Raw genomic sequence first — 114986 nt, 5'->3', positions numbered from 1 at the left:
TCCGATAAAGCGGATATTAGCGCGTTTATACTGTTCGCTGTCGATGATTTCCATCGTTACTGTGTTTTCTGCCATAGTGTTCCTCTTGGTGTAAAAAATAGGTTAGTAACTTAAACCTTCGTATCCTCTTTTTTTCAGCTTTTCCGTTTTAATTGACTGTTCTTCCCGATTTTTTCGAACTTCCAGATTAAAGTCTTTGGAGATGCAGGATTTTGCGTATTCAAGCCCTGCTGTCATGGCTTTTGTTACGGCTTCTCCCACCATCCATTTCTGTCCTTTGTTTTGATTTGTATCTCTGATGATTTGAGAAAAGAAATCATAGCAGGCATTTTCCATTGCAGGATTTGAGGTGTTCTTCAGTCTTGCGCCGGTATTTACCTGACACATATGCCTAATCTGGGCATTTATAACCGGAGCGAAGTTTACCTCCTGGTTATAGTTGGGATTTCCTTTCTTAAAGACGGTCTCTGAATTTTTAGCTGCGGTCTTGAGAGCGCTTTTCATTGCTTCAAGGCGGGGCTGAACTTCCGTCTTTGATTTTTTGAGGTTATCAATGTAGTTCTTGAGATTTTCTTCTGCGTGAACCTGATTCACTTCAAGAGCGTTCTTAAAGTATTTATCAACTGCCTTTTTGGAACGATCATCCAGAGAGTCATAGTTGTAAAGGTACTGGGCTTTTGTTTTTGCTCCACCTTCGGCTATGTAAAGCTCCGGTTTATTGAGGTGAGTGTAGTTCGCATATTTTGTAAGGCACAATACAGGTTCGGCATCCCGCCTTAAGTTCAGCGAGATGCCTTCTTTCTGCATTTTTTCCAGAACATCGCCGTAAATCCAGATGTTTGAAGAATATCCCTTTTTAGCGGAAATCTGTTCTAGCGCGATGAGGTTTTCATCATTTATGATTTTGCCGGTAGAAAGTTCTACTGGAATTGTTTTTGCGTTCGCATTAAAGAAGGGTAAGTTTCTGTTTGCGACGTTTACTTCCAGAGCCTTGTAAATCTGGTTGTAAAAGAACTCTTCAGAGGTAAGACCCTTGTTTAAGGAGGAACCGTTACGCCAAGCAGTCTGAAAGTATTCCATAGTTCTCCCCGGGCAGGCAAGTGTTCTGGAATTTACGTTTAAAGACTAAAAGCACATCTCCATGTCCTGAGTCTGCTTCTTCTGCTGTTTTGGAGCCTGATTCTGCTCCACAGACTGGGAAAGGCTTTTTGTGATTTCAGTCGCGCGTTTGTCGGCATCAAAAAGCAGATTTGAAAGGGTAGGAAGCTCTTTGTTTCGCTCTTCCTGTTTTTTCAAATCATTTTCCAGAGTTGGCATGAGTTTTTTCTTGAACTCTTCTGCAATCTGAGGTTCAACAGAAAGCTTCATTCCGCTGCGACAGGCAGCCATGTAAGTACCCAGGTACTCTTTAGGTTCACTTGAAGCGATTACCATGGAATAATCCTTGAGATTTGTCTTCTGCTGGATTTTGTCTTTTGAAGCAGCAATAAGTGCATCCGGATTCTGAGTCTGTTCCGCGAAGAAAAGACTTGAAGTGTGGATTTCGCCCTGTTCATCCTTGAAGTTGTAGAAAACGCCTTTTTCATTTTCTTTGATGCCGTTTTCCATACCGCCAAGGGTAGTACGGGTTGCAACTACATTTGAATTGTAGCCGTTCTGCATTTTTGCAAACTGAACCGGAATAAGACGGTTTGCGGGGAGACAGTAGCCGGTGGCCATGTTGTAGATTGGTTCGGCTTTGATGTTTCCTGTTGAATCAGGAAGGAATGGAGCCTTGTTTTCTTCGAGGCCTTGTTTCATCACTTTTGCATTGTGACGTGGAATCCAATATCCGTTAAATTCCTGTTTAGATACTGGATTTTCGAGAGGATTTGTGTTTTCCATAAAAACTCCTGTGTTGTAGATTCAAAAGTTGCTTAGCTGGGAGTCTAAACGCTGTTGAAATTAAGATATATACATTTATAAAATAATAAATGTACTAATATAAATATAATACAAGTGTGAGAAAAAATCAATATTTCTATCTATACATTTTAAGTAAAAATAATATATAATTAGAAAATATGAGACAGAATTTGCTAGTTTTTGTACCTCAGGAGGGCGGAAAATCGTCTTCGGTCTCGTATTCAATGTATGCCTGCGGAGTAAAGAAGGAAAAACCAGAATTTTCAGCCGACGGAAAATCTTTGTGCTTTAAGTTTGACGGAAATTGTGTTGCAGTTCTCTTTTATTACTTCAGCGGATTTAAAAGAGCGTATGTTGTGACCGGTTGGGATGCTTCAGCTTCTGAAATGAAGAGTGCACTCCCCGGGGTAGAAGGCGACTTGTTTATTCTCTTTGCTGCAACAGGAAGAGATTTCAGATCGCTGGAATATGTAATTCATTTTTTAACGAAATATAACGAAGAGATGGCGTTCAAGCTTCCGCTTTCCTTCTGGTTCAGACTTTGTGCTCTGATTCAGGGACGAAATGCAAAACGAAGTTCCGTACTTCATCTTCTTCATACGACAAAAGAGGCTTTGGATTTTTATGGCAGACAAAATGACACACGCGCAGAAGTTTCTGCATGATTTAGTAATTTCAAGAAAACTGAAAAACTGGTGTCTGGAGAGAGACCTTCCTCATATTACGATTTACAAAATTGCTGCGGGAAATACTGTTCCGACTTATGCTGTAATCTGTCAGCTTTTGCCTTATATTCCATGTGTTGACTGGTTCTTCTTTGAGGATGAAGAGATACCTTTCCCAAGAAAGACTTTGCCGGAATGGCAGCCAGATGATGTTCCTTCTTTTGTCCGCCGCCACAAGCATGACTATCTGGAAGTTGGCGAGAAATATGGAACAACCGAAGCCTTTGCAAGAAACCTCTTTGTAAATCACCGTGCCCGCCCTTCAATCAATCTTATCCGAGCCTGCGCCTTGGACGGAATCAATCCGGTTGAGTTTTTTACAGAAGGAGATGCTTCTGATGACGGTAAGTTCTATCCTGACCGTGGAGACATCGTTCAGCTTTCTGGAAAGACAATTCTGGTTTTGACTAAAGAAAAGCATAACAGGGAGACTCATTCTTTGACGGGAGTAACTTTGGTAGAAGGTCAGCCGGATATTACAACTCTTGCTACGATTACTTATGTGAGGGTGATTCCGGAACTGGTGGAGAAGAGTAGTCGGGAACTTCTGGATGAAGTTTTGAAAGCCGTCAAAACTTTATTCCGATAAAGTCTTTTTCTGTGGTATAATATTTTCATGGAAAAAGAAGTACCACCTAGTTCTGAACAGATAAAAAGATTAAAGGCTTTACAGGGGGTAGATTGCGGAGTTTTTACGCTGTCCGTTTTTTCTACACTTGAAGGCCATATGCGCCATCTGCTTAATGGTTCAATATCAAATCAAACAACATTTCCCGACCTTGTTAATTTATACAAGTCGCGCTATTCAGTTGGGAATCCAAAAGAATATCAGCTTATAAGAAATATCATTACAAATGAACGAAATACAAACTCTGTACGACACAGATTCGAAAATCTTTCTGTAGAAGAGGCAAAAGCAGCAATTTATCTTCTTTCTGAATTTGCGAATATATTCAAGCTGCCAAATAAAGACCAACTTGCAAAACTTAGTACAAGTCTTGTTAATTGGGATAACAGAAAATCACCGCAGGAAACAGCCCTGGAGCTTGAAAAGGCAAACCGAGAACTTAAGCGACTGGCTTTAGAAAACTCCGATATGACTGCAAAGGTTGATGAGCTGGAGAGCAAACAGAAAGAACTTTCTTCCTTAAATACAAAATTAAAAGCATTGCAGGAAGATTATGATGAGCAGATTACTAACAACCGCAAGAACAAAGAGAAAATAGATGAACTTCGTCGCTTGAAAAACGAAGCAGAAATGGAAAACAGAAAAGCTCAGGAAACTATTCAGGAACAGATTTCTAAGCTTTCTGATGCCCAGTCTTATATTGATAATCTAGCAAGAATGACCAGTTATACCAGAACCCGCTATGATTACGAACAGAGTCTTCTGCGATTAACAAGGGAACAGGAATCAATTGTAAATCAGGTAAAGTTTGAACATGATTTTTTAGTGAAGGGTTCTGCAGGAACCGGAAAGTCTCTGGTTCTTCTTAAAACTCTTGAAAAACTGATTCAGAAGAAAGACGGAACTTCATTCAAACTGATTACTTTTTCACGCAGTCTGGAGAAATATAACAAATATGTTGCCCAGCTGATGAATATCGAAAATCCGATAGAAGAAGAACTGATTACAACTTCGGAAAATTATACAGGAAAGATTATTGCGGATGCTTTTCCGGGAAAAGAGTTTTCATATGATTTATTCAGATGCCTGGAGAATGAAGAAGTAGTTTCTGGAAATCCGCTTGGAAAAGAAATCTGGACCGAACTGGATAAGTTTATTCTTCCAAAATGTATTTCAAAAAAAGAATATTGTGATGAGAAAATCAACCGTACAGGAATGAAGAAACTTCCAAACGGAACAGACAGAAATAAAATCTGGGCTGCCGTTGAAGCAATATTTGCTGAATGGGATAAGATGGACAAAATATCCGTTCAGTATGCAAATTACAAAGTGGTTTCAGAGATTGATAAAGGCGAATACACAATTCCTGCAAATCTGAAAACAGACTATCTGTTCGTTGATGAAGTTCAGGATTTGACTGTAACAACACTGAGACTTTTAAAATATTCTGTGAACAAAAATCTGATTCTTGCAGGTGACAATGACCAGTCAGTTTATCAGCCGGGCTTTGCCTGGACTAAAGCAGGAATTGATGTAGTCGGAAATTCCAGGGCGCTCAATGTGAATTTCAGAAGTACAATACAGATTCAGGAGGTCGCTGAAAAATACCGGCAGCTAATGAAGGGCTTTGATAAGAAAAACCGCCCGGAGACTTTCAGAATCGGAGCCCCTGTAGAACTTCATGAAGAAGAGAATCAGGCGGAAGCCTTTGAGAGCATGCTCGATTCTGTAAACATGTGTATTCAGTCCCTTGGCTATGAGCCGGAAAATATCTGCTTGATTGCAGGAAAACGAGATTACCTTTCTGCTTTACAAGGACTATTGAAGGAAAAGCTGGATTTGGAATCAGATTTTGTAAATTCAGAAGATTTTTCTTTTGCAAAGAAGGGTGTAGTCCGTCTTGCAACACCGCAGAGCTGTAAGGGCCTGGATTTCCCTGTAGTGCTCTATTATCTGGATCACCGTGCTCACTTCCTGAATGTATATGATGAAGAGACTGCAGACAAGATGAACCGCAACATGATTTACACCGCCATAACCAGAGGAATTGAGCTTCTGCATATTTTTATGTTGAAAGACAGTAACTCAGGCCCGGTTGATGATTTGCGGAAGATAATAAAATAGGTGCACAGAAGGTTTCTACGCAGCCATCCCTTCCATGTGCATTTTAAGCTTTTCGAGGGCACGCTGCTTTATGTAGTGAATATACTGTTTTGACTCTCCCAGGGCTTTGCCAATTTCGGCAAGGGAATAGGGTTGCTTGTAAGGTTTGAGACCGTAAAGCATACAGATGATTTGTTTTTCTAACGGCTCCAACTTGCCTAAGTTTTTATAAAGTGCTTCTTTCTGAATATGGTAAAAGGCAGAGTCTTCCGGGGTGTATGAAGAGGTGTCTTGAATGATAGAAAGTTTTGTTTCTCCCATCTCGCTGCCTGTTGATTCATCAAGGCTCACGCAAGGAAGGGTCTCTTCGAGAAGCTCAGAAATAAGCTTTTGATTAAAACCTGTTTTCACAGAAAGCTTATAGATAAGCTGGTCCTGGCTGCAGTCTGTATTGATTTTTTTCAAGGCCTTGTTGATTTTCAAAATCATTCTAAGGCGTTCATCACTCTGGCGCTGGATATAACCGCTTTTGTTACAGGACGAGACAATCTCGTTCATGATGTACATTTTAGCAAGTGTGATAACCTTATTACCCTTTGTATAATCAAAATGGTCTATAGCTTTTATCAGCCCAATAACAGCCTCTTCATCTACCTCTTCATTTGAAAGGCCGTGACCATAAAAGGTTTTTGCGTAACTAAGCGCATAACGGATATTTGCGCGGATTAAGGTTTCGCGTGCCTGCATGTCACCGTTTGCAGCGAGCTTTGCCAGCTTCATCTCTTCTGTTTTAGAAAGTGGTGCAAGTGAAGCGCCATAAAGTGATACTCCCTCACTCTTAAAAAAATCTCTTACCATATTCCTCCTTCTTTATCTCTTCGAATATCAGTATATAGCGTACTTTCTCACAACTTGAGAAAATGCCCAAAATTATTTATAATTTTTATAAATTTTAAATGAGGAAAAAAATGTCCTGCGGAGTCGATGAATACAAACGAATCAAAGCTATAGATGATCTTTTTAAGCTAGGCTACAAATATACTGTAAAAGAGCTTTCAGTTTATTTGAAGCTTAAAAATCTTCATGACCCTGCTAACGCCTTTTCCTGCGGTGTTAGCGAAAAGGTTTTGTACAAGGTCCTTACTGCAATGAAGAATGAACTCCATGTTCCTCTAACTAAGAACCTACAAAACCAATACTATTACGAGATATAATATTGTGCTTTTCCATTCCCAAGGCAAGGGAATGGGTTGAGAATTAAAGCGTTATTTATCTACAACTTTTGTTACTTTGACACAGAAATTCTCATCGGGAATTACAATTTCGCCATAAGCAATAACTTTGTTGTTTTTGATAATTGTTACAGGCTCTAAGATATTTTCATTTAATTCAAAAATACAACCTTTTCCAAACTCGAAGTTATCACTAGTTTTGCTGCATCCGAAAATAACCCTGGTATTTAAGAAATCATCAAATTTTTTTTCTTCGAGGTCGGACATATTTGATAAAACTCGTGCAGCCTTGTTATCACCGTCAATAACTGTAGCTTCTGCTTCGCCTGCATATTTTCCGTCTTTGTAGATGTCGAGAGGCTCACCACTAAACTTATTTGTTTCGTAAATCAAGTTTTCTTTTAGGCTCTCTCCATCATCAAGATGAAAGCGGCCCATTTCTACAATGGTGTTCGGAGTAGGGGTCGCGAGAGGAATAAAGGAAGCATCATTTGTTATATTAAAGAACGAAGTTCCATTTAGAGAATTTATGCAATCTGGATTTAAGAACAGATTTATATTACCTTCAGTCTGGCCTATCTTAATATAAAAAGTGGCAACTACACCCATATCATACGAGATTGGAATATCACGAATAAAAAAATCACTAATGAATTTCTGATTTGAAAAATCTGGAATACCTTTTCCTGCTTTTTTTGAAAAATAAGTTTGAAGGATTTTCCCAAATGGTTTGAAAAGGTATCCCATAAAAAGTCTCGCTTCAAGTCCATTAAGCTTTTGTGGTTTGTCTGGTGCTTTACCTAGTATACCTTGAAAAACATCTGCTGCTATTTGAAAAGCTCCGGAACCTTCCATCCAGTCAAAGGTACAGAGCGGAGAAGGCGGTGGTAAGGCCCTGAAAAATTCTTCAAAAGGAAATTGGTCACATCCAGCAAGGTGAATCTGTGCAGTAATATCATATTCAGATTTTAAGAACTGTTGGAATTTCCTGATAAAATCATCAAAGACAATTGTGAGCTCTCTTAAACGAGATTTTAAAAATTTATCTGGCCTCTTAAAATCAAAAGGTTTTATTTTTCTGGCGGATGATGATAACGGTGTTTTTGGTTTAAGCGCTTCTGCTTCTTCATCTCCAGCAGCAATTGCGGCAAGAAGCTGTTCTATTTCATCCTGACTAAGTGGTGATTCACTCATAATTTATCCCCCTTATAATATTCAGTCCAATAATATAAGGGGGATGAGACTAAACGTAAAAAGTAGGATGGTTTTTGGCGAAAATACGATTCTTAGCTTTTTTTCCAAGTTTTTTCCCGAATTTTTGAAGATTTGGTCTAAAAAAAGTATATTCTATATATAAGGAATTTGTTCTTATAAGCTTTTTGACATTTTTAGGGAAGGCGCCTTTGATAGGCATAAAAATGACGATTAAATAAATAAAGTGTGTTATAATCTTATGTTATTAGGAGTACAAAAAAATGACAAACATGACAGACAAAATTAGAATTCTTCTTAAGGCTTATGGAGAAGAACTTACTTTAGATCAGATTACTAAATTATTTTCAAACAGAAATACAAATAATAAAGAGGAAATTCACAATGCAATTTCTGAATTAGTTTCAGTAAAATTGATAATAAAGACAACAGACAATACCTATAAAACTGCCTGTACAGAGAGACCAAATTTTTTCTATGTTTTTCAATCGAAATCTTTTAATAAAGAGGTGCAAAATAATTGTCTTTTTTGCCCTCATTCTCCAGATAATCGTACTATTCGTTTTTGGGAAAGTATCGGAGATGTAAAAACGGGCGATATTATTTTTCATGAAACTAATCAACATGTGGCAGCAATAAGCGAAGCTCAGAGTGAAGCTCGTGATGCGGATAAGCCGTACGATTTAGATAAACCTGAGCATGGAAGATTGTTGCACACTTTGTATGCACATTTAGCGAATTCAGTTCAGCCTGTCGAGCTTAAAGAACAATTATTATCTGCACAGCCTGAAAAGGTTGCTCCATTCAATAGAAATGGAACTGGAAATGAAGGATATCTATTCTATTTTAATCAGGAATGTGCAAAGATTATTATTGATGGAATAATTAACAACGTTAGATAATTATAATCTTGGAAATCAGAAACTTAAAACAACGCTTACGAGGCAAATATGAATAAAGATGAATTTAAATCAATGTTTGATAAATTTAATGCAAATAGTGAGGCTGGATATTTTGACGAAGGAGAATGGGATGCTTCCGTTAAAAATTGGAAAACTTATTATGATGAAATAGTTTCACCAGATGGATTGCAATTAGATAGATGGTTGAAAAATGATAATGGATATTTGCCTGATTTTTTGGATACCAAGGAACAAAACTTTGGACATTCCAGAATTGGTAACTATGATCAGGTGATGATTTATCAGTACACCGGCGACGATAAAAAAAGAAAAAACAAATATACCAATATTTATGACGAAGACAAAGAAAGCCATAATAAAGAAATTGAGAACATATCTGAATTAGAAAACTATTATGATACAAAGATAAAATGTTTACTAAAAGATATTGCTTCTGCTAAGCAATTGGATGATATATATAAAATTGAAAAAGAAGAAAATTATATAAAATTTAGGTCTAAGGCCATTCTTAGAAAAATTTCTATTTTATGTTCTGTCATGGATAATTCTCCTTATAAGCATGCATTTATGTGGTTCTTTGGTGATAAAGATACTGATGCAACTTCGGTTCTTTCTTCTATCTTGGAAGTTGATACAAGTGATTGTGAAACATTTCTTGAGAAGAATAAGACAGTATATTCAGCTGCAAAGGAATATGCAGACATTAAAGAATCAGATTCAAAAGAAAAATATATTAAGCTTTATTGTTTCTTACGATTCTTAAGTGATTCTAGCTACAATACGAATGAATTGTCAGATTTTAATAATATAAATGTAATATTTAACGGCGCTCCAGGGACTGGTAAAACGTTCGGAGTTTCAAAAGGAATAGAAAAACTTCAAAAGATTGACTCCAATAAATATAAAGAGAAGAAATATATTCAATTTCATCCATCTTTTTCATACCAGGACTTCATTGAAGGAATCAAGCCTTTAGGAATTGATAATAATGGGAACTTAAAATTAGATGTTGTTAACGGCTCTTTAAAAGATTTCTGTATAAAAGTTAGAAAAGAAAATGAAGCTTTCTTTTTAAATAACAAATGTAAAAATGATGACAATGGAAGACCAACAAATATTAAAGATTGGCCACATTATTATTTTGTTGTTGATGAAATTAACAGAGGGAATCTTTCTAATATCTTCGGAGAGACGTTTACTTTATTAGAAAAAGATTATAGAGATTATGACTTCTCAAACCCTAAAGATGGTTATAAAAACGTAAATAACAATTTAATTTCTACAGCTTTATCATCTGTAGTGAAAGCCAGAGATGATGTTAATTTAATTTATAAAAGGGTAGATGACGAAGTTGTTTTTGGAATACCTTTTAATATTCATTTCATTGGAATTATGAACGATGTTGACAGAAGCATTGATGCATTTGATTTGGCATTAAGAAGAAGATTTAAATGGATTACAAAATACTGTAATTACGATGTAATCAACGATGTATTAATTAATAAAGTTGAAGATCAATGTAATGTCAATGAATATGTTGAGTCATGCAAATCACTTAATGATTTTATTTGTGATAGAGAATTAAAGCTTGGTAGAAATTTCGAAATTGGACATTCATTCTTCTTAAAAGTCAGCGAACAAATTTCCTCGAGAAGTAAAAAAATAACGGCGGATAAGAAAAAATCTGTATTTGAAAACTATATAGCTGGAACAATCAAAGAATATATTAGACAAATTGTAGATGAAACAGAAGTTGAAAACAAATTAACGGAAGCAAGAGAAGCTTTCGGAATTAAATAGAGAAACTTATGGCAAAGGAAACATTAAGCTTAAAAACTACAATTTATACTCAATTCTACGATTTTGATTTTTCTCGAAAAATACTTATAAAAGAAAGCAAAAAAAATGACAGTAAAATTGATGAAGCTTGCAAAAAGCTTTTAGATAAAAAGATGTATTTTGCTTCTTTAGATACTAGTAATCAATTTGAACTTATTAAGTTAGATAATTATGGTGCTTTAAAAAATGATTCTAGTTCTGATCGTGAAAAATTGATATTTAGAATAGAACAAAAAAATGACAAATATACTATTTCAACCGGGTTATATTGTGGAATGGTATATTTTGGGGAAAAGATACCGAGTATTGAAATTACTACAGGTGTGAGTGAACTATTCTTTAAAAGAATACTCAATTACTGTTGTGGTATATACGCAGACACTAGTGTAAAAGGATCTACTTCAGAAAACGAAAGTATATATTCATTGTTAATACAGTACTTGTTTTTAATGTCTTTAAGGAAGGTTGCTAGCAAGTCATTTCCTAAAAGGTATATTACTGAGAAAGATCGTGGATATGATATTAAGGGCGAAATAGATATCGAAGACTATGTTAATAATGATATTTTAATGTTTGATAAAAAAATTACTTATAAATATCAAACAATGAAAGATATTCAAAACATAATTGATGTCCTTTATGAAGCAACTAAAAAGTGTGAAATAAGTAAAAGCTCAGAATTACCAGAGGTTTCACGCTTGAAAATATATTTAAAGGACAATTATTCTCACAAAAAATGTTCTAAAGGAGTAATAAAAAATATTCTCAAAGAGAAAGTATTATTGAATAGTTTATATTCCGATTTTAAGCGTCCACTTCAATATGCTCAAGTATTACTAAATAACGATGATTTAAATTCTGGTAAAAATACTAAAATTAATGGGGTTAGCGGTTATCTCATTGATGCTTCATTCCTTTGGGAAATGTATCTGTATAATTTGCTGAGATTAAATCTTCAGGATTGGAACGTTAATGCTCAAACGGTTATATCATTTTATGATGGGACTTTTTATCACAAGAATAATAGGCCGGATTTGGTTTTAATTAACAAAAAAAATGGAAGGATTTTTGTTTTTGATGCTAAATTTAAGTCCATGAGATTTGATAAAGAATATGAAGATGTAGATAATAACGATATTAGGCAACTTCATGCATATTCTTATTATTATTCATTGAAGAATAAAGATAATTTTTGTGGTGCAGCATTAATTTATCCAACAAAAGTTTCATACGACAAACATACTAATAATGTGGATCAGATGTACTCTATTGATGATGCACCAGCAAAATTTGGTGTTTTTGCGGTTTGTGATCCGGGAAATGATGGCTCAATTAAAGAGCAAGAAAATGAGTTCATTAGGCGTATTAAATCTTTCATTGATGGAAAAGAGGGATTATATGACTAATGAACAAAATCTGGTGGATGATTCAATTAAGATTAATTCTAAAAGGAACTAGAGCATTAAACATTATTTCATTATGTGTAACAACGATTACGAATTACTGGAGACTTTTCAAAAAGACAAAGAAACCTGGTCTTATCTCAGACACAAAAAAACTGGACTCGAAATTGCATATCATCAGTATGAAACTTGGGAATCTGGATTCTCATTTACTTTCAGGACTCCTATAGAGGAGCAGTATCTGGGAACCAGCCATGTGCTAGAACATTGTGTCTTGAAAGGGTCTCAGAAGTATGATGTTGATATATGGGAATTGCAGCGCTTTGCTTTATTTTCTTCAAGTAATGCTTTTACTGATGAATATAGTACTACTTATTTTTTTAATTCAAATGATGAAGCTGAAGTCTTTAAATTAATTCCCATATTAGAAGATTATGTTTTTTTTCCAAGCCTTACAGAAGAAGCCTTTTTGCAGGAATGCTTTCATGTTGAGTTTGATGCAAATGGAGATGGTCGAAAAAAAGACATCGTTGGTGTTGTTTATAATGAGATGAGAAGTAGACCACCAGAAACCTATTGTGTTGGGGGAATCTATTATAAACTTCATGAACTTACAAATGATAAAATTAGAGAATATCATAAAAAGTATTACAGACCCGACAATTGTCTTTTTAATTATGAGGGCACGGCAGCCTTAGATGATGTACTTTTGCAGGTAGATAAGTTTATTCCAGAACTGGAAGAAAAGTTTAAAGTTCCAAAGCCGCAAAAACAAAAGGCTCTTACAATTAAAGAATTTTTGCAAAAAGTTGCTGACCGTAAGGTTTCTGAAAGTTTTGCGGATTACTGGTCGGTAAATAATGAAACCTTTACTCCAGAACCTCTTCCTCCCAAAAAATCTATAACAAAAGTCATTTCGGAATATCTTTCAAAGTTTACACCCCAGGAATATCAGAGTAAGTTAGAAAAACTGCATGAATGGCAGGCACGGGACTTGCGGGAGACTGCGTATAAGATAATGGCTCCTCATAATATTCTAGATTATGATTTAAAAAATGATAATTTAGAAGAAAGTCTGTGGAAGGATTTTGAAGGTCACAAATGGGAAATAGCAGCCAGAGATAGAAAACATCCTGATGTTTATACAGAGATAGATAAAAAATCCTGCAGTATCATCTTGCGAGCTTCTCAATTGTTAAGTCGGGAATATTATTCTGAATATGCCCTGATGTTCTTTTTGCAATATTATATTCCTCGAAAGCTTAGAAAACTTGGCAGAATTTATGGTGGTGGATTTTTTTATAAATATCCTGCGGATTTTGTCATAGCTTCTGATTCAACCGATAAGCCAGAAAAAACAATAGAAGCCATAAAAAAATGCTTCAAGGAAATAGTCGATTATAATTTTAATGAAAAAGATCTTCTTTCAATAAGATACATCATTTTTTCTTTTCTGCTTTCTCAAGAGGATCCGAAGTTTTATTTTACAAATGAAATTTTCAGTATAACTCCCGAAGAGCTTCATCAGGCTGCAGTCCGATTCAGCGATATGATTTATCCGCCTAAAAAGGATGAAGGGGATTATTATACGCTGGGGGATGTTTTAAAACATTAAAAAGCTACACAATTTATTTTCCTCAAAAGTTTTACACTAAGACATTTCGCACTATATTTCTCTAATGCTTTTTTTTGAGAAGAAGTAAAGGTTTTTTGAAAATTTAGGGAAGGTGAGTAAGGTTGCAGGTGGCCTTTTAAAGAACAATTTTAATAGGGGGTAGCTTATGAAGAAAGAAAAAATTAGAACAATTATTAAGAGAACAAAGAACTCAAAAATCAAAACAAAATCAAAACCTGACAACACAACTGAAAATATAAAGTATGATTTTACGCTTTTGGAAGAAATTTTCAAAGGAGCAGAAAATCGAAAATTTATACGTACTGAGCTAAAGCGAATTGCAGAGGACTATAAGATTCCGGAAAGCACTGTCGCGCTTTATGCAGGAAAGCGTTTTATTTGGCAAGACTACTGTTCTAAGGAAAGCGGTTATGCACTCGAAAAGCTTGAAGGTGATGAATTACTTGATGAAATAATGAATATAGCAGATTCAAAAGAGTCTGAAAAAGAGTTTGATTGGAAAGCCTTCTTCCAGGGAGTAGATGGGGATTTGATGGAAGACTTTGCCATAATCCAACTGCCAAAACTCCCAATTTGGGATGAATTGTTAGAATATCTGGAAGCTAAGGAAAACCAGAAAAATAAAAACAATTAAGGAGCGTGTGAATATGAGATTTGTAATGAACAAAAACAAAACAACAAAGAAAACTGATGCTTACATTAAACTTATGCTTTATAGCATTGCCGAAAAATTTGTTACTCTTAATGATGTGCTGCTTCCTGAATACAAGCGCTTTACAAAACTAAACAAGCTTTCTCTGTCAAAGCTTTATCGCTTAATGCGCAGTGTTTCAAGAAAGCTTGCCCGCAAACTACGTAGAACTAGAGTGCTCGTTGTAACAGATACTCCTTTTGCCGGTCTTCGCAATCGTCTTTATACACTTCTGCCTTATAACAAAAAGCGAATGCTTATGAGCCTTGCAGCAGACCTTTATAAAGTTTCAAAGTTTAAGGATGCTCTTGAAGGTCCCTTCTGTGCAGAAGAGTTTAACTTCGATTTTGATTTTTCAATTCTTAAAGACCGTGAGATATCTGTTCGGGTAGGTGAAGTTGATATGTCTCTCATCAATTCTGATAGGGCAGATAAATTTGAGCAGCTTAAAAAACAAGCAGAACAGGCCTTTAAGAAGGTAGAAACAAAAGAAGAATTAAAACTTTACATGAGCCAGTTTTTTAATCTTCAGGAAGATATAAACGACTGCTTCAATTTAGCAAATCAGTGTGCATGTTAACAAAATAAGACTAGAGGGAGAAATAATATGATAAATTCAAATACACTTAATTTCAGATTTTACAAAATCCTTGAAAGCCAGGATTTATTAGAGCATGGTAAATACCAGGCCTTTGACACCCCTTATGATGCAACGGAATTTAACTGGGGCCAGGCTTTCTATATCATAACAGATAAAGCTTACATAACTCATAAAATCGAAGAGGATGATTTGGTTCGTCGTATCGACCACATTGCAGTTGATGGTCCAATCCAGGTAATTTACTGTCCTCCAACAAAAGAAGATATCGAGTCAATTTTTAGAATGACTGAGGATATCTATATTGCTGGAGTTTATTCTTCTTGTGTCCTTGAAGAGGGCCCTTACAAAGGACAAAAATGTACATATCATTTCTTTGCTTCTAACAAAGTTACTCATTGCTTTACACAGGAAGAGCTTGTAGAGAGGGTATGCAGCGGAGCAGAAGAAAAGGCCTTCAAACAGAAGGTGAAAGAAGCTCCTGAAATCAAAATTGATGATAAAGGAAGAGTAATTCATTGAAGAGTAAGCCACAAGGCTGACGGGCTCAGGAACTTTCTGACTTTTTGCTAAAATCTGAAAAAGGGGATGCTCTTCACACTTTACGAGGGGCATCCCCTTTAATCATTTACTCATTGGCCCTTACTCCGTCAGTCAGCATATCACCGAGGCTGGTGTTTTTCTTCTGAGCCTGATTCTTTTGTTCTGCGGCGGTCATCAGGTTGAGGGCTACGGTGTTGCCGATGTTTTTGCCCTGGTCACGTTTTTCGTCGTAGAATTCTTTGCGGGTCATGTTTACGTTGCTCTGGGTTGCGGTGTCGAACTTCGTTGCTCCCTGGAATGTCGGATTTGAAGTGTGGTTCAAGGTTCTTGAATCTTCTGGTCCGAGTTCGCGGGATGTATTCTGGCCGCTGCGCTGGTGTGCCTGAGCTCCGCCACCGGCTCCTCCGCCATGTCCGCCTGGTCCTGCTTTTCCGCCTCCGTGGAGGAAGTTGTTTCCGGCACTTCGGACTTTGTCTTTCAAATCGGTTGAAGCTGCTGCAAACATTCCCTTTGCTCCTGCCATTCTCTGCTGGGCGACGCTTGCTCCAAGGTCTTTTGCGGAACTTGAAGCTGCTTTTCTTGCGCTGTTAAGCTTGGCTGCAGTTCCATGAGCATTTACGGCTCCCTGTGCAACCTTTCGGCTTCCTTCTTGTGTTACATGACCTGCGGCCTTTGCACCCTTGAAGGTTCCCATTGCAAGAGTTCCTGCAGCGGTTACGAGTTCACCCATAGAAAGCTGAGGCTGTCCTGTCATCAATGTCTGTGCAATCTTTGGAGCGTTCTGAGTTAGAACAAAGCCGATTACACAGGTGAAGATAATTGTTACAAAGCTTACCCAGTTCATACCACCATTATCCGTCATAATATCTACAGTTTCCTGAATAAATAGATAGAATACGAAAAACATGCAGATTGTAATCACAACCGTCTTAATCAGAAAGCCCATAAAGACTGGAACCAGTTTTTTAGGCAGTTCCTTTGTTCCATCAAAAAGAATGAAGGGGATAAAGAAGGCTCCAATTCCAACAACGATTGTGTATTCCAAAATAGTCATCAGATATTGGATACATGCAAAGATGGCACAGAAAACCAACACCATACAGCAGAACATTGTCATAATCATAGTTGGAACATGTGCAAAGGAGGCTGTGATTTTGCCGAACCCTTTTTTCATGAAGTTTACATCACTTTCACTGATTTCATCCATGTCGATTGCATATGCAATCTGATTTTTCTCCCAAAGAATCTGACAGCCAAGAACGGCAACTCGCATTATAGCTCCAGGAGAGATGTAATACGAATCATTTCCTTTAGCGTCCTTGAGCCAGATATTCAAATCAACATATTCAGGAAGAAGATTGTCTCCGTCCGAGCCGTCTGGGAGCTTTTCAACAAGAATGTCTTTTATAGCCTTCAGTGTTCGCTTACTAAAAAGACTATGATACTTATTCTTTTCCCGGTACTCGTTAATTTTCTCCAAAGCCGCCTTCTTAGCCGATTTTGAATTGAAGGTAGAATTCTTCACTTCATCATAATATCTATCTATGAATTCATCGTAGGTGTTTGAATCTCCAAAATCAGTATCAAAGGTTATAGTCTCTGTCTTGGCTGTAATATTTCCCAGTTCTTTATTCAATTCGCTTTCTAATTGATATCCAACCTGAATATCAAATTCGATACTGTTTTTCATACTTGTCAGCGAATCAATTATTGCCTGTTTGCCGCTTCCTGCATCAATTCCAACTCTGTTTCCTAGAGCCTGCATACTCATTGTTGCAACAGGGTAGATAGACATAAAGAGAATAAATAAAACCCATTTGTAGAGGGTGTCCCACCAGAAGTCTTTTACGGTAAAGCGGCTGTTGGCCAGTTTGAAGGCTGACCAGCAGAGGCCGATTGTTCCGATGGCTACGGCGTAATGACTTCCCCATTTGTAGAAGGTGGCCATTACGCCAGAGAAATATTCGATTGCCTGAACGACTGGAACGTCAATCCAGCCAGTAAATGCGTGATCCATCTGTAGCTCCTATTTACGGAAGGAATCAGGAACTTTGTTATCAAAGGCTTCCTGCTTTCTCTGTTCAGCGGCCATTTCATCAGCTTCTGCCTGCTTTTCGTTTTCTTCGTTTATCATGCGGGCTGCCGAAAGACTTGCCATCTGATCTATTGCTTCTTCAAGGCTCATAAGACCATCCACCACCTGCTGAGAAAGATAAAGATTTGCCTCGTTTGCAGCTCCCTGGGTCATGTTTCCATCTGAGTCGGTCTGGGCATATGCTGCCTGAATAATCGCATTTGTTTTTGCAATTCTATCCTCGCGCTGAAGCTGAACCGCCTCATCCGTTGCCTTTGCCATAAGCTTTGATGCCTGAGTTTTTACCTGCGCTACAGACTGCTGAACAAAAAGATAATTCTTCGGGCTGATTCCGTATTTACGCCAGATCATCATTTTTTGCTTTTCAGTCAGATTTCCTTCGATAGCATCGATTGAAAACTTCATGCTGTCTGTCATGTATGCTTCTACATCCTTACAGGCACTGAAAAAGTTGTGATCCGGGCTTCCCATCCCGCAGAGGTCTGCAAGAGAGTAGCGGCCGTTTCCACAGTCAATGTTCGAACTGGTCAGGGTGTTCTTAATCTGCCGCGTTTGGTTCAAAAGCTTGTTCACGCGTTTGTTGGCATCCTTAATGTCATTTCGAATATCAAAGTCACCGTCAAAACGGATATTGTCCCAGTCGATAGACTTAGCTCTTTCTACTGCCTGCTGAATCTGCTGATATTGATTTTCGATTTGAGTAATGGTGTTCATAACCATGTCGTACTGCTGATATAACTGGTCGATGGCCGTAAGCCAGCCGGAAATATCGAATACGGGGTAGCCGGTTGCACTTACACTGCTTACGGCTATGCTTGTACTCAAAATAATTGCAATAACTGTTCTTTTTAATTTCATAGGTACTCCTCATGTTGTTTTTCATATTTATTCTTCCAGCATCCTCTTGTACTTTTCGTACTCCAGGCTTCTGGTATCCCGCCCTAAATCTGCCATCTTTTGTCTGGTTGCTTCCAGTATGTCAAAAGCCAATGGCACCATTGTGTTTCGTCCTTTCTGTGCTTCAATCTTATCCAGCATTTCATGGTCTGGAGATATCAAAGCGAGCTGAAAGGCATCCAAGTCCAGAGTGAACATTCTGCAGCCGTTAGGATTCTTAAAGTAGTAATCCCTTTTCATGGTTGCATTGCTCAGGGCAAGGATCTCGGAATCTGTAAGTCCGAAATAGCGGTAGCTCTCCATAAGTCCCGGGCTGGTTGCACTTTCATCTGCAAGGTAGATCTTAGTAAGACACTGCTGGGCGATTGTATCGCTCAAAGATGATTTTGCAGCATCGGCTACTTCCTGGGTTGCGAAAATACAGAAAACCTTTTTCTTACGGAGGGTGCGAAGCCATTCCTGCAAGAAGCCCGCAAAAATCGGATGCTGAAGGTAAAGCCATGCTTCATCAAGGAAAAGGAAGGTGAGCGGCTGCTTCTGTCCTGCCGGTACATTCCAGAGTTTTTCCAGATATCTGAAGATGTACATAAGGGCAGGGGCAACGGCCTTTTCGCTAAGACGCATTAAACTTCCCATTTCGATTGTTACCAGTTTTGAAAGAGGCAGGTTTGTTTCATCTGAATCAAAAATTGAACCGAACTGGCCACCGGTACAGTATGGGTCTAGACCGATACGGATTGTGTTTGTCCCGTTTTCCGGGTCTGCATAGGTTGCATACTGCTGGAAAGTGGTAAGGGTTCTGCGGCTTTTTTCCTTGAGTGAAATAAGTCGCAAGGTTTCCGAAATTACCTTGCTCATCTCTGGCGTAGTCTCTATGTTCTGCTGACTCAAGAGCCCTTCGATAAACTGCTGACACCACATAAGGCTTTCGTTATATTCAGCTTCCGTTCCTTCATCCGGACCTTTGAGTTCAGAAAGCGGCTGAAAGGCTACAGCATCCTTTCCCGGTTCTACATAGATTCCGCCACCGCCAACCATAAAGGCACGGCTCGAAAGCTGCTTATCAATACAGATGATGTTTGCATCCTTGTACTTTGTGGCCGAAGCCATAAGTAAAGCGAGCAGGGTAGACTTACCCGCACCTGTCGGACCGAAGACGAAGGTGTGACCTACATCGCGGACATTCAGATTCAAAAAGAAGGGCGTTCCATAACTTGTCGAGCAGGTACAAAGCGGAACTGCACTTCCGCAGGTTTCTTCTGTAAAATCGTTGTAGAGCATTCCCTGCCATGCAGAACTAAGCGGAATGATGTTTGAAAAGTTCTTTGTAGAAATGAGTGGGCGACGGATATTTGCATAAACGTTACCCGGCATCATTCCAAGCCAAGCCTGACAGTTGTTAAAGGTTTCTTCCTTTACTGAAAATCCGCAGGCACGAACAACCTGCTGCAACTTGCGGGCTTTCTCCTTAGCAAACTCAAGCTTTCTGTCCCAGACCATAAGGTTTGAGGTGTAATAGCCCAGAACGTATTCGCCAAGTGCAATATCACCCTGAATGTCAGAAGCCTGAGCTTCCATTTCAAGAGCGCCTTTATTTTCCTTGTCGATTTCCACGTTCATCGCCATTTCGGTGAAGAGTGTCATTCCTGACTTACGTGCAGAGTAGAAACGGTTCTGGTATTTTTCCGCTTCCTTTGCAGATTTATCCTTTGAAAGCGGAATGAAGCGGGTAGTCCAGCGGAACTCTGTCATCGTGCGGTTCAAGCCGTCAAAAATGGCAGGGTAAGTTTTATTTGGAAAATCCATAATAGCCATAACAGGTACATAGAACTCCCCAATTTTAAGCGGCTGGGAATTACGCACGTCCATATCACAAAGGTAGTTGTCGAGAAAGAAGAAGGTATCTTCCGGGTAGACCAGCTGCTGATTATTCAGCGAGACTGAGCTTTTGATGTATGAAAAAAGTTCTGAGTTATCAAGGCGGTGAATCCAGAGCTTTACAGCCAGAGTTCCCATTACCTTTTCGCATTCATCAAGGAAGTTTTCAACCTCTTTCTGAATCTTGGGAAGATTTTCATGCTTTACAAACTGAGACTTTGCTTTTGTCTGCTTCTTTGTGTTTTTGAAGAAGAGACCGTTTGTCTTTGAATCAATATCACTTGGAAGCTGATACACAAAGGTGATGTAATATTCAGTTGTAAAATGTTCTCCGAACTTGTGATAGTTTTCTGCTCTGCGCTGATCAATCAGCCAGCCTGTAAGATTTGAAAACTCTCCTGCAGGATAGTCCTTTGTTTTATATCGCTTTACATCAAAGAAGAGAGCCCAGCCTTCATTCTGTGCAAGTGTCATAGCTGTTCTGTTAAAGAGAGACGCCATGCTTGCAATTTCTGGAGCAGAGGAAGATTCCAAATCAGGATATTCCACCTGATAAGTCGTCATGATTGCTCCGTTTTTAAGAAGACATACTCCCGGCTGGATAATAAAGCTCCAGGGAAGTACGTACTTGAGCTGGTTCTGAGGTTCTTTGAATTTCTGTAAATCTAAATGTGGTATTTTCAATCTGCCCTCCAAATATCCGGTGCCATAAGCCGGTCAAAAATTACAGTGAGCGCATAAGGGTCGTTTTTGCAGACCATTTTTGCTGCAACATATAAAATCACACCGATTGTTACGCACCAGATACTTACAACGTTCATCAGTACAATTGTCAGAACCAGAATCAGCATTGCAGGCATTATTCCAATGCCCAAAAGCAGATTCGGTTCCAGCAAAACTCTATGAACGGGTGTCGAATAATCATAAACACTGATATCGTTCATGCTGACTCCTGTGCATCCGGCAGCTTTTCCACCGGATGCTTTGTCTTACGCCATTGCGGATACAGTTTCCTGTACCATCGGAGCCAGAGAAACTTCGAACGAAAGGTCTCCAAGGAAGTATGAGCAGATACTTGAAGCCGAAAGAAGAATGATTGTACCGATAATCCATGGTGCGAACTTCTTAATCATCTGACCGCCGCCACCCTGCTGACCAGCAAGGACCATTCCGATAGCTTCCACAATTAAAGCAACCAGAAGAATTGCTTTTACCCATGACGACTGGAAGAGTTCAAGAATCTTGTCTGCCCAGTTATCAAGCTCAACAATTGAGTCACCGCCAGAAGCGGCGAATGTAGGAATGACGCAAAGCGCAAATACTGCTGCGATTGCCCAAAACTTCTTAGATGCACATGTCTTTTTCAAAGACTTAAAAAAATTAGATTTCATTTGTTTCTCCTTTGACAATTTGAAAATCTTGTAAAAATGAAATCCCTTTTTTTCGTTAGTTCCCTTTTATCTCTTCGATAGTTGGCCCTCGCTCGCTAGTCTCGCTCGGAGCCATTTTCTTGTTGAACCTAAAAAAGCCCGCTGTTGCAGCCTTTTTTTTAACGGTTCTTCGATAGTTGGCTGGTTTCAAGAATCTCATCTACCACCGGCCCGTTATTGGTCGGTTTAAGATGAACCAGAAGCTGCACGCTTTGTGCAATGTCCGGTAATTCGCCGGGAATAACTTCCCTCAGCAAATCTTTGATTCTGGAAATCATGGTCAGACAACTGTCGGCGTGGATTGTACTTGCGTTTCCTGTATGTCCGGTGTTCCATGCTTTAAGAACCTCGTTAGTTACATCTCCGTAGCGAAGCTCTCCAAAGATGATTCTTGAAACATTACAGCGCAAGGCAATTCCTACCGCCTTCAGGGTGTCTTTACCCGCGGCCCAGATGTTTACTCTGTCCCGCGCATGGCACTGAATTTCACCGGCGTCTTCTACAATGTAAAAGCGGTCATCCGGCGTAAACTCGCGCATTTTATCGATAATGGCATTGAGCAGTGTTGTTTTACCCGAACCTGTTTCCCCACCGATGATGATGTTACTTCTTTTCTGGATATGCTTTACCAGAAGGTCATACTGTTCCTGAGTCATTCTTCCGCCTTCCACATAGCTTTCCATCTTAAAGACAGTTGCCGGTGGCCGGCGGATAAAGAACATCGGGTTTTCAGTTGCCCTTGGAGGAAGAATCCCTTCAATACGGATTTTCCAGTTAGGAAGAACACCTTCAACAATCGGGTTATCAGGATCGATTGTAACTCCCAGTACTGCGGCAGAAGCATAGATAATGCGGGTCGTTGTAGCATCATCGAAGTAAATACCGGTGAACTGCTTACCCATGCCCATGCCTTCAACAATCAGCTCTCCGCCAATTCCGATAGCAATGTCGGTAACACGTTTGTCTTCAATGTAGGGGATGATCAGCTTCATATCATCTTCCAGGTTACGGATCCACTTGTCCTGCTTAACCTGCTGTTGGAACCCTTCAATGCCAGCCAATTAGTTACCTCCCATTGCACTGCGCTGGTAAATATCCAGCACCATTGATTCAATGCTTCCTCTGTCGCTTTTTTTGATTTCCTGCTCCACAGCCTCAAGGAATCTGTCGAATTCGATTTCGGCTACGTCGTCTGGAACCGCCTTACGATTAGGAAGCATCTGTATCTGCCGTTTTGTCTGTTCAAGTAAAACTACCATTATCAGATTCAAACGGCGCTCAAGCTCCTGAACCCTCTGCTTTGTGTCGTTTAAGGACGCAAAAATGAGTTCCGGGTCCTGAACCTCTTTATCAAAATAGCAGTCCACAATGTATCTGATTGTGTCTGATCTGCTTTTTCCAAGTTCATCTTTCTTCAAGTCCAAAAGGTATTCAGTATGCGGCTTGAATCTTACGGACGCAGTTGAACCAAGACGTCCAGGTTTTTCATCTTCATTTTTTCCCATGCTCTAGTCCTCCGCGAAAACGTCATAATCAGCCGGAATAACTCTGATTACATCAATGGCTTCAATTCTTTCAATTGCCTGCTGAGTGCTTTCCTTTTCTACAGGCTTAGTGTTCAGAATCAGGTCTTTAGAGGAGGGGGAAGTCTCCCCCTGCGCGCCCACTTCGTTGGTCGCTACCCCTTCTAGCGGGGGACACCCCCGCAACGCCCCCGCCTGCTTCTTAGTCCTTCTATTACTTGGTAATCCCTTTATCTGATTCATAATCACCTTAAAATCAGGAACCGGCATAAAGGCCTTTGTCTTAAAACGCGGGTCTTCGTAGTACACAACCTTCTTGCCCTTATAAGGCGGCATTCCCTGATTCATGATAATTGCCCGGCTGAACTCCAGCTTCATCAGCTCATCAGGATTGATAAGTGAAGTGCTTGTTTCCTGACTTGAACGGGAAATATTGTTAAAACCCACCTGAAACTTATTTCCGCTTGCGCTGATGTTATCCAGAAGCACCGAACGGTTTCCGATTGATTCACTAAAGGTTCTTGCATCTTTAAGTGAACCGGGTGCATAAAGGATGATTGTTTTACAGTGATCCAGAAAAGGATGGTTTTCGCCGTAAACATCGATAATCTGATTCAAGGCCTGGCAGACTATAAAGAAGGTGACCCCATAACCTGCCAAAATTCCAGCATTTAACGCGATGTCAGGAAAAAATCCAAGCACAGGGAATTCGTCGAGAAGGAAAAGACAAGGAATCTTAAGCTTTACTTCATTCGCGTTTGTTTCACCAGCCGAGAACTTCTTAATCATAAAGGTGATTATCATTCTGAAGACCGGACTGATTCGTTTGATATGGTTGTAGGGAACAATCAGGTACAAACTGATTCCGTTCTTGGAATTGATAAAATCATCAACGCTAAAATCTGAATATGCTGTTGCCTGTGCCAGAAGTGGGTCCTGGAAAAGCGAAATCTTACTAAAGACAGTAGAGTAGGTGGATGCCCTCTCTTTAGGTGTCTGAATTTTGCTTCGGTTTGCAGCTTCCACAATCAGCTGATGGATTTGTTCATTTCCGTGGTCAGCATTAATCATGGCTTCAAGCATTTCCCAGCCTGGCCCCTTTGAGTTTTCTTCTTCGCCTTCCTTTTCATCATCCTTTGTTGAAGATGAGAAAATATGAAGAACGGTGGCAAGATTCTTATCTTTCCAGGGAATGTCTTTTGAAAAGCGAACATGCATTACAACTCCAGAGAAAATGTCGCGGGCAGTATTGTTGAAGTACTGTGTTGCACCATCGGTGGCTGCTTTTGCTGTGTCTCCACCAAAGAAGATTTCGCCGATAGTATCAGCCCAGCTGAAGGCTTCACTAGGGGAATCTGGAATTTCCCAGATTGGATTGTAATGAGCAGTTTTATTATCCGGGTCCAGAGGACGGAAAGGGATTACACGGCTGAACTTAGAACGATAGCCTGCAGTTGCTGCCCAGTTTTCACCCTTTGGGTCAAAGACAACTACACTGCCTCTTCCGCTCACTTCTTTCTTTGTCCTGATTTTGAAGAAGAGAATCTTTTTCTTTATCCACTTGTAAACCGGAATCCCGTAATTCAATAGAGTTGGAATTATGCAGGAAACACCTTTTCCCGAACGGGTAGGAGCAATCAAAAGAGTATTTGTTCTTCCCGAATGACAGACAAGAGGTGCCGGTTTCTTACAGTGAAGAGTGAGAGCTGCTTTTTCTGCATCAATTTTGTAATTCACTCTTGCTTCTGAAAGTTCACCGCATACAACCCCATGCTGCTGAAGCATTCCGTATTTCTTAAGGTCTTTACGGGTAGCAAAACGGGCAGTTCCGTGAATGTGCTGATTTTTCTGATGTGCATTTACAAAAATACTTGTGAGCACAAAAAGAACAATCGCAGAAATCAGACAGAAGAAGGCTGGGGGAATAGCCTGAAAGAAGTATTCTGAATAAGTTTCATTAAAGGCATACTTCATCATGCCAATTATGAATACAAGAGGATTGTAAACTCTGTATCCATCTTTGGTAGTGAAAACTGGATGACCTACAACGTTCGGGTCGTAGTTCATCAGGGGTGCAAATTTTTGTGTAGTGATTATTAACCCTGTAAAAACAAGGCAAATTGGCACAAACCAGTTTAAAACTGCTAGCCAGTAAAATTTTTGAGACTTGTCCGGGTCATGACGGGCAAATTCTTCTTTTTCTTTCAAAACAAAACCTAACCTTGGGCAGGCGATTTCGTTTGTTACATTTATAATATACAGAATGTATACAAAAACATCAAGTAGTACATATAAGAAAATAAAAATGTAGAGATATAAAATAAAATAGGATTTTTGAAAAAATTAGTAATTATTTCATTGACAAATAGCCCAGGTGTGCTTATATTATATTTAGGTTTGAAAAAGTTAGTAATTATATCAAAGTGACCGCACATACAGGCGGCCTCGCACAGGAGGAGATGGATGCCAGAAGAAAAAAGAGGTGGAGCACGTCCGGGATCAGGCAGAAAAGCCACCGGATCAAAAACCAAGCACTACACAGTGAATCTTCCGATTGAAGAAGCTGAACTTTTGGAAAAACATGCTGCTCAATGCAACATGTCAGTAAATAAATACCTGCGGGAACTGATTCGCAGGGGCGGTCAGTATCATATCGAATCCTTTGATAACTTGTACGTGGATTCTTCTGACCTGATGGTAGCAAAGGAGGCTAAGGCTTATGGTACTGATAAACCTGTTAAAAAATCTCGGTAAGATATTCGGAATAATTTGTCTTTTCTTTGTGATAAGCGGAGCATACTTTTTGCTTAAGCCTACAGAAGAAGAAAAGTATCTGGGGCAGCAGATGAAGATGTACCCGCTCGGTTTTAACTGTATTGATGATGACGGTGGAGAACAGGTACTCAAGTTTGATTCCAAATCTCAGGTAGCAGTTTATAAGGATGTATACAAGTACAGTATGGAAAAGGCTTTATATCACGGAGATGAAAAAAAGCCTTTTGGTTGTGAATTTCTGATTAGCGGCAACGGCGAGAAAAGAAGAGTGCTGGTTTATATAGGTGATGAAGTTGTAAATCTGGATATTGTCCGCTACGAACAATCGGATGATAAAGATCTGATTTACACAGTGGTTTCTAAATCTGTTAAAAAAGATTTGGGAAATATCCGCTACAGAGACATGGGGGAGTTATGAGCAAAGAAATAACAGAAACCTGGTCAGAGTTTTTAGAACGCTACCCGGACTTAGTCTTTGTCAGAACAAAGAAGCAGATTTATACAGCAGACGAGATTGATGACAACATCATACTGGAAGAAGACACCCTTCCTCTCATAAAAGGAAAGACACAGATAATTCCGCTTGATGAAACTGCATATCGAAGATGCTTCAAAATGGGAACTGCAATGGAAAACGGAATGTGGGCAATTTCAGTATGCGAGAAAAATAAACTGGAAGTAAGGCCAGCAGTAATCTGGGAAATCTTGAAAAAGCAGGAAGAAATATTAGCTAAAACAGAAGAGTAACTTTCTTCTATATATAAGCAACTTAAGAGGAGTATTTGAAATGAAAGAAGTAATTAAAACTATAGCAGCAGTCAGTGTGTTTGCATTACTGGCATCCTGTCAGATGAATACAGCAGACGACGGAAATCAGAATGAAACTCAGCCATCTGTAAACACAACAGAATATACAGTTTCTTTTGATTTGAACTTTCCGGAAGATACTGACGAGGTTATTTATTGTGATATAACAGAGAACACAGCGCCTTCATCAATGAAAGCAAACGAAGGACAGAATATAACTCTTCCTTCTTGTGCGACAGAAATGACCCGCTATCAAAGAAACAGTTATGGCGAGAACGGAGCTGGTTACGAGTTTGATAAATGGAATACCAGTGCAGATGGAAGTGGAACTGCCTATGCAGCAGGTGCTTCATTCAAAGTAACTTCAACTGTGACTCTTTATGCAACTTATAAGCAGACAGAAAACAGTGGTTCAGAAGACGTAGGATATGCTTCAGCTCTGGATTTTAGTTCTGTCACTTCATATTCAATGAAGGTAGGAGATACAGTAAATCTTGCTTCATTGATTGGTGAAAGTTCAGTTTACCACGAGATTCAGAGCGGCTCTGATGTGGTTGAACTTGGAAGTGGAAGTCTTACAGCGATTGGACCTGGTTCTGCAATCGTAAAAGCCATTGACTGGGATGACAGTTCTAAAAGCTGGTCATGCAGTATCACAGTTACAGTAGAAGGATTCAGTGGTTCAGCTCTTGATTACAAGTTAATGGGTCGCTGGGAAGACGGGAACTCTTATCTTGTCTTTAATGCAGATAAGACTGGTGAACTTAAAGTTTACAAGAATGGTTCAATACTGCAGAAAAGTACCTTTGAATGGACCAGCTTTGAAAACAGTTACGGTAAGTTCCTGACACTTTCAAATTGTAGTGAAGACTATCTTGAAGGAAAGCAATATACAATCACAAGTATTTCAACAACATCATTAAGATTACATGGCTATCTGGCATTCGGTGCAGCTCAGGATACAAGCTGGACAAAGCAATAAAATAAGGAGCAGGAATTATGACAAAAATGCGCAACTTTCTTCTATATATAACGATTTTATTCGGTACAATATCATCTGTATCTGCAAAAGGTTTCTTTTCAAACAGCTATAAACAAACTTAACGGCCTGAATTCAAAAGACTATCTCAGGAATGTTTTTGAATAAGCACTTTTCTGTGAGACAAAAGAGGACTGGAAAAAACTTCTTCCATGGAATATTGAAATTACGCCTTATAAAATTCGTGGAGAATGGATTTAATGTGTGCAATAATTAGCTAAACTTAAATTTAATTTGCGGATACGTTAGAAAAGAAGACGGATATGAATGGTATACTCTTTTAGATGAAGTCTGGCGGGTTACATACAGTCACATTTTCCCAAAAGAGGTCTTTGACGGCCGCTTTCAATCTAGCCTCATCGGAAATCAAAAACGTCTTTGACAATATGATTTCAAAAGGCCAGATTAAACCGCTCATAGTTGTTTCTGCCACTTTCTATAACGCAAACAGCGGTTCGGATTTTGGATCTTCTGTGAGAGTTTGAAATTTTTTCTGTAAATATGGGTATTCTATGATAATTTAGATTTATGAGGAAGCAATCAGACTGATTGCTTCCTTTTTCTGACTACACATTTATTAAAGACATAAGTCAATATCAGTTTGTCATTGTACCAAGAATTGTAGTATGATTATTAGCATATTAAATTGATAAATCGGGATTTGAAGGAGTATCACTATGTGGTTTTTATTAGCGCTTGGTTCGGCAATCTTTGCCGCACTGACATCAATATTGGCAAAGATAGGAATTGAAGGTGTCGGATCGAATCTGGCTACTGCGATCCGTACGATGGTTGTTGTTATCATGGCATGGGGAATGGTATTTATTACTCATCAGCAAGCCGGAATAAAAGACATTAGCCAGAAATGCTGGATTTTCCTGATTCTGTCCGGCCTTGCTACTGGTGCCTCATGGCTTTGCTATTACAAGGCCTTGCAGATGGGAGACGCTTCAAAAGTCGTCCCGATTGATAAGTTGTCCGTTGTCATTACGCTGATACTGGCGTTTGTTTTTCTGCATGAAGAATTTACTTTTAAGTCAGTGATAGGGTGTATCCTGATTGGAGCTGGAACATTGCTGATGGTTCTGTGATACAAATTCCTGTTTGTCGTGATGAATGCTGGAACACAAAATTGGAAGTTATGATATATGTGCTTGATATAAATACTCCTATATGGTAGTATAAAACTACGATATAGGAGTATTTAATTATGAAAACAAATGGTGGATTTCTTGTTACAAAAATAAAACAGCTGGGTGATCGTATATTTGAAAGGATACTGGCAGAAAAAAACATTGATGCATTTAACGGAGCTCAGGGAAGAATTCTTTATGTCTTATGGCAGGAAGATGGTGTTCCTATTAAAATTATTTCCGAGAAAAGCGGACTTGCAATTACTTCACTTACGACCATGCTTGAGCGGATGGAAAAAAACGGACTGATAAGCCGCAAAACGGATGAAGCTGATAAGAGAAAAACTCTTCTGTTCCTCACAGATAAAACCAAAGAACTTAAAGAAGCTTATGACTCCGTATCCAATGAGATGGGGAATATTTATTATCGTGATTTTACGGATAAAGAGATTCTTCAGTTTGAAGAGTATCTTAACCGCATCAGGGTAAACCTTGAGGAATGGAGTGACAAATGAGTATCTGTATTAAAGATCAGATTCAGAACATGAATCTTGTTATAGGGTGCACTGTTGGATGTCCGTACTGCTATGCCAGAAACAATACGAGGCGTTATCACATCATAGATGATTTTGAAAAGCCACAGTTTTTTCAAGGCAAGCTTCGTATGATGGAAAAGAAAAAGCCGCAGAATTTTCTGCTGACCGGTATGAGCGATCTCTCGGGCTGGCATGAGGAATGGCGAGAGGAAGTCTTTAAAAAGATAGCAGAGAATCCTCAGCACCAGTTTCTTTTTCTTACCAAACGACCGGATCTTCTGTCTTTTGAAACAAATCTTGATAATGCATGGTTTGGCGTTACAGTTACGAGAAAGTCTGAGTTATGGCGTATTGATGCACTACGGAGCAATGTGAAGGCAAAAAAATATCATGTTACCTTTGAGCCTTTGTTCGATAATCCGGGTAAGGTTGATCTTACAGGCATTGACTGGATTGTGGTGGGAACCATGACAGGTGCAAAGAGCAGGACTGTTAAAACAGATCCCGGGTGGGTTTATTCATTGACAGAACAGGCTCATGAACTGAACATTCCTGTATTCTGGAAAGAAGATCTTGTTCCGATTATGGGAGAAGAAATGATACAGGAAATGCCGGATGCTTTTAACAAAGTGCTGGAGGAACAGAGGATATGGAACAACCAGAAATCAAAGTAAATCATATAGAAACAAAAAGTGTAATGACAAAATCGAATACTCCTATTGGAGGATATTCGGTGAATCCCTATGTGGGGTGTCCCCATGCCTGTAAATACTGCTACGCATCTTTTATGAAACGCTTTACAGGGCATACGGAGGAATGGGGAACTTTCATGGATGTGAAAGACTGGCCTGAAATAAAGAATCCAAAGAAATATGCCGGCCAGAAGGTGATTATTGGAACAGTTACGGATGGTTATAATCCGCTAGAGAAAACATATAAAAATACAAGAAGACTTCTGGAAGAACTAAAGGACAGTGGTGCGGACATACTTATCTGCACAAAGTCAGACCTTGTACTAAGAGATCTGGATCTGCTAAAAGAGATCAATGAAAATAGCAGACTTACAGTATCATGGTCAATCAATACTCTTGATGAAGAGTTTAAAGATGATATGGATGCGGCAGTAAGCATAGAAAGAAGGCTTGCTGCAATGAAAGAGGTATATGCGGCAGGCATTCGTACAATTTGCTTCATTTCACCCGTGTTCCCGGGGATTACGGATATAGAAGCAATCATAGACAGGACAAAAGATCAGTGTGACCTTGTATGGCTTGAGAATCTGAATCTTCGCGGAGGTTTTAAGGCAGATATCATGAAATACATTTCCGATAAACATCCGGATCTGGTGCCACTGTATGACGAAATTTATAACAAAAAGAACCGCAGCTATTTTGAAGCGCTGGAAAAGAAAGCAGAAGAGCTGGCTAAAAAGTATGATTGCAGGTTTGTTGATAATGAAACTCCGTATGAGAGAGTAGAGAAAGGACATCCAACAATTGTAGATTACTTTTACCACGAAGAAGTAAGAGGAACTGCCAATAGTGGAAAGAGAAATGTAATACATAATCCTTGATGGAAGAATAAACCGGAAGATAATCGCACAAAGGAGCTTCAGCCCAAGTAGGACTGAAGCTCATATTTTTATTCTGGAAGTCTTCCTGTGTAACGAAGATTTACTGTAATTGCCATTTTATTTCTCCTGATATTTTATTCTTTGCAGATAATTTGCGTTTTTGATTTATCGCAGATTTCTTCTTCCATAATTATCTGACCGATTGAATCTGCTGTGATTTTTCCTGCAAGAGGATTTTTTACGCTGTCGATTTTTCCGCATACTTTAGTGTGGCGGTTACACTGCATTTTTTTTAAGATCAAAAAGACTTGCCAGATGTGACAAGTCTTTTTGATTGATTTTAACTGATAATTTTTATTTATTGGCAATACGCACAACACAGAAACCTCAGTTTTCTCTTGTGAGGTAAGGGCCAAAATTATCTTCTAATGGTTTGACTCTTGTATATTTTATCCTCATATTTTCATTTTTATTTGTTTATACTATAAGCAGATAGTGGAAATTATGAGGATAATAAATTTGCTAGGATAATGCCAGTTATCCGAATATTAGGATAAGCACAGAAAGGCTACTCATCAATGTACGAAGCAAATCAAATCAATGGAGTTTACTTCGCAGGACCTTCTAAAACCGAAGGCTACATCGACGACTTCGGCTGCTGGCAAACCTACACCTGGACAGACTACTATGAACACATCTTCAACACCCGCAACAAAGATGTTAAGATGAGAATGTACATGGCCATGCAGGTTGCAAAGTAGGATTATATGTTGAATTGTTTAGTAGTAGCTTTAGGCGGCGGAATCGGTGCTTGCCTCAGATATCTGATAGGGCTGATTCCTCTCAAAGAACCATTTTCTTTTCCGGTAAAAACTCTGGTGATAAATCTTCTGGGCTGTTTTGTTATTGGACTGATTGCAGCTCTTGCAGTAAAGAATAGTTCCCTATCGCCAAAAACTGTACTCTTTATAAAGACCGGCTTGTGCGGCGGCTTTACAACTTTCTCAACCTTTGCTTTAGAAACAGAGACTCTTATCAAGACAGGACATATCGGCCTTGCTGTTTTATATGTTGCACTGAGCGTGGTTGTAGGAGTAGGGCTGGCATTTGCAGGGCAAGTAATTGTAGGGAAGTAGGATGAAAATAAGAAGATATCTGATTGCTGCTTTGTCTTTTTTAATCATCTCATGTAATAACGGAACTGACGATAAAACATCTTTTACAGAAATCGATGCGCCTGATGAAATATCAGAACGAGCTTATAGCTTTGCGGAATTATATGAACAGTCAGATACAGAATATCATTTGGGAGGACAGGACCCGGTTCGTGCAATTAAGATAGACTGTTCCGGTCTTATAATCATGTGCTATAAATATGCTCTGGTAGATACAAAGTACCAGCTTTTGGTTTCTGACATGACCGCAAATTACATGTATACGAATGCATCAACTCACATTGCAAAGAGTGAATTGAAGAAGGGCAATCTGATTTTTATGGGAGAGGCTGGTAGTAATTCTGTAACTCACATAGCACTTTTTGAAAAGTTTGAAAACGGAAGAATCTATTTTATAGACAGTACTCAGAAAGATACAAATGGCGATGGCATAAATGATATTGACGGTGTTACTTATCGTGATTATCCAGAAGAAGATTTAAGATTCAAAGCGTTCGGAAGAATGAGAGTGAAGTATTAGGGGCAGAGATGAACAAAAGCATTTTACAAAACGGCGATCTCCTTTTTATGAGCGATGAATCTGACTTATCAAAAGCGATTATTGAAACAACAGAAAAATACAGTCATGTGGAAATTAAATGTATTCCCGTGACTTGGGACTCTAATATCAATATTTTGTAAAAGGTAATTGAAATTAATCTTCCAGGAGGATCATTATATACGGAGCAATTATAGGTGGCATAATCGGTCAGCCTTATGAATGACACAATATCAAAACTAATTCATTTCCAATTTTCTCTGAAGACTCCCTCATTACAGATGATTCAGTTATAACCATTGCTGTTTGTGATGGAGTTCTAAATGCTGGAATTAATGCTGCGAAAAGAAATGAATATGCAAAAAAAAACAATATTGTTGGGAGAAGCAATATATGAAAACTTTGAAAATAACTAGAGTATTTTTCGTGTATATAAAATCCTATCTTTATAACATATTTTATGCTATAATTTTAAATATTAATTCTAGTAAAAGTCTTATACTTTTAGGCCAAACTTTTATCTAGAATGCATATAATCTATGTTATGTGAACTGCCCACTAGATGGCGTAAGAAAAGTCTGTTGTGTTAATTACTTTAAAATCTAAATAATTGTTTTGCTTATAAAAGGAGTTGGACCCGATGAAAGACGAATTTTTATTGCTTTGTTCCAATAGATTATATTTAAAGAAAGATTTTTCTCTTGAAAATTTTATCGATGTTTTTTCAATATGGCTTTCTGGAAACTTTACAAAGTCCGAATCAATGATTTGTGAACATAATGAGATAATTTATGATGAAGATGATTGCGAAGAAGAATTAATAATTAAGCTTTCAGAAGATCGTAATTTTGCTTTTGTAAGATTTGAAAACCACAAAAAAGATATAGAAGATAGAATTTATAGAGTTGATATTGTTTTTGTCGTTTCACAGCATTTACTTCAGATTGAACTCTATTGTGATAAACCTTCTTCTGTTAAACCTCCTAAGATTATCAGAGATTTTATTGAGAATGATTATGTAGACAAAGAATCATATGACTTTCCTATTAATGAAAAATACATGCCTTTCTCTAAATTTAAAGAAGAAACTAGTGATGGTAATTATGATTTTGATCTGCCGATTGTAATATGTAATAAAAGCATATACGAAGAGAAAAAAAATCATATGTATGAGGCATTTGCTGGATTTGCTTATATTATTGTGAATAATGAAAACTCAAATGAAATTGTTGATCCTCCAAAAGTTAGGTATCACATACCTGGTAATAAAGGACTTATTGATGATGAATTTAAATATGCAAAAAAGAAAATTTACAATTTCCATATAAATACAAGAGACCATACAATGGTATGGGAAAAAGATGTAGAAATAAATCAGGATTTTTCAGAAAAAGTTACACATGACATATTTCAATCGTTATTACCGACTGAAAAAAAAGCAGAGACGTCTTCCAATTCTGCTGATGATAAAGCAGAGATAAGTAAACATAATAAAAAGCCAATTCCCCCTGCTAAAGAATCTACAACAGAGGAAACTCAGGAAGAACCTGACTATAAAGAAGAAAATTTCTTTGTATCAACTGATGAGAAAAAATCAAAAAGAAAAATAAAACGAAATATTTATGTCAATGACAAAAACTTTCAGAAACTTGTTGCAAATAAAGGTGCTGATAATTTATTACGTGATGCCGTTATAGAACGATTAACACAGTTGGCTACATTACCTGATGAAGACTTGCTTAATGATTTAGTTTTACATCATTATGAAAAACTAGCTGGTGATATAAGCTTGGCATCTTTATGTGCTAAATCGCATAAAGATTCATATAGAATTCTTCTCGATTATAATGCTTTTAATAACAATGAATTTAAAATCATTGATTTTGGACATCACGATATATATGATGCAATTTCTTCTGGAAAGTATATAAATTCAGCAAAAGATTCTTATTTCATCTTTGATGTTAACAATCCCAGAAAATTAAGTTCTATACCTTTATTAAATGAAAACCAAAAACAGGCCGCATATTATGAGGGAAGTCCAACTTTGACAAAAGGTTGTGCTGGTAGCGGGAAAACGTCTGTTAGTGTAGAAAAATATAGTTATCTATATGAAAGCGGTAAGACCGATTTAGTTTATTTAACCTATAATGAAAAACTATCTATAAGAATTCAAAATGATTTGAATACAATCTTTGGAGAAGAAATAAAAGATGTTCATGTAAGAACTGTAGCAAATTTTTTCCAAGAATTTATTGAAGATGAGTGTAAAGAATCTTTATTAGGGAAGAAATTCATTAATTTTAGTGGCTACAATGGAGAAAAAACTTTTTCAGAGCTTGTTTCTGAATATAATGGAAATTTAAGGCAAAGTGGTAAAAAAGTACCAAAAGAAATAATTTCTATGTGTCCTAATAATGTAGAAAGTGCCGAAGCGATTTCAAATATTGTATCTCCATTTTACAGAGGTATTTATAAAGGTGGTTTGTTTGGATTTATAAATGAGGACTATCTTGAAAAAAATAAGTTGTCAAACAAGGCTTTCGAAAATGCTCTCAGAAATGAAAATCTTGAGCCAGTTTTTATAAACTACGTTTTTAATGTATGTGAATATATTGATAATTATTTGCAGAAAAATAACTACTTAGATGATAATGATTTGGCACAAATGGCTTATCTATGTGCAAAAAAGCACCCTGATATTCAACACAGTATAATAATTGATGAAACTCAAGATTTGACAGAAAGACAAATTTATTCTATTTCGAAGATTGCTTGCAAACATCATGGAATGGAAATACATTTTTATGGTGACCCGAATCAAACTATTAATCCTACAATTCTTGATTTGAATAAGATAGATGCATGTTTTAAGTTATTGACAAAGCAGCGTGATTTTAAGATTCGAGATGAGGCAAAGTATAATTCTAATCAAACATACAGAATCAATGAGTTCATAGCTAATTTTATTAATCATCTTATCGAGTTACGCAAGGAATATATAGGCAAGACGGATGCTCTTGATGACAATTATATTACTGGACAGCCAGCAGATGGAGATTCAACTCATGTTGCAGTGGTTTATAAAGAGTCTCAAATTGAAGAGGTATTAAAATTTGTCAATGATGGAACATTGACATTACTTGTAACAGATGAGTTTGAGCGTAACCATCTTTTTGATAAATATAGCAATAAAATTACTAATAAGGATTCTGTAATTACAATATCAGATTTTAAAGGTAATGAAGATGATTATGTTGCCGTTTATAATTTTATCGGTTACAACAAATACCAATTAAATGATATATTCGACAAAAATAAGAAGCATAGTACATTAAGTAGATACATATTCAACAGATTCTTTGTCGCCTTAACTCGTGCTAGAAAGAAAATGATTCTCATTGAACCAGAATTTCTTACCGAGCAAAATGAGTTGTCTTACAACGTAATTTTACATGGAAAGAATAATGAAAACATATTGACTATTGATCCCAAAAAGAGTCAGTTTGGAACTTGGTTACCAGGTACAATTGATGATGAAACAAGAAGAGAAAAAGCATACAGTCAGATTTGTGAAGATTTCTCAGATCGAAGAGGTGTAAAAGGTCTGACTTTTATAAAACAAAAATCTTCAAAAGATATTGATTTTATAAATATCGATAAACTTGAAAATCTTGATACAGATAATATGGAGCTCTTAAAATTATTTTACCGAAACGGAAATGACATGGAAAAAGAATACTTCTGGGAATCCAAGTCTCTTTTCAGAAGATTTAAAAATCAAGATTATGAATTATTAATGAATATTTTCTTGAAATACAATATTGATAAAATTGATTATTCAAGGAATCCTGATAATTGGAAGAAAACACTTACTACTATCGCAGATAATTGTGAAATTACAGATTTTGAATGGAATAGAATTATGGTATCAGGTATTATGGATGATTATTTAAATGAATTAGTGACTAAGATTGATAATATAAATATTTAGAGGAGTTGGATAATGAATGATATTAATACAAACGAAAATGAATCATTAAAAAAATTAATAGGATTGATGGACAAAGTAGATTCTATAGCAAAATCTACCGATGCATTTGATGAAAGAATTAAGAAACTAGAAGGTCTTCAGGATAAAGTTTCGTCAAATGAAGAGTCTATAAAAGAACTTAATAATAAAATTGATAATTTTAATGAATCAAGATTTACCTCTTTAGAACAGGCAATTGAATCCTTGAAGAAAGAAATTGAAATCTTAAAAAGTACTCCAAGAATTGCACAAGAATCAGCAGGGGATTTTAATACCAATAATATAAAACTCAAATGCAATCAAATTCGCAACTTGCTTGATGATATAGAACTTCTTTCCGATTCTCAGTCTGATGTACAACATCAAAAAGTTCCACCTAAGTCTAATGTAAAAGACTCTGAGAATGTATCAACCAAAGAAAAAAATAACAATCAAAAACAGAAATGATAGAAACCAGTGTTATATATAAATCTTTTTGCACTGTGAATATGTTCATATCAAAAACGACACGCAGTCAAGCTACGTGCGGTATAACCAATTGATTGCTTGTGTTTGCGTATCTAAGGTCAAATAATAAATTATGAAAAAGAATATCTTTAACATGCCTAAAGCCGTTACTATAATGGGAAGATCATCCAGTATTACTAATTCCTTTTATAATGGAATAGTACCAATTATAGAGCCATCTGATGAGGAAATTAGAAATGCCCTTAAAACTCTTGAACAAACAGAAGAAAATGTAACATGTGTTTATTGTGGAGATCCAAAAACGGAATGGGATCATTTATATCCATTAATAGTTAATAAACGACATACAGGATATATAACAGAAATTGCAAACTTAGTGCCAGCTTGCGGAAAGTGTAACCAATCTAAAGGGAATTCTTATTGGAAAGAATGGATTATAAGTGATGCTGAAAAATCACCAAAAACAAGAATGGTAAAAGATTTAGACAAAAGAATTAAAATAATTGAAAAATATGATTTATCATTTCCCAAACATCGAATAGATATAGAAGCCTTAGTAGGTGAAGATATTTGGCAAAAATATCAGGAATCATATGAAAAAATAATTTTAGAAATGCAAAAAGCTCAAGCAATAATGGACAATATAAAAAGTATAATAAAAGAACAAAATAAAACTTGTTCTACTGAAAAAAAATCAAGAGTATCCTCATTTGATTCTGAAGATTTTCAAGACAGTTCAGCGGATAATAATTTAGATGATTTGCTGAACAGGGTTGGAAAATCAATTTTTGTTATATATTTTGATTTATTTTACAAACAGCTATCAAATTCAGAAATAATTGAAGAAATTAAAAAAGAAAATAATTTTACGGAGAAAAGTTACGCATCTAGAGTCACAAAAGGATTAAAAATAATTCGAAGTAATTTAGGAAATGCAGCTTTAGAAAGAATTATAAAATCTAATAAAATTGATGAGAATATAAGAATGAAAGCTATAGAGTTAAAAGAAAAATATTATAAAAATAAATAATACATATAAAAAAGCTCTAGGTTGGCTCCAAGGGCATGTAACTCACATTTTTCAAAAAAACATTTCATAAAGTTTTATAATTCTATCGCATTCACTCTCTCCAATTTTTCCTTCCAATCGTCCACCAGCTCCTTTGGTGCTAGCGGAAATGCTTCATCTGCCCACTTCCAAACCCAGCGTTGAACGCACATTAGCTGGTTTGTTCTGAAACTCAATATAATGCCATCGCCGTCTGGACCGGGATTTTTTTTGTCTGGGGTAATAGTTTGATTGTCTCCCCAGAGTTTTGTCTGGGCGTATCTTGCAGCATAGCCGTGAAGGTGGATTTTGTAATCTAGGTAAGCATCGTCACACATGCATCCAAAGGAACCGCGGGTCATGTTTCTGAAATCGTAATCTTTTGGAAGAGTGAAAACGTCATTTGTAATTTTCAGGTTTTTGATTTTTTCCAGAGAGTATCTGCGGCGCGCATTTTTTACAACATCAAGGCCGTGCAGGTTCCAGTTACCGTCATCAAAAATCAGCTGCCAGGGTTGAACCTGCCGAAACTTTGATTCTTTATCCGCATTCGAGATATAGTCAAAAGTAATAACCCGGTTTTCCTGTAGAGCCTTATCTATAATTCGCCAGGTCTCTGCAGGGACTTTTGTATTTGGGGCACCAACGAAAATGATTCTGTCATTATCTGGCTTTTTATTGATTTTGATATTTTCCAGAGTAAGGTCATGATTCTCAATTGCAAGTGATTCAAAAACTTCCTGAGCTTCTTTGTAAAGCGGATTTCCCTTTACCATGTCCATTAACGTTTTGATAAGCTTTGCGGCTTTAGCTGCATTTTCATCAGTGTAAAATCGAGGAAGGCGATATTTGGGATCTGTGTAGAAATAACCTGAAGACTCAAAATCTGTATCGATAGGTGCGCCGTATTTCTCTTGTAGTTCTTCAATGTCACGGTAAAAAGCTGATTTACTGGTTTGTAGACCATATTTATCATTCATTTCAGAAATAATCTGATTCCATTTTAGCTTTCGCCCAGATGCAATTATCTCATCAATCGCTTGAAAGCGTTTTGCTTTTTCAGTGAAGTCTACAGCCATCTTCTAACCTCTCTGTTTCAAGATAATATAAAGTCATTCCCGTGCAATGGGAATATAGATCACTTATATTTTACGACATCAGGGCCAATTGTCAAATATTTGATTGGTTTTAAAAGTGAAATTGTTCCCGTGACTTGGGAATAACTTGAACGTATATTCATACTAGATTCAATTCGAGGAGGAATCGCTATGAAAAAGATTAATGGCTTTTTCGCAATGTGTATGGTTGGAGTTTTTGCTTTTGTGAGCTGTGCTAGTGCTCCAAAAATGAAGGATGTATCAGGTCCAACTGAAATTATTGAGCATAAGGGAACTGCTTTTGGTGTCGCTCAGCCGAATTGGGTTCAGGAGGTGCTTTTTACTTCAAATCAGAAGGCTCTCCAAAAGGCACTTGGTATTGATAAACATGTTTGGGTAGTAACAAAGCAGGGGGAAAATCTGGATTTCGTTTCTAATTGGGCTGATCAGGTTGAAGCTCGAGCTCAGATTTCTGCTTCTATCAAACAGGGGATTTCTGATTTTGTCGGAGCGCATCTGGTAGGGGACGATGGTGATGTAGAAGAGACTGTTGAAAGATATTCGGCTCGTGCTTCTGCTATTACAGTTTCTGGCCTGAACAAGGAAGCTGACTGGTGGTTCCGCGGAATTACAAAGGCTGATAAGAAGGCTGGCCGTGAGCCAAAATACACATACCTTGTGGTCTATTCGCTTGATGAGGACTTGTATCAGAAGCAGATAAAGAAAGCTTTTAATGGCGAGGATGACAAGGTTGTTGATGATTTAATCCAGTATCTGATGAATTACACAATGGTTCTAGGCAAGGAATAACTTTGCTGACAGGAGGGCTGAATATGAAAATGAAGAAGCATCTATCTCTGCTGATTTTGTATTCAGCCCTCTGCTATGCGGCTGCTCCAGTCTGGAAGCTGAATCTTGAAAAGCAGTTTCCCGCAGAAAAATATGTGCGAGCCATTGGGGAAGGGGCGACAGAATCGGCTGCAAAAAAGTCTGCACTTGCAGAATTGAGCGCTTATTTTTCTCAGACAATTATTGCAGAGTCCGAAAGCTATCAGAAAATCCGACAGGCAGGAGCTAGCAATGGAACAAGCTCAGATTTACGTGAAAAAGTAATTGTTCATTCTGATACGGAGCTTTTCTGTGTCAAATATACAGCTGCCTGGACTGATCCAAAATCAAAGAAGGTATTCGTTTGTGCTTTCATAGATCGCAAAGAAGCCTGGGACCTTATCACTCAGAAAATGAAGGGACTTGAAGACAAATGTAATCAGCTTTCAAAACTGGCAAATAACGAAAAGGAGCCCTTCAAGAAACTACTGCTTCTTACTAAAATCAGGCCCTTTTATTCTGAGTATTCCGGGCTTTATGAGAAGGCAGTTGCTTTATTTCCAAAATGCGGCCAGCAATTTGAAGCCTTTATCAGAAAAATGGATGGCTATATGAACGAACTGATGCTTCTGAAGGCTTCTACAGCAATTCAGGTAAAGGTCTCTGGAGATAAGGGAAATTCAATCTATAGCAAAATAGCTGAATTATTGATGCAGAAGGGCTTTCTGATTTCTCCTGATGGCCACTATCAGCTTACTGCCACTGTGAACTGGAATGAAGCCAAACTGAATGAGGTTTATTCGGCTTACCCAAATATCAAAATTGTTATTACCGGAAATGGGCGGACCTTTGCTTCATTCAACGGAGAATGCGAGAAGATTGCGGCTTATAATCAGGAAAGTATGCAAAGAAGTGCAATTTTTCGCCTGGAAGAGTTGCTTGAAGAAAGCTTCATCAAAGAGTGTTTTGAATAATCTGGAGGTGCTTATGAATAAACGAATAGTCATAGTTCTTTTTTATGCGCTTTGCTATTTTTCTCTATCAGCAAAAGAGAAAATTGATAATGTAATTGCGAGGGCAGCAGAAGACATTGTTCAGAAATGTGACGCAAAATCAATTCTTGTTATTGATGATTTTGAAAGCCCAACTCAGAAGATGACTCTCTATATTCGTGAGCAGCTTGCAGATTCAATTTATGCAGAAGATGGCTTACTCAAACTTGTTACCCGCGAGCATATGGATATTGCAGAGAAGGAATTGAAGTTTCAGAACTCGGGAGTTGTAAGCGAGAAAACTATTCTTTCCGTTGCAGAAAGGCTTGGAGCCCGATTTGCAATTTTTGGAAAGCTTGAGGAATTCAACAGCGGTTTTATTTTACGGGTTCGGATGCTGGATGTAAAAACAGGAGCATATCTTTTCCGCAAAACTTATGAATTCGGATATTCGCAGAAAACAGCTCAGCTTTTGGGGAATGCATCTTCTTATAAAAAGGTAGCAGTTGGTGGCATTGGAGAGATAAATAAAAACTCTATAGAGTTTATTGCGCCTGCCGCAGGTCTTTCTTTTGATTTTAGTCTGTGGAGGAAACTTTCTGTAGGGGGCAAAGTTCTTCTGAGTTATGACTATCATGAAAAACAGAATCAGATTCTGACAATCGAAACTTTAGGCACTTTACGCTATTACATAGTTTCCTTTAGCGGGGAGCCGGTTTCTGGAATCTATCTGGAAGCTCAGGCTGGGGTTTCCTCTCTTCTTGTAGATTCAAAATTAAAAACGGTATTTAACGCAGGCGGCGCTGCGGGCTATAGATTTACGCTTGGAAGCTTTTATGTGGAACCGGAAATCCGCTTTGGATATCCCTATATGTGTGGTGCTGGCCTTGCAGCGGGAATGAGATTTTAGTTCTGGAGGTATTGGTATGAAATATTTATCACGAGCTCTTATAGCTTTTTATTCAATCATAATGTCTCTTTGTGTTATGTCTTGTGAAAACCTGATGTTCATTGATGCAGCTCAGCTTTACCGAGTCAGCTTTGAAACAAACGGCGGAACAGAAATTGAAGCCTATAGAACTGATATAATTGCGAAGGTTCCTGACTGTAAGAAAGAGGATGCAGAGTTTCTCGGCTGGTATACTTCATCAGATTTCTCTAGCGATAAAATCACATTCCCTTATGAGCTTAAGGAAGATACTACTCTGTACGCAAAGTGGGTGCAGAAATATCAGGTTCTTTTTGAAACCAATGGTGGCTCTGAAATTGCCGGCTATAAAACTTCTGTAGTAAAGGATGCCCCAATCACTCTTAAAAATGAAAATATCTTTATAGGCTGGTATACAACTCCAGACTTTTCCGGAGAAGCAGCTTCATTCCCATATACTCTGACAGAACCGACTGTGTTTTATGCAAAATGGGCCCAGATATTCACAGTGCAGTTTGAGACGAACGGAGGAAGTTCGCTTGCTGATATTCGTGGAAGTTCTATTTTAGAGACCCCAATATCAACCAAAACCGGCTATATCTTAAAAGGCTGGTATTCAGATGAGGATTTATTAAATCCTGTTACTTTCCCACTTATTCTATCTGGAAATTGCACCCTTTATGCAAAATGGGAGGCAAGTTCAGATATTACATATACAGTTGAGCATTACAAGCAGAGTGAAGATTTTACGACCTATAACCTTGCAGCTTCAGAAGCCTTACAGGGTGCTACTGATTCTCTTACTCAGGCGAAGTCTAAGAACTATTCGGGATATCATTATAAGAATTTTGAACAGAAAAAGGTTGCGGCTGATGGTTCAACTGTAATCCGGATTTATTACGATATTGATAGCTTCATGGTAATCTTCAACTCTAATGATGGAACCAACAATACTTATAATCAGGTGTTCTTTTATAACCAGAGCCAGAAACTAATCACTAATAGATTTACTCGTAGCGGCTACACCTTTGAAGGTTGGACTACAGAAATTAATGGTGATGTTAAGTATAACGATTCTGAATCTGTGAAGTTTACTTTGCAGAATAATACCTCAAAGCATCTTTATGCAGTCTGGAGTTATGGGGAGACAATAACAGATGATACTATTCAAAATTTAGACCTCTCTAATCTTGATGATAGTTATACAGTAAAGGTAACTGGGGAAATAAATCAGTATTCATTAATGCGATTAGCTGAAAAAATTGAAAAGGCCAATAATAATATTACTCTGGATTTATCAAGGACAACAGGACTAGATATCATTTGTGGGACAAAAGAAAATACTTCAGTTTTTAAAAATTGTAAGAACCTAACTTCGGTAGTTTTACCTGAAGGGTTAGTAACAATTGGGGCATATACATTCGCATACTGTGGAGCTTTGAAAGCTATTTCATTTCCAAAGAGTTTAAAAACAATAGGTAATAATGCATTTTATTATACTGGGCTTGAAAAATTGCTTTTGTCTAATGTAGAAGTAATAGGAAAGTCCGCTTTTGAAAAGTGTTCATCACTAAGTAAGATAAATATGTCTGGTGTAAAAACTATTTCTTCTAATGCCTTTTCTTCTTGTTCTAGTTTGGTAGATGTTGTAATTGATGCACAGATTATTGATTATAGAGCCTTCGAAGCATGTAACAATCTTACATCTGTAACTTTATCTAAATCTGTAAAAAGAATAGATGGCTATGCTTTTCAAAAATGCAATAACTTAAGTTATGTGATTTTTTTAGATAAAAAGAATTGGTATTCTACTTCGAATTCGTCGTCACCAGTTGATGTAAGTGATTCTGCTGTAAATGCAAGAAATTTGATTCTTTGTCTAGGTGGCAGTAGTTGGTATAAAAAATGAGGGGAGAATTATAATGAGTGAAATTGATGAAATCCGTGGCTTAGAATCCGTGCATAAAATTAAAGCAATCGAATCAACTTATGAAGTAAGAGAAGTAAAACAAGATATTGTTTATCTGAGGCAGAAGGCTCGCCTACTGCAGCGAAATGCAGTCCTGACTGGAGACTGGACTTATTATGCTCAACTGCTTGATATTCAGGACCGTATTCGTTGCCACAAGGAGATTCTGGAAAAATATCCTTATGATGGAAAATCGTCGTTTGCGGAACTGCTTAAGAAAGACTAGGGAAGGGGGCTTATAATTAGTGAATTTCTCTAGTAATTAATAGACTCTCAATCGGTCTATTCAAAATCCTAGCAAGAACAGAAAGTGTATCAATACTTGGAAGAGTCTCACCATAATACCAGCGGTAAATAGCCTGCGGCTTTTCCCATCCCATAATACGTGCAAAGATTTTTGGACTAACACCTTCTTCTTTCATAACTTCTTCAAGATGTTTTCCTGTGGCTACCATATCTATAACAGGATGGCTTGTTTTTTCTTTGTCAGCTCCAACAGGCAAAGAATAATGTTCCTCTTCGTGTGATAAAAAACCATGTACACGAGTAAGCTTTACAACACCTGAGCCAAAGCAAGTATTTTCCATCATTCGAAGTTTATAACCTTCGCCATGAAAAAAGCATTCCCCAATTTCATCAGAATCTTCATCAGTTCCACAATCATAATCAAGACCATATTTCTGACGTAAATCAAGATACTCTTCAGCATCTGGCTTACAGTAATAGTCTTCGAAAGCATCTTCAAAACGACCATGAGTTATTCTATTCGTCGTGAGCATATTTGGATAAACACCATATCGGTCTTTGAATACTTCACAATATTTCTTAATTTCTTCAATCCAGTTTTTATACCTTCTGATAAAAGTGTAATAGCATAAATCCAGCGGATTCTTTTCAAGATATTCATTTACATCTTCTTCATCAGGCATATCGCTCTGGTCTTCGTTCTCATCATAACGGTCAGCATATTCATCTGCATTATCTTCATCTTCCGAATAATCTAAATCATCATCTGTACATTCATCTTCCGGAGGTACTTCCTTAATATCATCTTTAAGCCAGGGAAAATCCAAATCACTTGCAAGATTCATTATTCGTGAGTTTTCTTCGATAATCTTTTCACGTTCTTTCTTAGTCATAGTTTCCCTCTTATATTCCATTATATTCGTTATTTATACTAATAGACCAGTTGATTTCATTAGGATAATATTCATCAATAAGCTGTTTCAATTTACCTGTCATTTCTTTGAAGAATGGATACATCTTTATTTTATCCAGAGAGAATGAAGTATCAAAGATTTCCCCATCGTAATCCAATAAATCACAATAATCTTCCTGATTATTTATTTCTTTTTCATAACTATTGAACAATTCAAGAACTTTCTCTTTAAACTCATCAGATTTAGGCTTTTCAACAGTCGTAATGTTTTTCTCGTAACAATAGCTTTCCATTTGAGAAATATAAAGAGAACCATCCCAAAAAACAGTAAAATGATAAGAATAATCTTCATCCATATAAGTGTACGAGTTATTAATAGTAAAGATTGTTCCTATGGAGTTTTCTTTTGCTTCAATTTCAGAAATTGGATAAGCAAGCATCCATTCAGGATTAATTGTTCCCTTTTTTATTGGTTCAAGAATCATATCCCGTTGTATAAAGTACTCATTTCCCTGTTTATCTACGGCATAGACACAAGCTACATCGCTATCATCTAAACAATATTTCAAGGGACTAGGATCTATTATTTTTCCAAAGTTGATACAATTTCTGATATATTCTTCAGCATATCTTTTATTGACTTTAATATCACAAACAGGTTCTTGTTTCCATATATAATAAAGTTTCTTCTTATCCACCCATTTAAGCAGCTCTCTTGAAAAGAAAAATTCATCATCTTTGTCTTTTTTCCACAATCCACCAATTTTATTAAGGTAATAAATTGTTTTTCTTTTCATAACTGCCTCCAATTAGCAAATTATATATATTAAGAATTATAACTATTTTTATCCCATTCCTTCCTTTTTCTTTCCTGTTCTTCGTGAAAAATATCAGTATGACCGTCATTGCTTTCCACAGCTTTTTCAAGAATCTGTTTATACAGATAATCAAGAGTAATACAAGCATGAACTGTAGTTCTTAACTTAGTTCCAAAAGTTTCATTCACATAAGTTACAAATTGCAGCATTTCATCTTCATCTAAAAAATGGTCTAAATCTTCGAGTGTATTATCAACAGTAAAAATACTATGCCCGAAAGTTTCATCCCAATACCTGCAGCAAAAATCATCTATTTCAGAATACAAAGTTTTTTTATCAATCAACTTCTCATCAGTATTCATACTTATACCTCTGTAATAATTTAAGCCAGGGAAGGAGTCGAACCTTCATCAACTGAGCCTGTATATCTCAGTAGGCTTCCTGTAAGCCATCCCGGCCAAAATGCCGGATTTTATTTTTTGATGGAAACCGGTAAACATCGTTTGTTCTCTTCTCGGCGGAACCTGTAGCAGATACTTAAACCGTTTCTACAACCATTTTAATAATACCATGCTTTTACAGTATTATCATTCAACTCATAGTTGAAAACTAATCCCAAAGAATTATACCACTCTTTATTTCAAGCAAATCATCACATTCTTTACATTTTAACTTTTTCAAATAAGGTATTTTTTTTATTATCATTTCAAACTCATAGTTGATATTATATGCTTCATTTAATTTCTTCCAGGTCAGTTTTTCCATAACTTTATTGCAGTTTTTACATTTTAGTTTTCTATTATTGTCTGCTTTAATAAGTGATAACTTCCAGGTGCCACATTCCGGACAGACAAAAAGAACTCGCTCCTTGCCATATAGTGGCATCATTCCGCAACCAAGAAAGAAATTTTCTTCTGCTCCACATTTATTACAAATGCCTCTAAATCCTTTTCCCATATAAGACCTCCTAATTTAAGAATATCATAGCACATAAGAGTGACATAGAACGGCACTCTTAATTTACTCACAAAAAAGGGGAAGCCCATTTCTGGACTTTCCCCCCTGGTGGGATAAAGACTATCCCGGACTGATTAAATAGTAATATATAAAAGTGTTCCCGTCATTCAACTATTAGTTGAATGACAAGCAGCTTTACACATGCTATTTTATTCATGGTGATGATGAACCGGCATATTGGGGAACAGTAGTTCAGGTTGAGGGCTAATAGTTCTGATTGAGGACGAAAGTCCAAAAGCGGAAAGCCACAAGGCGACACAGGCACTGGTATGTTGAGGCCGCTATCCGGGGAGAACCGCTGAGGCTCCCCCGCCTTGCAGAGGGTGAAAAGTATTCTGCAGCAGGAGATACCGATAACCGAGTAATCGGATAGGATCGAGCAATCGACTTATGTATTGTGGGTGCAACTCCCACCCTTGCTTAGGACTGTATAAAGTTCCGTAGCGCTTTATAGTTCATAATAAAATTATCTTTCCAAAAGTTAGAGACATGCTTAAATTGTCTATTCCGTGTACATTAAGGCTTGTAGGGTTAGATTCCAGGTTGTCTCGGACCTAGTACGAATCAGCAATGATATCAACGGATATATCGTGCCGAAAACCTTATTGTACATTCTTTTTCATAAAAAAAAGCGGGCTGCTAAAAAGCAGCCCGGTGGGTGAAAGGATAACCTTACTCCCGTTTGAGTGGTCCACACCGAAATTTCATCGTTCATAGACCAAGCAGGTTGTAATTCACTTACGAAAATATCCAATTCCTTATCAAATATTTCCTTGCAAAGTAAAACCCACCACTAAGTTGATTAAACCTATAGCTACTGATACTTCTACCGGTACTTGCCAAATCAGCGACGCTATCCTCTAATAGCCTGCGCATATAGGCTTTCAACTCAAGACAAGCAAATATAGCTTAATGCTTTGTATTACATCTGTCATTCAACTTCTAGTTGAATGACAATTCCAATTCTTCGCTTTACACTTAAAACATATTTCGGAGGTTCTATGAAAAAACTAATTTTATCAATTCTTTTTACTCTTGTTGCTTTCTCTGCCTTTGCAGAAATGAAGCAGTATATCTCAGATGATTACTCACAAATTGGTGTAATTGAATTTTCTCCAACAGATGATGGTCGCTATGCAGTATCGCTAAGTAAACTGTATTCAATAATGGGTTACAAAAACCAGGATACAGTATTATACACATTCAAAAATTATTCCGATGCAAGAAAGTTCTATACAGACCATACTTCTCAAGGTGATGATTTTGAAACATTTGATAAATGTTATAAAGAAATCCAGGCAACAGAAAAATATAAACAATCAGATTTACAAAAGTTTAATGATAACGGAACACTTACTCTTTTTAGAATTATTGATTATGATGCACCAGTAAAAAAATATGAGGTAACTCCTGATAAGCTTGATTCCGCATATGAAACATACACAATAAAAGAACTGGAAGATCTTCATGATGAACTTAATAACAAAAAGGTTGCTGTCTTTAATACAAAACTTATCGGAGATGATCCAATAGACAGTAAAGGTAATGTTCCAGCCGTTATCCGCAACATGGAAAATACAGAATCATTTATCGTAATGATTCCGCCAAAACTAAGAGACACTTTTTACCAGAACAAAAGACAATCCTTAAATTACTACGGCACACTGGTAGTAAATTCAAGTTATGATTATTACATCCTGGTTGAAAAGATAACAATGAATTAGTTTTCAACTACAAGTTGAATGACTTTTGTATAGTTTGTAAATTATAATTAAATTGAGCGAACTTTTTAGAGGATTTTATCACCTCTCCGTTTCCGTAAGATTCGGCAAGGGTGGACTTGATACCCCATCGGTTCGCTCTTTTTTTATAAAAAAAGCATACTTCTAATCTCAGAAGTATACTAAATGGCGGATACTCTTCGCATCCAAAATTGTTGAAGTAATACAATCCCAAAAAGTTAATTCTTTTTGTAATTATTATAATATCAAGTATTTTTTCTTTTTTTCATTCAACTACAAGTTGAATGACTTCTTATACTTCCAATGCTATTATTAACTCATCAGAGGTCACTATATGTCTCCTCTGCACCGGACCTAAAAAATCCGTATATGCCAGGAGTTAATTTCTAATTACCGTAAGATGGTTTTTGCCATGTCCTGAAAGGCATATCAGAGTGGTTTTTAGAAATTAATTCCATTATCAAAAGTTTATAATGTACCTTCAAGAGCAGAAATCCCTTAAGAAAGGAAACTTACCGCCCTCTGGCGTTAGCGATCGATCGTGGGGTGGCGGTCCACGGAAGGTACTTTTGTCTGGGGGCTTGATACAATACTTCTATCCACGCCAAAAGGCACTATGCTAACATCCAGACTGTTATGCGGAAGTACTTTTATCAAGCCGTTTTTTTTTAAGGTTAATTATGAGTTACGGTCCATTACCAGAATTCTTAAAGAGTAAATATATTATTCATGAAATGTATAATGTTCATGTTTCAAAAGATGCACCAAAAGATATTGTTGAAAAAATGCGGAAACTCAGAATAGAGTGGTATGGCGATGAAAATGTTTACGGTGAAAAAAATTATAAAGGTCCGTTCTATCCGCGTAATAAGATATAACATGTAAAAAACATCCAGCATCCTCACATTCTTCAACAAGATGTCTTCATTACATCTGCTAATGAAGATGTTTCTATCTGACTTCAAAAAAAAATAAATGTTTGAATAAGATTATTCAAGATTTTACTTTACAAACCGATATTTATGTAGTATATTATAATCAAGGTTGCTTGAATAAGCCAATAAATACAATTTTGATTCAACCCCCCTTGGAGGACTTTTATGTCATATGCTAAGCACTTTTATGTAGAACGCGCAATGCAGGATATCAACTTTTCTATTTCTGAGGCAGGAAATGGAGCTGACCTTGTAATTGCTTTTGCGGCTTTTGTTGCGAAGAAGCATTCTATGAGTCCTTCTGTTTCTGTTGCCGAAGCACTTGCGGGGGACGACCTTCCTGCCGCTGTTAAGGAGTTTATTGCCGGTGAGGGGGCCAAGTGGGGTAGTCTTTCTCTTTCGAGTTTTGAAAAGGTATCTGCAGATGACATCAAAAATTATATTACAGATAAGATTGCGGAACGAAATGAGAGACTAGGATTTGCTCACGGAGCTGTTCAGAATCAGCCTGATACTTTGAACATCTTGAATGCAGGTATTCTTGATATTAAAGCTGATGATTCTGTTCTTGATCTTGGAACTGGTTTTGCGGCTTTTCCGATTTATGTTGCAAATCATTATTCATATAAAAAGCTTGAAGGAATTGAAATCAATGCTAAGACCAGACTTTATGCCAGCCTTCTTACATATCTGGCCGGGTTGGAAATTGTGATTACGCTTGGTGATGTTCTAAAGCTTTCTGCTGCTAAGAAATATAATAAGATTTATGCTTTTCCGGATCTGAATGCTGATACAACTCTTCCTTTTATTGATAAGATTTGTGAGCTTCTTGCTGATAATGGTCGTGCGGTTGTTTTACTTGGTCAAAGTTTCTTGTTTGATGAGAGTCGCTCTCGTAAAGAGGAAAGACAGAAACTTATTGAAGGCGGATTTGTTGAGGCTGTGATTGAACTTCCTGTTGGCGTACTTCAGCCTTTTGCCGGAGTTAATACTTGTCTGCTTGTTTTATCTAAGAATAATAAGTCGCTTCGAATGGTTGATGCCAGTGACTTTCATGAAAAAACTCGACGCGGTGCCAGCTCTCTTACTGCTGAAGCTGCAGAAGCAATTGTGAAATTTATCGGCCAGGACAGTGATAAATCAAGACGCCTTGATTATGCGGAAATCAAGGCAAAAGATTATTACCTAGGATCAAGAGCATATTTCCTTGAAGAAAAAATCTCTTTGTCTGGAGTAGACAATTATGTAAAACTGAGCGATTTGCTTGAAGGAAAAATTATGCGTGGTGCTCAGATTAAAGCGTCGGAACTTGAGGAACTTGGCAGCGATGATGACACAGGACTTTACTATGCATTTGCAAAAGATATAAAGGATAACAGTCTTGCTTCTGACCTCAAGCCTCTAAAAGAGATTGATAAAAAACTTGAAAACATTGCACTAAAAGAGGGGGATCTTCTGCTTGTAATGGCAATGACTGAAACCCTTAAGGTTGCATGTGTTGAAAAGCTTGAAGGACGCAAGATCATTCCTGCCAGCAATATCTATATTATCCGTCTGGATAAGTCAAAGATTTTGCCGACTTACTTTAAGATGCTTCTGGAAACTGAACAGGCTTTCAAGAATTTTGATGCATTTGCATCAGGTACTGCAATCAGAGCTATAAGTGTTGATTATCTGAATAAGCTTCAGATTCCGCTGCCTGCTCTCGAAGTACAAAATGAACTTGTTAAAAAGTATCGTAAAATAGAGGACGAGAGCGAGTCGCTGAAAAAGCGGCTCGCGGCTCTGGCAAAGGAAAAGGGTGAAGTTTTAGCCTCGCTCTTTTAATCTGAAAAAATAAAAAAAAAGTCGATTTTTCTCTCAGTAATTTTTTGCGTTGCCATACGGCAAGGCTAGGAGAGTCGTCGTCTCTTCAGAAAAATCAAGGTGGTAAGCCTAAAAATTGCTTTCGCAATTTTCTTAACGGCTTGCTATTTATCACCGGCCGCCTACCGGGCGGCCTTACTCAGGAGGAAGGTATGAAAATGAAATCTTGTACACGTAACAATTATTCAGAATTCATTGAATTCGAGATTCAGGATGTAGTTTCTAAAAACGTAAAACGCTGCGTTGCTCAATCCGGTTACACAGCCGAAGAACTCAGTTACCGTACAAATCTCTCTGTTGCAACTATCAACCGCCTCAAGGCCGGTCAGAACCTTTCATTCCACAGCCTCAGCGCCCTGGCCGACGCACTGGGCAAGGACTGGAGAGTATTCTTCGCTTGAATTTTTGAAGGAGTATTATCATGGAATTAGATTTTTACGGATGCAATAAAGGAAACAAGGTTGTACCTCAACCTGTTGAGAATCCAGATAACGCAGTTTATCATCAGGACTGGAATTATGAAAATGGAGTCAGAAAGCCTGACCCGGAAAATATTCCTGAACAGGTTGGGCCATGGAAATTGAAAGGTTGCAACGGAACCAAAGGTAATGAGGCTCTTCACTATATCCGTTCAGACCCTTATGTTCATTGTGTTGTTAATAAAGTTAAGAATGGCTATAGGATTTCTATGGGAATAAGCCGGCCTGCTGGTTGTGAAATCCGATATAACAATGTTGATACCCTTGAAGAAGCTTTCAAAGACATGGAAGTTTACAATATGGACAAACTTTTTAAGAGAACTTATGGAAAACTGAGAAGTGATACCCGTTTTAAAAATCAGCTTGCTCTTGAAAAGCCTTTGTATGGTGTTCTTACCTGGGGCATCGTAAAAACAAGTAAAGAGAAATTTGAAGCACTAAAGAAAGAAATCGTTCGTGCACGTTTCGATTATGATGAAAGCACCTGTAACCCAGATGGAATTCTAATTACAAATCCTTCAAGAGCCGATGTTCAGTATTTTGCAGAACATTTTGGAAAGAGGGATTTCATTTATGGAGAACGCACGTTGAGTGAGATCACCGGATATTATCAGCTTGATGTGGAATTCTGGGAATATGAAGAAACAACCAAGTACAATATCACAACACGCAGTGTATCGGAAACAGACTCTCTGGATATTTATGAGGATAAGACAGAAAAGCTTGATGACTTTATGGCACGTCATTATTTTACATTTTCTGATTCATTCTCTAATGTACTTAATAGTGCTTCAAGAAATATCTTCCAGAAGTATTCCTGGAAAGAGCCTCGTCAGTTCCTTCGTGAAGTAGAGACCTATCTTACCGAGCATCACAAATATACAGGCCTTGCCCAGTGGCGCTACCGTGCAAGAATGCTGCATAAGCCGCAGTCCTGGGAACTTGAAGACGGTACAAGAAACGCTTATTACGAAATGTGGATTAAGAACCAGACTTAAAATTAATGAACTGAAAATTTTGCATATCATTACATGATGTTTTAGTATGCTATTCTACAACCAAGGTGGTTACATTCCTTCTACAGACTCATGGAGAGAAGGAATCCCTCCGTTTGATTCTACTGAGGTGACGTTTATGTCCTATAAAACAATTTGTGAAACTGATGCAGATTTTCTTTTATATTTTAAATATTTGGAGAACGATGGTTTTGTTTTCACATATGTAAAAAAAGAAAATAATATTTTTAAGAGTTTTGTGAATTGTAATGGAAAAATATTTGGACCTTTTGATCGTGTGACAGGTCCTTATGGTTATTCCCCATCAAAAGGAGAATGGACTGCATATAAGGATGATCTGATCTTAGAATATTCTGATAATGGAAATGAATGTAAAACAACAAGTACAAATGGAATAAGTGTGGCATCTAAAACAAAAGCAGATATACCATTTTCAGTTACAGCAAATGGAAAAACCACTATACCAGAAGAATTTTATAATCCAGGAACACATGTATTAAGATTATGTCTAAAAAACAAACAGTGTTTTGTTACAGATAAAAAAAGGTACGGACCTTATTATACAATCTTGGATTCGGAATATCTTGATGAAGAGCATTTTCATTTTACATATAGAAAAAGAAAATATTCTAAACGATGGTACTATAACTGTAATGGAAAAGAAATTGGTCCATTTTTCAATCCTGGTGGACATTTACATTGTGATAAACATCATAGACTTATTCTCAATGAGTTAGGAGATGGTAATTTTATCTTTATCAATGGAGAAAAGATTAAATGTTTTGATGTTCCTTACAGATATTGTAAAATTTATAACTATAATGGGCATGAAATAATTATAGGTGAAGACACAGATAGAAATGTCTATTTTAAGCGTGATGAAATAGAATCTGAATTTTCAGCAGGTATTGTTCTTCCATTAGACAATGGAGATGTAGTTTATAGCAAAAAAGAAAATGATACAGAAACCTGGTTTTATAATGATATTCCTATTTCAATTTCTGTAAGAGGGAAGGATTCCAAAATCTACAATTCTATTATTAAATATACAAGAACAGATTCCAAAGAAAGTCCCAATATCTCTTATTTTATGTTGAAAGGAAAAGAGTATAACGGAATAGTTCTTGAGTCTTTTTGTAAAGGTTATATTATCTGGTTAGAAAATGGCAGTATATTAAGCGCTCCATATAATTTTACGCTTGTTCATCCCCGTTTTGAGCATAACTGTTTTTATGCCAATGATAATTATGAGCAGGAACGTACTGGTAACTTTCTCCGTCTTTTTTACACTCACCGTCTTGCAGGCAGGGATTAAACAACAATATTTTTATACTGATAATTCTGCTGATGCTTTGAGCCTGCTGTAAACTCGCTGATTTGCTTGTCCCAGCCCATGCTGTTGAGATTTTCTCCCCAGCCATTTACATCTTTTACAGTGAGGGATGGGCCAAAGCATTTATTAGAACCATCGATTATGCAATTCTGAAGCTGTTCGTAGCAATGAGCATCATTCTTATCATAACACTGAACAGTAGTACTGCCGCGATAAAAGCGGATTCTGATAGCTCCACGCTTCAGGGCTTCGGTTACAAGAACAGCGCGTGCAGGATTATCTTCTGCGCATTGTCTTGCATCAGGTGCGAGTCCGTTTTCTCGGCATAATTGTTCTTTTTCTTCTATATTAAAGCCGAGTATTTCATAATGATTCAAAAAGAAATTAACGTGTGTATCTTCCAGTTCATAAAACACGCCGTCCTTATACCACATGCCTGTTGTTCCAAAGTGTCCGCCCATATTACATTCTCCCTGTAATTCTTCCGTTTTCATCATAGTGATAAATATAAACCTGGATTCCCATTTTCTTTGCCTGATTAACTGTGTAGCCAGTTCCCTTACTTGTTCCGTTCCAGAAAGCTATTACAAATGAGTTTTCAAAACTGGCTATGTATTCAAGCATTTGTTTATTTCTGACGATGCCGGCTCCACGGCCATACTTCTTCCATTCTGCAGGGAACTGTACAACCGGATGATCGTGCTTATGTGCAAATTCTTCTCCGAGTAAATCTACGCCCTTGCAGCATCCACTTACGATTTCAACATCGTTAAGGTTGTTTTCTGAGAGCACTTCTAAAACGCATTTCTCGAAATTATCATAATTCAACTGTGTGCGTCCACCACAGATTAGAATGTGTCTCTGATTTGTATTTGTAATTTTGGCTTCTGGTTCTTTCATTTCCTTTCTCCATCATTATTGATATTTTTACTTTTTTCAATCGTAGCTTCAAATTCTGCTGCGATATTTCCAGCGTTCTTTGCCGGTATAATTTCATTTTACTCTTTCTAAATATCATTAAATGATATAGCCATCATATATTATTAATTTCAGATACGATTTATGGAGGTGTCTATGCTTAAGTTTCTGATTAGTGTATTTGTTATATTCTTTGTTCTTCCATCTGTGATCTTTTCTATCTGGGCATATTTTGATGATAAGAAGGAGGCGAAAAATCGGAAGCCCCCTCGGCCACTTACTCATGCACAAATGATGGCTTTATTGGAACCGGACGGAAAGCCTGCACAAAGACCTTCACAGAAAGTTGAAAGACCTGCTGAAAAAAAACAGGTTGAGCAGCCAAGGCTAATCATCGTAAAACAGTCTCCACATGAGGTACAGACCATAACGCTTAAGCGGGAAATCTACTACTAAAATCTTCTTACAGAAATATCATCATATGATAGTTCTTGTTCTTATATTTTTCTGCAGGAGGTACACCCATGTGTGTTGGTGCGGTTGGTGCTGTCGGTAGTGGTGGAGGGCAGATAGATCCTCTTCTCATGGAACGCTATGCCGTCTTAAATCGTGATTTGCGTTTGAAGCGGCTGAGGGAAGAAAAAGGCATAGAACCTTTAGGTGAGATTTTCTTTCCAGAAGTAAAGGAAGTTGAACCTCCTTTAACCGCCGAAGAAATCCGCGAAATCTATGCTAATCCCATATCAAAAAGAATCCCCATAAAAATTGCATACACAGTTCTTCTAAGACTGTGCGATGAAACCCTTCGTATATCGCAGAACACAGATTATCAAAAACCGATTGCTTTGAGAATGTACGGAGGGTAAGGGAATAAATAAAAAACTATTTTGAATATCATTAAATGATATTCATTCACCATATATTAAATTGATATGGAAAGATACTGGTCATATAACATTAAGAAAAATAATTACATTCCGATCGTCTCAGAACCGCTTTCTGCTTTCCCGACTATTATTGATACAAAGCGGAAAAAGGTTTGGTGCCGCTCTTGCCATCGTTGGGAGAATATTCTTGCTATTTCACAAAATGTTCTTAAAACTGGATGTGGGAAACTCTATGCAGGACCTTTTACAAGAGATGATAGTATCTTTTGCTATGGTTACGATATCTCCCGTAGAGATAGGAATTATACTATTAAAGTGCAGTCACAGATGGTGGCAACAAATTACCGGAGATTGCTGGATAATATTTATGATCTTGATTTGAACAAGAAAGTTCTCTATAGAAATGGCAAAGAAGTTTATTTTCAGGAAGATATCTCAGAATCTCTCTGCCAGGAAATAACAAAACAACTCATAGATGAAATTGGTGATGATTACAAAAAAAAGTTTGGTATAAAGCCCTCAGTAACCTCTTCTCTAAATGGTTTTTCTGTGTTGCTTGGTTATATGCTTTGTCCTTTCAATGTGAACTTTTTTACAATTGCCCGTCACTGGGGCTTGAATCCTAAAGATTCTGATTTTACTTCTATGTCTTCTGGTGATACCCCCGATGCAGAAAATGAAATGTTTGCGAGTCTTGGCATTCGGCCAACTAAAAGTATACGTAAGCTATATCAAAAATATCCGCAGGGAATCATAGGTTATGCTGCGGCGAAGGACCTGGGAATTACAGATGTAAATCTTTTGATGAAGAGTACGACATCCAAATGGTATGCTTTTTTTAAGTTCTATATGATTACAATTTCTGAAGGTTATATTTACTATCCTGTTCGAAGAGCGTTAATGCAATTTACTCAAGATATGCTTGCTCTTTCGAACCAAAAGACAGTTTGGAATTCACTGGATAGAACAATCAATTATCTTGTTGATAAAACTATTCCAGATTTCTATGTAACTGATGGAATTCATCTGTATACAGGATGTTCTCCACATCTTACAGAACGTGAAAAACACCAGATTCTTAGTGAAGGTTTTAATCGTTATACTCATGATTTCCTTATGAGACGAAATAATGCATTTGGTGAGGATATTGCAATCGAGCGTAGAACGGGAGCAGATGCTGCAGAAATACAAAGAGCAGCAGAGCATAATGAGCAATTCAATCTTGAACAGCAGTTTCTCAATCTGGAATACAAGGCAGGGGAAGCTTTTAAAACGAATTCAAAAAAAGAACGAGTTCCTGTTCCAGACGAAGAACGCTATTGCTTTTATGTTGCTAAAAATTCTCTGACACTCAAAATAATTGGAAGCGAAATGAGAAACTGTGTTGGCTGGGGCTATGCAGAAGCGGTTCGGGAGCGGCGAGCGACTATTGTTTATGCAATGCATAATGGAAAATATAAAATTTGTATAGAGGTGACTCCGGATTTCACAATTCGGCAAGCCTTTGGTCCTTGTAACAATGAATTAGATGGTGAAGCTTTTGAAGCCTATTCTGAATGGTGTCAAGAAAAGCATATTGTAAGGCGTAATGCTTTTTCAATCCATTGTGCACCAAGAAGATAAGAAAGGAGGGTATTAGTTATGAAAACAGTTTACGGAAGTGCAATTATGCCAAATGGAATCTGCGGTTTTGGCTATGTTGATGAAGGCCTCCCCAAAGAACAGGCTTTGGCAAAGCTGAAATTAGAAATGCAGAACAATCCAGCTTTTCAGTATTTCCTTTCTACTCTTCCAAAAGAAAAGCGGGCTTCAGTTGTAAAAGAAATAGTGGATTCAATCATTGGTGATAAAGAGGAGTCTCCAAAGCTCCCGGATATGAGAGGCTAACATGAAAGAAGAAAAATATAAAAGATTAATAGAGTTTGCGGTGCCTTCAAAAGAGGTCCGCGATTACTGTGAGACAATTGGACGAAAATTCGCGCCCTATGAATTCGCTGTTTTAATTTGTCAGAATACTCTTTTACGTTATTCTCAGAAGCATACTTTACTTGCGGAATTAGTGCCGGAGCTAAGGGCGGAACCAGATTCTAAATTAAAAACTATCAGCGGGGTATATAAGAATCATTATTCAAATGCAGAAGTAGCTGATGAAATAGAAGCTTATATTGCCATGGAAAATAATATGAAAGATTATCTTCTAAATGATTTTCCTGGATATGTTTATGAACTTGAGTACGAGGAAACAGGGCTGGGAGGAAGGCTTTACAATTGCGGAGTTTTTTCTTCTATTAATAAGATATATGGAGCAATGGAAAAAGAACTTCAGGATTTTAAGGATCTCAAAGAAGATATTCTCTCTTTCAGATTAAGAAAATACAAACTCAATGACAGAGATAATTATGTTTATGGAAAGTTTGTTCCGGAGAAGGATAATCCTGATAAATTTCAGCTTCATTATCTCGATTCCTCTTTTATGGGGCGTGAGTATTGCTCAAGCCATCATGACGGCTTTGATAATCTTCTGGTTTTAATTCCGCATCCATTCCGTAATGGAGATATAATCCGCCGTATTGATGATGGCCAGATGGGTGTTGTATGTAATCTCCAGAATGACGACGTTTTCTTTGAATCTCTTAAGGTTCGCGAAAAGAGGGGTGGGGATATTTCTGATGTTGGTATTCCGGCTGATTATCTTGAGGATGAGACTTTTACTTATGAACATCTTGCCTTCTTCCCGACCTTGTGTGAGAAAGTTGAAGTTGCTGCCTGCAAAGACAACAATCCCAAAATTCCTTTGCTGGAAGCCTGTGCTACGGTTATGAAAGGTCATGGTTCTTTTGAATATCTTTTCCACGAATGGAATAAGTATATAGATGAAAGAAGAATGGAATATCATAAACATCATTACTAATTTTTCTTTTTCTATCACTAAATGATAGGCCTGCACACTATATTAAATAATATCCTCGGAAATAAAATAAGGAGTTACTGTCTATGATTATGAAAGAAACAAATACAATTTTGTCTGCAATTATTACTGCATCAGAAAAGTTGGAAGGTTCTAAACTTGAAGACTCTGTATTAAAAGAAATAGAAGGGGAACTTACCCGAATTGCTGATTACATTGAAGCAGATGAAATGTCTGCAATCTTTTTTACTATTATTTTTGTTTTGCAGAATCAGCGCCAGTCTACTGTAAGTATGCATGATATAGCAGAATTTCTGGATTATTCTTTCCTATATATTCTTGAATATCGTAAAAAGATTGATGAACTTGAAAAGAAGAATCTCATTCATATGAGGGAGCAAAGAAATGTTAGTCCTCATCCGGAAAACAATGGCTACCAAATTTCCGGAACCGTTATGAATAATGTTATTGATAACGAGCCTATTATTTTTGTAGAAGATGAAGAAAAGACAACAGAGTCTATACTCCATGAACTTACATTTATCCAGTCAAATTATCTGGAACATGTAATGAACTATAATGAGTACACGAGACAGCTTGCTACAGCAGAAAGAAAAAATGCGGATTTTGAGGTTGTTAAGACTATTAATAATCTATTCCCGGATGATTTAGATACACGCTCAATCCTTTATTATTTGAGTCTTTGTACAATTCTTGATACCAACTTGTTCGAAGAGGAGGGACGAGAATCCGGAAAATTTCCTGTTTTCTTAAGGCTTATAAGTCCTCAGAAGAAGTATGCCAGAAGAGGTGCTCTTTATGATGATTCAGATATCCTTATTAAGAAGAATCTCCTTGAACGTTTCTACGAGGAAACAGATGAATATCGCAGACGAAGAGCTGTAATGAAAATAAACTTTAAGCTTAGTACAAATGGAATTAAAAAAATCTTTGGAAATGAGGCTAAACTGTATATAAAGAAGGACCTTGAAAAGACAGAAACTGATAAAACAATAGATGCTCTTCGCGATTTCAGCTATGAATACGAGAATGACAGCGAAGGAAAGTATACAAAATTATACAACCTAAGAAGAACTGAGAAGAAATATAAGACATTAACCTTTTTCAAAACCCTTCAAAATATCATTACTAAAGATGAACATCGGTTCATTGTATATGATATAACAAAGGATTATCTCTCAGGTGAAAAATCTGACCTTCCTGCTACGCTGAATGATATTTATGGTCATACACCAGTTTATTTTTCAGAGCTTCGTTCTTTACTGGATGATAAGCATGTACTTGTAGAAAAAGGCCTTATCGAAGTTGAGAAAAGCGAAAACATCGAAAACAGTCGAGTTACAATTACAGATAAGATACTTGAACTTTTATATGGCGAGAATGCAGATATTTATATTCGCTCTGTAACTGGCAGAAATATCATTGAAAATGAAAAGATAAAAGTAAAAGAACTCTTTTATTCGGATACTGTCCAGAAGCAGATAGATATGCTCCGTGAAAGTCTGGAACAGAAGAAACTTGAAGCAATGCAGGAACGCCTTGCAAAGAAAGGTCTTCCAAAAGGTGTTGCTGTTCTTCTTTATGGTGCACCTGGTACTGGTAAAACAGAAACCGTTTATCAGCTTGCAAAGCAGACAAATCATAAGATTTTTCATGTTGATATTGCAGAATCAAAATCAATGTGGTTTGGAGAAAGCGAAAAGAAAATCAAAAAGATTTTTACCGACTATAAATTACTTTGTAAGAAGTGTAAAAGCCACAATGAAAATACTCCAATTCTACTTTTCAATGAGGCTGATGCTCTTATTTCAAAACGTAAGGATATAGATTCTGGGAGTTGTGCCCAGACAGAAAATGCAATTCAAAACATTTTGCTGGAAGAAATGGAAAAACTGGAAGGCATTATGATTGCCACAACAAACCTTTGTGAGAATATGGATAAGGCTTTTGAACGCCGATTCCTCTTTAAGGTGAAGTATGAAAGACCAAGCCTGCAGGCCCGTGAAAACATCTGGCGAACAAAAATGAATAATCTTGGCGCAGAAGATATCACAAAGCTTGCAAAAGAGTTTGATTTCTCTGGTGGTGAAATTGACAATATTGTTCGCAAGTGTGAAATGAACGAAATTATCAAAGGTACCCAGCCAGGCTACGAAGAAATTGTAGAGCTTTGTAAAACAGAACGCCTCGAAAATGCAGAAGAGCGCAGAATGGGGTTTTGTGGGTAAGTAAGGAGGAAGTTTATGACAAGGGAAGAATTAGACAAGAAAATTGAGGAAGCAAGAAAACGTTCAGAAGTACTCTCTCAAACAGAAATTGATGAACTTCTAAAAGCAATTGCAGCTGGGGCCGAGGATTTATCTTCTATTCGAAAGAGTCGTAAAATCAAAATCTGTGATTTTGAACGTCCGGATAAATTTTCAAAGCAAGAACTGAGGGATATTTCGAATGTTTCTGAAATTTATGCAAAAGAAATTAAAAGCTTTCTTGCTTGTGAATATGACATTAATGCAATGGTTCAAATTGCGTCTGTGGACCAGCTTACCTTTGAAGAACAAGTTCGGTCACTTCCAACGCCACTTCCTTTCTGTACATTTAGATGGGGTGAAGGGGCTGGGATGCTTTCTCTTGATCCAGCTCTTTTTTACGAAGGCTTCTTTAATAATTCGATAAAAAAGAATCGTAATCCAAACGGATTCGAGCAGAAAGTTTTTTTCAACTACATATATAAACCTTTTGAAAAGATTCTTTATGAAACCTACTCAACAAAAGCTGGAGCTCCTCTTCCGGAAATTACAGCTGCAAAATATGAAAGTAATCCTGTGTTTGCAATGGGCGTCTGTCAGCCTGGTGAAATGGGTGTATTTATTATGTTTGAAGTAAAAATTAGAAAGACAGAAGCTTTTATGTATCTCTATTTAAATGCAGAATTTTTGGAAGCCCTTAGAAAAACAAATTTCTTCTCAACTTATGGTGTTGCAAATTATGTTCCTCTTTCTCGACCAAAACCAAACACAATAGTGGAAGTCGGATGCTTCCATCTTGAAGAGGGAGAAGTGCTTAAAGAAAAATATGTTTACCAGTTGAATAACCTCGCAGGTAATCCGCTGCAGGTTTACAAAGATGGTAAATATGTTGGTGATGGTGATGCTGTTGTTATTGATGACAACAATGGGGTTCGCATTACAACAAATCCAGACAAGCTTGAAGAAAGAAACGAACCCGATTTTTACAACACGAAAGTAATTTTTGGCGGACTAATAACGCCCGAAGATTATAAGTTCGAAGAAGGATGCATTCTAGAGCTGTGGGAATATAATTGCAAACCAATTAAAATTGAAAAGGCTGGAAAGACTATTGGTCTGGGAGAGATTGTTGTGGTTGGTGAAAACTTCGGAATAAAGGTTACGCAAGTTTTGTAGCCGAGAGAATGTGAATATCACCAAATGATATACCCATCTGCTATGTTATTTGTCACTGGCCGTTAGTGGTCTTCTTCAGGAGGCATAACAGTGGAAAATACAAGAGAGATTTGTAAAACAGATGCTGAGGTTTTCTTAGACTTTGTTCAGTTAAAAGATTCCGGCTTTGCCTTCTCATATGCAAAAACAGAAGATGGTATTTCTCAGAAATATGTTAATTGTAATGGAAGGGTTTTTGGACCTTATGATTCTGTGAATTTGTTTTCTCATAGTATAGAATCTGCAGAATGGGCTGCGTATAAAGGGGAATTTGAGTTATCTTTTAAGAATAATGGAAAAGAATGTAAAACAGAAAAGAAGAAAGAAGACGGCAGCCCTGGAGTCCTCTCTCAAGAGGAAATAGATCTATTGCTTACTGCAATTGCAGATGGGGAAACGTCTGCTCCGGATGAAGAATATAATGAGGAGACTCATGTTTTAAGGCTTAATAAAAAGAATCAGGAATTTTTTATTACAGATAATAAAAAATATGGTCCTTACTATTCGATTCGTTCCGCTCAGCATCAGAAAGAAGATTTTTTCCAGTTTATATATCGAAAAAGAAAGAATTCTAATAACTGGTACTATAACCTGAATGGAAAAGAAACAGGTCCCTTTCATGGAAGTTTTTCCAACTGTTATTTTGATGAACAAAATCGTGCCATAGTAGATCAACTTCCATATAATTTTATTCTGATAAACGGGGAAAAGGTAAAATGCTTTAATGAACGCTTCTATTATTGCAGAATTGATGAAAGAAACGGACATACAATTATAATTGGAGAAGACTGTGTACGTCAGCTACATTTTAAGTACGACGGTATATTACAGGATTACCCGGTAAAGAATATACATGTTCTTGACAGTGGGGATGTAGTCTATAGCAAGATTCAGGGCAAAAGCGAAACCTGGTTTTATAATGATAAACAAATTTCAGTTCCTGTAAATGGCGTTTCTTCCGAAATTTATGATTCATTAATCTCGTATAAAAGAAATGACATTCCTTATTTCACTCTTAAAAATACAGAATACAATGGCATGTCGATTTCTGATATCGATGAGGGATTCGTTTTTCTGGATAATCATAGCATCTGTTTTATTCCTTGGATTGTTCCAAATTATCATCGCATAGTAGATGGAACCATATCAAATGAAGAATACAACAGAGCGCGCGAAGGAAATTATATTTATCTATACAACACAAACCGCCTCGCCGGTAGAGATTAATTCAGGAGGCATCGTTTATGACAAAGGGAACAGAAAAATTAGTATTATCAGTTTTTGAGTATTTTGTAAAAGCCGCGTTGAAGGTACAGAAGGAAGGCATTCTTGTTTTAGAAGAGCTTCGTTTAGATAAAGGCCTTACAGAAACTGGAGAGATTTTGTTTAACCGAAAGGTTGATAAGTTCATAAACTGGATGTTAGGTTTTATTTTGGATGGAGTATATTCCCAGGAAGCGAATCAAGATCTTTTAAAATCACTCAGTAGATTTAGTAGTAAGAGAACAAAAATAGGTTTGAATGTAGCTTCTGTTTGCCTTGACTGTATTGCTAATGGGACAGATCTTAATAAACTTGTTGTGCAAACTTGTGTTTATGTGGGTGTAGAAAATCAGCCTAAACTTTCGGAATTAATTAGAGACTTGAAAGCACAAACTGCAAAAGACTTTGAATATAAACTGACCGAAGAACAGAAGAAAAGAATAGTTGAAACAAATGTCTTTTTTAAGATGAAGGAAGATGAGTGTAATACCATTCTGAAGCAGAAAAACGAAAATCTGTGTGAACTACATTTAAGGGTTCCAGAGTTCAAAAACCAATATGCTTATATCAGACTAGTGTTCAAACCAAAAGGCCGCACCTTTGATGAAGCCATGTATTCTTGCGCTATTCCAGAATCGAACAAATATCAATTTCAACGTTCAAAGGAGATTTATTTTATAGGAGATATCCCGGTTTGTTATTCAATGTATGGTTTCTGGAATAGTCATAACAACTGTGGCCGCGATATAAAAAAGTTTATGGCACTGACAGATGATATCCCGAATAATGTAGAGAAGTATCTGCTTATTCAGAGTTCAATTAGCCTTGAGTCAGAAGAATAATCTTTAGCAGCTTACGTTTTTGTTTGAATGTTAAATCTTCAGACAATTATCAGATTCTGAACTATATATGCATAATTCAGGCGAGAAGGGGAGATTCTCGATTTGTGATTGTATAGCGTCTTCCATTACTTTAACATCATCTTTCTTACCGCCAGATTTTAACTGATTGTACTGATTTCTTAGTCGCAGATTTTCTTGAATTATTTCCAGAGGCTTTTCATAGGGTTTGAAGAGAATTAGAGTTTCGGATGCAGAAAAGTTTTTAAGTTTTTCTGCCAGTCCGGTATCTTTTATCATATCTGCCCAGATTCCGACAAACTTCCATTCCCATTCGTTTTCCTTGTGAATCATAGTAGATTTCTTTGTAGTTTGATTTTCCATAATATTCCTCCAGTATGTTTTACTATTTAATATAGAGCCTACTACTATCATTTAGTGATATTCTTTTTTTAATTGATGAATATGGGCTTTTTACGTGGTATAATAGCTTTATGGCAAAAGAAGAAACTCGTCAGTCTGCAAAGGAAACGCTTAGACTATTCCTTTTGGATTCTCTTTTTCAGCAGGAAAGATATTTTACAAAAGCAGAGCTTACAGAAAAGCTTGAAGTCTCTATTCCAACTCTAGATCGTGATATACGTCGCTTGCGTGATGATTTTAATGCACCACTGGAATATAACTCAGAAAAAGGCGGATATCATTATTCAAGTAAACTTTTTAGGCTTCCATCTGTTTTTGTTCCTGAACAGGAAATGCCTGCTTATTCAATGGTGCTCAAACTTTTTGAACAGTTTCAGAATACGCCACTTTATACTCCACTTTTGAATATTTGCGAAAGCTTTGAGAGTCCTATAAAGACTGATGCTATTGGAAGCGGTCAGGTCGATTTTAGGAGTACTCATCTCGAAGAAAAGCCCTGGTTCGAAACCCGCATCGTTATGGGAAAACGTTCTGTTGCTTCTGTTGATGAAACCAATTGGGATATAATTCTAAAAGCCTTGCAGAATAACCAGGTACTCGAGTTTGATTATGAAAATGTACGAACAAGTAAAAAAGGTTATTCCAGAAAGATTGAACCTTGGCAGCTGATTTATGATTCAGAGCAGTGGTATCTGCGAGGCTACGCTGAGGATCAGAATAATCCAAATGTAAAGAATATCAGAAACTTTGTTGTTCCCCGCATGAAGAATCTCAAGCTTCTTCCTCAGCATTTTAAATTACCCGAAGAAAAAATATGGCGTCTGGATGAATACAACGTCGGCTCCTTCGGCGCTCTTGCTTCAGACAAAATCGAAGAATACAAGTTCATCTTTCAGGGCACTGCGCTGTATTTTGCAGAAGCAGATTTCGCACCGAATAAGAAGGTTGAACCCTACAAAGGCGAACATGCTCATAAGGATGGGGCAGTACTAGTCAGCTTTACAAGCAACCAGCCTCTTGGAATCTTACGCTCTTTCTTTGCCTATGGCGAAGACATAATTCCTCTGGCGCCACAGGCCTTTGTAGCTGAATGGACGGATACTGTAAAAAAGATGGCAAAAAGTTTAGGACTCTAATATTTTATTCACAAACACAGGTATAACGACTAGCAATTTTTGGAGGGTAGTTATACCAAAGCCCCGCTCCCATTCAACATCATGTACGGCACTTGTAAGGGAAGGCTGAGAAATAAAAAGTTTTTCTGAAGCCTTATTAAGAGAACCCGCTTCCTCTACACCAATTATGTAGCGTATTTGCTGAAGTGTCATAGTGATGTCCTGTAAATATATTTTTACCTATCTATTTAGTAGGTTATTACAATTTACTTCTTGTTTCCCTCTTTGTCAATTATCCCAATCCCTAAAATTTGACATAAATAAGAAAAAGATTATATTAATATATACATTCTTTTGACACGGAAGGAAAATATGTTTTTATCTGATAAAAAAGAGCTGGCTAAATTAGAAGAATTAGAAGAAGTAAAAGAAAATCTTAAAAACTATTATTTTATTATTGTAATGGATTTATGCTCTTCTTCTGTAATTCTTGAAAAACTTCAGAATTCAGGAAATATAAAAGTCTGGCGCAGATTCTGGAAATCAATTTTTAACACACTTAGCAGAAATCCATATTTTTCCATAAGATGTAAACCCTATAAATTTGTTGGGGATGGTTTTATTATTTTATACCGCCATCAGTTTGCAGACAGCCTTTATGAATTCATGGAAAAAAGTAATCAAATCTTTTGTGAAACTCTTGAAAAAATCCTTACTGAATACAAAATAGAACCAAAAAGATTCGGCTTTGCCTACGGAATAGACAGAGGCCGCCTTATTCATATGAATCTTTTAGGGAAACATGAATACATGGGCGAAGCAATTAATGCTGCAGTACGTTTACAAGGTCAGCTAAAGGCCAATGAAGATGCCAATTCCATTATGATTTCAGACAATGTATTTAAAATGATAAAGGTTCCCGAGAATATAAAACAAGTTGAAAGAAAATGCATTCTAAGGAACCTTTACGACGATAAAGAATTAAACTGCCGTCAAATCTGGCTGTAAAACCCTATACCTTGAATAAATCTGTACTTAAATATCTTAAACCGGTATCTGGAAAAACAATTACGATGTTTTTACCTTCATACTCAGGGCGACGGGCAAGTTCTGTGGCTCCCCAAAGTGCAGCTCCACTTGAGTTCCCTACCAGAATACCATCAGATTTTGCTACAATTCTGGCTGCTTCAAAAGAAGGTTTTACAGTTGCAACAAGAACTTCGTCGTAAACACCGGTAGTGTTGCGGACTGTTATTGGTACACGCTCTTCTGGTACTTCAGTAAAGTTGTGTATTCCGGTAAGAGCAGTAGCTTCAATTGCAGGCTCAACGGCAATTACTTTTACATCCGGATTTTTACCCTTTACATAATCACTTATTCCACGGATAGTTCCACCGGTTCCAACCGCACTTACAACTGCGGCAAGGTCTCCTTCTGTCTGTTCCCAGATTTCTGCCCCAGTTGTATCGTGATGGGCCTGAGGATTTTTTGGATTTATCATCTGATCTACAAAGTAGATGTTTTCGCCGGCAGCCTGGCGGTCGCGGATATGCTGCTTTAAAATATTTGTTGCTGCAACAAAGTCTCCGTTTGTTGTTTTTAATGCTTCCTGAATTTCTGGAACATCACTTATTCTGCTAACATTTGGTATAACGACTAGCAATTTTTGGAGGGTAGTTATACTATATATGGAGGTTCGGTATGATACAAGAAGCATATAAAAAATTTATGCATTTGTTTAATGATGCTTCTTGGTGTGGAATACTATTTATATCATCAAATGCAACACAAAAAGCTAAACAAGTTCTTAAAGAAGGTTTAAGTAAGAATGCTAATGACCTTGTTGAAATTTTACCTTCAATTCCAATTGAAGATATTAAGTCATTTAAGGACTATGATTTTCTCGTTAAGCGCTCTACTGAGCTTATCGACCGAGTAGCTTCATTAAAAGAGTGCAACGCTTTCATCGAACAAACAACTCCAGAAGAACAATCTTTAATACAAACAGCTTATAGCAATATAGTACAAATACATGATATTATTACTAAATAATATATGCTTGAGAGCTTAAAGATTTTAGAGTCTCTTATTGAGAAACGTATTTCTGTATAACGACTGGAAATTTTTGGAGGGTAGTTATACGTTATGTTACAGAAAGAGAAATACCTTATTTAAAATAAAACGGGCTTGCCTCTACAGGCAAGCCATCGGCTGCGGAGAGGATACAACAAGGTATCCCCTCTACAGATATAAATATAAATGAAAATAACATAATTATCAACAATTTTATTTTTGAATCTTTGTTAGAGTATAACGCCTTGGAAAAACTCGCAATTGAAACTTATAAAAAGTTTAACAATAGTTTTGAGGGGTAGGACGACACTTTTTTTACATCGACGGTTTTGTGATTAGAACACTAATTGAATCAAAGGAAACTTTCCCAATAGTCATCAGGAATAACTCTGTAGCGTTTGGGAAGTTTTTGCTGAATAAGCTCTGTAATTTCACGGCTTATGGTTTTGAAGTATTGTCTGGTTTCTTCATCCATGTATGGATTATCTGTTCCGGAATTCAAGACATTTTCTTGTAGGGTTGTGTATTCAGTTATGAGTTCCTTCATGCCTGGCACTATTAGCTTACCGTAGTTTTTATATTTGATAAAAACATCCTGATTATATGAAAAGTGTTCGTTGTAATTTGAATAAAAAGTTGAATTGAAATCAGGACTAATTCTTAGAATTACTGGTTTTCTTTCTGCATAGTCTAATCCCATGTAGCCGTCCATTTCAGCACTGTATCCATAGAAGGAAAGAATATCTCCTGTGTTAAGAAATAATCCTGCTCTTGAATAATAATCTCCGCCCTCTGGGGCGTATTCCTCTATGCTTGGATGAGTTCGAAAACTTTCAGAGAATGGAATTGCGCGAAAAGTTTCAATATATTTTCCTTTCACTTTTATAGTAAATTCATTTTCACGCTTTGGAAAATGTGCATTATACCAGATATTGTATTTCGACTGGAATTCATAACAACCAAAGCTTGTAAGTTTATTTGCAATAACAAGAGCCCGATTATCTTCAAAAACAATGTAGAGTTCTCCATCGATAAAATCACTCATGCCACTTGTATGATAAAGAGCCTTTATACGAGTCTTTCCCAGTTGACTGATTACTTCCTTAAAATAGCTGACGAGTTCAGTATAAGTATTAATTTCCAAAATTTTATCTAAGATTTCCATACTTGTATGATAAGAGTATCTTTCTCAAAAGTAATTAAAGTTATACTTGAACTACTTTTGGAAATTCCAGTTCTTATTCAAAAATCAAAATCTCATCCATTGGTTTGTTAAAGAGTTCGCTTAGGATTTTTAGATTTTCGAGTGAAGGTAAGGTTTTTCCGCTCTGCCAATTATACACGGCCTGGACAGCTTCAAATTCCATAAACTTTGCAAGTTTTTGAACAGACATACCTTTTTCTTCCCTCATGCTCTTAATATTCTGACCTGTTTTTACCAGATTAATCATAGGGTGAAAAACAATCTTGTTTTCTTCAATGTAGCGATTCATAGTACTTACCTCCGTATAGTTTTGATTACAAGGTAAGTGTAGCCTCAACTACAAGTTTAAAGGTATCTTCAGAGGAGACATTTAGTGCATTTTAAAACTTCCGATTGGGTTTTCCCCCAATTTATAAAGACATTCATTTAATTCGAACATGTTGTATCGTTGGTGTTCTATAAAGTACATTATAACTCTGTCGTATAAATCATCTGAAAATGCATTTCCTGCACGACGCAATAATTCTGTTGTATCTTCCAGGTTTAACTTCAAACCAAATGCTAATTGAATACATGCTTCAAATTTAGGATGCTTTGTATAATTAGATATAATTTTTGAATAGTTTTGCCTTGTCATTAAAACAGGTTTATAAATATCTGCAGGTTTTAAATTTAACTCATTTTTCTTTGTAATTATAAACTCACTAACTGTTTTTTCAGGAGCTTTTAAATAATCTTGCAATGCTTGCTCTAAGTCTTTTAAAACTTCTTCTTTTGATTTTGATTCATTAATTAATTCGAGAGCTATTTTTGCACAACCAGGATAATCTTTTCTATATTCATCATCGAATTCATCTATATCTTCTAAATCATCTTCTGGATCATCAAATGGAGTCGCTTCTTGTAAAACACCTCTGGAATAATAACTTTGGGATTTCGCAACAAATATATTTTCTGAATTGTCTAGAATCTTATTGTTACCAATATAGTAATTTTTGAAAGCATTAATTATGTCAGGAATGGAGTTTTGCTCCAGAATCTCTTCTGGAAAATGAAAGTCTTCTTGATAATTTACTGTATATTCAAGAGCAGATTTTTTATAATCACCTGTGTTGTCTTTTTCTATGTAGAATATAAATTCCTTGCCTTCTTTCTTAAGTTGTTCTAATACTTCTTTATACGCTTTATCTACAAAACTCATATTTTCATTGTAGCACTATTCTAGTCATTGAACTATTGCTTTAATGTAACTTATATATTTCAGTGATTCCTCATTGTTAAGTTGATAAATTCAAGCATCACTTTAATGCTTTCTTACACTTATAAGGCTAAACTAATAATACAGGAGTTAGCTATGAGTAGATGTTATTTTTTGAAGACCGATTATTGTGTTGATTTTATTGGAATGCAAGAAACACTTGAAATGCTCCATCATGAGTATATTACCGCCTACAAAGAGCTTGAACCTTCAGCTGGAGAAAGGTCAGTAGCTTGTTTTATATATTAGAAACTAAATGGGAGTTATTATGGAAAATCAATATAAACTAAATACCTTGCGACACTGGTATCTTGCTGATTATGAATGGAAGGGTGAAAAAGTACTGCTGGTATGGGGACAGTTTTATAATAGGCCAGGCTTCTATGAGGGGATGAATGGTCATACTTCAATAGTTCAATCAATAAAAATCAATCAAGAAGAAAAAGAATATGAAATTCAAACTAAGAATAACTTGTATCACTGCTCTTTTGATTCCTGCTTTTTTGAAAGACAAGATGATTCCCCATATAAACTTCCAGAATATGAAACAATAAAGGCAGAGTATTACAAACCTGTTAATACAGAAGGAGTTTCTACAAATGATATGATCCTTGTTGTAGCAGATTACAATGATTATTATTTTGAAAGTTTAATATATCAAAATCCCGATGGCTCAAAAGGAAAATATTCTGGTTATCCTCATATTGGAATGTTTACAGATACATTTTTGATAAATGGAGATAGAGAGCCTTATGAATATGATGAAGAATCTGAATATATAGATATCCGTTATTACGTTGATGAAGGTAGCTTTGAGTTTTATTCTCTTGATACTGGCGAAAGAAATCTCTGGATTGAAAACCGCGGAGATTCGACCTTATATATTTATGGTTGTGGTTCAGAAATAAAACTGGAACCTGGAAAAAGAGTTCTGGCGTTAAAGAAGAAATACAGTAGTGTATAAAGAGAGGTAAAAGATGAAATTGTTTGTATGTGGAAGCCGAACAATAACTGATAAAGAATGGATTTATTCAAAGATTGAAGAATGCATTGCTGATAATCATTTTACTGATATAACTCTTTTTAATGATAATTTACAAGGTGTTGATTCAATTGCCAGAGAATGGGCAGAATCTCACAATATATGTATAAAAAACTTTCCACTTTCTGTTCCTGATTCTCCACACAGTTTGTTTTATAAAAGAGATGATCGTATGGTTCAAGAATGTGATTTTATGCTGAATGTATGGGATGGAATATCTTCAGAAAGTTTTAACGATATTATAACTGCTGAGAAAAATCAAAAACCATATAAGCTTTGTTTGTATACTGAGAATCAATCTTATGCTGATGCTGTTAATTCTACGCTGCAGAAACATAAGAAGCTTCTATTTTCTCCTTTGAATGCACGCGCCATAAAAAACAAATTCCAGAGTATAGTAAATCAAACTTTAGCAAAGCAAATCATAGAAAAAACATCTTCAGGAACTAATATAGAACCATGGTGGGAAGAAGGTCATAATCCGGGTTCATATTTCTGGGTATTTCCTGTACGACAAACTCAAGATAAGACTCCTGATAATTGGGGTGGTTGCAAATGTTATATTGAAGATCAAATCTCAATAGAGGAAGGAGTTGTAGAAGATTATTTATATAATCAGTTTCTTAAGCCATATTTTGACAATACTATTGAATACTCTTGTCGTGTAAGGACATACGATAAAGAAGAAATCTCATTTGACTGGTATGATTATAATCTTTACACCTATGAAACTATAAGAAAAATGGCAGCCGAAATGAAATTATATTCTAACCAAAATTCATTAACAAAAAAAGAATCTGATTTTTACAGTACACTGGCAGACCGTCTTCTTTTGATGATGGAACGGAATCCTGATTGGGATTATATTACCTTTGAAGGACCATAGACTTATAAGGAACTAAGATTGTAAAAGAATGTAGTGAAGAGGGTGGGACTAAAATATTATCAACCATTCGCTAGAATTGCTCTCGCAGCGTCTTGTACACACTCTTTCAGCTTTGGGGGATTTAAAACCTTTGCGCCGCCTGTAAAGGACATAACCCATGAAGCGACCTGACTAAGCTGGTTTGTTTCAAAAGAAAGATATACAGTACCATCTTTATTCTCTTTTATTTTCTGTCCGTCATGCCAGGTTCTTTCCATCACATAAGTTTTCAATCCCTTCACAAACTCAATTTCAACCTTGTATTTTTCACCGCTGTTTCCCCAGGCACCTATCTGAACATCAATGTGGTCTTCAAGCTTAAAGTCTTTCGGAATTGAAAACTTCTTTTCAGTGACCTTGCAGTTTTTAATTCTAGGCATTGCATAAAGTCTTATAGCCTGAGCATGATGAGAATATCCCAGAAGATACCAGCTGCCTTTCTGGCAAATCATGTGATAAGGATCAAAAAGTCTTTCTTCATAATCAGTATTCTGTGCTGTCTTATATTCCATCTGAAGAGTGCAGTGAAGCTTTGTAGCTTTAAGAATGTTCTCAAAAACTCCTTCTTCAAGTTTTGTGATTGGATCAGAAATGAAATGAACTTCGTTATTAATCAAAGCAGAATCTACTGTAATATTTTGCGGTAACATTTTAATCAGTTTATTCATTAAGTTTCTGTAAGATTCTTCAAGCGGAGTATTCTTATACTGTTCAAGTAATGGGAGTATCGTAGAAAGAGTAAGCAGTTCTCCTTCGTTGAGCATTACTCTCTGGAGATAGAAAGTAGGGTCAGTATAATAATATCCATTCTTCTGAAAGTCATAATCAATTGGAGCATCGTAATCATTCTTCAAAATCTCAATGTAGCGTCCGATAGTACTTCTGCTAAAGCTCCAGCCATATTTTTTATTTAGTTTGTTAACATTAGGATATTCACCATTAATGATGGACTGGTCAATCTTCATGATATAAGAAAGTATGTGAGTAGCATTCCTTTGAGGAACTGTTTCTTTTTTCTTAGCCATAATCACTCCTAGTTGTTATAAAAAATTATATCACATTTTTTTTAGCCTGTCGCACTAATTGCGACACCCCTTGATTTATAATTAAAGCGATGATAAGGAGATGAGTAAGGCCGCTGGCGGCCGGTGATAAATTGCAAAGCGTTAAAAAAATTGCAAAAGCAATTTTTAGCTTTACCATAGGAGGACTTATGAACGCACAGATTTTAATTAAGACAGCCAACGACTGGTTTGAATTCACAAAGAGCAAAACAGGTCAGCTCGATTTCGTTGGTAAGTGGGAAAAGAAAGATCAGCCAAATGTAGACGGCGCACAGAAGCTTGCTTCCAGTACTTATTACACACCAAGCTATTATGTTTATGTAAACTCAGCCCTCAACTGTAATCCAGTAATTTATGTAGCTCCAGATGTAGATGTTTCAGACAAAAATCTGTTTGATTACCTTGTACACATTGGACCACTTCTTGCTGCTGTAGAAGCAAAAGATTCTTTACTTGCAGGTGAACTGTATATCCGACGCTCAGAAGTTTTTGAACTGTTCTCTCAGGTAACAGAATACATACTTGAACCTCTTAGTGTTGAGATTCTTTTCTCTATGTGCTATGGCCGCATGCAGGAAACAGAACCTGAAGAGCTTGAACTTGTTTATGATTCTGCAATCGAAAAGCTTGATTATGATTCATCACGCGAAAGTATCGACCAGGCTTTTATCCGCTACTTCAAGAAGAACTCTGCAAAGTTTACGCTCCCTCTCGTTGGAACTAACTTCTATAACTGGGAACACGATTCAGTTCCTTATGCACTCGGCAAACTTTGCAATAACATCAATCCGGAAGAGCTTTCCACTGATGCTAAAAAAATCCGCAAAGCAAAGCATGACTTCTACGAAAATCTTGAAACAGTTGTTCAGGCAGAACCATACAACCAATATGACAAGAATTCAATTCTGGTAACAATTGAAAATCCTGTTGCAAAAATCTCAGGTAATCCAGGTCTTGAAAAAGCCGGTCACATCAGAGCCCTTGCAGCAAAGATTATCCGCGAAGCAAAACCAAAGAAGATGAACTACGGCGGAAAGCTTGCAAGTCTTTCTGGCAACAAGATTGTAGTTGAACTGGAGTTGTAACTATGGATGGTTTCATAAGAACAACAAAGCCGGCATTATCAGGCCCAGAAAAGGTTGCGATACTGCTGGCTGAAATTGGTCCGTTCTTTAATTCAAACTACGATGAGCTTTTCGAAAAGCTTCGCCTTTCCACAAAAGAGATAAAGAAAATTCGAAAAGCCATGCAGAAGCTCGGCCGCTATGCTCCGGCCTATGCCCCATCGTATGAAAAAGGAATGGAGCAAATTACAAGAGAATCATCTGTATTACAGGAAGCCCTGGATTATGGTGCCTGCCGTGGAATACTTTCAAAGCATACAAAGATCCAGGCATCCCAGAAATCAGTAAAACAGATGATGCCAGACAAAATTAAAGATATGGCTAACCAGAATTCTGATGATGTTGCTAAGGTTATCAGAAGCTGGCTTGGAGAATAAAATTATAAGGAGAATTAATTATGGAAAAGAATCGCGTAATAACAATTAAGGGAATTGGTTCATTAGATGTCCCTGTAGATCTGATTAAAATAGATTTTACACTTGAAGAAACCAATAAAGATTATAAAAAAGGACATGAAAAGTTTGATAATTCTATTATAGAATTACAAAATATAGTAAAAAGTCTTGGTTTTAATGAAACTGACTTAAAAACATCAGACATAGTAGTTAAAACGGAATATGATAAAAAGAGAAAAGGGGGAAATTATATTGATGTATTTGTTGGTTATAAATTTTTAATGAGTATGACTTTAAGTTTTGATCTAGATTCTCAAAAACTTGGTGAAGTCTTCACTGCACTCTCTAATAGTAAGGCTGCTCCAAAAATTGAAGTAAGGTTTACAGTAAAAGATGAAGAAAGTGTAAAGACAAAACTTCTAGGTAATGCAGCAAAGGATGCAAAGGACAAAGCATCTGTTCTTTGTGAAGCCGTGGGAACAAAACTTGGGAAGCTTATCAATGTAAATTATAACTGGCGTGATTTAGATTTATATTCATCAACAAGATATAGAAGAGATGACTTTGATGATGATGATACTGATTTTCTTGGTAGACGTATTTGCTATGACCGAATTGAGTCGGCAGAACTTCATAGATGGAATTTTACTCCTAAAGATATTTCTGTTGAAGATGAAGCTTATTTTATCTGGGAAATTATAGATTAATTATTTTTCTAAACCTAGTGAAAAATAAATATTCAGGAGGTGTTACTTATGTTTGAAATTATAATCGATGTTCAAAATTACTTCGGAAACAAAGAGATTTTTACGTTTTCTGATGAAGGAAAATCAGGTTTAATTATACATGAAAAAGGCAATTTCAAAGATACTGATGAACTTGATAGAAAAACAATTTCAAAAGCAGACTTTGAGAATATCATAAAAGCTTTTTCCGAAGTCAATTTTACAAAAGTTTTTAATGAGCATTCTGACCTCATAGGCTTAGATGGCTGGATTCTTATCTGTACAATCAAAAAAGGTACTGTAAATATAAGTGCCCAATTATGGTGTCCAGTCAAAGATCCTTCAATGCCAGAAACTACTAAATTACTTGAAGCATGCGAGCTTGTTTGTCCTATATTTGAATTAGATGGAATGGAGTCTTAGATGAACTTAGAAGAAGCAAAACAATACATCTCTTCAGTTCGCTGGCAATATGCCAAAACCTACATTACTGCACCTCACGAATATACTGTATTAGACTGGAAGCCAGAAACAAAACAGCAGATGATTGATTTTGCCGATTTCATCTTAGCTAATGGCTACAAAGAACAATTCTACAGTAAGACATATACAGTCCTTCAAATTGGTGAATACAAATACTGGACAATGGCTTTTCCAACAGATGGCACAACCTTAATAAATCGTACTTTTATAGATGAAGAGCGTAAAGCAAAAATTATAAAATTTGTTCAAACTCCTGCCTTCAAGCACGTTTATAAGATGTCTCTTGAAGATGTAGAAAAACAAATGGAGAAAAAATAATGAAACTATATCTCGACATGGACGGTACTCTTGTAGATTTTGTATCTCAAGTAACTAAATATAACTTCTGGCGAACAGATAAAGAAAACAAAGTTGACTGGAAAAAGGTCAAAGCAATGGGCCCTCGCTTCTGGTCAGAAATGGACTGGATGCCAGGAGCAGAAGAAGCTTTTACTAAATTGCAGGAACTTGAGTCACAGAAAAAACTTGCTCTTTACATTTTAAGTTCTATAGATTTTGAAGATGGCCGCATAGGAAAAACTGATTGGATTAAGGAGAAAACAAACTTCCCTCTTGAAAAAGTAATCTTTTGTCTGGAACCGGAAGATAAAGCAAAATGGGCAGATAAAAATTCATGGCTTATAGATGACAGAAAAAAATCCCTTGAACCATTCGCTTCTGCCGGTGGTAATATAATTGAGTTTACTGGAAATTGGAAACTAATAATTAAGCAAATAGAATCTCTTATTAGGGAATAAAATATGACTTGGATAATTGAAAACGAAGCTTTTGCGGGTGGTGATATTTTACTCCCAGCACTTAAAGCTCTTAATAAAGATGTAATTCTCTGGGATGACAATTTCTGGAATACAGAAGAATATAAATCCTTTCCAAAAGATTTTATTTTTCACGGAAGCCTTGGGAACTTGGATAAGCTTTGGAATAAATTTCCTTTCCATCCTGGTCTCACTTATAATAAAGTAACCTTTTCATATTCAACAATAGACGAATATTTTCATGACTATCTTCTAAATAAAGACTGCATCTTTACTTTTATTTCAGAAGTATTAAATAAACCTGATTTATTAAAAGAATTAAAAACCGAAACAATATTTGCACGTCCTGACAGTCCTTTAAAAGAATTCAGTGGAAGAATTCTTCCTTCGCAAAACCTAACGCCAGCACATTTTGATTATGGTTTTTATCATGATGATATTAATCTTCAGATTGTACTTGCTCCATTTAAGCCAATTGAAAAAGAATATCGGTTTATTTGTGTTGGAAATAAAATAGTCACCGGATGTGAATATATTGCTGATGGACGCAAAGCCGGCAGGACTGTTATTCCAGAGGATAATGAGCCCGCATTTATATTTGCACAAAAAATTGCAGATAAAGAAAAGATTCGTGAAATAGCTTATGTCATTGATGTTTGTTTCAGTGATAGTAAATATTACCTGGTTGAAATGAATCCATTCAGTGGTGCAGATTTATATCATTGCGATGCAAAAATAATTATAGAATCGATTGAGGAACATATAAGAAAAGAAAAAGAACGAGATGTTTTTGAAGAATCTCTAAAAGTAGAAGATGTATGGCATGAAGACCATCGGTTTGAGAATCAGATTCTTTCCAGATGTCATGGAACTTGTTTTACATATATTATGTTCGAAGATGGCCTGTATAAAGTGGAGGTATATCTGGACTGCGGAACTGTAGATATGGCAGCCTGTAGAAGTTTTACTTCATTAGATGAAGCAAAAGAATTTTCAGAAAAACGAATGCTTCGTTTAGATTCTTGATAGAAATAATAGATTTTTTTGACATGAATGAATTTGAATTAAGAAAAGAACTTAGAGTTCGTATTCAACAATATAAGGATGTAGTATATAAAGAAGAAACACATAAATATAAAACTATAAATTATTCATCTCTAAAAAAACGTCTTATTGAATTAAATGAAATGCAGGATACCTTAAATCATTATGACGTAAATTCATTACCAGAAGAAATTATTGATTGTTTTGAATCCATATTAAAACTTCAAGACTGTACTCGCATAATATAAGGCATTAAAGTTTATTAAGGTTGTTATAATACATAACTAATCCAGTCTCATATTTCAATAACCTGTCCAATATGATCACTAAATTTCTCTTGAGGATTTTCAATAAAATAATAATTCTTTACAGTTAATTTTGAATAAGTATAATCAAGAAAAAATGGATTATCTTTTTTGAAGTGCATATAAAAAGTATTCCGAGACTCATATCCTATTTTTTCATTTGCGTTTTTATGATAAACACTATGAAATCCATTCTCTGTTAGCATTTTATCAATTTCTAAAATATCAGCAGCTTTATTTGGAGCATTTTCTTTATGATACAAATTAAAATCGCCGGTTATAATGCATTGAGCATATTTCGAAAAGTGAGGGGTATATTTATCAATAATCTCTTTTGCTAGTTTTGTATAAGTTTTATTTTTTTTATAATTCGTAGGCCAGAATCCCAAGATTAAAATATCATCACAAATTAAAGGAATTGCATATGATAATGCTTTATAATCATCTTTGAACCAATCAGGAATGTTTAGGTCACCTTTTTTCCAGATAATTCCCAGTCCTTTTGAAGAAATAGCACCAAGGTATTCCATTGTATATTCATCTGGAAGAGTAATGTTATTTGCAATTTCAGGAACAACATAGACATCAGCATCTAATGACAAAAGAAAGTCAACTTTTTTTTGTGTACACTTGTTTATATTATAAGACACAATTTTCATAAATTTTTACCATCCATAAAATTATACTACATAAAAAAGAGATAAAGAAATATTTCTATCAAACAACAATATTTCTTTTATCATCTGGAATCCTATCCTTGAAAATACGCAATGTATCAAAGAAGTCTTCATCTTCATCAGGATTATCTGCTAAAATCAGAATTGTATCATCAAAGAAACAAACTTCGCAATCTGTATCAACTGCTCCCATAAGAGTCAGGACTTTTATTTCTCCTTTATAATTTCCAGATTCAGGAAGCTTTTTACATTTAATGGATTTGCGATCTAACTCATAAAGGTATTTGACTTCTGGTCTGGCTTTTATGGTACTTGGAATTTCAAAAAGGCATAAGGTATTTTCTTCTTTTTCTTTCTGCTTTTTCTTCCATTCTAGGTACTCTTCCTTCGCTTTTTTTTCGCTTTCTTCCCAATCCTTCTTAAAATCCGGAAATTTTTCTAAATCATAATCAAATGGCTCGTTATGAAAAACGAATAAATCTTTGCCTTTGTAGTTATCGTAAATTGCTTTTATTTTGGGAGTGTTTGGATAATGTTCTTTATCTGCTTTGTATTCAGCAAGGATAGTATGAAATTCATCAATCGTTATAGCATGATTATTAAAGCATTCTGTAATTTTGATTCCCGGCATTCCAGGGAAATAAGTTTTTAGTTCTATGTTTACATATATCCATGGGCAGCTTTCATAATATCCATGAGGACTAGCAGTATGATATCCTTTTTTATGCAGATAATTTAAGAACTTCGGGTACAGATTATAATCATAAACTAACAATACATGATTCCCTTTTCCAATCCTTCCCATAACAGCCTCCTGGTATTTTTAATTATAACACACCCCCTGTCTCAAATAGTGGTGCAGGGGTAAAAATAAACTTAAGAAAAAGAACCCGGCGTCTGCGCCGGGCTCCCCACTAAATTGAACTTTACTAACTATCTAGTCGTACAAGCACTATTTCGTGTTTCCAGATAAATAGGGTAGTACTTCTTTGTTGAACTTCCGTTATGAGTGAAAGTTACCACCAGCACATCTGCCTGCTCCGATTTTACTACCGCTGTATCAGGGGTAACGTCATAGTAGGTAGCAGAAATATGGTCTGTATCAATCTCCCCATAGTTATGGTACAAGTGGGAAGTACAGTCACCGCCCATCTGAACGTGGAACGAAGGAATGTAATACCATGCGCAGTTCTGGAATTCTTCGACAGACATACATTTTCCATCCAGGCTTGTATCTCGTACCCGGCCCCAGTCACTGTTATGGCCTGTTTTATTCGCCTTTGTAACTGTGCGGCTGCTTTCATGGATCAAGCCACTGTTGAATTCATATACATTTGAAGATGTAGGTCCATTTCTAAGAACCCACCAGCCAATTCTGTTGTAGTGGTCTTGCGTCAATCCCGGATACCAGTAACAGTCTTGCCCTGTAGAACTATAGAAATCACTCATCTTAATCGGAGTTCCGTCCGGATATGAACTGCTGCCTTTATAGGTCGGCTTATAGCCTGTCGAAATCTTATACGCCGGAACCTTACTGTCACTGTTGTGACTTAGAATAAACTGACCAGTTGTAGCGCCATTAGAAAGGCTTATGCTTCCGTTCTTCTTTGTTTGAAGGGCTGCCGTTATGGTAAGATCATTCATCTTTTTCTGGGCAACATCAAACTTGAAGGTCATTATTTCGCCGTCACCGAGGGTAATTGCATCATTTGCAAACTTTGACCAGTAGGCGGTCTTTGTATTGTCTGCATATGAAACATCACTCTGCTTTGTGTAGCTAACGGTCAGTGAATCGTAATAGAACTTTCCGGTAATGGTGTAGATTCCGATTTCCTCATTGTTGTTATTCGGGTTCTTTGCCTTAAGTATGATAGAATCCGTACCTTCTGAATAAGGTATAATCTTGATTTTGCCGTTTCCTTTTCCGTCGTTTGAATTAATGAATTCACAAAGGCCGTTTCCGTTTACTTCGATTGTGGCATCGGTAGGGCTTACAGAATATTCAATAGTGTAGGTTGAATCAGGACTTCCTGTAACGCGTGTTGAATCAACTGTAAACTCATAGTCCCAGGCAACCTTTACAGTACACTGTGCTTTTGCCGAACCGTTTGTTACACAGGCAAGAGTTCCAGTACCTTCTTTTATACCGGTGATTTCAACATAACCAACACCTTCCGTATTACAGCCAAGATCATGATATTCAAAGTAATCATCTTCCTGTGACATTGTCCAGGTGAGCACTGCATCTGGTGGACTCACTGTGTACATTACAGTCTTTGAATGGAAGGGCTGCACCTTCTTACTTGATGTCTCAAAAGTAAGGCTCTTTCCTGCTTCAACTACAACCGTACACTTTGCAACCTTCTGAGAATCTGGTAACTGAGCCATTACTGTTGTTTCGCCAGTTCCAAGAGGGAAGAGGGTAACCGTCTGGCCTGTTCCCATGATGCGGATAATTTCATTGCCGTTTACTTTTTCTGAAGTCCAGATAAGATCATAATAATCAGAATTGCTTTCGGCATTTTCGATATTTGCTTTGAGCGTTGTGCCAGAGCTACCCTTTGTCAAAGTAAGGTAAGTCTTGTTAAGAGTAACAAGCTTTTCCGCACTTCCAGGAACTACTACATAGAACTGAAGGTCACTTGCTGCCTTTTCATGTGAGCAGGTAATCAACGCTTCTCCAGGTTTGTTTGCAGTAATGTAGATAGACTGTCCGGTTACACTTCCATCAGAAGAGATTCCTGTAATTGAGATTACATCAGTGTCGCTGGTTGTCCATTTAAGATTGTACTGGTCCGAGGTTGTAACGCCGTTTCCACTCAAGGTTGCACTTAATGTCTGACTCTTGCCTTTGTTCACAGTGAAGATAGTAGAGCTTGAGGTAATGTAAATAGTACTGGTTTCAGCCTCTTTTACATAAACGAGCATTTCACTTTCTGCCTGAGTAACACCTGTACTGGAAGCCACAAGCTTTGCACGAACCGTAGTAGTACCAGCCTTTACACCTGTAATCTGAGCAACGTTCTTGGTTCCGCTGATTGTACAGATATCTTTGTTGTCTACAGAATATTCAACGTGAGTTGTTACGCTCGTTGTTGGAACCTGCATGTTCTGGAAACTCACTGTTCCCTGAGTTAAACTTAAAGATGTCTGTGGGAAAGCAAAGCTTGAATACTCCTGAACATTTACAATTATCTGCTGGTCGTAAGCTGCCTTTGGATGGCTGATTGTAATGGTTGCAGTTCCCGTTTGCTTTGGTGTGATTGTACAAACATTGGCTGCATACTGGAAATCAATTACATCATAGACATCGAGGCTCCAGTTAAAGTTGTATCTGTCTGTGGTGGTTCCGTTTACCAAAGTTGCGGTAACTGTCTGCGCACTTGCATTTGGCTTTATTGTCATGATTGATGAAGGCACAGTGATGTAGCATTCGCTTTCTGTCACTTTATCACAGACAACAAGAATCTGAGCTGTGTAAGCAGATTTAGGATGGCTTACAGTAACATAAGTCTGGCCTGCTTCCAAAGCACGAATCTTTCCAACTTCATTCTGGCCGTAGACTGCACAAATTGAAGAATCCTTTACCGACCATACAAAATCAGAATAATCATCCTCTGTACCGCCAACTAAATCTGCTGTAATTGAGGTAAAAGCAGAGCTTACATTCAAGGTCAAAACTGAAGATGAAAGCTGAATGTATGGATTTGAACTTGCGGCAATCGGATCTACACACTGTGCAATGATTGTAAGCGAATACTGGCAGACCTTGTTTGTTACTGTGATTAATGCAGTACCAATTCCATTGCCTGTGAGGACAGCTGTTGCTCCGGCTCCATTTACATCCACAATTGCCGGATTGCTTGAAAGCCAGGTATAACCATCAACGATGGTAGACGATGCATTCTTTACAGAAACCGAGATGGACTTTGTATTTCCTTCACCAACAGCCACTACATTTGAGCTTGTGGTAAGGTAAACATAGCCTGCAAGTTCTTCTGCGCTGTTTCCAACTACAATCAAAACCTTCTTTGAGATTTCTGTAGCGGTATGAGTAATAGTTACCTGTGCCTGGCCTGAGCTAACCGGTTTAATGTAAGCAATGCCAGTTGGAGTCTGCGCAGTGATTTCTGCAACCGAAGTGTCATCAATATTAAAACTGAATCCTCCTGTCTCTGTTCCTTCATAATTTACGAGAACAGCTTGCAGACTCTGAGTTGCTCCTCCCTTTAAGAAGGTCATTACATCGTTGGCAGAAATATAAACTACCGGGTCTGTTTCAGGAATTATATATTCTGAACCAACACGTACATAGATTTTAAGCGTATTCTGACTGTCTTTATGATAAACATTGATTACGCTTTCGCCTTCTGCAACTGCAGTAAGAGTTGCACTAGTTCCGTTTCCGATTACTGTTGCAACAGAAGTATCTGAGCTTGTCCAGGTGATATTCTGGTATTCTGAACTCTTAAGGTTTACAGCGGTTATGTTAATCAGTTTGTTTTGACCCGAAGTTCCCAGAGTTACAACATTCTGGTTTGTAGTAAAATAGATTTCAGGTTCAAGGTTTACTGTTCCCTTAGGATAAACCGTAATATTGAATGTGCAGCTTGAGTCTTCAATAGAAGCGGTAAGGGTAGTGGAACCACTCTTAAGTCCTGTAAGCTTACAAGCCAGCGGATTAAAGCTTGACTTTTCAATTGAGATGATAGACGGATCTTTTACAGTCCAGTTCATTTTGGAAAAATCATAATCCTCTTCAAATCCTGCAGTGTTTACATAACAGGTTACTGTGCTTCCATTCTCGATATTGTAGTAAGTCTTATCAGAATAAAGAGCTTTCATTGCGTTCAAGGTTTCTGCATCATCTGCAGTCATTACCAGAACAGTTTTATCAGCATCTGCTTTTGGATGGCTAATTGTGATATATGACATTGTGCAGCCAGTTTCCAACGCTGGGGCTGTAATGTTTGCAACGTTTCCATTAGCGGCAATAGTCAGATATTCTGTATCGCATTCCCACTTAATATTGGCGTCATCACCTGCATCCTTTGAGTCTCCTTTCAGTTCGACTCTATATTCCTGACTATCTCCATTAAGAAGCTTTAAAAGTCCGCTTCCATTGAAATAAAGAGGTTCTTCAAGAACTGCATCTTTGCTCAATACTTTTACAAGAATCTCTGTAGGGTAAACAATCTTTGGATGAGTAATTGTGATTACGGCAGTACCTTCACAAAGTGGTTCCATAAAGGCAGAGCCATAAGAGTAGGTTGCGGCAGCTGCACGAGAAGTGTGGAAAACACTTCCTGTTGCAGTTTCAAGGTCGATTACCTTTGCAGTACTTCCATCAGCTGCTGTGCTTTTTACACTCCACTGGAAATTCGCCTCATCTCCCTCAAGACCACCTTTCAAACTGATATTGATAGTCTGACCATCTGCTCCAACCTTTGTACGGATATAGTTCTGACTAGTTGTTACATAGCAGGAAGCATCTACTGCGTCCTTAAGCTGGCCGTTTACAATCAAAAGAACCTCGCGACTATAGGCTGCTTTTTCATGAGAGATGATCAGTTTGCAGGAACCATTTGCCAGACCTTTTACAGTTACCTGATTTCCAACTGAGTTTACAATTTCAGCAACATTGAAATCATCAAGAAGATATGTGAAGCCATCTATGTTATAGCTGCCTTCAAGATTTATCAGCTTGTTTGTGATGGTCTGCTCGGTACTACCTGTAAGAGTTACTACTGTAGAATCAGGTTCAATGTAAACATTCTTTACAACTGTAATAACCCGGCAAAGAATATCCAGAGGATATGCAGCATCCGGATGAGTTACGCGGATTGTACAGCTTCCTCCTTGCTTTGGAGTTATTACTGCGCGGTTTGCATTTGTGCTGAGTGCTACTGGAGTTCCGCCACCTTCTTCTTCAAGGATTTCCCATTTAAATTGAGTATCCTGACTAGAATCTTTACCATTAACCAGTGAGACTGCTATTGTCTGCTCAGCATCTTCCAGATTCATAGTAACGATATTGTTAGAAGTAGTGATGTAGCTTACATTCGTAGAATCTGCAAAAACATAAACTCCCATGTAATAAGGGTAGGTTGCTTTGCTATGAGTAATCTTAATTCTTGCATAACCAGAATCCTTAGCAGTGATAATACAATACTGACCGGTAGGTTGAATTGTTGCAACCGAAGAATTGTCTATTGTCCAGCTATAGCCGTCAATGTCTGCAGCATCACCACCATAAAGCGAAACAAAAACCTTTTCACTTACGCCAGGGCTTGTCTGCAAAATTGAATAGTTCGAGTAGATATAAGGCTCTGTTATTACTTCATAGTCTTCGGTGTAACCCGACACTTTTATAAGACAGCTTGCATCGTATCCACCATAGGAACACTTCAAGGTTGTCTGTCCTTCTGCAAGTCCTTTAATTGTGACACCCCAGTTAGAACTGGTATCGCATTCAATGATGGATTTGTCATAACTCCAGTTCAGGGTTATATCCTTCTGAACTGTATTTGGTTTTACAGAAAGCGAAATATATTCCATAGCACCTACCTGCGTAGACAAGCTTGTCTTTGCGAGGGTAAGAGCATCTATGGAAATCGAATTATCAGTATGCTCCTCGAAGCTTGAAAAAAAGCTACACGAAAGAAACATACTTGTTAGAAGAAAAAGTAGGGTAGTAAACCCAATAATTTTGTTTTTCAAATTCTTAGTACTCCTCTTTAGGTCATCTGAGCCTGATGACCAGCTGGTTATTTGTGACTAACGGCTCATTGTCACCTTATCTGGAACGTACATACTTTTCTGTTGCTTTGTTCACTTCTACTGGGGGCAGTTCCATAGGAGTGTTTGTAATCAACTTAATTTCTGTACCTTCTTTAATTCTGATAGTTGGCTTTATATCTAAAGCCCTGTCTACAATTTTGTTTCCAAGCTTTGTGGTTTCCGAATATACATCTGTCATTGCATTCTGAAGATATTGATTTTTCTGACTGTTAATGTCATTTGTAACTTCAGTTTGAATGATGCTGTAAACGGCAACCATTCCAAGTGCTTTAAGCGTTTCAAAAGGATGGTTTGAAACCGACCCTTTATAGCCGCTTGCTCCTTGTGCATTAACTCCGTTCATGTTTCCAAGCTGAACCCGATAATTATCAGGTCTTATTAAAAGATTCCATGCAACCTGTACCTGCTTCTGTCCATAAGTGATAGAAGAATTGTAAGTTGCCATAAGGAGCGAACCTTCTGGAATTAGTAGATAAGAATGATCCTGACTCGAATAAACATTCTCGGTTACACGGGCAATTACAACGCCTGGATTATCTGTGTTAATGGCAGTAACAAGTGCGCCGGAAATAATTGTTCCATCCCACAAGCTGGCCTTACTTAAGTAAGTGCCGTTACCTCCGCTTCCGCTCATAGAATTGAAGAAGCTTTCTTTAGTTCCGGCATCAGAAGAAATTCCTGCACCGAATCCCGACGTGGTGGTTGAGCCTGTCGAAACCACACCTCCATATAACTGATTCTGTAGCTTCTGTGTCTGCTCCATCTGCTGAGCGATGAACTCTTCTTTAGACATTCTTTGACCATAAGCGTTAGATCCATACTTTCCACTCATAATCTGATTCACAAGATTTTGCCCCTGGCCTTGGCCGGAGAAATCCAGTGCAGCAAGTCCTTCAATTTTTCTTGGACTTTTAGAGCCCTTTGTATCAGGCCTGTCGGAGCGGTAAGAAGTGCTGCTACTTCCAACAGAGGAAACCGGTGCTTTACCAACTTCATCTTGAACTGGCAACTGGAACTCTGCAGGCAGAGCCTCAATTGCTTCTGTAATATCTTCAACCTTCTTTTCAACCGCATCTGCTGCTTCATCAAAATTTCCAGATGAAAAATCTACGGCAGATTTATCCTTGAATTCGATTATGGTTTTAGTACCAGCTTTATCGAGTTCTTCTGCTTTCTTTTTCTTATTCTTTTTTCCTCCTGCACTTACTGCAATAAAAGCAATCAGAAAAATCACAAGCAGCCCAATTACGATTAAACCAATGATATTTCCAACGTTCACTTCACGGGCTTCGTTTTCTTCTTCTGGTGGTGGAAGCTCCTCTTCGGCTTCTGCATCGAGGAGAGCTTCGTTTTCTAATTCCTCAGTCACTGTCTGGTCTCCTCTTGCTTACTTGCTTTTGTTACCTGCTTTTCAATCTGTACCTTCTCCTTTCCAAGACGAAGAGTGACCTTGTTGATAAGACGAGGAATAACAAACACATTTTTATGAATGCTGTAATTCACAATTTCATTTTTCTCGTTAAACAAAACTGGAAGCTTTTTCTGAAGAACGATATCCTGCACCTGAATATAAGTGCACTGTCCATCATCATAAATACGGGTAGGGAGGAAGTCAGGTTTTTTGAAGCGTGAATATTTGATTTTATAATCAAAGCTCAAAAGCTCTGGATTCGAAGTTCTCAAGAAATCATTTTCGATTGCTCGCCCATTATCGCTATCTGTCTTCTTTGCCCATACGTTTTTCTCAAGCGGATAAGTAAACTTTACAATTGCCATGTGAGTATCAGAAAAAGATTTAAGTCTAAAGCGATAGACTCTACGGTCTGTAATTATGATTAGACTTGAATCCTGTTTTGAATAAGTTGGTTTAACAAAGAGATGCTGAATATCTGCGCCTGTTGCCGGGTCTCTTGCAACACCTGCAGTAAGCTCCCACACAGTTTCATCTTCAGAAAGCAGGGGAGTACCGATTACAACTTCACCTGTCTGAAGAACAATATCTGTCAGATGATAAGGCTGTGCATAAATTTCATAAACCAGATTTTCGTTGTACTGATAAAAGAAGGTTCCGTTTCTGTAGTTTTCAGGTTTGATGGTTGCCCGCTCCTGACTGTCTTTTACAGCTTCGATTCCGGAAAGCTTCTTAATATCATTTTCAGATTCTCTAACTTCTGGCACATAAACCGGACGATCAACATATACGACTGTGTTTTCTACATCCTGAACCTTTAGTTCTTCTTGAATCAAAATATTGTTTTCATCGTTTTCATTTTGCTGAAGCTCTTCTTCAAGACTTGGAGCAGTTGATTCCGAAATAAAAGCATTTGGAACTTCAAGATTTTGTGTGGTTGAACATGCAGCAAAAAGCGTTGCCGCAAGAGGTATAAAGCAAAGTGTTTTTTTCATGTGTTACTCCTGATGCTATTTTGTATTGATTGCTTTAGTGTCGATTGGCTTCATATCAAAAGCAGTGATATAGATTCCAAGCGGATTGTCTTTAATATCTTCTTCTGAAGGCTGAAGCATTTTTACTGTGATGACAGCTCTAAAAGATTCATTGCTCATTAGCTGTCCCGAAAGCTGGCGGGTTACAATCTGATAATCTACCTGATAGGTGTCGCTGGAAACTTTCAGCGGTTCTGTCTGAAAAAGAACTTCTTTTGTTCGTGAGCCAAAATCCTTAAAAGGATTATCTTCTCTTACCAAAGTCGAATACTTGGAAGCGGTCGTTGAAGTGAGAAGATGATAGGTTTTGTTTACAGATTTTTTCATTACGGCTTTATCAGTAGAAAGCGTGTTCATAAGATTTACGAACTCTTTTACCTGAGCCTGAACCGCAACTTCCGGTACATTGAAGTTCTGATAGTTCTTTCTTGAAACAGAACCGATATACTGAGTTTCTCCAAAATCATTCATGGTCACAAGAACAGGAATTGAATCTGGCTGCGCTACAGCATAGATACAGATGCCGATTGAAAGAAAAAAGGAAAGCACAGCTGCTACAACCACGAACTTTAAAATACGGTTTTCATTGATAATTTGACCGCAGATAAAATCAAAGTGCTGGAGCTGTGGATTAAAAGGTGTATCGTTGGTTCCTTTGGGATAGTAATTCTTGGAACTCAATTTTTCGTACTCCCCGGGCAGGCAAGTACTGTATACAGAATACCGCCAATCGGCGGATTAAGTCAATAAGTTTCTAAATGTACATTATAAAATAATAGAGTGTAGATTAAAAAAGTGACGATTTAGACAAAAAAATGCGGTGGTTGAGCCTGTCGAAACCTCTGCAACCACCGTACTATATGTATATACAATGTCTATACAAACAATAGACACAGACTATCTGGTTAAAGAATAATCTCTATTTTTATTATCGACAATTCTTATGTCTTTATTAGAGATATTTCGGTTCGTACCGCCAGCTGCATGTTCAATGCGTACAGTCCTTCCTTCCAGATGCTGCTTATGAAGCTGATAGACTGGAATATAGATTCTTTCATTTTCCTTTCGGATAATGATGGCATCATTCCAGCTTTCATCTCTATCGAAATTTATTACCTTATCAACCTTGCCGGTTATAGTTCCGCCTTCAAAAAGTCTGAGTGGTAAATCTGATTTTAAATACTCTTCCAGGTACAGATTGTAACGTCCGGTAGCCTTCAAAACCTCTTCAAAATCAGGATTAAGAGAGTAGAATAGGCCATCCTTAGTTGCGAGATTTATGGAATGCAAAAACTGAAGTCTTTGCACAATACTAGGCTGCAGGTTTTTTATAAAAATCTTTTCTGGCATTTCTTTCAGTTGCTCGTCGAATTCTGTCCACCTTTTTGCGAGAGGAAGCCTTGCTTTTGCATTCTCTATTTCTTCCTGCGTTCTTTCTCCCACCATATTTGTGATGATATTTGAGGTGATTTCTCGAATCGTGTTCTTAATCATATCTTTAGGGAAGCGAACACTTTTACCGTTCTTATCTTTTCCATTTACAACAATATGCAGATGATGATGGCCCGTATCTGTGTGAATTACACCTCGCCAGTAGAATTCATAGCCGGTCAGCTGTTCAATATGTTTAATAACCGCATTTGCCAGTAATTGTAAGTCTACCTTCTGGCTTTCCGGCGAAATAATCCATTTGAAGTGCAGGGGAACCATATTGTCCAAATACTCCTCTGGCGGAACTCCAAACATTTCTGCTTCTTCCGTAATTCCGGGTTTATCTTTTTGAGGCATATAATTCTTAATGTATTCTTTATGGCTTTTAAGAGTTTTTGCATAGGTGGTTGTAAAAAAGACTCTTTGCTTGCAGCAGTTTCCAAAGCTGTTGTAGTCAGTTATTCCTGATGAAAATCGTTCCGGAACGGCTTTACGACTTCGTCTTTTTAATAGTTTGTTCAAATAAGCCACATCATTTTTGCCATGGAAAGGCCGTTTCCAGTCATAAAGATGCGGGTCTCTTTCTGGATCTGATATTTTGGGATGGTCGAAAATTGATTTTAGATTTTGCATAGGTATTCCTGTTTTGGGCAGGCAGGAATTGCATTTCTGACTATATCAAAATCAAATTTGAGAATCAAGAAAAAAAACAGTGCCAAATGGCACTCCAAAAATTTGCTGAAAAAGTACATTTTTAACCTTTGTAAACATTTAGGGGGGCTGAATACACGCAAAGTCTGAAAATATAACGAATTATCCGGGCTTGTATGCAAACCTTTATCTTGCGGGATTAGGTCGGGCCGGCTTTTCTCCATTTTTGGCACAGTGCCAAATGGCACTCCCTCATTTTTATTGAGTTTTTTGCTGAAAAAACGTATTTTTAGAACATAGACTTCTGCCTGCCCGTAGGAGTTCTATGTTAATACTTACAGAAAAGCCAAGCGTGGCAAAAGACTTTGCTAAAGCTCTTGGCTGCACTTATTCAACAACCGAAAAATGCTTCAAAAAAGCTGATGGTTCGGTTTATATAGCCAATTGTGTTGGTCATCTTTTTGAACTGGATGAACCCGCTTCTTATAATCCGGAGTTCAAAAACTGGAAAAATCTCCCCATCGTTCCAGATCAGTTTCATTATCACGTTACTCCGTCTGTGAAGGATACGGCAAAAGCTGTCATCAACCTGTTAAAGAAGCATAAGTCTGATGAAATCCTGATTGCGACAGATGCCGACAGAGAAGGGGAAATAATCGCACGCGAATGCCTGAAAGCTGCCGGTATTACAGATACTTCAAAAATCAAAAGATTCTGGGTCTCTCAGGCCATGACCTCGGACGTGATTTTGGACGGAATTCAGAAAGCTAAAGCGTTAGCTGACTATGACCAGCTTGCCGACCAGGGCTTTGCTCGTCAGCATTCAGACTGGCTGGTGGGAATCAACGGTACCAGATTTATTACAAATAAGGTTGCTAATTTATTCACAGTAGGCAGGGTACAGACCTCTGTCTTGTCTGCAATTTCTGCCCGATGTTCTTCAATAGCGAATTTCAAAGCTGAAAAGTATTATGAAATTGCAGCCACTTTTGCAGTGCCAAATGGCACTCTTTTTCCCGGCCTTTTAGTAGATACTGCAGGAAAATCCCGCTTTAATGAGGCTGCTTTAGCCCCTAAATTGCAGCCATATCTGAATCAGCCTGCAAAATTGCTGAAATTGAAGTCTGAAAAGAAGGAAATCCTTCCGCCTCAGCTTTACAGTTTGAATGATTTACAGAAGGATGCCTTCCACTACTTCAATTATTCTGCAGAAATGACCTTATATCTGGTTCAGAATTTGTATGAAAACTACAAGTGTGTTTCCTATCCAAGAACACCATCCAAGGTTATGGGCAGTCAGAATGTTGAGCTTTGCAAGAATTTGTATCAGAAATTCCTCACTCAATACTTGGAATACTTTGTGCTTCATCCTTTTTACAAAATTGATGCCTCAAATAAGCGGATTTTTAATGATGCCCAGCTTGAAGCTCACCATGCCATAATTCCACTTGCAAAGATACCTGCTGGGGCTACGGGAGATGAAGAAAACATCTACAATCTGATTCTTGAACGTTTTATGCTGGCTTTTGCCCCAGCTCATGTGTATGAAAAGCAGATAGCAATGCTTAGTGTAGGTGATTCTCAGTTCAAAATTGAGGGGCGAAAGGTTTTAGATGAAGGCTGGCAGAAATTCCGCCGCTTTACAAGGCTTCTAAAAGAGGCTGATTCCGATGAAATTCAGCTTCTTGATAATATCGACTGGAATAATTTGACCTTGACTGCTGTAAAGTCTGTTCAGAAGACTACAAAACCGCCAAAGCACTTCAATGAGGCTTCGATTTTAGCCTTTATGGAAAATCCAAAAGGGGAGTCAGGCGATAAAAAACTGGTGGGGTTAGGAACTCCGGCTACCCGCCATACCTTTATTCCAAAGCTTTTGCGGTCAAAATACATCGAAGTCACCAACAAGAATATTCTTATTACCAAGAACGGTGAAAAACTGCTGCAGCTTATAGCAAAAACTCCGTTATCAGCCCTGGCAGATGTTGAAGAAACTACTCGTTGGGAAGAAAAGCTGGCCCAGAATCCAATCCTGTTTGAAGCAGATATCAAAAGCTATGTTCGAAAAGCCGTTTCCGGAGAGGTTTTACATGCCTAATCTGACTTTCCTTTATGAAGAAAATGGTTTTAAGGTCTCCAAACTGGAGGTTATGGGCAATCATTTCTTTGTGGTTCAGCATACAGCGACTGGTCGGCGATATATTCGCAGAACCTTATCGGCTGTAGATGCGATTATTCGCCAGATGGTGCTGTAAAAAAACTACTTTTCCAGTGCTGCCTTAAACTTTCTTCCCAGTTCAGAGTCTGCCCAGGTAAGTTCCCCATCTCTTACCTTCCTCATATACCTGCCCAGACTCTTATCCGGAAAGTTGTTGTAGGAAAAGAGGTTCAAGAATCGGGCCATTTGAGACCGTAGGTTAGAGTAATCATTTTTTTCAAAGCTGTACATCAAAAGATGATAGAGATAAACTGCCGTTTCCACGTCCAAAGCATTATCTTCGCGGATATCTCTTGTTATTTCCCAGGGATCCTGTTGGAGCGTGAGCATATCTACCAATAAGTCAGGGCGTAAATCATACAGAAGAACGGTGAATTTTTCTCTGAAGAAATCATCTTTAAGCAGCGTTTGAATACAGCGGATATTTCCGAGCGTACTGTGGCAGAATTTCTTTAGAAAAGCATCCACAACCCATTCGCTCTCGCCCTTATCCTTGGTATTAAAAAGTTTGTTTTTCTCAATTTTGACCTTCTCATACATGCAAGTCATTGCGGTAAGAAGCTCGCCGTAAAAAATGCCCAGATTATGAGTTGTTTTTTCCATATCATTCTTGGTTTCAAGGAAAATAATCTCTTCTCGGGTTAAACCGCTTCTCATAAAGTTCAATTTTTTGTAGATGCTCATAGGAACTACAAAAAGAGCCTCTTTATGGGGATTATTCAGGAAGGTATCTGGAGTGATAAAGTAGGAATACTCTTCCAGAAGCTCCGAAAGAAAGGGGTGAATAGCAGCAAAATATAGTCGTTCGGCTAAATCTTCGAATTTTACCTGCATTGCAGACCTTGAAATCCCTTCTGCTTTTGCCATAGAGAATTTGTAAAGAGGGTAGTTTTCGTAGAGATTGTTGAAATTCTCGGACAGTTCATCAGGAATGTAGTAGGTTTTGAGCATAGTCTGGACTTTGGTATCCAGATTTGAGTAAGTACGAGCAATAAAATGATTACAGCGGGAGTTTTCCAGGTCTGTGATTCTGGCTTTTATCTCCAGGAGGATGTCGATATAAGTACAGACAGCGTTTTTAGCAATCTGATACGACCTATCCTCTTTTGAAATCTTATTATTCTGTTTGATGCTTCTGGTGGTCTTGATGATTGAAGACACCATTTCATTGATATCTTTAGCCAGTTCAAGAATACTGATAAGATATTCTGCTGTTTTGAGCACTTTTAGGGCGTGAGAATAGGCCATGTTCCGAGTTCTGATGTACAAAGTAAGGTCTTCTGCTGCAAAGGAACGTACCTGATAGAGTTTACGCTGAGAAAGATTGTATTCTTCTGCGGAATTTGGCTTAAATTCTTCACCTTCAAAGGCAAAAGAAGTATTTCCGCTGTTTCTTTCTTCAGGCTTTAAATCGATTTGAATGTTTTTATAGCTGTTTTCGACATGGGACAAGCCAAGTCCCAAGAGTTTAATGCAATTCTCCTTTATCATTTTAGATTCCCCTCATTACCATTGTTTTGAAGCAGTACAGAACTCGGATAGTTCCGTCAGTATAATGCGGTACTGTGCCAAATAACGGCACTGTTATAAGGATTGGAATAAGATTTTCCCACGTAAAATATGACTTTTTAACCATTTTTTGCCCAAACACCCACGTAAAATATGACTTTTGCTGAAATCCTGCGGATGGTTGATTACTCAAAATTGCGTTTTGTATAGTGGTTTTTGCTATAAAATATTGACTGAATTGGGTACACTATATATAGCGTGGGTTTTTACTTGTTGTTGAGATTTCAAGAGGGAAGGGGGAGTGAAAATATCAGAATCCGGAGTTACTGGAAAAAAGAATCGCAAAATGCCGTTAATTGGCACTTTGGCATTGTATGATAGAGCTGTAAAGTAAAGCTGCCAGATGAAAGTTAGTCAGGACTGTTCAATAAGAATGAGAGGTGCTTTTTAAGAAAATCTTTCAGTCTTTCATTGAGGAGTTCTGAAAATTAAGGTAAAATAGGGCTATAAGACAGGGGTTTGGTAGACAGAATCCTATAATATATTAAGAAAATATCTTAAAATGTCTAATATATTATACTAATTAAATTGAAAAGGAGGGTTTTCAGATGAAAACAGCTATAGTATATGCCAGCGTGCACCATAAAAATACAGAAAAAGTGGTGAAAGCAATTGCGGAAAAACATCCGGAAATTGAGCTTATAGATGCTACAAAAACAATCTTAAAAGACCTCGCTTCTTATGATTTGATTGGTTTTGCATCCGGAATCTTCTACGGTAAGTTCCATAAGTCCTTGCTCAGCTTTATCACAGAAAATCTTCCTTTGCGCAAGAAAGTATTTGTAATGTACACTTGTGGTTCAGATCGTGCTGAAGCTTATCTCAAGGATATTAAAGACCTGATTAAGTCCAAGGAGTGTACGCTTACAGCTGCCTATTCCTGCCTGGCTTATGATACTTTTGGACCTTTTAAATTGCTTGGAGGAATTAATAAAGGGCATCCGAATGAAGCTGATTTGCAGAAAGCTGTAGACTTCTATGAAGGTTTGTGTAAATAATAACACTATATATAGTGTGGTAAAAAAAATAAAACACTATATATAGTGTATTTGCTACTGTCGATAATCTATCTTCTGTCTACTTATGTAGTAAAAACTATACAGATGTATTGTGTATAAAAGGGGCATACACCTCACCTTTTATATGGATGGGCTAGATGAATTATTTATTTCATTATATCACTTTTTGATAGTAATTGACACTATATTATTTAATATGAACAACAAATTAGATTATATTGCAATTGATTTTGAAACAGCGAATCAGTACAGAAACAGTGCCTGTTCAGTTGGCCTTGTACGGTTCATCGATGGCAAAGAAACAGATTCCTGTTATTCACTGATCCATCCTGCAAAAATGTATTTTATCCCTGAATGGACCCGAGATATTCATCATATATCATATAACGATGTCAGAAATAAACCGTATTTTCCGGAAATCTGGGATACTATGGTAATGCCATTTATTAATCAGACTCCTGGTGTACCGCTGGTAGCACATAACGGAAATATGTTCGATATGCCGGTAATACAGAATTGCTGCGAATATTTTGGTATGGAAGTTCCAAAACTTGAATATTTTGACTCTCTGATTATTGCCAGAAAGACCTGGCCTGAGTTATCTCATAAATTGACCGATTTAGGCACTCATTTTGGAATAGAGTATCTTGCCCATGATGCTCTTGAAGATTCCAGAACCTGCGGCCAGCTTATCAAACTTGCAGCAGAAAAATGGGGCGTTAATTCGGTAGAAGAGTTGCTAAAAGCTTGTGGAAATCAGATAAGAAAGTTCTAGAAGGGCGATACTATCATTAAAATGATAGTAATTATAGCGTTTTTGCCATTTCGTGTTATAATATTATTATGAGTAGAAAGCTTTCAGAACAAGAAAAATATCAGAACAGATTAATGCGTGATGACAGACAGGATGAAAAGGCCAGAATTGCAGAAAAATCGCTTGATGACCGTTGTTATGAAATCCTGCAGATTCTTAGGGAAGTTCCTGAGTATTCTGAAGTAAAATATAATTCTAAGTATTTTGCAAAGCATTTTAAGACTTCAGAACCTACCATTTTCCGTCTTATTGAGAAAATGCGTGGCATGGATCTTCTCAAGAAAAAGCTGGTAAACGGCAGTTATGCAATAAATCCCGACTTTGAAGAATTCTTTTACTCTGAAGAAACAAAGAAAAATCTTGCTCTCGTTGCAAGTTTGCGTGGCCTCTTGCAGCAGTATAAAGGCACTCCCCTATTTGACAGCGTCACCAAACTGATTTATTTTCTTCTTCCGGCTGTTGCAAAGAAGGATTCCCTTTTATCATCCGGACGGGTTGTAGTTTCTCCGCAAATGGAGTTTGATATCAATATTCGTAACTGGGATAAGGTATATCAGGCCCTTCAGAAGAATCAAAAAATCAAATTCCGCTATAAAAAGTCATATACAAATAATGATGTACAGAGAATTGTATGGCCTTATCAGCTGATTCTGGAAAATGGAACTGTATATCTCTGGGCCTACAGTGAATATGCAGACTTTATACTGATGTATGATTTGAATTTCATGGCCGATATTTCGGTTCTGAATGAGACCTTTACCCTCCCCGATAATTTCGACATCAATAATTACAGTGGTGGCGGCCGTCTTGGAGCTTTTGCAGGAGATAAAGTTGAGAAATTCAAAATTCGCTTTACGGGTTATGCAAAAGAATGGATTAAAAATCATAAATGGGCCGATGATCAGACCTTTGTAGAAGATGAGGATTCTACAACAATAACCTTCTCTTCCAGCCAGTTTGAGAAAGTCTTCGAATCTATGCTCTGCTGGGGCCGCCAGGCAGAACCGCTCGCCCCTGCCCGTCTCGTAAAACGCTGGAAAGAAGAAATCCTGGCAATGGCTGAAAAAGTGAAATAAAGACATAAAACGCAAAAAAAAACGCATTTTTTGCGCATTTTTTGCGTATTTTTTGCGTATAAAAAAATTACAGTGCCTTTGATTGGCACTCTTGCATTTTATAATAAGAGCCATAAAGTAAGAAAACTATCCAAACGGGAGGCTTTTATTATGGAAAGCGCAATTACTGTTTTAATCTTTTTGGCTGTTATCAGCTTATCTATCTTTTTGACTTATTATTCTAAAGACTCGTCTACGCCAGATAAGTTTAACGACATCCTAACCTTCTGCCTGCCGACTTTTGCCACCCTGATAATCGGCATTGCGGTAATTTCCGATTTTATCTACCTGCCAATCGTAATTACCGCTTCCCTCCTCGCCGGCACCTTAAGCCTTCTGGTCACCTGGACCGCCGAAAAGAAAGCCAAAGCCGAAAAAAAGCGAAGAAATCGCCTCCTCATCATCAATATCTACATGTTCCAGCGAAGAATGCGCAGCGCGGTTTAGGCCTGGAATACAGACCAGGAATCCACATCTTGTAATGGGCTATCCTGCAGAAGATTCAAAGCCGGCTCCAGCTCATGAGAAATCAAAGTTGGAAGTTGAGATTGTGCAGTGGGCATAATCTTTTTTACATAAGCGAAAACGTATAATAATTTATATTTCACTAAACGCTTCTGCTTCTGTTTCAAATATCTTATTTATACCAATATTTACAGCGGGATTTGTATGTATTAGCCAAGGTATAAAGTTCTCAAGATATCCTTGTAGCCCAACTTCTGGCATATTTGAAAAGAACGTATGATGCAGTGAGTGAAAAACAAAATTTTCAGAAACAATATTTAAGGCCTGCAGATTATTATCATACCATGCATATCTGAACATATATCGAATACCAGAAATTAAATATTCTTTCTGCTCCGTTGTAATAAGTTTCTGTTTGTTTTCCAGTGAATTAAAGAAATTATTTATGAAATAAGCAAGCAAAAATATACGTTGAAAAGCTCTCCATAATTCTTCAGTTTCATTTACTTTGTCTGTAAGAATATCTACTTCTTTGAACAATTCTTTAGACGGAAAAAACTCTTCACTACAAAAACATTTTACATATTTCCAAGATGGACTTTGTTCTCCTTTTATCCATCTGTCAATTTGTCGTTCAAGTTCATGATTGGATTCATCGTCATTATAAATCCATTGTGATAATTCATTATACAGTTTTGATTTGTTGTTTATAATTTTATCAAGATACCAAAATACTTTTTTGAAAATTGTATTCTTTTTCATATATTCCGAATCTACATTAAAATAATCGAAGATTGATAAAGTTGAACGAATTAAATCCTCTTGATCCTGATTCTGATCTTGTTGAAAAAGCGTTAAGAGTGTTTCCCAAATTACATAACAAATTGAATAGGTAGCTATATACATTATATTCCCAACAGGAATCTGTAAATGTGCAGCTTCGGCAAAATGAACAAGAAATCGGTCTACATAATTCATAGTTATGCCATTTGCATAACCATCTTTAATAAGCCATTCAGCCCAGTCTTTTTCAAAGTTTGCAAAATCTTCAAGATTCTTTATTGTTGTTGGATCAAAGTTTTTACGTTTTTTTAGTCGTGCAAATTTCTGCTTTTGCTTTGTGTAATCTTTTGAATTTGTTGTAGGTGCTGCAAGATAATCTATAAGACAATCCTGCCCAATTGTGTCAATCATTATTTGTAGGCATAAGCCGATAGTAATTGGATCTTGTGTTTTCATACTGCCAATTCTTGCATACTCCTACATAAATCCTCAATGTCTTTTTGGTGACAAAATGTTTTACAGACACATAATTATAATTATTTCAACAGAAACTGCGATAAGGTCCTATTATGAATTATAATTCTGCAATTTCTTTATCTGCTTTTTTTAAGATTTCAATAAACTTTATTATTGTATCTGAAATATAGGATGGAGAATAGGTTATTTCATTTCCATGTGCTGCATCATCGCCACGATCTTTTATAATTTTACAATAATCTTTTTTAAAGTCATTGTTATTTTCTATTGTAAAGAGTTTCTTTGATTTAAACAGATTATGTAATAACGGGCCAAGAGAATTCCTTTGTTCTTCATTCTCTTGATATTCGTTTGGATATAGAATTCGTATTATATCTTCTAAACATGTCCTGAAAATAACAATCGCCATTTCTGGTTCTGAATCAATTCGAGATATAGATGAAATGGCTAAATAACGAATATGGCTTGGTATATGAACAAAGGAATGAATTTCATAAAACGCATCCCACTGTATTATTTCGTGAGTTTTCTTGTCGGAAGAATTCAGACTTAAATAGTTTTCTCCGAAAACATCTGAAAAGCATTCTCCCCTTTTCTTTCTTTTTGCTCTTTCTAAGCATAGCCCTGCACGATATTTCCAATGGTTTACATGTAGTCCTTTTGGAGACGCGGATCTTTCGTATATTTCAATAGCCTTGTCGTAGTTTCCAATACATTCATAAGCAATACCTTCTTCAAAATCGACCATCTTGTCATCTTGATATGGTTTGAAATTATTTTCATCAACTGTATTTCGTAATTTAGAAAATTCTTCTTCAACTTTTCCTGAAAGTATAGCATTTTGAGAAGTTTTTACTGCTTGTTTCCAAATATCTCGCCATTCAGACATATTTTCTCCAAAATTAATTAAAAATTTCTTGACAGTAATTCTTTTTGATATTATATAATACATATAACAAATTGAAAACTTTTTTTGAGAGGTAAGCCTAGTAAGATACAACCCCGTCTGGAGTTTTTTGGGGTAATTAAAGCTAAATGCTTTTAATTCACAAATTAACTTTTCGGTCGGTACCATTCTGTAGTCGGATGGTCTTTATGGTTGTATTGGTATAATGTGCTTATCTTTTTTGTTTTTAAAACAGAATAAGATTCCCAGATAATACCAATTTTCTCATTTCATCAATTTGCATTTTATGCATTTTGTTGTTTGTCGTTTTGAGGTATTATTATGAAAACCTTTATTCTCATCTCTTGTTGCAAAACAAAACTCCCCTATTCTGCTCCTGCAGAACAGTTGTATCAGTCGGCTTCATTCATTAAGTCTTTAGCATATGCAAAAAGTCTTAATCCTAATGAAATCTTTATTCTTTCTGCTTTACACCATCTTGTAAAACTTAATGATATTCTTGACCCATACAATGTATGCTTAAAGGATTTTACTGCTACAGATAAGAAAGAATGGGCATCTGTTGTTAAAACTGAATTATCGCAATATGCAGATTTGTTGAATGATAACTTCATCATTCTTGCTGGAAAAGATTATTATTCAGATTTAATTCCTTATCTTAATCATTATTCTCTTCCTCTGGAACATCTTTCTATGGGGAACCGTCTTCAGTGGCTTGATGAACATACTATTACTCAAGACTCTCCTTGTATGCAGATTCATAAATTCTTTAATTCGCTTCCTCGCTATACATACACATTTGATAAAAAAGATATTCCTGAGAATGGAGTTTATGTCTTTTTTGAGAAAGGTGAAAAATATCAGGGAATGGACAGAATTGTCCGTGTTGGAACTCATACTGGAGAATCTCAATTAAAATCTCGTTTACAGCAGCATCTTATAAATGAAAACAAGGATCGCTCAATTTTTCGTAGAAATATTGGACGTGCAATTTTGAATAAGAATAACGATGATTTTCTGAAAAAATGGAATTTGGATTTAACTACAAGAGAGAACAAAGAGAAGTATTCTTCTCAAATAGATTTTTCTTATCAAAAGTCAATTGAAAAACTTGTATCTAAATACATGCAGGAAAACTTTTCATTCTCAGTAGTCTCAATCAATGATAAGGCTGAACGTCTGGCATATGAATCATATCTTATTCATACAATTTCAGCAGATGCTTCATGCAGACAGTCGGATTCCTGGCTCGGAAATTCTAGTCCTGTGACAAAAATCAGAGATTCAGGATTGTGGCTTGTGAATGAACTTACACTTCCATCAAAAAAATAATCGAAACGAGAAGGAGAAAGATTATGCACACATATGCAGGAAAGTGGGTAGCAGACCCATGGGATATAAATCAAGCAGACAATGTAAATAATGAGATTTTACAGGAACTTAAACGCTCAAATGCTTTACAGGAAGCAAGATTGTATGAAGATATTCGGTATCACAATACTTCTCCACTTCCCTCTTCTGATTTTCAGATACGCCAGGCTCCTGTTTATCAACCTATAGAGATTGATGGTATCGGAAAAGAAATTGGAGGCTGTATAGATAGCCTGCTGGATCTTGGAGATATGATGCTTGGTCTTGGACAAAAGTAAGGAGGATATAATTATGTCAGATTGGAGAAATATTTGGAAACGTGCAGAGGCAGTAAGAGATATTGCAATTACTGATAATGATACCAGTTATTTTAATGGACTTTTATCTGAATTTCCTAATGATGGAATGGTTCATTATCAGCTTGGATTAGTATATAAAGCTCTAGATGAAAAAGAAGATGCTCTCAAAGAATTTAAAATTGCTGAATCACTTTTTTTTATGCCTAGGTGGAAAGCAATTGCAGGAGCAGAAATTGCGTCTCTTTCGCAACAGGAACCACCTGTTTTTGATAAAGATGATATTGTGATTTTTTAATATTCAAAATCTAATTGGAGGTATTAGTATGAGTATTGCAGGATTATATTTTCTTGTATTAGCGCCTATTGTTGGGCCGATATTGGGAATAATCGTTGGGGGTATTATTTCAGCGATTAATAGTTCAGAATCGACTACAAACCCAACTTCATGCGAACCAAGGACTAGAAAGACTTCTTATAGTTCTTCTTATTATGAGCCGCCTATGCGTGACTGGGAATCAGAGAGAATCTTGTCATCTATGGAAGCAGAAATGCGGGCTCATAATGCACGTGTAGAACAAATGATGATGGAGCAGCATCGAACAATGATTGAAAATGAATCGCGAAGAATAAGTGAAAGTATCAATAGACCTTTATCAGAACAATTTGATACTCGTCTTACTAATATCTTCAGAAATCCTTGGGACGGAATCCTATAAGGGCTTTGATGGAGTGAACAAGTTTCAGCCGGGAAAACTCAAACTGAATAAAACTTTACTGTAGGGAAAAACAGCAATATAATAAAGAAAAACAGAGAGGTAATAAAATGGCAGATTACTACGAGTTTTCACATGTCTTGTATAAGAACGATGACACACCCGGCTGGCAGCTTGCCAGAATCTCAGGTACAGAAAATGCAGTAGAAAAGAAATGCAAAAAGCTTTTCCCTTTCTTTGTATATTTTCCTGTAATCGGAACAGAACCGATTGAAGACGAATATCCTGTAACTCTGTCTCCAAATTATGTATTTACTTTCTTTGACTGGAACTATTCAAAGGAACTCAAAAAATGGTTCCTCCCGGATGAAGAAATTCCTTACCCAAAATCGAAGTGTGAAAAGGCAGACAAATTCAAAATCAACTATTCTGTTCCTGCCCGCAAAAATAAAATAGATGAACTCATTGAGCAGTATAACGACTGGATGGAAGAAGACCGCACAACCATGTTCAGCATCGACACCGAAATTACCCTTTCTACTCCAGATACCTCTGTAAAGCACGGAATGTTCTTCTCTTTCCATTCCCTGGGTAAGCTGGAAATGTTTATCGGTTCAACAATAAAAAACGGCTTTGGTGTTTACAATGCCGATGAAGATGATCTGTTTAAATTCCTCGCCTGGAAAAAAGACGAAAACATCATCCGCTTCAAGATCCAGGATTATAGTAAAGATTCTAAAGTTACCGAACTTATGGATGTAGAGATTCCACTCGTAACCTTTATCGCAGTGTTTGAATGCTTCTTCAATAAGATTGTTACAAAACACGCTGAAATCCTTACACAAATAAAGGAAACTCAGGTGAAAAAATAAAAAAAGGCATTGTCCATAAATAGCATTGCCTGGAAAACTTATTTCTCAATTCTCTTGAAATACACTCCCCCGTTCTGCTTCAGCCACTTATTGCAGCGCTTGTAATCCGGGAAAATCCGCAGCACTTCATCATAAAACTCTTTTGAGTGATTCATATGTCGGCGGTGGCAAAGTTCGTGCACCACTACACTATCAAGGATTTCCGGCGGCATCAGAACCAGAAGGCAGTTGAAATTGAGATTCCCGTCGACCGAACAGCTTCCCCAGCGCGATTTCTGCAGGCGGATAAAGATTTTATTGTAGGAAATGCCGGCGAGTTTTGCATAATACTCTACCCTTTGCGGAATCACCACCCTCGCCTTTTTCTTGATTTGTCTGATGTCTTCGTCTGTGAGCGGACCCATGGAATCAGCAAGTTCTGACTGCTTTTCCACCTTTTCAAGCTGCTTTGTAATCCAGTCTTTCTTTTCGCGAATAAAATTTTCTGCAAGAAATGTCGGTGTTCCAAGCGGCACTTTTATGATGATTTTCTTGTCATCTGCCACCTGTATACTCATTGAGCGTCGTCGGGATTTCTGGATTACGTAGGTTATTTCCATGGATACAGGAAAGATAATAGCATTTTTCCCGCTTATGCAATAGCCGCTCTTGCTCTTGTCGTAGCTTCCTGAGTCAAATCCTTTATGATTTCGCTGGCGATAATCAGACCGGCTACTGAAGGAACAAATGCATTGCTTCCAGGAATATCCCGGCGCTCCGTACACTTGTGCTTTGTTCCCGGCGGACAGATACAATGCAGACGGCAACTGATTGCCATATCTTCAATTGGACGCAGAACTTTTTCGGTAGAATATACTACTTTTACATTCTTTATTTTCCGCTTTTTACATTCCTGACGCATTACTCTGGCAAGAGGACAAACTGAAGTCTGGGAAATATCGGCGACCTTAAACTGTGTCGGATCCATTTTATTTCCGGCCCCCATACTGGAAATGATTTTAGTTCCGGCTTCCTTTGCCTGCAAAATCAAATTGATTTTTGCTGTAACGGTATCAACGGCATCTACGACATAATCATATTTTGTAAAATCAAAGAGATTACGGGTTTCAGGAAGATAAAAACACTTATGTACGTTCACTTCTGCCTGAGGATTGATATCAAGAATCCGCTCCTTCATGACATCAACCTTGTATTTTCCAACGCTAGATCTTGTTGCAATAATCTGACGGTTCAGATTTGTAAGACAGACTTTATCATCATCAATAAGATCTATATGCTGAATTCCAGAGCGGATCAAAGCTTCAACAGTGTATCCGCCTACTCCACCAATTCCAAAAACTGCAACATGTGCGTTATTCAGAATCTCCATGGCTTCTTTTCCGACAATTAATTCTGTTCTTGAAAACTGGTTTAACATCCGATTTCCTCGTGCTTGGTGCGCATTGCGAATTCAAAAGCTGTTTCTGGTTTTATATTATTTATTTACCTATTATAAAGATAGGTATATAATACAGGTAAGAGGACATGCAGTCAATGAAGAGTATTCTGATAAAAGACACAACAAAAGAAGAACGCGAAAAGATTGTCGCTGATGCACTTGGCTGTGGCAGTGATTGTTCAATGTGCTGTGCCTGTGGCGGAATGGAAATCGACTATCAGCAGTACATAGACGGTAAAAAAGAAATTGCCCAGCTCAACGCAGAATACCGGGCAAATACTATGATCGGGCACTAGACTAAGAATGCCCTGAGTTCCTCGAGTTTTTTCTGCATCTCTGCCCGGCCCAGGTCGTAAACACGCTGTAATTCATCCGGCTCTTTTTCGGTGCGGCTGATTCTGAGAGGGGCCTCCGGGCAGATTACAAAACATTTTCCGGCGGCTTCCTGTTCAAAAACGTAGGCCTTTTCCTGATTGTAAACTTCGTGGCGTCTGGTCATGGCCTCATAAATCTTTGGATATTTTCTGAGGGCGAGCTTCATAAGAGCAAGTGATGAGCTTGGCTCTTTTACAAAGTCGCGCGGCTGAGTCAGAACTACAAGATTCTTTTCATAACCCATATCTTCAAAAGCTTTGAGCGGAATCGACTCTGTCATGCCGCCGTCCAGAAGTTCGTAGCCGTCAATCTTCACAACATGAGAAACAAGCGGCATACTCGCACTGGCCCGCATCCAGGTCAAATCATTCTGGTCACAGGTTTTGAGTTCTTTAATAACCGGCTGGCCTGTGCGGCAGTCCGAAGCAACGACGTAAAATTTCAGCGGATTGGCACTGTAAGTTTCAGTATCAAAAATATCAAGTTTATTTGGAAGCTGATTGTAGCAGAAATCGGCACCGTAAAGATCGCCGGTCAGGAAAAATGAACGGAAGGAACAATAGCGCCAGTTGTGCGAAAAACGTTTGTTATAGCGGATGGCACGACCAATCTGCTTAGACTTAAAATTACAGCCAAAGGTCGCTCCCGCAGAAACACCGATCGCACCATCAAAATCAATTCCATTTTCCAGAAGCACATCGCACACGCCGGCAGTAAACATGCCGCGCATAGCTCCGCCTTCCATCACAAGACCTTTTTGCATAATTTCACCTTTTTTACTAAATAATAAGTAAATTGAATTATTTTATATTATGATGTTATAATATAATATTCAATGAACTAACTGATGAGGTTTTTATGAATAAAAAAGTAATCTTATTTTCATTTTCGTTTATACTAGCATTTCAATCATTTTCATTCGAGATAGATGATAATTTCCATACAGGATGTCCTTATGATGTATTTAAAATTGGTGATAAAATAGGAATGAGATTTGATAATTATTACCAAGTCAGAAACTATAATGAGTATAATCTGGATTCTGAAGGATGGTACAGTACGTCATATTGCGGTACAAAAATGTATGTAATTTATGGTTCAAATTATTTTCTTTATCATTCATTAAAAGATATTTATTATCCTGAGTCAGCATCGGAGTTTAATTTTGGAAGTTCATTTATAAAAGAAAATGAATACAATAAATATATAAAAGATAAAAGTTGGTGGACACAATACTGGGATTCAACAGTTATAGTCCCTGATTACTTGGTAGAAGCTGGTAAAAATGGGAAGATTACTTATGATACTTTTGATGCATCCCATTTTTATTGTTATTGCAACGAAGTTGATGTTCAACTTTTTAAATACAATGCAATTCCTTGGGCCACGTCAAAAGAGCCAGGTAATATGAAGATTGAAGTAAATTTACATGATAAGACTAATTCTTTAGTAATACTTAATGGATATGTTCATCCTGATAAGAGATATTTATATAAAGCTAATCGTAGATTAAAAAAGATTAAGGTCACAAGTCCTGAATCAAATTTTTCAATAATCTCTGATTTTGAGGATGTTGTTCACTTTCATGAAATAAAATTGCCTGAAAAAGTGAAAACAGTTGTTATAGAAATTCTGGATTATTATGAAGGTAACAAATATAAAGATTTATGTGTTCAAATGATTGGAAAAAGAAATTATGTCGATATTTTTAACTATGAATTTGATTCTCTCTCATTTGATAGACTTTCTTATAAAGGAAGATATAAAGAATATAAAGATTAATACAAATTGTGAAACTTAATCCTCTTTTAATACCCTCTTAAAATACGCGCCGCCGTTTTGCTTGAGCCATTTGTTGCATCTCTTGTAATCGGGGAAAATGCGGAGCACTTCGTCGTAGAAGTCGCGGGAATGATTCATGTGGCGGCGGTGGCAGAGTTCGTGAACCACTACGCTGTCTAGAACTTCGGGAGGCATGAGTATAAGCAGGCAGTTGAAGTTGAGGTTCCCGTCCACCGAGCAGCTGCCTCAGCGAGACTTCTGTAGGCGGATAAAGATTTTATTGTAGGAAATGCCGGCGAGTTTTGCATAATACTCTACCCTTTGCGGAATCACCATCCTCGCCTGTTTTTTGATTTGGCTGATGTCTTCTTCTGTGAGCGGGCCCATGGAATCAGCAAGTTCTGACTGCTTTTCAATCTTTTCAAGCTGTTTTGTAATCCAGTCTTTCTTTTCGCGGATAAAGTTTTCTGCAACAAAGGTCGGCGTTCCAAGCGGCACTTTTACGATGATTTTTTTATCATCTGCCACCTGGATACTCATTGAGCGTCGTCGGGATTTCTGGATTACGTAGGTTATTTCCATGGATTTAGCTTACTTTCTCTGAATTCCGCAGGCAGGCCCTGCCAACTGAGCAGCTTTTTTTGCCTCAGCTTCAGGATCACTAAGAATGTCATTATATTCAGGATGTTTAGAAAACCATTTGATGGAATATGAACAGGTTAATTCTGCCTTTATCCCCTGTTTTCTCAGTTCATTTGCTACATATTCAGTGATTTTTCCGGCCAGCCCTTGCCCGTTCATTTCTGGAGCAACTTCAGTATGAACAAGATTTACAAGACCTGGTTTTACTTCCGGGTATTCAAGAATAGCAATCTGTTTACCGTTATCATCTTCAATCCATGTTTTGTTGTTTTTTGATTTGTAAGTCATATATAAAAGATAATAAAATTTTGAGCTTCGGGTCAAATATGTAAAAGTCTAAAATGATTTTTCCAGTAATCAATCAGGCCGTCAGCTTTCATTTTGCTGAGTTCGGCACTTAAAGCAGAACGGTCTACCTGTAAATAATCTGCAAGTTGCTGCCTGTCATAAGGAATATCAAATTCTGCATGAGGGCTTTTTGCAGGAAGGCAGGATGAAAGATATGCCAGAAGTCTTCCTCTGATTGTCTTTGCATTTGTATGAAATATACGCTGTGAAAGATGAAGATTTTTATTCATGCTAATCTGCAGAATATTTTTAATCAGAACCGAATTAATTTTATTGTTGCTGTGAAGAAAAATGTTCCTAGGTTTTATCATCATAATCCTAGAATCTTCAACAGCAACAACATCTACCATCAAAGGTTTGCCTGTTAAGGCATAAGTCTCTCCGAAAACCTTTCCGCTTCCAAGATTATCAATAATAGTTTTATTTCCCCAATAATCTGTGCTTTCTATTTGAATTCGTCCTTCAAGTACAAAGCCCATTACTTCTGTTATGCTTCCTGAATTAAAAATACACTCCCCTTTCTTTAGAGCCTTTTCTGAACTTTCAAAAAGCTTTAATGCCTCTGGCAGGCTTTTTTCATCAAGGCCAGTAAAAAGAGGATGTTTAATCAGTTCAAGGATATTCATATTTCTAGTTTATTTGAATTTTGTTGTTTTAACAACATTCTTTTTCATTACCTGCTGATAAATTAAAGCTGCAAAAAGGATTAAATCGAGGTTAATTATGATTAGAAAGATTGTTAAGATTGATGAAGAAAAATGCACTGGTTGTGGTTTATGTGCTTCTGCCTGCCACGAAAATGCAATTGTTATGGAAAATGGAAAGGCACATCTTTTGCGTGATGATTTTTGCGATGGTTTTGGAGACTGTCTCCCTGCTTGCCCTGCAAATGCAATTACTATTGAAGAGCGCGAAAGTGCAGAATATAATCCGGCTGCTGTTGAAATGAGAAAACAGATTCTCGCTCAGCAGGCATCGGGTGCTCCCATGGCTCATCCTCACACAGGCGGCTGCCCTGGAAGTGCAATGCATACGTTTAATCGAGTTCAGACCTCATGTGACTCAGAAAATGAATCTTCAGAGAAAACCGCTGTAAAAAGCGAACTGATGCAGTGGCCGGTTCAAATCAAACTGCTTCCTGTTCAGGCACCTTTTTATGAAAATGCAAATCTTCTGATTGCCGCTGACTGTACAGCCTATGCATACGCTGCTTTCCATAGGGATTTTATCAAGAATCACATTACGCTCGTCGGCTGTCCAAAACTAGATGAAGGCGACTACACAGAAAAGCTTACAGCGATCATAAGTCAGAACAACATAAAGAGTCTTACTATTGTGAGAATGGAAGTTCCCTGCTGCGGAGGACTTGAACGTGCTGCAACAGATGCCCTTAAAGCAAGCGGAAAATTCCTTCCCTGGCGCATTGTTGTAATCAGCCGTGATGGTGAGATATTGGAATCAGACTGATGGCTTTACGGAATGTGATTTACGTTTTAGTTTTGATAAATTAATTAGTTTTGAAGCAAAATTTGAAGAAGAATTTGATAATGAACCATCGCTGGACGAATATGTAAATGAATATGTTAATACTTTTAGAATGAGAAAAGACCAAGATGAGTTTGTATTTCCTGAGTATATATCTTGTTCTGGTATTAACTTATTAGTTAATAAATTAATGGGAACAAGTATTCAACTATATGATAAAGAAAAATCTACTGTAGCTTATGAAATAAAAGAAAATAAGGATAAACCTTTAGGATATAGTAAATGGACTGTTTCTAGATTTAAATTACTTGCTAATGATTATATAGATGAAGATATTATGTTTGATACAATGAGAATTTATGATTTATCAGATGATGGTAATTATATAACTTTGATTGATTATTATGATAATTATTTAAAGGTAAAAATTTCACCAGATTCTAAGTCAGAAAAATTGATTAATCGTATTTTATATCTTCATGAACAACGCCAAATATATCATGCTATTAATTGTTTTGCAGATTTTTATGGGTATATTGGTATGGATGAAAATGATACCCCAGTTTTTTTTATAGAAATGATAGATTAATGCAAAAAAAATAAAATTCAAATTCCCAAAAGAAGAACATTTAATTCCTATCTGGGTAAAAGTTATTTCAAATGATGTACTTAATAGATTGAAGAATTAATTCCTCTCAGTCTTAGGTCATCAAAAAAACTCATTAGAAATAAATTCTAATGAGTTTTTAGAAGTTTTATTTCTAAAGAGAATTCAACAAAATAAAAAAATACATATTATGATGTATTTTTTCCAATTTAATTTTCTTAAGATATTTAGTATGTTTTTATTTCCTGTAACCATTTGTCTGTTTCTCCATAAATATTATAAATTGGGTTATATTCTCTTACCGACCAAAAATCTTCCATAAAGTATTTAGTAATATCTTTCTTCGCTGCTTGTGGCTCAATGCATTCCCAGGGAGTTCCTCCATGTTGTCGAACACGTATAAATAAATGATTCATAGTGAAGCTTTTATTACGAACTATTTCACAGTTTTTGCTATCAAAAGATTTATCCCATAGAGTTTTAAAAATGCACGAATAATCTATACAATTAATCAAACCATCATTATTTACATCTACAGCATATTTATATGTTTTATCCAGAGTATCAAGAATGTTTTTCCGATATATGCCAGCATAACTTGCTTCTCCTGGTAATGCATAACGTGTGTAATCATAGTCATTTAAAGATTGTCCATAGACGCTGGCGAGGCAAGATACTGGAAGTATGATTAACAATAAAGGGAATACAATAATTGATAATATATAAACTAAAGCTTCTCCTAATACTTCTCCGACAGGATCTAAATGCATGACCTTGAAATTATGCAGAGAGATTTTTATTTGTTCTTCTTTTGTTAATTCTTTCTTTGGAGCTTTATTTTTTTCTTCTTGTTCCCGAACAGATTCATACAAAGCAACTTTTTCCTTTACATCATTCATAATACGTATCTTGTAAATATCAGGCAATTGTAAAAGACAATTATTCAACCATTGATGTAAATCACAATTATGGCAGGTGTCTTTATTGCAGACTCCTTCTTTTACTTTAACTGTGCATTCTGCAATTGTTGTAGACATCACATCAATTGATTTTTCGAACTCTGCTTCTTTTGAATTACTCATATAAACCTCCAAATAAAAAAACAGTTATTGAATACACAATAACTGTTTTTTTATTTATATAGGTCAATTTATAAGCGACTTATTTATATTTTGAATGGATTATGAGTTATTCTTCGATTCACTTTTTGTAGCATTTTTTCTAATTCATCTGAAGTTATATTAAAATAATTTTGGATTTCAGCATCAGATTGTTCAGTACCTGTTTCAAGACCATATTTTTTTGATATAACTTCTCTTTCAAAAGTTGGTAAAGAATCTAAAATGCTAATAATTTGCTTTTGCAAATCACTCTTTTCAAAATAATTAATATTTTTTTCTTCCTTTTGTTTTTTTATTTCAAAAGGTATTGGTGTTTTCCATAACTCTTTCATTTTAAGTGTCTTTTGTAAAATATTATGAACTTCTTCTTCAGAAATGCTTAATTTTTTTGCAATTGCTTTCATTGTATGTGAAACACCTTCATTGTTAAAACCAAAGTGTAATCTTATCACTTCTTGTTCTAAAGGTGGTAGTAATTTGTTCAAGTTCTCATTAAATTCATTTACCATTCTATGTGAATTAATTGTTATATCGTTTGGTTTTACATCCATAGACTATTTCTCCTCTCTTTCAATAAGTGCATCAAAAAAGGCCTTGCCAGTAATATTATATAGTCGTACACTCCAATCTTCCCGTTCATAATTGCCTTCTCTTAAAAGTGATTTTATTTCAATATCTTTTTTATCACGTTCTGTAAATGTATATCCTGCACTATGTAATAGAGTTTCAGCTTCATTTAGTTTCAACTGCAATCCTAATGCAAATTTTAACACAGTGTCTTTTTTGGGGTGGTAATCTGGATTACGGTTGCATTCCTTAATGTTTTTTGAATATGTTTGTTTTGAGATTCCTCCATTATTATAAATATCAGGCTCTTTTTTATCAGGAAATCTCTCCCAGTATTTTTGTTTATACCAATTTAGGCAATCACCAAATGACATTATTGTATTAGGAATGTTATCAGGCCTCTGTTCCTTATGCGTTAATTTTTTTCCGCGCTCAATAAAAAAAGTTGTAAATGTACGTGAGTCATAAATGGAGGTATAATCTTCAAAAGTCTTATTATTATTATCTTTTAAATTTATATTAGCATCATTTTGAATTAGATATTTTATTAAAATAGAATTATTCTTACTGGCAGCATACATTAATGCTGTTATACCATCTTGGTCAGATTTATTAATATCCGCTCCATATGCAAGTAATTGTGCTACTGTTTTAGTTGCATTTTCATAACAAGCAATCATTAATGGAGTCATATCAAAATACCAGGTTTCATTAATATTACAATCATAATCCATACATATATGAATAATGTTGGGATTGTCTGTATGACATGCTGAAATAAGTGCAGCATAAGTCATTTCTTTTTGATCTTTTGCATTTTTCAATAGAATATCAGTAGTATCAACAAAGCCGTGCATTACACTTTCTGTTACTGCTTGCGAATATTCTTCTTTTTTAATCTCAAAATTATTAATCAAAACTTCAACATTTTTATATTTATTATTCTTAACAGCTGCTAAAAAAGCTGTATTGTTATTACAATCAATAAAATCACTTTTTGCACCAGCTTCTATTAAGAAATTAATTGATGATTCAGTACCGAATTGTGAAGCAATAATTAATGGCGTTTGGCCCATTTTATTTGCATAATTTACATCTGCACCAAGATGAATTAATGAAACAGTAATAGGACTACTCTGTTTAATGATGCTATAGGTAAGAACTGATTCTCCAGAATAATTAATTGCATTAATATTTGCTCCTGCTTTATGCAATCTAAAAAGCACATCCAAACAGGAAGTTTTTGAATAAGTCATATCATATATAATCTTTATAGGATTAAAACCATCAATTAATTTGAATAAAGCTGTTGAACCTGTGTTATCTTTTTTTTCTAAATCAATATTTTTATCAGAAAGGAGTATATCAACAACATCAAATGATTCATTTTTTAATGCATACATTAATGGCGTACAGCCATTTATATCTGTTGCATTTATATCTGCACCTAATTCTAACAATGTTTTTACTACATCAGGTTTATTTGCTAAAACTGCAAACATTAATGGGGTAAATCCATATCCTATGTATTGTTCTATGTCATAACCACTAAGTACAATTTCTTTGATTCCATCAATGTTATTATCTTTAATATATTGGAATATTTTTATAAAAGTCCATTTATCATCACTATGAGATAAATTTTTAATATTAATAGTATAAGATTTTTGTGTTATTGGGTCTAAATAGTTTAATGCAGGGGTATTTGATATTATTAAAGCCCAATTTGCTTTTAAATCTTGCATTTTAATACGAACATTATTTGCAAGCGATGGATCTTCTATAAAATCATCTGAAGTTGGTATTCTACATTGAAATGATTTTAATTTTTCAATAATTATGTTGAAGTCATTTGTCATTAAATAAACTTGGCTTTTTCCAAATACTCTCAATGGTACTCGTTTTTCTAAAACAAGTTCATTCTTATTTTTTGCTGATTTATCAAATTCTAATTTCATCACATACCCCAAGTAATATGAAATGTATCCTAATTATATCATAGGTTTTCTTTTCTATATATATTCGTTATTAGGCAATTATAAATTTATCTACCTCTATATTTTCCATTAATTCTTGTTCTATCCCATATGTAACTTGGAGCATTTCCACCGCAAGTTCGACGACATGCAGAAATTGGAATATTATAAATAGAATTTCTATCCATAGATTGTAAAACAAGTGAAGTCAATGCATTTTTTGATTTCAAACAACCATTTTCAGCTCCTTTTTCCCACCAATATTCAGCACTATTATAATCTCCTTGTAGAAAGGATTTTTCTCCCAGCTTAAAGAAAGTAACACTTTCTTCATTTTTAAGTTTTGACTTTTCATTTTGCATACATTCTACTTTTTCCAGAATTTTTGAAACATTTGACATAAATTGTCTCCTTCTTTTTATAAGACTAAAATAACTAATCTTATGGTTGTTGTGGTCAACTGATAGCCGACATTTTATCGTTATCATTACAATATCCGTTGTTTTTCTAGATATAAAATACATTAGTTCAATAATTAATAGGTCAAATGATAAGCGACTTTTTAATTTAGACAAAGAAAATACAGTGTATTTAAAAGTCTTATATTATTTGACCAAATGAATTGATTTTTTAAGTATTGTATTAAAAAGAAGGGGTGTGTTATGTTTTTGACATATAAACTTACTGTTATCTATATTGCATGCAAAATACCTAATGTATACGAATGATTTGTTGCTTATTATGCGACAAATTAATTAGTAGTTTATAAATAAATCAATTCTAAAAGGAGCGATAAAATGAATATTCATGAATACAGAATAAATGAATTATGTAAAGATAAATTTCTCGATGTTCTCAAAAGTAATGATTTAATAAAAATGCAGAATCTAATAGATGCAGGTTATGATATAAACAAAGACTTAGTTGATGGTATTAGACCGTTAATGCTTTCGGCCCTCCATGGTTCATATGATTTTATAGAATTATTAATTAATTCTGGAGCCGATATGAATTTATTAGATATTTCTAATGATAATCTTCTGATGTATGCCGCTACACAGGGGGCAAAAGAACTTGCAGAAATAATAATTTCAAGAAGTAAAATCAAAATTGATTCTAAGAATTTATATGGTTGGACAGCTTTATTATTTGCTATAAAAT

General features: G+C 36.7%; 124 protein-coding genes (2 of these 124 running past the window's edge). 75 read left to right on the top strand and 49 right to left on the bottom strand.

The genetic code is table 11. The annotated features are described in order from the left end of the window. The 3 genes in view from BM161_RS14275 to BM161_RS10585 are tightly spaced (at most 45 nt apart) and all read right to left on the bottom strand, a layout consistent with a single transcriptional unit that may run on beyond the window. Nucleotides 1-75: the 5' portion of a YifB family Mg chelatase-like AAA ATPase gene (locus BM161_RS14275; protein ID WP_074932526.1), read on the bottom strand. Its footprint begins 4968 nt before the window's first position; only the first 75 of its 5043 coding nucleotides appear in the window; it begins with the start codon at nucleotides 73-75; its stop codon lies beyond the left edge, outside the window. A 27-nt stretch (nucleotides 76-102) separates the two neighbouring features. After that, nucleotides 103-1080 (bottom strand): hypothetical protein, encoded by a 978-nt coding sequence (locus BM161_RS10590; protein WP_074932524.1) that lies wholly within the window; start codon nucleotides 1078-1080, stop codon nucleotides 103-105. A gap of 45 nt (nucleotides 1081-1125) precedes the next feature. Next, on the bottom strand, nucleotides 1126-1884 hold the full coding sequence (locus BM161_RS10585; RefSeq protein ID WP_074932523.1) for a hypothetical protein: 759 nt from the start codon (nucleotides 1882-1884) through the stop codon (nucleotides 1126-1128). Nucleotides 1885-2063: 179 nt separating this feature from the next. On the opposite strand from BM161_RS10585, the gene BM161_RS10580 reads away from it, so the two are divergent. Genes BM161_RS10580 through BM161_RS10570 form a run of 3 tightly spaced genes read left to right on the top strand, consistent with a single transcriptional unit; the run spans nucleotide 2064 to nucleotide 5382 of the window. Then, on the top strand, nucleotides 2064-2570 hold the full coding sequence (locus tag BM161_RS10580; RefSeq protein ID WP_143090546.1) for a hypothetical protein: 507 nt from the start codon (nucleotides 2064-2066) through the stop codon (nucleotides 2568-2570). Beyond that, on the top strand, nucleotides 2530-3219 hold the full coding sequence (locus BM161_RS10575) for a hypothetical protein (RefSeq protein ID WP_074932519.1): 690 nt from the start codon (nucleotides 2530-2532) through the stop codon (nucleotides 3217-3219). Before BM161_RS10580 ends, BM161_RS10575 begins: the two co-directional genes overlap by 41 nt. 27 nt (nucleotides 3220-3246) lie before the next feature. Beyond that, nucleotides 3247-5382: a UvrD-helicase domain-containing protein gene (locus tag BM161_RS10570; protein ID WP_074932517.1), complete on the top strand. Its 2136-nt coding sequence runs from the start codon at nucleotides 3247-3249 to the stop codon at nucleotides 5380-5382. Nucleotides 5383-5397: 15 nt separating this feature from the next. On the opposite strand, the gene BM161_RS10565 is transcribed toward BM161_RS10570, so the two are convergent. After that, nucleotides 5398-6219, bottom strand: a complete 822-nt coding sequence (locus tag BM161_RS10565; protein ID WP_074932515.1) for a sigma-70 family RNA polymerase sigma factor — start codon at nucleotides 6217-6219, stop codon at nucleotides 5398-5400. Between the two features lie 110 nt (nucleotides 6220-6329). Between BM161_RS10565 and BM161_RS10560 the strand changes: the two genes are divergently transcribed. Then, a complete protein-coding gene (locus BM161_RS10560; protein ID WP_074932513.1) occupies nucleotides 6330-6575 on the top strand; it encodes a hypothetical protein in 246 nt (81 codons plus the stop codon). Nucleotides 6576-6626: 51 nt separating this feature from the next. Here the strand turns inward: BM161_RS10560 and BM161_RS10555 are convergent, their stop codons facing one another. Beyond that, entirely contained in the window at nucleotides 6627-7787 is a 1161-nt protein-coding gene (locus tag BM161_RS10555) for a FliM/FliN family flagellar motor switch protein (protein ID WP_074932512.1), read from the bottom strand. A gap of 281 nt (nucleotides 7788-8068) precedes the next feature. Here BM161_RS10555 and BM161_RS10550 point away from each other — a divergent pair, with 281 nt between their 5' ends. The 7 genes from BM161_RS10550 to BM161_RS10520 all read left to right on the top strand — a co-directional run bounded on the left by BM161_RS10550 (nucleotide 8069) and on the right by BM161_RS10520 (nucleotide 15417). Continuing rightward, nucleotides 8069-8707: a hypothetical protein gene (locus BM161_RS10550; protein ID WP_074932510.1), complete on the top strand. Its 639-nt coding sequence runs from the start codon at nucleotides 8069-8071 to the stop codon at nucleotides 8705-8707. 48 nt (nucleotides 8708-8755) lie between these two features. Further along, nucleotides 8756-10528 (top strand): McrB family protein, encoded by a 1773-nt coding sequence (locus BM161_RS10545; protein ID WP_074932508.1) that lies wholly within the window; start codon nucleotides 8756-8758, stop codon nucleotides 10526-10528. 8 nt (nucleotides 10529-10536) lie between these two features. Then, nucleotides 10537-11973, top strand: a complete 1437-nt coding sequence (locus BM161_RS10540) for a 5-methylcytosine restriction system specificity protein McrC (protein WP_074932506.1) — start codon at nucleotides 10537-10539, stop codon at nucleotides 11971-11973. A 73-nt stretch (nucleotides 11974-12046) separates the two neighbouring features. Then, on the top strand, nucleotides 12047-13585 hold the full coding sequence (locus tag BM161_RS10535) for an insulinase family protein (RefSeq protein ID WP_074932504.1): 1539 nt from the start codon (nucleotides 12047-12049) through the stop codon (nucleotides 13583-13585). A gap of 166 nt (nucleotides 13586-13751) precedes the next feature. Continuing rightward, nucleotides 13752-14240, top strand: a complete 489-nt coding sequence (locus BM161_RS10530; protein ID WP_074932503.1) for a hypothetical protein — start codon at nucleotides 13752-13754, stop codon at nucleotides 14238-14240. Nucleotides 14241-14265: 25 nt separating this feature from the next. Next, nucleotides 14266-14877: a hypothetical protein gene (locus tag BM161_RS10525; protein WP_074932502.1), complete on the top strand. Its 612-nt coding sequence runs from the start codon at nucleotides 14266-14268 to the stop codon at nucleotides 14875-14877. Between the two features lie 27 nt (nucleotides 14878-14904). After that, nucleotides 14905-15417, top strand: coding sequence for a hypothetical protein (locus BM161_RS10520; RefSeq protein ID WP_074932500.1), 513 nt, complete (start codon nucleotides 14905-14907; stop codon nucleotides 15415-15417). A gap of 106 nt (nucleotides 15418-15523) precedes the next feature. Here BM161_RS10520 and BM161_RS10515 read toward each other — a convergent pair whose 3' ends face one another. The 8 genes from BM161_RS10515 to BM161_RS10480 all read right to left on the bottom strand — a co-directional run bounded on the left by BM161_RS10515 (nucleotide 15524) and on the right by BM161_RS10480 (nucleotide 25328). Then, nucleotides 15524-17455: a type IV secretion system protein gene (locus BM161_RS10515; protein ID WP_074932499.1), complete on the bottom strand. Its 1932-nt coding sequence runs from the start codon at nucleotides 17453-17455 to the stop codon at nucleotides 15524-15526. 9 nt (nucleotides 17456-17464) lie between these two features. Then, a complete protein-coding gene (locus BM161_RS10510) occupies nucleotides 17465-18391 on the bottom strand; it encodes a hypothetical protein (protein ID WP_074932497.1) in 927 nt (308 codons plus the stop codon). Between the two features lie 27 nt (nucleotides 18392-18418). Beyond that, a complete protein-coding gene (locus BM161_RS10505; RefSeq protein WP_074932496.1) occupies nucleotides 18419-20992 on the bottom strand; it encodes a TraG/VirB4 family ATPase in 2574 nt (857 codons plus the stop codon). Beyond that, entirely contained in the window at nucleotides 20989-21252 is a 264-nt protein-coding gene (locus BM161_RS10500; protein ID WP_074932495.1) for a VirB3 family type IV secretion system protein, read from the bottom strand. Before BM161_RS10500 ends, BM161_RS10505 begins: the two co-directional genes overlap by 4 nt. Nucleotides 21253-21297: 45 nt before the next feature. Beyond that, nucleotides 21298-21699, bottom strand: coding sequence for a TrbC/VirB2 family protein (locus BM161_RS10495; RefSeq protein ID WP_074932493.1), 402 nt, complete (start codon nucleotides 21697-21699; stop codon nucleotides 21298-21300). A 158-nt stretch (nucleotides 21700-21857) separates the two neighbouring features. Next, nucleotides 21858-22799, bottom strand: a complete 942-nt coding sequence (locus tag BM161_RS10490) for an ATPase, T2SS/T4P/T4SS family (protein WP_074932492.1) — start codon at nucleotides 22797-22799, stop codon at nucleotides 21858-21860. Then, a complete protein-coding gene (locus BM161_RS10485; protein ID WP_074932490.1) occupies nucleotides 22800-23243 on the bottom strand; it encodes a hypothetical protein in 444 nt (147 codons plus the stop codon). Between the two features lie 3 nt (nucleotides 23244-23246). After that, entirely contained in the window at nucleotides 23247-25328 is a 2082-nt protein-coding gene (locus BM161_RS10480; protein WP_244882794.1) for a type IV secretory system conjugative DNA transfer family protein, read from the bottom strand. A gap of 396 nt (nucleotides 25329-25724) precedes the next feature. On the opposite strand from BM161_RS10480, the gene BM161_RS10475 reads away from it, so the two are divergent. From BM161_RS10475 to BM161_RS10440, 8 genes are all read left to right on the top strand, one after another. Further along, entirely contained in the window at nucleotides 25725-26015 is a 291-nt protein-coding gene (locus BM161_RS10475) for a hypothetical protein (RefSeq protein WP_074932489.1), read from the top strand. Continuing rightward, nucleotides 25981-26454, top strand: a complete 474-nt coding sequence (locus BM161_RS10470; protein WP_074932487.1) for a hypothetical protein — start codon at nucleotides 25981-25983, stop codon at nucleotides 26452-26454. Before BM161_RS10475 ends, BM161_RS10470 begins: the two co-directional genes overlap by 35 nt. Continuing rightward, nucleotides 26451-26783: a hypothetical protein gene (locus BM161_RS10465; RefSeq protein ID WP_074932486.1), complete on the top strand. Its 333-nt coding sequence runs from the start codon at nucleotides 26451-26453 to the stop codon at nucleotides 26781-26783. Before BM161_RS10470 ends, BM161_RS10465 begins: the two co-directional genes overlap by 4 nt. Before the next feature lie 40 nt (nucleotides 26784-26823). Further along, nucleotides 26824-27825, top strand: coding sequence for an InlB B-repeat-containing protein (locus BM161_RS10460; RefSeq protein ID WP_074932485.1), 1002 nt, complete (start codon nucleotides 26824-26826; stop codon nucleotides 27823-27825). Nucleotides 27826-28559: 734 nt separating this feature from the next. Further along, complete coding sequence (locus BM161_RS10455; RefSeq protein ID WP_027434472.1) at nucleotides 28560-28973, top strand: EamA family transporter; 414 nt, start codon at nucleotides 28560-28562, stop codon at nucleotides 28971-28973. A gap of 119 nt (nucleotides 28974-29092) precedes the next feature. Continuing rightward, entirely contained in the window at nucleotides 29093-29530 is a 438-nt protein-coding gene (locus BM161_RS10450; RefSeq protein ID WP_074932484.1) for a radical SAM mobile pair system MarR family transcriptional regulator, read from the top strand. Then, nucleotides 29527-30225, top strand: coding sequence for a radical SAM mobile pair protein A (locus tag BM161_RS10445; protein ID WP_074932482.1), 699 nt, complete (start codon nucleotides 29527-29529; stop codon nucleotides 30223-30225). Before BM161_RS10450 ends, BM161_RS10445 begins: the two co-directional genes overlap by 4 nt. Continuing rightward, nucleotides 30201-31124 carry a radical SAM mobile pair protein B gene (locus tag BM161_RS10440; protein ID WP_029542749.1) on the top strand — a complete coding sequence of 308 codons (924 nt, stop codon included), beginning with the start codon at nucleotides 30201-30203 and terminating at the stop codon, nucleotides 31122-31124. Before BM161_RS10445 ends, BM161_RS10440 begins: the two co-directional genes overlap by 25 nt. Before the next feature lie 134 nt (nucleotides 31125-31258). On the opposite strand, the gene BM161_RS14210 is transcribed toward BM161_RS10440, so the two are convergent. After that, entirely contained in the window at nucleotides 31259-31411 is a 153-nt protein-coding gene (locus BM161_RS14210; RefSeq protein WP_083425775.1) for a DUF3737 family protein, read from the bottom strand. Between the two features lie 291 nt (nucleotides 31412-31702). Between BM161_RS14210 and BM161_RS10430 the strand changes: the two genes are divergently transcribed. From BM161_RS10430 to BM161_RS10405, 6 genes are all read left to right on the top strand, one after another. Further along, nucleotides 31703-31885, top strand: a complete 183-nt coding sequence (locus BM161_RS10430) for a hypothetical protein (RefSeq protein ID WP_074932479.1) — start codon at nucleotides 31703-31705, stop codon at nucleotides 31883-31885. 6 nt (nucleotides 31886-31891) lie between these two features. Then, entirely contained in the window at nucleotides 31892-32260 is a 369-nt protein-coding gene (gene crcB, locus BM161_RS10425) for a fluoride efflux transporter CrcB (protein WP_074932478.1), read from the top strand. A 1-nt stretch (nucleotide 32261) separates the two neighbouring features. Next, on the top strand, nucleotides 32262-32819 hold the full coding sequence (locus tag BM161_RS10420; RefSeq protein ID WP_074932476.1) for an NlpC/P60 family protein: 558 nt from the start codon (nucleotides 32262-32264) through the stop codon (nucleotides 32817-32819). A 658-nt stretch (nucleotides 32820-33477) separates the two neighbouring features. Beyond that, entirely contained in the window at nucleotides 33478-36831 is a 3354-nt protein-coding gene (locus BM161_RS10415) for a UvrD-helicase domain-containing protein (RefSeq protein ID WP_074932475.1), read from the top strand. 12 nt (nucleotides 36832-36843) lie between these two features. Next, a complete protein-coding gene (locus BM161_RS10410; RefSeq protein WP_074932473.1) occupies nucleotides 36844-37317 on the top strand; it encodes a hypothetical protein in 474 nt (157 codons plus the stop codon). Nucleotides 37318-37450: 133 nt separating this feature from the next. After that, complete coding sequence (locus BM161_RS10405; protein ID WP_074932472.1) at nucleotides 37451-38368, top strand: HNH endonuclease; 918 nt, start codon at nucleotides 37451-37453, stop codon at nucleotides 38366-38368. Nucleotides 38369-38442: 74 nt separating this feature from the next. On the opposite strand, the gene BM161_RS10400 is transcribed toward BM161_RS10405, so the two are convergent. Further along, nucleotides 38443-39465 carry a helix-turn-helix transcriptional regulator gene (locus BM161_RS10400; RefSeq protein WP_074932471.1) on the bottom strand — a complete coding sequence of 341 codons (1023 nt, stop codon included), beginning with the start codon at nucleotides 39463-39465 and terminating at the stop codon, nucleotides 38443-38445. Nucleotides 39466-39654: 189 nt separating this feature from the next. On the opposite strand from BM161_RS10400, the gene BM161_RS10395 reads away from it, so the two are divergent. From BM161_RS10395 to BM161_RS10375, 5 genes are read left to right on the top strand one after another with little or no spacing between them, the layout of a single operon-like run. Beyond that, nucleotides 39655-40293 carry a hypothetical protein gene (locus BM161_RS10395; RefSeq protein WP_074932469.1) on the top strand — a complete coding sequence of 213 codons (639 nt, stop codon included), beginning with the start codon at nucleotides 39655-39657 and terminating at the stop codon, nucleotides 40291-40293. Between the two features lie 23 nt (nucleotides 40294-40316). Beyond that, nucleotides 40317-41285 (top strand): LPP20 family lipoprotein, encoded by a 969-nt coding sequence (locus BM161_RS10390; protein WP_074932467.1) that lies wholly within the window; start codon nucleotides 40317-40319, stop codon nucleotides 41283-41285. A gap of 13 nt (nucleotides 41286-41298) precedes the next feature. Further along, on the top strand, nucleotides 41299-42213 hold the full coding sequence (locus tag BM161_RS10385) for a hypothetical protein (protein ID WP_074932466.1): 915 nt from the start codon (nucleotides 41299-41301) through the stop codon (nucleotides 42211-42213). 16 nt (nucleotides 42214-42229) lie between these two features. Then, nucleotides 42230-44140, top strand: coding sequence for an InlB B-repeat-containing protein (locus BM161_RS10380; protein ID WP_074932464.1), 1911 nt, complete (start codon nucleotides 42230-42232; stop codon nucleotides 44138-44140). Nucleotides 44141-44153: 13 nt separating this feature from the next. Continuing rightward, entirely contained in the window at nucleotides 44154-44426 is a 273-nt protein-coding gene (locus BM161_RS10375) for a hypothetical protein (protein WP_074932462.1), read from the top strand. 16 nt (nucleotides 44427-44442) lie between these two features. Here BM161_RS10375 and BM161_RS14205 read toward each other — a convergent pair whose 3' ends face one another. The 4 genes from BM161_RS14205 to BM161_RS10355 form a co-directional block, all read right to left on the bottom strand. Further along, nucleotides 44443-45339 carry a helix-turn-helix domain-containing protein gene (locus tag BM161_RS14205; protein WP_083425772.1) on the bottom strand — a complete coding sequence of 299 codons (897 nt, stop codon included), beginning with the start codon at nucleotides 45337-45339 and terminating at the stop codon, nucleotides 44443-44445. A gap of 10 nt (nucleotides 45340-45349) precedes the next feature. After that, nucleotides 45350-46156 carry a hypothetical protein gene (locus tag BM161_RS10365; RefSeq protein WP_074932461.1) on the bottom strand — a complete coding sequence of 269 codons (807 nt, stop codon included), beginning with the start codon at nucleotides 46154-46156 and terminating at the stop codon, nucleotides 45350-45352. A gap of 29 nt (nucleotides 46157-46185) precedes the next feature. Then, on the bottom strand, nucleotides 46186-46539 hold the full coding sequence (locus BM161_RS10360) for a hypothetical protein (protein WP_074932459.1): 354 nt from the start codon (nucleotides 46537-46539) through the stop codon (nucleotides 46186-46188). Nucleotides 46540-46786: 247 nt separating this feature from the next. Then, complete coding sequence (locus BM161_RS10355; RefSeq protein WP_074932458.1) at nucleotides 46787-47134, bottom strand: hypothetical protein; 348 nt, start codon at nucleotides 47132-47134, stop codon at nucleotides 46787-46789. Nucleotides 47135-48195: 1061 nt separating this feature from the next. Here BM161_RS10355 and BM161_RS10350 point away from each other — a divergent pair. From BM161_RS10350 to BM161_RS10325, 6 genes are all read left to right on the top strand, one after another. Next, entirely contained in the window at nucleotides 48196-48918 is a 723-nt protein-coding gene (locus BM161_RS10350) for a hypothetical protein (RefSeq protein WP_074932456.1), read from the top strand. A gap of 698 nt (nucleotides 48919-49616) precedes the next feature. Beyond that, nucleotides 49617-49814: a hypothetical protein gene (locus tag BM161_RS10345; protein ID WP_074932455.1), complete on the top strand. Its 198-nt coding sequence runs from the start codon at nucleotides 49617-49619 to the stop codon at nucleotides 49812-49814. A gap of 222 nt (nucleotides 49815-50036) precedes the next feature. Next, nucleotides 50037-51698: an N-6 DNA methylase gene (locus tag BM161_RS10340; protein ID WP_074932453.1), complete on the top strand. Its 1662-nt coding sequence runs from the start codon at nucleotides 50037-50039 to the stop codon at nucleotides 51696-51698. Between the two features lie 191 nt (nucleotides 51699-51889). Beyond that, nucleotides 51890-52138, top strand: coding sequence for a helix-turn-helix domain-containing protein (locus BM161_RS10335; protein ID WP_074932452.1), 249 nt, complete (start codon nucleotides 51890-51892; stop codon nucleotides 52136-52138). Between the two features lie 20 nt (nucleotides 52139-52158). Then, on the top strand, nucleotides 52159-53214 hold the full coding sequence (locus BM161_RS10330) for a hypothetical protein (RefSeq protein WP_074932450.1): 1056 nt from the start codon (nucleotides 52159-52161) through the stop codon (nucleotides 53212-53214). Nucleotides 53215-53350: 136 nt separating this feature from the next. Then, a complete protein-coding gene (locus BM161_RS10325; RefSeq protein ID WP_074932449.1) occupies nucleotides 53351-54547 on the top strand; it encodes a hypothetical protein in 1197 nt (398 codons plus the stop codon). Here BM161_RS10325 and BM161_RS10320 read toward each other — a convergent pair. Next, nucleotides 54544-55062, bottom strand: a complete 519-nt coding sequence (locus tag BM161_RS10320; RefSeq protein ID WP_143090543.1) for a hypothetical protein — start codon at nucleotides 55060-55062, stop codon at nucleotides 54544-54546. The genes BM161_RS10325 and BM161_RS10320 overlap by 4 nt on opposite strands. Next, nucleotides 55028-55465 carry an SLOG family protein gene (locus BM161_RS10315; RefSeq protein WP_074932446.1) on the bottom strand — a complete coding sequence of 146 codons (438 nt, stop codon included), beginning with the start codon at nucleotides 55463-55465 and terminating at the stop codon, nucleotides 55028-55030. Before BM161_RS10315 ends, BM161_RS10320 begins: the two co-directional genes overlap by 35 nt. A 174-nt stretch (nucleotides 55466-55639) precedes the next feature. On the opposite strand from BM161_RS10315, the gene BM161_RS10310 reads away from it, so the two are divergent. From BM161_RS10310 to BM161_RS10270, 9 genes are all read left to right on the top strand, one after another. After that, nucleotides 55640-55939, top strand: coding sequence for a hypothetical protein (locus tag BM161_RS10310; protein ID WP_074932444.1), 300 nt, complete (start codon nucleotides 55640-55642; stop codon nucleotides 55937-55939). Between the two features lie 68 nt (nucleotides 55940-56007). After that, entirely contained in the window at nucleotides 56008-56349 is a 342-nt protein-coding gene (locus tag BM161_RS10305; RefSeq protein WP_074932443.1) for a hypothetical protein, read from the top strand. A 66-nt stretch (nucleotides 56350-56415) separates the two neighbouring features. After that, nucleotides 56416-57993 (top strand): PcfJ domain-containing protein, encoded by a 1578-nt coding sequence (locus BM161_RS10300; protein ID WP_083425771.1) that lies wholly within the window; start codon nucleotides 56416-56418, stop codon nucleotides 57991-57993. A gap of 18 nt (nucleotides 57994-58011) precedes the next feature. Further along, nucleotides 58012-58257, top strand: a complete 246-nt coding sequence (locus BM161_RS10295; protein WP_074932440.1) for a hypothetical protein — start codon at nucleotides 58012-58014, stop codon at nucleotides 58255-58257. A 1-nt stretch (nucleotide 58258) separates the two neighbouring features. Continuing rightward, the gene (locus BM161_RS10290; protein WP_074932438.1) at nucleotides 58259-59281 is read left to right on the top strand and encodes a hypothetical protein; all 1023 of its coding nucleotides are present in this window, start codon (nucleotides 58259-58261) and stop codon (nucleotides 59279-59281) included. Nucleotides 59282-59364: 83 nt separating this feature from the next. Next, complete coding sequence (locus tag BM161_RS10285; RefSeq protein ID WP_074932436.1) at nucleotides 59365-61527, top strand: AAA family ATPase; 2163 nt, start codon at nucleotides 59365-59367, stop codon at nucleotides 61525-61527. Nucleotides 61528-61542: 15 nt separating this feature from the next. After that, a complete protein-coding gene (locus BM161_RS10280; protein ID WP_074932435.1) occupies nucleotides 61543-62721 on the top strand; it encodes a hypothetical protein in 1179 nt (392 codons plus the stop codon). Between the two features lie 90 nt (nucleotides 62722-62811). Further along, complete coding sequence (locus BM161_RS10275; RefSeq protein WP_074932433.1) at nucleotides 62812-63987, top strand: hypothetical protein; 1176 nt, start codon at nucleotides 62812-62814, stop codon at nucleotides 63985-63987. 17 nt (nucleotides 63988-64004) lie between these two features. Beyond that, entirely contained in the window at nucleotides 64005-64865 is an 861-nt protein-coding gene (locus BM161_RS10270) for a hypothetical protein (RefSeq protein ID WP_074932432.1), read from the top strand. Between the two features lie 30 nt (nucleotides 64866-64895). On the opposite strand, the gene BM161_RS10265 is transcribed toward BM161_RS10270, so the two are convergent. Beyond that, the gene (locus BM161_RS10265) at nucleotides 64896-65246 is read right to left on the bottom strand and encodes a hypothetical protein (protein WP_074932430.1); all 351 of its coding nucleotides are present in this window, start codon (nucleotides 65244-65246) and stop codon (nucleotides 64896-64898) included. A gap of 110 nt (nucleotides 65247-65356) precedes the next feature. Between BM161_RS10265 and BM161_RS10260 the strand changes: the two genes are divergently transcribed. Beyond that, a complete protein-coding gene (locus BM161_RS10260) occupies nucleotides 65357-66421 on the top strand; it encodes a helix-turn-helix transcriptional regulator (RefSeq protein WP_074932429.1) in 1065 nt (354 codons plus the stop codon). Here BM161_RS10260 and BM161_RS10255 read toward each other — a convergent pair. Further along, a complete protein-coding gene (locus tag BM161_RS10255; protein ID WP_074932427.1) occupies nucleotides 66410-66613 on the bottom strand; it encodes a LysR family transcriptional regulator in 204 nt (67 codons plus the stop codon). The two genes, BM161_RS10260 and BM161_RS10255, sit on opposite strands and share 12 nt — an antisense overlap. A gap of 159 nt (nucleotides 66614-66772) precedes the next feature. Between BM161_RS10255 and BM161_RS10250 the strand changes: the two genes are divergently transcribed. Then, a complete protein-coding gene (locus BM161_RS10250; RefSeq protein WP_074932425.1) occupies nucleotides 66773-67408 on the top strand; it encodes a hypothetical protein in 636 nt (211 codons plus the stop codon). 4 nt (nucleotides 67409-67412) lie between these two features. On the opposite strand, the gene BM161_RS10245 is transcribed toward BM161_RS10250, so the two are convergent. Next, on the bottom strand, nucleotides 67413-68063 hold the full coding sequence (locus tag BM161_RS10245) for a pyridoxal-phosphate dependent enzyme (protein ID WP_244882790.1): 651 nt from the start codon (nucleotides 68061-68063) through the stop codon (nucleotides 67413-67415). 38 nt (nucleotides 68064-68101) lie between these two features. Here BM161_RS10245 and BM161_RS10240 point away from each other — a divergent pair, with 38 nt between their 5' ends. Next, nucleotides 68102-68452: a hypothetical protein gene (locus tag BM161_RS10240; RefSeq protein WP_074932422.1), complete on the top strand. Its 351-nt coding sequence runs from the start codon at nucleotides 68102-68104 to the stop codon at nucleotides 68450-68452. A 373-nt stretch (nucleotides 68453-68825) separates the two neighbouring features. On the opposite strand, the gene BM161_RS10235 is transcribed toward BM161_RS10240, so the two are convergent. The 3 genes from BM161_RS10235 to BM161_RS10225 all read right to left on the bottom strand — a co-directional run bounded on the left by BM161_RS10235 (nucleotide 68826) and on the right by BM161_RS10225 (nucleotide 70878). Then, nucleotides 68826-69638, bottom strand: a complete 813-nt coding sequence (locus tag BM161_RS10235) for a hypothetical protein (RefSeq protein ID WP_074932421.1) — start codon at nucleotides 69636-69638, stop codon at nucleotides 68826-68828. A gap of 73 nt (nucleotides 69639-69711) precedes the next feature. Beyond that, nucleotides 69712-69966, bottom strand: coding sequence for a helix-turn-helix transcriptional regulator (locus BM161_RS10230; RefSeq protein ID WP_074932419.1), 255 nt, complete (start codon nucleotides 69964-69966; stop codon nucleotides 69712-69714). 81 nt (nucleotides 69967-70047) lie between these two features. After that, nucleotides 70048-70878, bottom strand: a complete 831-nt coding sequence (locus tag BM161_RS10225; protein WP_074932418.1) for a hypothetical protein — start codon at nucleotides 70876-70878, stop codon at nucleotides 70048-70050. A gap of 153 nt (nucleotides 70879-71031) precedes the next feature. Between BM161_RS10225 and BM161_RS14400 the strand changes: the two genes are divergently transcribed. The 3 genes from BM161_RS14400 to BM161_RS10215 are packed head-to-tail and all read left to right on the top strand — an operon-like array spanning nucleotide 71032 to nucleotide 72863. Then, on the top strand, nucleotides 71032-71184 hold the full coding sequence (locus BM161_RS14400) for a hypothetical protein (protein ID WP_177206234.1): 153 nt from the start codon (nucleotides 71032-71034) through the stop codon (nucleotides 71182-71184). Nucleotides 71185-71191: 7 nt separating this feature from the next. Then, entirely contained in the window at nucleotides 71192-71899 is a 708-nt protein-coding gene (locus BM161_RS10220) for a hypothetical protein (protein WP_143090542.1), read from the top strand. A gap of 13 nt (nucleotides 71900-71912) precedes the next feature. Continuing rightward, a complete protein-coding gene (locus tag BM161_RS10215) occupies nucleotides 71913-72863 on the top strand; it encodes an SLOG family protein (protein ID WP_074932415.1) in 951 nt (316 codons plus the stop codon). A 59-nt stretch (nucleotides 72864-72922) separates the two neighbouring features. Here the strand turns inward: BM161_RS10215 and BM161_RS10210 are convergent, their stop codons facing one another. After that, nucleotides 72923-73927 carry a helix-turn-helix transcriptional regulator gene (locus BM161_RS10210; RefSeq protein ID WP_074932413.1) on the bottom strand — a complete coding sequence of 335 codons (1005 nt, stop codon included), beginning with the start codon at nucleotides 73925-73927 and terminating at the stop codon, nucleotides 72923-72925. Between the two features lie 188 nt (nucleotides 73928-74115). Between BM161_RS10210 and BM161_RS10205 the strand changes: the two genes are divergently transcribed. From BM161_RS10205 to BM161_RS10170, 8 genes are read left to right on the top strand one after another with little or no spacing between them, the layout of a single operon-like run. Beyond that, complete coding sequence (locus BM161_RS10205) at nucleotides 74116-75051, top strand: hypothetical protein (protein ID WP_074932411.1); 936 nt, start codon at nucleotides 74116-74118, stop codon at nucleotides 75049-75051. A gap of 2 nt (nucleotides 75052-75053) precedes the next feature. Next, a complete protein-coding gene (locus tag BM161_RS10200) occupies nucleotides 75054-75467 on the top strand; it encodes a hypothetical protein (RefSeq protein WP_074932409.1) in 414 nt (137 codons plus the stop codon). 20 nt (nucleotides 75468-75487) lie between these two features. Next, entirely contained in the window at nucleotides 75488-76192 is a 705-nt protein-coding gene (locus BM161_RS10195; RefSeq protein WP_074932407.1) for an SIMPL domain-containing protein, read from the top strand. Between the two features lie 48 nt (nucleotides 76193-76240). After that, nucleotides 76241-76633, top strand: a complete 393-nt coding sequence (locus tag BM161_RS10190) for a hypothetical protein (RefSeq protein WP_074932406.1) — start codon at nucleotides 76241-76243, stop codon at nucleotides 76631-76633. After that, nucleotides 76634-77011, top strand: coding sequence for a hypothetical protein (locus BM161_RS10185; RefSeq protein WP_074932404.1), 378 nt, complete (start codon nucleotides 76634-76636; stop codon nucleotides 77009-77011). It begins immediately after the preceding gene. Next, nucleotides 77011-77490, top strand: a complete 480-nt coding sequence (locus BM161_RS10180) for an HAD family hydrolase (protein WP_074932403.1) — start codon at nucleotides 77011-77013, stop codon at nucleotides 77488-77490. The genes BM161_RS10185 and BM161_RS10180 overlap by 1 nt, the downstream gene beginning before the upstream one ends. 3 nt (nucleotides 77491-77493) lie before the next feature. Beyond that, entirely contained in the window at nucleotides 77494-78534 is a 1041-nt protein-coding gene (locus BM161_RS10175; RefSeq protein ID WP_074932401.1) for an ATP-grasp domain-containing protein, read from the top strand. Nucleotides 78535-78557: 23 nt separating this feature from the next. After that, nucleotides 78558-78800 carry a hypothetical protein gene (locus BM161_RS10170; protein WP_143090541.1) on the top strand — a complete coding sequence of 81 codons (243 nt, stop codon included), beginning with the start codon at nucleotides 78558-78560 and terminating at the stop codon, nucleotides 78798-78800. 47 nt (nucleotides 78801-78847) lie between these two features. On the opposite strand, the gene BM161_RS10165 is transcribed toward BM161_RS10170, so the two are convergent. The 7 genes from BM161_RS10165 to BM161_RS10135 form a co-directional block, all read right to left on the bottom strand. Next, on the bottom strand, nucleotides 78848-79516 hold the full coding sequence (locus BM161_RS10165; protein WP_074932398.1) for an endonuclease/exonuclease/phosphatase family protein: 669 nt from the start codon (nucleotides 79514-79516) through the stop codon (nucleotides 78848-78850). A 58-nt stretch (nucleotides 79517-79574) separates the two neighbouring features. Beyond that, a complete protein-coding gene (locus BM161_RS10160) occupies nucleotides 79575-80339 on the bottom strand; it encodes a hypothetical protein (RefSeq protein WP_074932397.1) in 765 nt (254 codons plus the stop codon). 128 nt (nucleotides 80340-80467) lie between these two features. Next, nucleotides 80468-86203, bottom strand: a complete 5736-nt coding sequence (locus BM161_RS10155) for a hypothetical protein (RefSeq protein WP_143090540.1) — start codon at nucleotides 86201-86203, stop codon at nucleotides 80468-80470. Nucleotides 86204-86330: 127 nt separating this feature from the next. Beyond that, on the bottom strand, nucleotides 86331-87704 hold the full coding sequence (locus BM161_RS10150; RefSeq protein WP_074932393.1) for a TraB/TrbI/VirB10 family type IV secretion system protein: 1374 nt from the start codon (nucleotides 87702-87704) through the stop codon (nucleotides 86331-86333). Next, entirely contained in the window at nucleotides 87701-88741 is a 1041-nt protein-coding gene (locus tag BM161_RS10145; protein ID WP_074932392.1) for a TrbG/VirB9 family P-type conjugative transfer protein, read from the bottom strand. The genes BM161_RS10150 and BM161_RS10145 overlap by 4 nt, the downstream gene beginning before the upstream one ends. Nucleotides 88742-88756: 15 nt before the next feature. Further along, nucleotides 88757-89461, bottom strand: a complete 705-nt coding sequence (locus BM161_RS10140; RefSeq protein WP_074932390.1) for a VirB8 family type IV secretion system protein — start codon at nucleotides 89459-89461, stop codon at nucleotides 88757-88759. 216 nt (nucleotides 89462-89677) lie between these two features. Then, the gene (locus BM161_RS10135; RefSeq protein ID WP_074932388.1) at nucleotides 89678-90844 is read right to left on the bottom strand and encodes a relaxase/mobilization nuclease domain-containing protein; all 1167 of its coding nucleotides are present in this window, start codon (nucleotides 90842-90844) and stop codon (nucleotides 89678-89680) included. A 343-nt stretch (nucleotides 90845-91187) separates the two neighbouring features. On the opposite strand from BM161_RS10135, the gene BM161_RS10125 reads away from it, so the two are divergent. Next, entirely contained in the window at nucleotides 91188-92960 is a 1773-nt protein-coding gene (locus BM161_RS10125; protein WP_074932385.1) for a DNA topoisomerase, read from the top strand. After that, complete coding sequence (locus BM161_RS14395) at nucleotides 92953-93117, top strand: hypothetical protein (RefSeq protein ID WP_177206233.1); 165 nt, start codon at nucleotides 92953-92955, stop codon at nucleotides 93115-93117. Before BM161_RS10125 ends, BM161_RS14395 begins: the two co-directional genes overlap by 8 nt. Before the next feature lie 5 nt (nucleotides 93118-93122). Here BM161_RS14395 and BM161_RS10120 read toward each other — a convergent pair whose 3' ends face one another. Beyond that, on the bottom strand, nucleotides 93123-94571 hold the full coding sequence (locus BM161_RS10120; protein ID WP_074932383.1) for a hypothetical protein: 1449 nt from the start codon (nucleotides 94569-94571) through the stop codon (nucleotides 93123-93125). Nucleotides 94572-95197: 626 nt separating this feature from the next. Here BM161_RS10120 and BM161_RS10115 point away from each other — a divergent pair. The 4 genes from BM161_RS10115 (at nucleotide 95198) to BM161_RS10100 (ending at nucleotide 98044) form a co-directional block, all read left to right on the top strand. Then, nucleotides 95198-95647, top strand: a complete 450-nt coding sequence (locus BM161_RS10115) for a flavodoxin family protein (protein ID WP_074932381.1) — start codon at nucleotides 95198-95200, stop codon at nucleotides 95645-95647. A gap of 217 nt (nucleotides 95648-95864) precedes the next feature. Beyond that, nucleotides 95865-96443 (top strand): exonuclease domain-containing protein, encoded by a 579-nt coding sequence (locus BM161_RS10110; RefSeq protein WP_074932380.1) that lies wholly within the window; start codon nucleotides 95865-95867, stop codon nucleotides 96441-96443. A gap of 68 nt (nucleotides 96444-96511) precedes the next feature. Beyond that, nucleotides 96512-97558, top strand: a complete 1047-nt coding sequence (locus BM161_RS10105) for a helix-turn-helix transcriptional regulator (RefSeq protein WP_083425768.1) — start codon at nucleotides 96512-96514, stop codon at nucleotides 97556-97558. Nucleotides 97559-97708: 150 nt separating this feature from the next. Then, nucleotides 97709-98044 carry a hypothetical protein gene (locus BM161_RS10100; protein ID WP_074932376.1) on the top strand — a complete coding sequence of 112 codons (336 nt, stop codon included), beginning with the start codon at nucleotides 97709-97711 and terminating at the stop codon, nucleotides 98042-98044. 150 nt (nucleotides 98045-98194) lie between these two features. Here BM161_RS10100 and BM161_RS10095 read toward each other — a convergent pair whose 3' ends face one another. Then, a complete protein-coding gene (locus BM161_RS10095; protein WP_074932375.1) occupies nucleotides 98195-99301 on the bottom strand; it encodes a hypothetical protein in 1107 nt (368 codons plus the stop codon). A gap of 118 nt (nucleotides 99302-99419) precedes the next feature. Further along, nucleotides 99420-100211: a DUF4145 domain-containing protein gene (locus tag BM161_RS10090; RefSeq protein WP_074932373.1), complete on the bottom strand. Its 792-nt coding sequence runs from the start codon at nucleotides 100209-100211 to the stop codon at nucleotides 99420-99422. 339 nt (nucleotides 100212-100550) lie between these two features. On the opposite strand from BM161_RS10090, the gene BM161_RS14480 reads away from it, so the two are divergent. The 5 genes from BM161_RS14480 to BM161_RS10065 all read left to right on the top strand — a co-directional run bounded on the left by BM161_RS14480 (nucleotide 100551) and on the right by BM161_RS10065 (nucleotide 103484). Further along, nucleotides 100551-101561 (top strand): DUF6884 domain-containing protein, encoded by a 1011-nt coding sequence (locus BM161_RS14480; protein ID WP_218150250.1) that lies wholly within the window; start codon nucleotides 100551-100553, stop codon nucleotides 101559-101561. A 23-nt stretch (nucleotides 101562-101584) separates the two neighbouring features. Further along, nucleotides 101585-101878 (top strand): hypothetical protein, encoded by a 294-nt coding sequence (locus BM161_RS10080; protein WP_074932371.1) that lies wholly within the window; start codon nucleotides 101585-101587, stop codon nucleotides 101876-101878. Between the two features lie 13 nt (nucleotides 101879-101891). Next, entirely contained in the window at nucleotides 101892-102194 is a 303-nt protein-coding gene (locus tag BM161_RS10075) for a hypothetical protein (RefSeq protein ID WP_074932370.1), read from the top strand. Between the two features lie 28 nt (nucleotides 102195-102222). Further along, on the top strand, nucleotides 102223-102615 hold the full coding sequence (locus tag BM161_RS10070; protein ID WP_074932368.1) for a hypothetical protein: 393 nt from the start codon (nucleotides 102223-102225) through the stop codon (nucleotides 102613-102615). 107 nt (nucleotides 102616-102722) lie between these two features. Further along, entirely contained in the window at nucleotides 102723-103484 is a 762-nt protein-coding gene (locus tag BM161_RS10065) for a hypothetical protein (protein ID WP_074932366.1), read from the top strand. A 38-nt stretch (nucleotides 103485-103522) separates the two neighbouring features. Here the strand turns inward: BM161_RS10065 and BM161_RS10060 are convergent, their stop codons facing one another. Both BM161_RS10060 and BM161_RS10055 read right to left on the bottom strand, forming a co-directional pair. After that, entirely contained in the window at nucleotides 103523-104041 is a 519-nt protein-coding gene (locus BM161_RS10060) for a M48 family metallopeptidase (RefSeq protein WP_083425767.1), read from the bottom strand. 74 nt (nucleotides 104042-104115) lie between these two features. Continuing rightward, complete coding sequence (locus BM161_RS10055; RefSeq protein WP_074932363.1) at nucleotides 104116-104901, bottom strand: tRNA threonylcarbamoyladenosine dehydratase; 786 nt, start codon at nucleotides 104899-104901, stop codon at nucleotides 104116-104118. Nucleotides 104902-105017: 116 nt separating this feature from the next. On the opposite strand from BM161_RS10055, the gene BM161_RS10050 reads away from it, so the two are divergent. After that, complete coding sequence (locus BM161_RS10050) at nucleotides 105018-105218, top strand: hypothetical protein (protein ID WP_027729057.1); 201 nt, start codon at nucleotides 105018-105020, stop codon at nucleotides 105216-105218. Here BM161_RS10050 and BM161_RS10045 read toward each other — a convergent pair. Continuing rightward, complete coding sequence (locus BM161_RS10045; RefSeq protein WP_074932361.1) at nucleotides 105215-106060, bottom strand: patatin-like phospholipase family protein; 846 nt, start codon at nucleotides 106058-106060, stop codon at nucleotides 105215-105217. The genes BM161_RS10050 and BM161_RS10045 overlap by 4 nt on opposite strands. A 95-nt stretch (nucleotides 106061-106155) precedes the next feature. Here BM161_RS10045 and BM161_RS10040 point away from each other — a divergent pair, with 95 nt between their 5' ends. After that, nucleotides 106156-107079, top strand: coding sequence for an NADase-type glycan-binding domain-containing protein (locus BM161_RS10040; protein WP_074932359.1), 924 nt, complete (start codon nucleotides 106156-106158; stop codon nucleotides 107077-107079). Between the two features lie 15 nt (nucleotides 107080-107094). On the opposite strand, the gene BM161_RS14475 is transcribed toward BM161_RS10040, so the two are convergent. Genes BM161_RS14475 through BM161_RS10025 form a run of 4 tightly spaced genes read right to left on the bottom strand, consistent with a single transcriptional unit; the run spans nucleotide 107095 to nucleotide 108695 of the window. Continuing rightward, entirely contained in the window at nucleotides 107095-107313 is a 219-nt protein-coding gene (locus BM161_RS14475) for a M48 metallopeptidase family protein (protein ID WP_083425766.1), read from the bottom strand. 12 nt (nucleotides 107314-107325) lie between these two features. Continuing rightward, complete coding sequence (locus BM161_RS14470; protein ID WP_280521788.1) at nucleotides 107326-107619, bottom strand: YgjP-like metallopeptidase domain-containing protein; 294 nt, start codon at nucleotides 107617-107619, stop codon at nucleotides 107326-107328. Nucleotides 107620-107670: 51 nt separating this feature from the next. After that, nucleotides 107671-108009 carry a GNAT family N-acetyltransferase gene (locus BM161_RS10030; RefSeq protein ID WP_074932545.1) on the bottom strand — a complete coding sequence of 113 codons (339 nt, stop codon included), beginning with the start codon at nucleotides 108007-108009 and terminating at the stop codon, nucleotides 107671-107673. A 32-nt stretch (nucleotides 108010-108041) separates the two neighbouring features. Then, entirely contained in the window at nucleotides 108042-108695 is a 654-nt protein-coding gene (locus BM161_RS10025) for a Crp/Fnr family transcriptional regulator (RefSeq protein ID WP_074932357.1), read from the bottom strand. A gap of 97 nt (nucleotides 108696-108792) precedes the next feature. Here BM161_RS10025 and BM161_RS10020 point away from each other — a divergent pair, with 97 nt between their 5' ends. Further along, nucleotides 108793-109536 carry an ATP-binding protein gene (locus BM161_RS10020; protein WP_074932355.1) on the top strand — a complete coding sequence of 248 codons (744 nt, stop codon included), beginning with the start codon at nucleotides 108793-108795 and terminating at the stop codon, nucleotides 109534-109536. Next, complete coding sequence (locus BM161_RS10015; protein ID WP_074932354.1) at nucleotides 109511-110143, top strand: hypothetical protein; 633 nt, start codon at nucleotides 109511-109513, stop codon at nucleotides 110141-110143. Before BM161_RS10020 ends, BM161_RS10015 begins: the two co-directional genes overlap by 26 nt. A gap of 245 nt (nucleotides 110144-110388) precedes the next feature. Here BM161_RS10015 and BM161_RS10010 read toward each other — a convergent pair whose 3' ends face one another. The 4 genes from BM161_RS10010 to BM161_RS09995 form a co-directional block, all read right to left on the bottom strand. Then, a complete protein-coding gene (locus BM161_RS10010) occupies nucleotides 110389-111243 on the bottom strand; it encodes a hypothetical protein (RefSeq protein ID WP_074932352.1) in 855 nt (284 codons plus the stop codon). A gap of 83 nt (nucleotides 111244-111326) precedes the next feature. Next, complete coding sequence (locus tag BM161_RS10005) at nucleotides 111327-111833, bottom strand: sigma factor-like helix-turn-helix DNA-binding protein (protein ID WP_074932351.1); 507 nt, start codon at nucleotides 111831-111833, stop codon at nucleotides 111327-111329. Nucleotides 111834-111836: 3 nt separating this feature from the next. Next, complete coding sequence (locus BM161_RS10000) at nucleotides 111837-113807, bottom strand: ankyrin repeat domain-containing protein (protein WP_074932350.1); 1971 nt, start codon at nucleotides 113805-113807, stop codon at nucleotides 111837-111839. Nucleotides 113808-113893: 86 nt separating this feature from the next. Then, a complete protein-coding gene (locus BM161_RS09995; RefSeq protein ID WP_074932348.1) occupies nucleotides 113894-114226 on the bottom strand; it encodes a hypothetical protein in 333 nt (110 codons plus the stop codon). A gap of 396 nt (nucleotides 114227-114622) precedes the next feature. Between BM161_RS09995 and BM161_RS09990 the strand changes: the two genes are divergently transcribed. Beyond that, a protein-coding gene (locus BM161_RS09990; RefSeq protein WP_074932346.1) for an ankyrin repeat domain-containing protein crosses the window boundary here: on the top strand, nucleotides 114623-114986 show its 5' portion. Its footprint extends 158 nt past the window's final position; the window shows 364 of its 522 coding nt (coding positions 1-364); its start codon is at nucleotides 114623-114625; its stop codon lies off the right edge, out of view.

Source organism: Treponema bryantii (assembly GCF_900113965.1).
GTDB classification, from domain to species: domain Bacteria; phylum Spirochaetota; class Spirochaetia; order Treponematales; family Treponemataceae; genus Treponema_D; species Treponema_D bryantii_A.
This window is presented reverse-complemented; position numbering and strand designations above follow the sequence as displayed.

Excerpts from the sequence above, each read along its gene's own strand:
- BM161_RS10590 (WP_074932524.1), bottom strand. The coding sequence starts at position 1,080 with ATGGAATACTTTCAGACTGCTTGGCGTAACGGTTCCTCCTTAAACAAG.
- BM161_RS10585 (WP_074932523.1), bottom strand. The coding sequence starts at position 1,884 with ATGGAAAACACAAATCCTCTCGAAAATCCAGTATCTAAACAGGAATTT.
- BM161_RS10580 (WP_143090546.1), top strand. The coding sequence starts at position 2,064 with ATGAGACAGAATTTGCTAGTTTTTGTACCTCAGGAGGGCGGAAAATCG.
- BM161_RS10575 (WP_074932519.1), top strand. The coding sequence starts at position 2,530 with ATGGCAGACAAAATGACACACGCGCAGAAGTTTCTGCATGATTTAGTA.
- BM161_RS10570 (WP_074932517.1), top strand. The coding sequence starts at position 3,247 with ATGGAAAAAGAAGTACCACCTAGTTCTGAACAGATAAAAAGATTAAAG.
- BM161_RS10565 (WP_074932515.1), bottom strand. The coding sequence starts at position 6,219 with ATGGTAAGAGATTTTTTTAAGAGTGAGGGAGTATCACTTTATGGCGCT.
- BM161_RS10560 (WP_074932513.1), top strand. The coding sequence starts at position 6,330 with ATGTCCTGCGGAGTCGATGAATACAAACGAATCAAAGCTATAGATGAT.
- BM161_RS10555 (WP_074932512.1), bottom strand. The coding sequence starts at position 7,787 with ATGAGTGAATCACCACTTAGTCAGGATGAAATAGAACAGCTTCTTGCC.
- BM161_RS10550 (WP_074932510.1), top strand. The coding sequence starts at position 8,069 with ATGACAAACATGACAGACAAAATTAGAATTCTTCTTAAGGCTTATGGA.
- BM161_RS10545 (WP_074932508.1), top strand. The coding sequence starts at position 8,756 with ATGAATAAAGATGAATTTAAATCAATGTTTGATAAATTTAATGCAAAT.
- BM161_RS10540 (WP_074932506.1), top strand. The coding sequence starts at position 10,537 with ATGGCAAAGGAAACATTAAGCTTAAAAACTACAATTTATACTCAATTC.
- BM161_RS10535 (WP_074932504.1), top strand. The coding sequence starts at position 12,047 with ATGTGTAACAACGATTACGAATTACTGGAGACTTTTCAAAAAGACAAA.
- BM161_RS10530 (WP_074932503.1), top strand. The coding sequence starts at position 13,752 with ATGAAGAAAGAAAAAATTAGAACAATTATTAAGAGAACAAAGAACTCA.
- BM161_RS10525 (WP_074932502.1), top strand. The coding sequence starts at position 14,266 with ATGAACAAAAACAAAACAACAAAGAAAACTGATGCTTACATTAAACTT.
- BM161_RS10520 (WP_074932500.1), top strand. The coding sequence starts at position 14,905 with ATGATAAATTCAAATACACTTAATTTCAGATTTTACAAAATCCTTGAA.
- BM161_RS10515 (WP_074932499.1), bottom strand. The coding sequence starts at position 17,455 with ATGGATCACGCATTTACTGGCTGGATTGACGTTCCAGTCGTTCAGGCA.
- BM161_RS10510 (WP_074932497.1), bottom strand. The coding sequence starts at position 18,391 with ATGAAATTAAAAAGAACAGTTATTGCAATTATTTTGAGTACAAGCATA.
- BM161_RS10500 (WP_074932495.1), bottom strand. The coding sequence starts at position 21,252 with ATGAACGATATCAGTGTTTATGATTATTCGACACCCGTTCATAGAGTT.
- BM161_RS10495 (WP_074932493.1), bottom strand. The coding sequence starts at position 21,699 with ATGAAATCTAATTTTTTTAAGTCTTTGAAAAAGACATGTGCATCTAAG.
- BM161_RS10485 (WP_074932490.1), bottom strand. The coding sequence starts at position 23,243 with ATGGGAAAAAATGAAGATGAAAAACCTGGACGTCTTGGTTCAACTGCG.
- BM161_RS10480 (WP_244882794.1), bottom strand. The coding sequence starts at position 25,328 with ATGAACTACGACCCGAACGTTGTAGGTCATCCAGTTTTCACTACCAAA.
- BM161_RS10475 (WP_074932489.1), top strand. The coding sequence starts at position 25,725 with ATGCCAGAAGAAAAAAGAGGTGGAGCACGTCCGGGATCAGGCAGAAAA.
- BM161_RS10470 (WP_074932487.1), top strand. The coding sequence starts at position 25,981 with ATGGTACTGATAAACCTGTTAAAAAATCTCGGTAAGATATTCGGAATA.
- BM161_RS10465 (WP_074932486.1), top strand. The coding sequence starts at position 26,451 with ATGAGCAAAGAAATAACAGAAACCTGGTCAGAGTTTTTAGAACGCTAC.
- BM161_RS10460 (WP_074932485.1), top strand. The coding sequence starts at position 26,824 with ATGAAAGAAGTAATTAAAACTATAGCAGCAGTCAGTGTGTTTGCATTA.
- BM161_RS10455 (WP_027434472.1), top strand. The coding sequence starts at position 28,560 with ATGTGGTTTTTATTAGCGCTTGGTTCGGCAATCTTTGCCGCACTGACA.
- BM161_RS10450 (WP_074932484.1), top strand. The coding sequence starts at position 29,093 with ATGAAAACAAATGGTGGATTTCTTGTTACAAAAATAAAACAGCTGGGT.
- BM161_RS10445 (WP_074932482.1), top strand. The coding sequence starts at position 29,527 with ATGAGTATCTGTATTAAAGATCAGATTCAGAACATGAATCTTGTTATA.
- BM161_RS10440 (WP_029542749.1), top strand. The coding sequence starts at position 30,201 with ATGGAACAACCAGAAATCAAAGTAAATCATATAGAAACAAAAAGTGTA.
- BM161_RS14210 (WP_083425775.1), bottom strand. The coding sequence starts at position 31,411 with ATGCAGTGTAACCGCCACACTAAAGTATGCGGAAAAATCGACAGCGTA.
- BM161_RS10430 (WP_074932479.1), top strand. The coding sequence starts at position 31,703 with ATGTACGAAGCAAATCAAATCAATGGAGTTTACTTCGCAGGACCTTCT.
- crcB (WP_074932478.1), top strand. The coding sequence starts at position 31,892 with ATGTTGAATTGTTTAGTAGTAGCTTTAGGCGGCGGAATCGGTGCTTGC.
- BM161_RS10420 (WP_074932476.1), top strand. The coding sequence starts at position 32,262 with ATGAAAATAAGAAGATATCTGATTGCTGCTTTGTCTTTTTTAATCATC.
- BM161_RS10415 (WP_074932475.1), top strand. The coding sequence starts at position 33,478 with ATGAAAGACGAATTTTTATTGCTTTGTTCCAATAGATTATATTTAAAG.
- BM161_RS10410 (WP_074932473.1), top strand. The coding sequence starts at position 36,844 with ATGAATGATATTAATACAAACGAAAATGAATCATTAAAAAAATTAATA.
- BM161_RS10405 (WP_074932472.1), top strand. The coding sequence starts at position 37,451 with ATGAAAAAGAATATCTTTAACATGCCTAAAGCCGTTACTATAATGGGA.
- BM161_RS10400 (WP_074932471.1), bottom strand. The coding sequence starts at position 39,465 with ATGGCTGTAGACTTCACTGAAAAAGCAAAACGCTTTCAAGCGATTGAT.
- BM161_RS10395 (WP_074932469.1), top strand. The coding sequence starts at position 39,655 with ATGAAAAAGATTAATGGCTTTTTCGCAATGTGTATGGTTGGAGTTTTT.
- BM161_RS10390 (WP_074932467.1), top strand. The coding sequence starts at position 40,317 with ATGAAAATGAAGAAGCATCTATCTCTGCTGATTTTGTATTCAGCCCTC.
- BM161_RS10385 (WP_074932466.1), top strand. The coding sequence starts at position 41,299 with ATGAATAAACGAATAGTCATAGTTCTTTTTTATGCGCTTTGCTATTTT.
- BM161_RS10380 (WP_074932464.1), top strand. The coding sequence starts at position 42,230 with ATGAAATATTTATCACGAGCTCTTATAGCTTTTTATTCAATCATAATG.
- BM161_RS10375 (WP_074932462.1), top strand. The coding sequence starts at position 44,154 with ATGAGTGAAATTGATGAAATCCGTGGCTTAGAATCCGTGCATAAAATT.
- BM161_RS14205 (WP_083425772.1), bottom strand. The coding sequence starts at position 45,339 with ATGACTAAGAAAGAACGTGAAAAGATTATCGAAGAAAACTCACGAATA.
- BM161_RS10365 (WP_074932461.1), bottom strand. The coding sequence starts at position 46,156 with ATGAAAAGAAAAACAATTTATTACCTTAATAAAATTGGTGGATTGTGG.
- BM161_RS10360 (WP_074932459.1), bottom strand. The coding sequence starts at position 46,539 with ATGAATACTGATGAGAAGTTGATTGATAAAAAAACTTTGTATTCTGAA.
- BM161_RS10355 (WP_074932458.1), bottom strand. The coding sequence starts at position 47,134 with ATGGGAAAAGGATTTAGAGGCATTTGTAATAAATGTGGAGCAGAAGAA.
- BM161_RS10350 (WP_074932456.1), top strand. The coding sequence starts at position 48,196 with ATGAAAAAACTAATTTTATCAATTCTTTTTACTCTTGTTGCTTTCTCT.
- BM161_RS10345 (WP_074932455.1), top strand. The coding sequence starts at position 49,617 with ATGAGTTACGGTCCATTACCAGAATTCTTAAAGAGTAAATATATTATT.
- BM161_RS10340 (WP_074932453.1), top strand. The coding sequence starts at position 50,037 with ATGTCATATGCTAAGCACTTTTATGTAGAACGCGCAATGCAGGATATC.
- BM161_RS10335 (WP_074932452.1), top strand. The coding sequence starts at position 51,890 with ATGAAAATGAAATCTTGTACACGTAACAATTATTCAGAATTCATTGAA.
- BM161_RS10330 (WP_074932450.1), top strand. The coding sequence starts at position 52,159 with ATGGAATTAGATTTTTACGGATGCAATAAAGGAAACAAGGTTGTACCT.
- BM161_RS10325 (WP_074932449.1), top strand. The coding sequence starts at position 53,351 with ATGTCCTATAAAACAATTTGTGAAACTGATGCAGATTTTCTTTTATAT.
- BM161_RS10320 (WP_143090543.1), bottom strand. The coding sequence starts at position 55,062 with ATGATGAAAACGGAAGAATTACAGGGAGAATGTAATATGGGCGGACAC.
- BM161_RS10315 (WP_074932446.1), bottom strand. The coding sequence starts at position 55,465 with ATGAAAGAACCAGAAGCCAAAATTACAAATACAAATCAGAGACACATT.
- BM161_RS10310 (WP_074932444.1), top strand. The coding sequence starts at position 55,640 with ATGCTTAAGTTTCTGATTAGTGTATTTGTTATATTCTTTGTTCTTCCA.
- BM161_RS10305 (WP_074932443.1), top strand. The coding sequence starts at position 56,008 with ATGTGTGTTGGTGCGGTTGGTGCTGTCGGTAGTGGTGGAGGGCAGATA.
- BM161_RS10300 (WP_083425771.1), top strand. The coding sequence starts at position 56,416 with ATGGAAAGATACTGGTCATATAACATTAAGAAAAATAATTACATTCCG.
- BM161_RS10295 (WP_074932440.1), top strand. The coding sequence starts at position 58,012 with ATGAAAACAGTTTACGGAAGTGCAATTATGCCAAATGGAATCTGCGGT.
- BM161_RS10290 (WP_074932438.1), top strand. The coding sequence starts at position 58,259 with ATGAAAGAAGAAAAATATAAAAGATTAATAGAGTTTGCGGTGCCTTCA.
- BM161_RS10285 (WP_074932436.1), top strand. The coding sequence starts at position 59,365 with ATGATTATGAAAGAAACAAATACAATTTTGTCTGCAATTATTACTGCA.
- BM161_RS10280 (WP_074932435.1), top strand. The coding sequence starts at position 61,543 with ATGACAAGGGAAGAATTAGACAAGAAAATTGAGGAAGCAAGAAAACGT.
- BM161_RS10270 (WP_074932432.1), top strand. The coding sequence starts at position 64,005 with ATGACAAAGGGAACAGAAAAATTAGTATTATCAGTTTTTGAGTATTTT.
- BM161_RS10265 (WP_074932430.1), bottom strand. The coding sequence starts at position 65,246 with ATGGAAAATCAAACTACAAAGAAATCTACTATGATTCACAAGGAAAAC.
- BM161_RS10260 (WP_074932429.1), top strand. The coding sequence starts at position 65,357 with ATGGCAAAAGAAGAAACTCGTCAGTCTGCAAAGGAAACGCTTAGACTA.
- BM161_RS10255 (WP_074932427.1), bottom strand. The coding sequence starts at position 66,613 with ATGACACTTCAGCAAATACGCTACATAATTGGTGTAGAGGAAGCGGGT.
- BM161_RS10250 (WP_074932425.1), top strand. The coding sequence starts at position 66,773 with ATGTTTTTATCTGATAAAAAAGAGCTGGCTAAATTAGAAGAATTAGAA.
- BM161_RS10240 (WP_074932422.1), top strand. The coding sequence starts at position 68,102 with ATGATACAAGAAGCATATAAAAAATTTATGCATTTGTTTAATGATGCT.
- BM161_RS10235 (WP_074932421.1), bottom strand. The coding sequence starts at position 69,638 with ATGGAAATCTTAGATAAAATTTTGGAAATTAATACTTATACTGAACTC.
- BM161_RS10230 (WP_074932419.1), bottom strand. The coding sequence starts at position 69,966 with ATGAATCGCTACATTGAAGAAAACAAGATTGTTTTTCACCCTATGATT.
- BM161_RS10225 (WP_074932418.1), bottom strand. The coding sequence starts at position 70,878 with ATGAGTTTTGTAGATAAAGCGTATAAAGAAGTATTAGAACAACTTAAG.
- BM161_RS14400 (WP_177206234.1), top strand. The coding sequence starts at position 71,032 with ATGAGTAGATGTTATTTTTTGAAGACCGATTATTGTGTTGATTTTATT.
- BM161_RS10220 (WP_143090542.1), top strand. The coding sequence starts at position 71,192 with ATGGGAGTTATTATGGAAAATCAATATAAACTAAATACCTTGCGACAC.
- BM161_RS10215 (WP_074932415.1), top strand. The coding sequence starts at position 71,913 with ATGAAATTGTTTGTATGTGGAAGCCGAACAATAACTGATAAAGAATGG.
- BM161_RS10210 (WP_074932413.1), bottom strand. The coding sequence starts at position 73,927 with ATGGCTAAGAAAAAAGAAACAGTTCCTCAAAGGAATGCTACTCACATA.
- BM161_RS10205 (WP_074932411.1), top strand. The coding sequence starts at position 74,116 with ATGAACGCACAGATTTTAATTAAGACAGCCAACGACTGGTTTGAATTC.
- BM161_RS10200 (WP_074932409.1), top strand. The coding sequence starts at position 75,054 with ATGGATGGTTTCATAAGAACAACAAAGCCGGCATTATCAGGCCCAGAA.
- BM161_RS10195 (WP_074932407.1), top strand. The coding sequence starts at position 75,488 with ATGGAAAAGAATCGCGTAATAACAATTAAGGGAATTGGTTCATTAGAT.
- BM161_RS10190 (WP_074932406.1), top strand. The coding sequence starts at position 76,241 with ATGTTTGAAATTATAATCGATGTTCAAAATTACTTCGGAAACAAAGAG.
- BM161_RS10185 (WP_074932404.1), top strand. The coding sequence starts at position 76,634 with ATGAACTTAGAAGAAGCAAAACAATACATCTCTTCAGTTCGCTGGCAA.
- BM161_RS10180 (WP_074932403.1), top strand. The coding sequence starts at position 77,011 with ATGAAACTATATCTCGACATGGACGGTACTCTTGTAGATTTTGTATCT.
- BM161_RS10175 (WP_074932401.1), top strand. The coding sequence starts at position 77,494 with ATGACTTGGATAATTGAAAACGAAGCTTTTGCGGGTGGTGATATTTTA.
- BM161_RS10170 (WP_143090541.1), top strand. The coding sequence starts at position 78,558 with ATGAATGAATTTGAATTAAGAAAAGAACTTAGAGTTCGTATTCAACAA.
- BM161_RS10165 (WP_074932398.1), bottom strand. The coding sequence starts at position 79,516 with ATGAAAATTGTGTCTTATAATATAAACAAGTGTACACAAAAAAAAGTT.
- BM161_RS10160 (WP_074932397.1), bottom strand. The coding sequence starts at position 80,339 with ATGGGAAGGATTGGAAAAGGGAATCATGTATTGTTAGTTTATGATTAT.
- BM161_RS10155 (WP_143090540.1), bottom strand. The coding sequence starts at position 86,203 with ATGTTTCTTTCGTGTAGCTTTTTTTCAAGCTTCGAGGAGCATACTGAT.
- BM161_RS10145 (WP_074932392.1), bottom strand. The coding sequence starts at position 88,741 with ATGAAAAAAACACTTTGCTTTATACCTCTTGCGGCAACGCTTTTTGCT.
- BM161_RS10135 (WP_074932388.1), bottom strand. The coding sequence starts at position 90,844 with ATGCAAAATCTAAAATCAATTTTCGACCATCCCAAAATATCAGATCCA.
- BM161_RS10125 (WP_074932385.1), top strand. The coding sequence starts at position 91,188 with ATGTTAATACTTACAGAAAAGCCAAGCGTGGCAAAAGACTTTGCTAAA.
- BM161_RS14395 (WP_177206233.1), top strand. The coding sequence starts at position 92,953 with ATGCCTAATCTGACTTTCCTTTATGAAGAAAATGGTTTTAAGGTCTCC.
- BM161_RS10120 (WP_074932383.1), bottom strand. The coding sequence starts at position 94,571 with ATGATAAAGGAGAATTGCATTAAACTCTTGGGACTTGGCTTGTCCCAT.
- BM161_RS10115 (WP_074932381.1), top strand. The coding sequence starts at position 95,198 with ATGAAAACAGCTATAGTATATGCCAGCGTGCACCATAAAAATACAGAA.
- BM161_RS10110 (WP_074932380.1), top strand. The coding sequence starts at position 95,865 with ATGAACAACAAATTAGATTATATTGCAATTGATTTTGAAACAGCGAAT.
- BM161_RS10105 (WP_083425768.1), top strand. The coding sequence starts at position 96,512 with ATGAGTAGAAAGCTTTCAGAACAAGAAAAATATCAGAACAGATTAATG.
- BM161_RS10100 (WP_074932376.1), top strand. The coding sequence starts at position 97,709 with ATGGAAAGCGCAATTACTGTTTTAATCTTTTTGGCTGTTATCAGCTTA.
- BM161_RS10095 (WP_074932375.1), bottom strand. The coding sequence starts at position 99,301 with ATGAAAACACAAGATCCAATTACTATCGGCTTATGCCTACAAATAATG.
- BM161_RS10090 (WP_074932373.1), bottom strand. The coding sequence starts at position 100,211 with ATGTCTGAATGGCGAGATATTTGGAAACAAGCAGTAAAAACTTCTCAA.
- BM161_RS14480 (WP_218150250.1), top strand. The coding sequence starts at position 100,551 with ATGAAAACCTTTATTCTCATCTCTTGTTGCAAAACAAAACTCCCCTAT.
- BM161_RS10080 (WP_074932371.1), top strand. The coding sequence starts at position 101,585 with ATGCACACATATGCAGGAAAGTGGGTAGCAGACCCATGGGATATAAAT.
- BM161_RS10075 (WP_074932370.1), top strand. The coding sequence starts at position 101,892 with ATGTCAGATTGGAGAAATATTTGGAAACGTGCAGAGGCAGTAAGAGAT.
- BM161_RS10070 (WP_074932368.1), top strand. The coding sequence starts at position 102,223 with ATGAGTATTGCAGGATTATATTTTCTTGTATTAGCGCCTATTGTTGGG.
- BM161_RS10065 (WP_074932366.1), top strand. The coding sequence starts at position 102,723 with ATGGCAGATTACTACGAGTTTTCACATGTCTTGTATAAGAACGATGAC.
- BM161_RS10060 (WP_083425767.1), bottom strand. The coding sequence starts at position 104,041 with ATGAGTATACAGGTGGCAGATGACAAGAAAATCATCATAAAAGTGCCG.
- BM161_RS10055 (WP_074932363.1), bottom strand. The coding sequence starts at position 104,901 with ATGTTAAACCAGTTTTCAAGAACAGAATTAATTGTCGGAAAAGAAGCC.
- BM161_RS10050 (WP_027729057.1), top strand. The coding sequence starts at position 105,018 with ATGAAGAGTATTCTGATAAAAGACACAACAAAAGAAGAACGCGAAAAG.
- BM161_RS10045 (WP_074932361.1), bottom strand. The coding sequence starts at position 106,060 with ATGCAAAAAGGTCTTGTGATGGAAGGCGGAGCTATGCGCGGCATGTTT.
- BM161_RS10040 (WP_074932359.1), top strand. The coding sequence starts at position 106,156 with ATGAATAAAAAAGTAATCTTATTTTCATTTTCGTTTATACTAGCATTT.
- BM161_RS14470 (WP_280521788.1), bottom strand. The coding sequence starts at position 107,619 with ATGAGTATCCAGGTGGCAGATGATAAAAAAATCATCGTAAAAGTGCCG.
- BM161_RS10030 (WP_074932545.1), bottom strand. The coding sequence starts at position 108,009 with ATGACTTACAAATCAAAAAACAACAAAACATGGATTGAAGATGATAAC.
- BM161_RS10025 (WP_074932357.1), bottom strand. The coding sequence starts at position 108,695 with ATGAATATCCTTGAACTGATTAAACATCCTCTTTTTACTGGCCTTGAT.
- BM161_RS10020 (WP_074932355.1), top strand. The coding sequence starts at position 108,793 with ATGATTAGAAAGATTGTTAAGATTGATGAAGAAAAATGCACTGGTTGT.
- BM161_RS10015 (WP_074932354.1), top strand. The coding sequence starts at position 109,511 with ATGGTGAGATATTGGAATCAGACTGATGGCTTTACGGAATGTGATTTA.
- BM161_RS10010 (WP_074932352.1), bottom strand. The coding sequence starts at position 111,243 with ATGAGTAATTCAAAAGAAGCAGAGTTCGAAAAATCAATTGATGTGATG.
- BM161_RS10005 (WP_074932351.1), bottom strand. The coding sequence starts at position 111,833 with ATGGATGTAAAACCAAACGATATAACAATTAATTCACATAGAATGGTA.
- BM161_RS10000 (WP_074932350.1), bottom strand. The coding sequence starts at position 113,807 with ATGAAATTAGAATTTGATAAATCAGCAAAAAATAAGAATGAACTTGTT.
- BM161_RS09995 (WP_074932348.1), bottom strand. The coding sequence starts at position 114,226 with ATGTCAAATGTTTCAAAAATTCTGGAAAAAGTAGAATGTATGCAAAAT.